Annotated in this window: 95 protein-coding genes, 4 pseudogenes and 2 riboswitches (1 of these 101 running past the window's edge); of the genes and pseudogenes, 39 read left to right on the top strand and 60 right to left on the bottom strand. The window is 68.6% G+C overall.

The genetic code is table 11. The features are described from left to right. Positions 1 to 162: 162 nt before the first annotated feature. Together ABIB25_RS03975 and ABIB25_RS03970 are read left to right on the top strand one after the other, a co-directional pair. Positions 163 to 912, top strand: a complete 750-nt coding sequence (locus ABIB25_RS03975; RefSeq protein ID WP_354527124.1) for a hypothetical protein — start codon at positions 163 to 165, stop codon at positions 910 to 912. Between the two features lie 162 nt (positions 913 to 1,074). Then, positions 1,075 to 1,497: a hypothetical protein gene (locus ABIB25_RS03970; protein ID WP_354527123.1), complete on the top strand. Its 423-nt coding sequence runs from the start codon at positions 1,075 to 1,077 to the stop codon at positions 1,495 to 1,497. Positions 1,498 to 1,602: 105 nt separating this feature from the next. Here ABIB25_RS03970 and ilvC read toward each other — a convergent pair whose 3' ends face one another. The 4 genes from ilvC to ABIB25_RS03950 form a co-directional block, all read right to left on the bottom strand. Then, entirely contained in the window at positions 1,603 to 2,628 is a 1,026-nt protein-coding gene (ilvC, locus tag ABIB25_RS03965; RefSeq protein WP_354527122.1) for a ketol-acid reductoisomerase, read from the bottom strand. A gap of 220 nt (positions 2,629 to 2,848) precedes the next feature. Beyond that, on the bottom strand, positions 2,849 to 3,361 hold the full coding sequence (gene ilvN, locus ABIB25_RS03960; protein ID WP_354527121.1) for an acetolactate synthase small subunit: 513 nt from the start codon (positions 3,359 to 3,361) through the stop codon (positions 2,849 to 2,851). 5 nt (positions 3,362 to 3,366) lie between these two features. After that, positions 3,367 to 5,244, bottom strand: coding sequence for an acetolactate synthase large subunit (locus ABIB25_RS03955; RefSeq protein WP_354527120.1), 1,878 nt, complete (start codon positions 5,242 to 5,244; stop codon positions 3,367 to 3,369). 403 nt (positions 5,245 to 5,647) lie between these two features. Then, positions 5,648 to 7,939 carry an IPT/TIG domain-containing protein gene (locus ABIB25_RS03950; protein WP_354527119.1) on the bottom strand — a complete coding sequence of 764 codons (2,292 nt, stop codon included), beginning with the start codon at positions 7,937 to 7,939 and terminating at the stop codon, positions 5,648 to 5,650. A gap of 168 nt (positions 7,940 to 8,107) precedes the next feature. Here ABIB25_RS03950 and ABIB25_RS03945 point away from each other — a divergent pair, with 168 nt between their 5' ends. From ABIB25_RS03945 to ABIB25_RS03925, 5 genes are all read left to right on the top strand, one after another. Continuing rightward, a complete protein-coding gene (locus tag ABIB25_RS03945) occupies positions 8,108 to 8,578 on the top strand; it encodes a PH domain-containing protein (protein ID WP_354527118.1) in 471 nt (156 codons plus the stop codon). A gap of 80 nt (positions 8,579 to 8,658) precedes the next feature. Continuing rightward, positions 8,659 to 10,521: a dihydroxy-acid dehydratase gene (gene ilvD, locus ABIB25_RS03940; protein ID WP_354527117.1), complete on the top strand. Its 1,863-nt coding sequence runs from the start codon at positions 8,659 to 8,661 to the stop codon at positions 10,519 to 10,521. Positions 10,522 to 10,675: 154 nt separating this feature from the next. Then, positions 10,676 to 11,110: a PH domain-containing protein gene (locus tag ABIB25_RS03935; RefSeq protein ID WP_354527116.1), complete on the top strand. Its 435-nt coding sequence runs from the start codon at positions 10,676 to 10,678 to the stop codon at positions 11,108 to 11,110. Further along, positions 11,100 to 12,713: a PH domain-containing protein gene (locus tag ABIB25_RS03930; protein ID WP_354527115.1), complete on the top strand. Its 1,614-nt coding sequence runs from the start codon at positions 11,100 to 11,102 to the stop codon at positions 12,711 to 12,713. The genes ABIB25_RS03935 and ABIB25_RS03930 overlap by 11 nt, the downstream gene beginning before the upstream one ends. After that, complete coding sequence (locus ABIB25_RS03925) at positions 12,713 to 14,086, top strand: PQQ-dependent sugar dehydrogenase (RefSeq protein WP_354527114.1); 1,374 nt, start codon at positions 12,713 to 12,715, stop codon at positions 14,084 to 14,086. The genes ABIB25_RS03930 and ABIB25_RS03925 overlap by 1 nt, the downstream gene beginning before the upstream one ends. A 105-nt stretch (positions 14,087 to 14,191) precedes the next feature. On the opposite strand, the gene gatB is transcribed toward ABIB25_RS03925, so the two are convergent. The 3 genes from gatB to gatC are packed head-to-tail and all read right to left on the bottom strand — an operon-like array spanning position 14,192 to position 17,573. Further along, the gene (gatB, locus tag ABIB25_RS03920; protein ID WP_354527543.1) at positions 14,192 to 15,679 is read right to left on the bottom strand and encodes an Asp-tRNA(Asn)/Glu-tRNA(Gln) amidotransferase subunit GatB; all 1,488 of its coding nucleotides are present in this window, start codon (positions 15,677 to 15,679) and stop codon (positions 14,192 to 14,194) included. 14 nt (positions 15,680 to 15,693) lie between these two features. Then, positions 15,694 to 17,205: an Asp-tRNA(Asn)/Glu-tRNA(Gln) amidotransferase subunit GatA gene (gene gatA / locus ABIB25_RS03915; RefSeq protein ID WP_354527113.1), complete on the bottom strand. Its 1,512-nt coding sequence runs from the start codon at positions 17,203 to 17,205 to the stop codon at positions 15,694 to 15,696. A gap of 20 nt (positions 17,206 to 17,225) precedes the next feature. Further along, the gene (gene gatC, locus ABIB25_RS03910) at positions 17,226 to 17,573 is read right to left on the bottom strand and encodes an Asp-tRNA(Asn)/Glu-tRNA(Gln) amidotransferase subunit GatC (RefSeq protein WP_354527112.1); all 348 of its coding nucleotides are present in this window, start codon (positions 17,571 to 17,573) and stop codon (positions 17,226 to 17,228) included. 416 nt (positions 17,574 to 17,989) lie between these two features. Between gatC and ABIB25_RS03905 the strand changes: the two genes are divergently transcribed. Both ABIB25_RS03905 and ABIB25_RS03900 read left to right on the top strand, forming a co-directional pair. Continuing rightward, positions 17,990 to 18,682, top strand: coding sequence for an ACT domain-containing protein (locus tag ABIB25_RS03905; RefSeq protein ID WP_354527542.1), 693 nt, complete (start codon positions 17,990 to 17,992; stop codon positions 18,680 to 18,682). A gap of 107 nt (positions 18,683 to 18,789) precedes the next feature. After that, a pseudogene (locus ABIB25_RS03900) lies at positions 18,790 to 19,342 on the top strand (precorrin-6A/cobalt-precorrin-6A reductase). 34 nt (positions 19,343 to 19,376) lie between these two features. On the opposite strand, the gene ABIB25_RS03895 reads toward ABIB25_RS03900, so the two are convergent. Beyond that, positions 19,377 to 20,330: a cobalamin biosynthesis protein gene (locus ABIB25_RS03895; RefSeq protein WP_354527111.1), complete on the bottom strand. Its 954-nt coding sequence runs from the start codon at positions 20,328 to 20,330 to the stop codon at positions 19,377 to 19,379. Positions 20,331 to 20,402: 72 nt separating this feature from the next. Here ABIB25_RS03895 and cobU point away from each other — a divergent pair, with 72 nt between their 5' ends. Further along, on the top strand, positions 20,403 to 20,942 hold the full coding sequence (gene cobU / locus ABIB25_RS03890; RefSeq protein ID WP_354527110.1) for a bifunctional adenosylcobinamide kinase/adenosylcobinamide-phosphate guanylyltransferase: 540 nt from the start codon (positions 20,403 to 20,405) through the stop codon (positions 20,940 to 20,942). Here cobU and ABIB25_RS03885 read toward each other — a convergent pair. The 8 genes and pseudogenes from ABIB25_RS03885 to ABIB25_RS03850 form a co-directional block, all read right to left on the bottom strand. After that, a complete protein-coding gene (locus ABIB25_RS03885; protein ID WP_354527109.1) occupies positions 20,907 to 22,208 on the bottom strand; it encodes an RNA polymerase sigma factor in 1,302 nt (433 codons plus the stop codon). The two genes, cobU and ABIB25_RS03885, sit on opposite strands and share 36 nt — an antisense overlap. Then, positions 22,205 to 22,561, bottom strand: coding sequence for a YciI family protein (locus ABIB25_RS03880; RefSeq protein ID WP_354527108.1), 357 nt, complete (start codon positions 22,559 to 22,561; stop codon positions 22,205 to 22,207). The genes ABIB25_RS03885 and ABIB25_RS03880 overlap by 4 nt, the downstream gene beginning before the upstream one ends. A 142-nt stretch (positions 22,562 to 22,703) precedes the next feature. After that, positions 22,704 to 23,444 carry an adenosylcobinamide-GDP ribazoletransferase gene (locus ABIB25_RS03875; protein WP_354527107.1) on the bottom strand — a complete coding sequence of 247 codons (741 nt, stop codon included), beginning with the start codon at positions 23,442 to 23,444 and terminating at the stop codon, positions 22,704 to 22,706. A 23-nt stretch (positions 23,445 to 23,467) separates the two neighbouring features. Next, positions 23,468 to 24,196, bottom strand: a complete 729-nt coding sequence (locus ABIB25_RS03870) for a histidine phosphatase family protein (RefSeq protein WP_354527106.1) — start codon at positions 24,194 to 24,196, stop codon at positions 23,468 to 23,470. Next, positions 24,193 to 25,293, bottom strand: a complete 1,101-nt coding sequence (cobA, locus tag ABIB25_RS03865; protein ID WP_354527105.1) for a uroporphyrinogen-III C-methyltransferase — start codon at positions 25,291 to 25,293, stop codon at positions 24,193 to 24,195. Before cobA ends, ABIB25_RS03870 begins: the two co-directional genes overlap by 4 nt. Next, complete coding sequence (gene cobBC, locus ABIB25_RS03860; RefSeq protein ID WP_354527541.1) at positions 25,290 to 27,893, bottom strand: bifunctional hydrogenobyrinic acid a,c-diamide synthase/histidinol phosphate aminotransferase CobBC; 2,604 nt, start codon at positions 27,891 to 27,893, stop codon at positions 25,290 to 25,292. The genes cobA and cobBC overlap by 4 nt, the downstream gene beginning before the upstream one ends. Before the next feature lie 53 nt (positions 27,894 to 27,946). Continuing rightward, positions 27,947 to 28,561: a cob(I)yrinic acid a,c-diamide adenosyltransferase gene (gene cobO, locus ABIB25_RS03855; RefSeq protein WP_354527104.1), complete on the bottom strand. Its 615-nt coding sequence runs from the start codon at positions 28,559 to 28,561 to the stop codon at positions 27,947 to 27,949. Beyond that, a pseudogene (locus ABIB25_RS03850) lies at positions 28,561 to 30,731 on the bottom strand (magnesium chelatase subunit D family protein). The gene cobO and the pseudogene ABIB25_RS03850 overlap by 1 nt, the downstream one beginning before the upstream one ends. Before the next feature lie 94 nt (positions 30,732 to 30,825). Continuing rightward, a riboswitch (cobalamin riboswitch) is annotated at positions 30,826 to 30,922 on the bottom strand. A 188-nt stretch (positions 30,923 to 31,110) separates the two neighbouring features. Here ABIB25_RS03850 and cbiE point away from each other — a divergent pair. Both cbiE and cobM read left to right on the top strand, forming a co-directional pair. Next, the gene (gene cbiE / locus ABIB25_RS03845; RefSeq protein ID WP_354527103.1) at positions 31,111 to 32,394 is read left to right on the top strand and encodes a precorrin-6y C5,15-methyltransferase (decarboxylating) subunit CbiE; all 1,284 of its coding nucleotides are present in this window, start codon (positions 31,111 to 31,113) and stop codon (positions 32,392 to 32,394) included. Then, on the top strand, positions 32,391 to 33,128 hold the full coding sequence (gene cobM, locus ABIB25_RS03840) for a precorrin-4 C(11)-methyltransferase (RefSeq protein WP_354527102.1): 738 nt from the start codon (positions 32,391 to 32,393) through the stop codon (positions 33,126 to 33,128). The genes cbiE and cobM overlap by 4 nt, the downstream gene beginning before the upstream one ends. A gap of 430 nt (positions 33,129 to 33,558) precedes the next feature. Here the strand turns inward: cobM and ABIB25_RS03835 are convergent, their stop codons facing one another. Continuing rightward, positions 33,559 to 34,485: an alpha/beta hydrolase family protein gene (locus ABIB25_RS03835; protein ID WP_354527101.1), complete on the bottom strand. Its 927-nt coding sequence runs from the start codon at positions 34,483 to 34,485 to the stop codon at positions 33,559 to 33,561. Positions 34,486 to 34,662: 177 nt separating this feature from the next. Between ABIB25_RS03835 and ABIB25_RS03830 the strand changes: the two genes are divergently transcribed. After that, entirely contained in the window at positions 34,663 to 36,036 is a 1,374-nt protein-coding gene (locus ABIB25_RS03830; RefSeq protein ID WP_354527100.1) for an amidohydrolase, read from the top strand. Positions 36,037 to 36,118: 82 nt separating this feature from the next. Here the strand turns inward: ABIB25_RS03830 and ABIB25_RS03825 are convergent, their stop codons facing one another. Both ABIB25_RS03825 and ABIB25_RS03820 read right to left on the bottom strand, forming a co-directional pair. Then, positions 36,119 to 37,831: an MDR family MFS transporter gene (locus ABIB25_RS03825; protein WP_502919742.1), complete on the bottom strand. Its 1,713-nt coding sequence runs from the start codon at positions 37,829 to 37,831 to the stop codon at positions 36,119 to 36,121. Beyond that, complete coding sequence (locus tag ABIB25_RS03820) at positions 37,828 to 38,361, bottom strand: MarR family winged helix-turn-helix transcriptional regulator (RefSeq protein ID WP_354527099.1); 534 nt, start codon at positions 38,359 to 38,361, stop codon at positions 37,828 to 37,830. The genes ABIB25_RS03825 and ABIB25_RS03820 overlap by 4 nt, the downstream gene beginning before the upstream one ends. A 132-nt stretch (positions 38,362 to 38,493) precedes the next feature. Between ABIB25_RS03820 and ABIB25_RS03815 the strand changes: the two genes are divergently transcribed. Then, the gene (locus tag ABIB25_RS03815) at positions 38,494 to 39,345 is read left to right on the top strand and encodes an SHOCT domain-containing protein (RefSeq protein ID WP_354527098.1); all 852 of its coding nucleotides are present in this window, start codon (positions 38,494 to 38,496) and stop codon (positions 39,343 to 39,345) included. 17 nt (positions 39,346 to 39,362) lie between these two features. On the opposite strand, the gene ABIB25_RS03810 is transcribed toward ABIB25_RS03815, so the two are convergent. The 6 genes from ABIB25_RS03810 to ABIB25_RS03785 all read right to left on the bottom strand — a co-directional run bounded on the left by ABIB25_RS03810 (position 39,363) and on the right by ABIB25_RS03785 (position 45,829). Further along, positions 39,363 to 40,586, bottom strand: a complete 1,224-nt coding sequence (locus ABIB25_RS03810) for a sensor domain-containing phosphodiesterase (protein WP_354527097.1) — start codon at positions 40,584 to 40,586, stop codon at positions 39,363 to 39,365. Positions 40,587 to 40,784: 198 nt separating this feature from the next. Further along, the gene (locus tag ABIB25_RS03805; RefSeq protein ID WP_354527096.1) at positions 40,785 to 41,270 is read right to left on the bottom strand and encodes a GNAT family N-acetyltransferase; all 486 of its coding nucleotides are present in this window, start codon (positions 41,268 to 41,270) and stop codon (positions 40,785 to 40,787) included. Continuing rightward, a complete protein-coding gene (locus tag ABIB25_RS03800; RefSeq protein WP_354527095.1) occupies positions 41,267 to 42,832 on the bottom strand; it encodes a precorrin-2 C(20)-methyltransferase in 1,566 nt (521 codons plus the stop codon). Before ABIB25_RS03800 ends, ABIB25_RS03805 begins: the two co-directional genes overlap by 4 nt. Then, positions 42,832 to 43,482 carry a precorrin-8X methylmutase gene (locus tag ABIB25_RS03795; RefSeq protein ID WP_354527539.1) on the bottom strand — a complete coding sequence of 217 codons (651 nt, stop codon included), beginning with the start codon at positions 43,480 to 43,482 and terminating at the stop codon, positions 42,832 to 42,834. The genes ABIB25_RS03800 and ABIB25_RS03795 overlap by 1 nt, the downstream gene beginning before the upstream one ends. Positions 43,483 to 43,532: 50 nt before the next feature. Then, positions 43,533 to 44,867, bottom strand: a complete 1,335-nt coding sequence (locus tag ABIB25_RS03790; RefSeq protein ID WP_354527094.1) for a ferredoxin-like domain-containing protein — start codon at positions 44,865 to 44,867, stop codon at positions 43,533 to 43,535. 140 nt (positions 44,868 to 45,007) lie between these two features. After that, positions 45,008 to 45,829, bottom strand: a complete 822-nt coding sequence (locus tag ABIB25_RS03785; RefSeq protein ID WP_354527093.1) for a transglycosylase family protein — start codon at positions 45,827 to 45,829, stop codon at positions 45,008 to 45,010. Between the two features lie 7 nt (positions 45,830 to 45,836). Further along, a riboswitch (cyclic di-AMP (ydaO/yuaA leader) is annotated at positions 45,837 to 46,034 on the bottom strand. Positions 46,035 to 46,367: 333 nt separating this feature from the next. On the opposite strand from ABIB25_RS03785, the gene ABIB25_RS03780 reads away from it, so the two are divergent. Further along, on the top strand, positions 46,368 to 46,979 hold the full coding sequence (locus ABIB25_RS03780; protein WP_354527092.1) for a KwaA family protein: 612 nt from the start codon (positions 46,368 to 46,370) through the stop codon (positions 46,977 to 46,979). A gap of 20 nt (positions 46,980 to 46,999) precedes the next feature. Continuing rightward, positions 47,000 to 47,983, top strand: a complete 984-nt coding sequence (locus ABIB25_RS03775) for a Kiwa anti-phage protein KwaB-like domain-containing protein (RefSeq protein ID WP_354527091.1) — start codon at positions 47,000 to 47,002, stop codon at positions 47,981 to 47,983. Between the two features lie 27 nt (positions 47,984 to 48,010). On the opposite strand, the gene ABIB25_RS29170 is transcribed toward ABIB25_RS03775, so the two are convergent. The 6 genes and pseudogenes from ABIB25_RS29170 to ABIB25_RS03745 form a co-directional block, all read right to left on the bottom strand. Further along, on the bottom strand, positions 48,011 to 48,229 hold the full coding sequence (locus ABIB25_RS29170) for a substrate-binding domain-containing protein (protein WP_502919741.1): 219 nt from the start codon (positions 48,227 to 48,229) through the stop codon (positions 48,011 to 48,013). Positions 48,230 to 48,359: 130 nt separating this feature from the next. Continuing rightward, a pseudogene (locus ABIB25_RS29165) lies at positions 48,360 to 48,530 on the bottom strand (LacI family DNA-binding transcriptional regulator); the annotation flags it as partial. Positions 48,531 to 48,587: 57 nt separating this feature from the next. After that, complete coding sequence (locus ABIB25_RS03760) at positions 48,588 to 49,403, bottom strand: glycosyltransferase family 2 protein (protein ID WP_354527088.1); 816 nt, start codon at positions 49,401 to 49,403, stop codon at positions 48,588 to 48,590. Next, complete coding sequence (locus tag ABIB25_RS03755; RefSeq protein WP_354527087.1) at positions 49,400 to 50,815, bottom strand: PIG-L family deacetylase; 1,416 nt, start codon at positions 50,813 to 50,815, stop codon at positions 49,400 to 49,402. Before ABIB25_RS03755 ends, ABIB25_RS03760 begins: the two co-directional genes overlap by 4 nt. Continuing rightward, a complete protein-coding gene (locus ABIB25_RS03750; RefSeq protein WP_354527086.1) occupies positions 50,809 to 51,900 on the bottom strand; it encodes an acyl-CoA dehydrogenase family protein in 1,092 nt (363 codons plus the stop codon). Before ABIB25_RS03750 ends, ABIB25_RS03755 begins: the two co-directional genes overlap by 7 nt. A gap of 28 nt (positions 51,901 to 51,928) precedes the next feature. Next, positions 51,929 to 52,057, bottom strand: a complete 129-nt coding sequence (locus ABIB25_RS03745; protein WP_354527085.1) for a hypothetical protein — start codon at positions 52,055 to 52,057, stop codon at positions 51,929 to 51,931. 64 nt (positions 52,058 to 52,121) lie between these two features. On the opposite strand from ABIB25_RS03745, the gene ABIB25_RS03740 reads away from it, so the two are divergent. Beyond that, positions 52,122 to 52,334, top strand: coding sequence for a hypothetical protein (locus tag ABIB25_RS03740; RefSeq protein WP_354527084.1), 213 nt, complete (start codon positions 52,122 to 52,124; stop codon positions 52,332 to 52,334). Between the two features lie 78 nt (positions 52,335 to 52,412). Here the strand turns inward: ABIB25_RS03740 and ABIB25_RS03735 are convergent, their stop codons facing one another. The 4 genes from ABIB25_RS03735 to ABIB25_RS03720 form a co-directional block, all read right to left on the bottom strand. Further along, on the bottom strand, positions 52,413 to 52,829 hold the full coding sequence (locus tag ABIB25_RS03735; RefSeq protein ID WP_354527083.1) for a GNAT family N-acetyltransferase: 417 nt from the start codon (positions 52,827 to 52,829) through the stop codon (positions 52,413 to 52,415). A 94-nt stretch (positions 52,830 to 52,923) separates the two neighbouring features. Then, positions 52,924 to 55,062: an NEW3 domain-containing protein gene (locus ABIB25_RS03730; RefSeq protein ID WP_354527082.1), complete on the bottom strand. Its 2,139-nt coding sequence runs from the start codon at positions 55,060 to 55,062 to the stop codon at positions 52,924 to 52,926. 439 nt (positions 55,063 to 55,501) lie between these two features. Further along, complete coding sequence (locus tag ABIB25_RS03725) at positions 55,502 to 56,146, bottom strand: class II aldolase/adducin family protein (RefSeq protein ID WP_354527538.1); 645 nt, start codon at positions 56,144 to 56,146, stop codon at positions 55,502 to 55,504. Between the two features lie 120 nt (positions 56,147 to 56,266). Continuing rightward, positions 56,267 to 56,746, bottom strand: a complete 480-nt coding sequence (locus ABIB25_RS03720) for an Lrp/AsnC family transcriptional regulator (protein ID WP_354527081.1) — start codon at positions 56,744 to 56,746, stop codon at positions 56,267 to 56,269. A gap of 105 nt (positions 56,747 to 56,851) precedes the next feature. On the opposite strand from ABIB25_RS03720, the gene ABIB25_RS03715 reads away from it, so the two are divergent. After that, positions 56,852 to 58,189 carry an APC family permease gene (locus ABIB25_RS03715; protein WP_354527080.1) on the top strand — a complete coding sequence of 446 codons (1,338 nt, stop codon included), beginning with the start codon at positions 56,852 to 56,854 and terminating at the stop codon, positions 58,187 to 58,189. Between the two features lie 129 nt (positions 58,190 to 58,318). On the opposite strand, the gene ABIB25_RS03710 is transcribed toward ABIB25_RS03715, so the two are convergent. From ABIB25_RS03710 to ABIB25_RS03695, 4 genes are all read right to left on the bottom strand, one after another. After that, a complete protein-coding gene (locus tag ABIB25_RS03710) occupies positions 58,319 to 59,194 on the bottom strand; it encodes a hypothetical protein (protein WP_354527079.1) in 876 nt (291 codons plus the stop codon). 175 nt (positions 59,195 to 59,369) lie between these two features. Beyond that, positions 59,370 to 60,011: a winged helix-turn-helix transcriptional regulator gene (locus ABIB25_RS03705; RefSeq protein WP_354527078.1), complete on the bottom strand. Its 642-nt coding sequence runs from the start codon at positions 60,009 to 60,011 to the stop codon at positions 59,370 to 59,372. A 5-nt stretch (positions 60,012 to 60,016) separates the two neighbouring features. Beyond that, complete coding sequence (locus tag ABIB25_RS03700) at positions 60,017 to 60,451, bottom strand: VOC family protein (RefSeq protein WP_354527077.1); 435 nt, start codon at positions 60,449 to 60,451, stop codon at positions 60,017 to 60,019. Positions 60,452 to 60,514: 63 nt separating this feature from the next. After that, on the bottom strand, positions 60,515 to 61,201 hold the full coding sequence (locus ABIB25_RS03695; RefSeq protein WP_354527076.1) for a class I SAM-dependent methyltransferase: 687 nt from the start codon (positions 61,199 to 61,201) through the stop codon (positions 60,515 to 60,517). 153 nt (positions 61,202 to 61,354) lie between these two features. On the opposite strand from ABIB25_RS03695, the gene ABIB25_RS03690 reads away from it, so the two are divergent. Further along, positions 61,355 to 62,056 carry a tyrosine-protein phosphatase gene (locus ABIB25_RS03690; RefSeq protein WP_354527075.1) on the top strand — a complete coding sequence of 234 codons (702 nt, stop codon included), beginning with the start codon at positions 61,355 to 61,357 and terminating at the stop codon, positions 62,054 to 62,056. A gap of 122 nt (positions 62,057 to 62,178) precedes the next feature. On the opposite strand, the gene ABIB25_RS03685 is transcribed toward ABIB25_RS03690, so the two are convergent. Beyond that, a complete protein-coding gene (locus ABIB25_RS03685; RefSeq protein WP_354527074.1) occupies positions 62,179 to 63,252 on the bottom strand; it encodes an alkene reductase in 1,074 nt (357 codons plus the stop codon). A gap of 259 nt (positions 63,253 to 63,511) precedes the next feature. On the opposite strand from ABIB25_RS03685, the gene lon reads away from it, so the two are divergent. Further along, positions 63,512 to 65,896, top strand: coding sequence for an endopeptidase La (gene lon / locus ABIB25_RS03680; protein ID WP_354527073.1), 2,385 nt, complete (start codon positions 63,512 to 63,514; stop codon positions 65,894 to 65,896). Between the two features lie 81 nt (positions 65,897 to 65,977). Here the strand turns inward: lon and ABIB25_RS03675 are convergent, their stop codons facing one another. Further along, entirely contained in the window at positions 65,978 to 66,313 is a 336-nt protein-coding gene (locus tag ABIB25_RS03675; protein ID WP_354527072.1) for a TfoX/Sxy family protein, read from the bottom strand. 18 nt (positions 66,314 to 66,331) lie between these two features. Beyond that, positions 66,332 to 66,502: a hypothetical protein gene (locus ABIB25_RS03670; protein ID WP_354527071.1), complete on the bottom strand. Its 171-nt coding sequence runs from the start codon at positions 66,500 to 66,502 to the stop codon at positions 66,332 to 66,334. 107 nt (positions 66,503 to 66,609) lie between these two features. On the opposite strand from ABIB25_RS03670, the gene ABIB25_RS03665 reads away from it, so the two are divergent. From ABIB25_RS03665 to ABIB25_RS03650, 4 genes and pseudogenes are all read left to right on the top strand, one after another. Then, on the top strand, positions 66,610 to 67,479 hold the full coding sequence (locus ABIB25_RS03665; protein WP_354527070.1) for a DNA-3-methyladenine glycosylase family protein: 870 nt from the start codon (positions 66,610 to 66,612) through the stop codon (positions 67,477 to 67,479). Between the two features lie 110 nt (positions 67,480 to 67,589). Further along, positions 67,590 to 69,659, top strand: a pseudogene (locus ABIB25_RS03660) (cobaltochelatase subunit CobN); the annotation flags it as partial. 100 nt (positions 69,660 to 69,759) lie between these two features. Beyond that, positions 69,760 to 70,461, top strand: a complete 702-nt coding sequence (locus ABIB25_RS03655) for a HEAT repeat domain-containing protein (protein WP_354527069.1) — start codon at positions 69,760 to 69,762, stop codon at positions 70,459 to 70,461. 106 nt (positions 70,462 to 70,567) lie between these two features. Further along, positions 70,568 to 70,804, top strand: coding sequence for a hypothetical protein (locus ABIB25_RS03650; RefSeq protein ID WP_354527068.1), 237 nt, complete (start codon positions 70,568 to 70,570; stop codon positions 70,802 to 70,804). Between the two features lie 60 nt (positions 70,805 to 70,864). On the opposite strand, the gene ABIB25_RS03645 is transcribed toward ABIB25_RS03650, so the two are convergent. The 4 genes from ABIB25_RS03645 to ABIB25_RS03630 all read right to left on the bottom strand — a co-directional run bounded on the left by ABIB25_RS03645 (position 70,865) and on the right by ABIB25_RS03630 (position 74,407). After that, positions 70,865 to 71,422: a hypothetical protein gene (locus ABIB25_RS03645; RefSeq protein ID WP_354527067.1), complete on the bottom strand. Its 558-nt coding sequence runs from the start codon at positions 71,420 to 71,422 to the stop codon at positions 70,865 to 70,867. Positions 71,423 to 71,577: 155 nt separating this feature from the next. After that, positions 71,578 to 71,760 carry a hypothetical protein gene (locus ABIB25_RS03640; RefSeq protein ID WP_354527066.1) on the bottom strand — a complete coding sequence of 61 codons (183 nt, stop codon included), beginning with the start codon at positions 71,758 to 71,760 and terminating at the stop codon, positions 71,578 to 71,580. After that, the gene (locus ABIB25_RS03635) at positions 71,757 to 73,235 is read right to left on the bottom strand and encodes a DUF222 domain-containing protein (protein ID WP_354527065.1); all 1,479 of its coding nucleotides are present in this window, start codon (positions 73,233 to 73,235) and stop codon (positions 71,757 to 71,759) included. The genes ABIB25_RS03640 and ABIB25_RS03635 overlap by 4 nt, the downstream gene beginning before the upstream one ends. 269 nt (positions 73,236 to 73,504) lie before the next feature. Then, entirely contained in the window at positions 73,505 to 74,407 is a 903-nt protein-coding gene (locus ABIB25_RS03630; protein WP_354527064.1) for a LysR family transcriptional regulator, read from the bottom strand. A gap of 63 nt (positions 74,408 to 74,470) precedes the next feature. Here ABIB25_RS03630 and ABIB25_RS03625 point away from each other — a divergent pair, with 63 nt between their 5' ends. After that, the gene (locus ABIB25_RS03625) at positions 74,471 to 75,712 is read left to right on the top strand and encodes an MFS transporter (protein WP_354527063.1); all 1,242 of its coding nucleotides are present in this window, start codon (positions 74,471 to 74,473) and stop codon (positions 75,710 to 75,712) included. 86 nt (positions 75,713 to 75,798) lie between these two features. Further along, positions 75,799 to 81,441, top strand: a complete 5,643-nt coding sequence (locus ABIB25_RS03620; protein ID WP_354527062.1) for an RHS repeat domain-containing protein — start codon at positions 75,799 to 75,801, stop codon at positions 81,439 to 81,441. Between the two features lie 64 nt (positions 81,442 to 81,505). Here ABIB25_RS03620 and ABIB25_RS03615 read toward each other — a convergent pair whose 3' ends face one another. Together ABIB25_RS03615 and ligA are read right to left on the bottom strand one after the other, a co-directional pair. Next, a complete protein-coding gene (locus tag ABIB25_RS03615; RefSeq protein WP_354527537.1) occupies positions 81,506 to 83,011 on the bottom strand; it encodes a cobyric acid synthase in 1,506 nt (501 codons plus the stop codon). Then, positions 83,008 to 85,266, bottom strand: coding sequence for an NAD-dependent DNA ligase LigA (gene ligA / locus ABIB25_RS03610; protein WP_502919740.1), 2,259 nt, complete (start codon positions 85,264 to 85,266; stop codon positions 83,008 to 83,010). The genes ABIB25_RS03615 and ligA overlap by 4 nt, the downstream gene beginning before the upstream one ends. Positions 85,267 to 85,445: 179 nt before the next feature. Between ligA and ABIB25_RS03605 the strand changes: the two genes are divergently transcribed. Both ABIB25_RS03605 and ABIB25_RS03600 read left to right on the top strand, forming a co-directional pair. After that, on the top strand, positions 85,446 to 86,015 hold the full coding sequence (locus ABIB25_RS03605; protein ID WP_354527061.1) for an NADPH-dependent FMN reductase: 570 nt from the start codon (positions 85,446 to 85,448) through the stop codon (positions 86,013 to 86,015). 69 nt (positions 86,016 to 86,084) lie between these two features. Further along, the gene (locus ABIB25_RS03600) at positions 86,085 to 86,474 is read left to right on the top strand and encodes a pyridoxamine 5'-phosphate oxidase family protein (RefSeq protein WP_354527060.1); all 390 of its coding nucleotides are present in this window, start codon (positions 86,085 to 86,087) and stop codon (positions 86,472 to 86,474) included. A gap of 118 nt (positions 86,475 to 86,592) precedes the next feature. Here the strand turns inward: ABIB25_RS03600 and ABIB25_RS03595 are convergent, their stop codons facing one another. From ABIB25_RS03595 to ABIB25_RS03580, 4 genes are read right to left on the bottom strand one after another with little or no spacing between them, the layout of a single operon-like run. Next, a complete protein-coding gene (locus ABIB25_RS03595) occupies positions 86,593 to 87,720 on the bottom strand; it encodes a phosphotransferase family protein (RefSeq protein ID WP_354527059.1) in 1,128 nt (375 codons plus the stop codon). Between the two features lie 21 nt (positions 87,721 to 87,741). Beyond that, the gene (locus ABIB25_RS03590; RefSeq protein ID WP_354527058.1) at positions 87,742 to 88,854 is read right to left on the bottom strand and encodes a uroporphyrinogen decarboxylase/cobalamine-independent methonine synthase family protein; all 1,113 of its coding nucleotides are present in this window, start codon (positions 88,852 to 88,854) and stop codon (positions 87,742 to 87,744) included. A gap of 3 nt (positions 88,855 to 88,857) precedes the next feature. After that, complete coding sequence (gene mnmA, locus ABIB25_RS03585) at positions 88,858 to 89,928, bottom strand: tRNA 2-thiouridine(34) synthase MnmA (protein WP_354527057.1); 1,071 nt, start codon at positions 89,926 to 89,928, stop codon at positions 88,858 to 88,860. Then, on the bottom strand, positions 89,925 to 91,130 hold the full coding sequence (locus ABIB25_RS03580; RefSeq protein WP_354527056.1) for a cysteine desulfurase family protein: 1,206 nt from the start codon (positions 91,128 to 91,130) through the stop codon (positions 89,925 to 89,927). The genes mnmA and ABIB25_RS03580 overlap by 4 nt, the downstream gene beginning before the upstream one ends. Before the next feature lie 175 nt (positions 91,131 to 91,305). On the opposite strand from ABIB25_RS03580, the gene ABIB25_RS03575 reads away from it, so the two are divergent. Continuing rightward, entirely contained in the window at positions 91,306 to 91,527 is a 222-nt protein-coding gene (locus ABIB25_RS03575) for a hypothetical protein (RefSeq protein ID WP_354527055.1), read from the top strand. Between the two features lie 31 nt (positions 91,528 to 91,558). Here ABIB25_RS03575 and ABIB25_RS03570 read toward each other — a convergent pair whose 3' ends face one another. The 5 genes from ABIB25_RS03570 to ABIB25_RS03550 form a co-directional block, all read right to left on the bottom strand. Next, positions 91,559 to 92,791 (bottom strand): GNAT family N-acetyltransferase, encoded by a 1,233-nt coding sequence (locus tag ABIB25_RS03570; RefSeq protein ID WP_354527054.1) that lies wholly within the window; start codon positions 92,789 to 92,791, stop codon positions 91,559 to 91,561. Between the two features lie 274 nt (positions 92,792 to 93,065). Further along, positions 93,066 to 93,998: a lysophospholipid acyltransferase family protein gene (locus ABIB25_RS03565; RefSeq protein WP_354527053.1), complete on the bottom strand. Its 933-nt coding sequence runs from the start codon at positions 93,996 to 93,998 to the stop codon at positions 93,066 to 93,068. Next, positions 93,995 to 94,816 carry a GNAT family N-acetyltransferase gene (locus ABIB25_RS03560; RefSeq protein WP_354527052.1) on the bottom strand — a complete coding sequence of 274 codons (822 nt, stop codon included), beginning with the start codon at positions 94,814 to 94,816 and terminating at the stop codon, positions 93,995 to 93,997. Before ABIB25_RS03560 ends, ABIB25_RS03565 begins: the two co-directional genes overlap by 4 nt. Before the next feature lie 372 nt (positions 94,817 to 95,188). Next, entirely contained in the window at positions 95,189 to 96,160 is a 972-nt protein-coding gene (locus ABIB25_RS03555; RefSeq protein WP_354527051.1) for an electron transfer flavoprotein subunit alpha/FixB family protein, read from the bottom strand. 38 nt (positions 96,161 to 96,198) lie between these two features. Next, positions 96,199 to 96,978: an electron transfer flavoprotein subunit beta/FixA family protein gene (locus ABIB25_RS03550; RefSeq protein WP_354527050.1), complete on the bottom strand. Its 780-nt coding sequence runs from the start codon at positions 96,976 to 96,978 to the stop codon at positions 96,199 to 96,201. A 130-nt stretch (positions 96,979 to 97,108) separates the two neighbouring features. Here ABIB25_RS03550 and ABIB25_RS03545 point away from each other — a divergent pair, with 130 nt between their 5' ends. Together ABIB25_RS03545 and ABIB25_RS03540 are read left to right on the top strand one after the other, a co-directional pair. Continuing rightward, complete coding sequence (locus ABIB25_RS03545; protein ID WP_354527049.1) at positions 97,109 to 97,465, top strand: hypothetical protein; 357 nt, start codon at positions 97,109 to 97,111, stop codon at positions 97,463 to 97,465. Next, on the top strand, positions 97,462 to 98,424 hold the full coding sequence (locus ABIB25_RS03540; RefSeq protein ID WP_354527048.1) for a nucleoside hydrolase: 963 nt from the start codon (positions 97,462 to 97,464) through the stop codon (positions 98,422 to 98,424). The genes ABIB25_RS03545 and ABIB25_RS03540 overlap by 4 nt, the downstream gene beginning before the upstream one ends. 36 nt (positions 98,425 to 98,460) lie before the next feature. Here ABIB25_RS03540 and ABIB25_RS03535 read toward each other — a convergent pair whose 3' ends face one another. Beyond that, positions 98,461 to 98,931 (bottom strand): nucleoside deaminase, encoded by a 471-nt coding sequence (locus ABIB25_RS03535; RefSeq protein ID WP_354527047.1) that lies wholly within the window; start codon positions 98,929 to 98,931, stop codon positions 98,461 to 98,463. Positions 98,932 to 99,049: 118 nt separating this feature from the next. On the opposite strand from ABIB25_RS03535, the gene ABIB25_RS03530 reads away from it, so the two are divergent. From ABIB25_RS03530 to ABIB25_RS03495, 8 genes are all read left to right on the top strand, one after another. Further along, on the top strand, positions 99,050 to 100,090 hold the full coding sequence (locus ABIB25_RS03530) for an endonuclease/exonuclease/phosphatase family protein (protein ID WP_354527046.1): 1,041 nt from the start codon (positions 99,050 to 99,052) through the stop codon (positions 100,088 to 100,090). Between the two features lie 140 nt (positions 100,091 to 100,230). Next, positions 100,231 to 100,767, top strand: a complete 537-nt coding sequence (locus ABIB25_RS03525) for a DUF4190 domain-containing protein (protein ID WP_354527045.1) — start codon at positions 100,231 to 100,233, stop codon at positions 100,765 to 100,767. 110 nt (positions 100,768 to 100,877) lie between these two features. After that, complete coding sequence (locus tag ABIB25_RS03520) at positions 100,878 to 104,795, top strand: ABC transporter ATP-binding protein (RefSeq protein WP_354527044.1); 3,918 nt, start codon at positions 100,878 to 100,880, stop codon at positions 104,793 to 104,795. Positions 104,796 to 104,909: 114 nt separating this feature from the next. After that, positions 104,910 to 105,476, top strand: a complete 567-nt coding sequence (locus ABIB25_RS03515) for a Uma2 family endonuclease (protein ID WP_354527043.1) — start codon at positions 104,910 to 104,912, stop codon at positions 105,474 to 105,476. Between the two features lie 45 nt (positions 105,477 to 105,521). Beyond that, positions 105,522 to 106,733, top strand: coding sequence for an acyl-CoA dehydrogenase family protein (locus ABIB25_RS03510; protein ID WP_354527042.1), 1,212 nt, complete (start codon positions 105,522 to 105,524; stop codon positions 106,731 to 106,733). Between the two features lie 176 nt (positions 106,734 to 106,909). Next, the gene (locus ABIB25_RS03505; protein WP_354527041.1) at positions 106,910 to 110,848 is read left to right on the top strand and encodes a multifunctional oxoglutarate decarboxylase/oxoglutarate dehydrogenase thiamine pyrophosphate-binding subunit/dihydrolipoyllysine-residue succinyltransferase subunit; all 3,939 of its coding nucleotides are present in this window, start codon (positions 106,910 to 106,912) and stop codon (positions 110,846 to 110,848) included. Positions 110,849 to 111,172: 324 nt separating this feature from the next. Then, positions 111,173 to 112,336 carry a M23 family metallopeptidase gene (locus ABIB25_RS03500; RefSeq protein ID WP_354527040.1) on the top strand — a complete coding sequence of 388 codons (1,164 nt, stop codon included), beginning with the start codon at positions 111,173 to 111,175 and terminating at the stop codon, positions 112,334 to 112,336. A 124-nt stretch (positions 112,337 to 112,460) separates the two neighbouring features. Continuing rightward, positions 112,461 to 113,510, top strand: coding sequence for a putative endonuclease domain-containing protein (locus tag ABIB25_RS03495; protein ID WP_354527039.1), 1,050 nt, complete (start codon positions 112,461 to 112,463; stop codon positions 113,508 to 113,510). A gap of 108 nt (positions 113,511 to 113,618) precedes the next feature. Here the strand turns inward: ABIB25_RS03495 and hutI are convergent, their stop codons facing one another. Beyond that, positions 113,619 to 114,827, bottom strand: a complete 1,209-nt coding sequence (hutI, locus tag ABIB25_RS03490; RefSeq protein ID WP_354527038.1) for an imidazolonepropionase — start codon at positions 114,825 to 114,827, stop codon at positions 113,619 to 113,621. Continuing rightward, on the bottom strand, positions 114,824 to 115,343 hold the 3' portion of the coding sequence (locus ABIB25_RS03485; protein ID WP_354527037.1) for a formimidoylglutamate deiminase. Its footprint extends 869 nt past the window's final position; only the last 520 of its 1,389 coding nucleotides appear in the window; its start codon lies beyond the right edge, outside the window — the gene reads right to left on this strand; its stop codon occupies positions 114,824 to 114,826. The genes hutI and ABIB25_RS03485 overlap by 4 nt, the downstream gene beginning before the upstream one ends.

The raw sequence follows: 115,343 nt of genomic DNA, 5'->3' as shown, positions 1-115,343 counted from the left end.
GGCCGTTGGCGTTCCGCAGCCGGGGCGTGTCGCTGGGCCAGAGGGATGGCGCCAGGACCTCGCACGCGTGGAATCTGTGGGCGAATTCACCGTTTGTCGGGTCTTTGTGTGGTGGCCGCCCTAGAGTGATCTCGACCCGACCACCACTCGAAGGGACCTGTTGTGACCACACCCCCGCCCTACGGCTCTGCGCCGGGCCAGCCCCAGGGCTACCCCGGACAGCCCGCCCCTGGCACCCCGCAGGGCTACCCGACCGGTCCGACCCCGCAGCCTGCGTACGGGCAGCAGCCGGACTACGGCCAGCAGCCGGCTTACGGGCAACAGCCGGGTTACGGGCAGCAGCCGGGTTACGGGCAGCAGCCGGGTTACGGGCAGCCGGGTCCGTCCTACCCGGCGGCCCCGGGTTACCCGCCCGCCGCCTACGGCGCTCCCGGTTTCGGCGGGCCGGTTCCAGTCGGGCGCCCCGGCATGGTCACGGCCGCCGCCGTCCTGGCCTTCGTTTTCGGCGGATTCGCAATCATCTTTTCTTTCGGCTCATTGGCTGTCAGCAGTGTCGCCAGCTCAACCAGCGACATCTGCACCACCAACCAATTGAACGACCCTAGCTATGCCGCAGCGTGTCAGACAGTCTCCGGGTACAGCGGCTTTTTCAAGGTCGTCGCAGTGGTGCTGGCGATCGTCGCTGCCCTGATGATCTGGGGTGGCGTTGTTGCCCTCACTGGCAAGAATGGGCAGATTCTCGTCATCGGATGCGCCGTCTTCGTCGTCGGGGCGATCATTGGGATCATTGCTGGGGGCGGCTTCGGCGGGGGCTTTATCGTTGAGCTGGTTGCTCCTGTTCTGATCGCTGTCTTCATGCTCAACAGCGCCTCCAAGGCCTGGTTCAAGTCCAAGGGCGCCAAGACCTTCTAGCCAACCTGACCGAACCGGCCCCGGATCCACCCTCACGGATCCGGGGCCTTCAGCCCGTTCCGGCGACTACCTGTCCGGTGTCGGAACCATGGCAAGTTCTCTGCCGTCGAACCCGGTCGAATCGGCCTCGGCGGGCCCAGACCGGCAAAGGAGAACCCTCGGATGACGTACCGGACGAACAGCGCCACCAGACCTCGTAGCGCGACTGCGGCGGGCATCGTGCTGATGATGTGCGGGAGCCTGCTGGTGCTCAACCTGCTGGTCACGCTGGCCCAGACGGCCGGCAGCCAGGTCTCCATCAACCCGATCTCGATCCTCGTCGTCGTCGGCGTGATGATCGTCCAGTTCCGCGGCGGCCTGTTGTTGATGCGCGGTCGCTCCCGCGTCTGGGCGCAGGTGGCGGCCTGGCTGGACTGCGCACTGGCCGTGTTCGTCGCCATCACCCTGGTCAGCGCGAACTCCGAGACCTACTCGCGGTGGACCCTGACGGACAGCATCCTGCTGATCAACGTCCTGGTCTACGCCGGCGTCGGCGTCGGCGTGCTCGTCCTTCTCTCGCGACCGTCCACGCGGGTCTTCGTCTGAGACCTTTCCGAACGTGGGCGATCCCCCCGCCCATCCAGCGACAGCAGGCCCCCACCGCGAAGGTGAGGGCCTGTCGTCTTTCCGTCCGTGGCGCAGAGCCTGCCGTCAGCGCGCAGCGGTGCCGGTGTAGTCGTCGTCCGACTTCACCCAGCTCATCAGGCCGCGGAGCTTGCGCCCGGTCTCCTCGATCGGGTGCGCCTCCTGCTCGGCCCGGAACTTCTTGAACTCCGGGGCACCGGCGTCCTGGTCGGCGATGAAGCGGGCAGCGAAGGTGCCGTCCTGGATGTCGGCGAGGACACCCTGCATGTTCTTCGCGACGTGGTCGTCGATGACCCGGGGCCCTGAGACGTAGTCGCCGTACTCGGCGGTGTCCGAGACCGACCAGCGCTGCTTGGCGATCCCGCCCTCGTACATCAGGTCGACGATCAGCTTGAGCTCGTGGAGCACCTCGAAGTAGGCGATCTCCGGCTGGTAGCCGGCGGCCGTCAGGGTCTCGAAGCCGGTCTGGATCAGCCGGGAGGCACCACCGCAGAGCACAGCCTGCTCCCCGAAGAGGTCGGTCTCGGTCTCCTCGGTGAAGGTGGTCTTGATGACACCGGCGCGAGCGCCGCCGATGGCTGCCGCATAGGACAGCGCGAGGGCCTGGGCGCCGCCGGTGTAGTCCTGCTCGACGGCGATCAGGTCCGGCACGCCCTTCCCGTTCACGAACTCACGGCGGACGAGATGTCCGGGGCCCTTCGGGGCGATCAGGATGACGTCGACGTCCGCCGGCGGCTTGATGTATCCGAAGCGGATGTTGAAGCCATGACCGAAGGCGAGCGCCTTGCCGGCGGACAGGTTCGGCTCGATGTCGGAGGCGTAGACGTGACGTTGGATGTGGTCCGGCGTCAGGATCATGATGACGTCCGCTTCGGCCGCGGCCTGCGCCGGCGTGACGACCCGGAGGCCCTCGTCGGTGGCCTTCGCGCGGGATTTGGAGTTCTCCAGCAGGCCGACGCGGACGTCCACGCCGGAGTCACGCAGGCTCAGCGCGTGGGCGTGCCCCTGCGAGCCGTAACCGATGACCGCGACCTTGCGGCCCTGGATGATCGAGAGATCGGCGTCGTCGTCGTAGAAAATTTCGGCTGCCATGGGTGATCGACGTTCCTTTCGCGGGCGACTCGCGCCCGGCTGCAATGGGTGGTGCTCGTGTGGATGATGCTCGCTCGCATGGGTACTGCGGAAAGTGCTGTGTCTGCGCGGCCTGCCTACTCGGGTGTTTCAGCAGGCCGCGCAGTTTGACCAGCCGCTGCGAGGGGTGATCGCGGCGGTTGGCAGTCTCGCGGGATCGATTGGCGGTGGACGACTGGTGTCAGTCGCCGCGCGAACGCTCGGTGGTGATCGACTTCGCGCCCCGGCCCAGGGCGACCATGCCGGATTGGACGAGCTCGCGGACGCCGAAAGGTTCCAGCATCCTGACCAACGCCTCGAGCTTGTCGCTGGTTCCGGCGGCCTCGATCGTCATCGAATCCGGCGTCACGTCGACGACGTGGGCGCGGAACATGTCGACGATGGTGACGACCTGTGCGCGCACCGACGAATCGGCGCGGAGCTTGATGAGCAGCAGCTCGCGGTGCACGGAGGCCGTCGACACGAGTTCGACGATCTTGAGCACGTTGACCAGCTTGTTGAGCTGCTTGGTGACCTGTTCCAGCGGGAGCTCGTCGACGGCGACGACGATCGTCATCCGGGATACTTCCGGATTCTCCGTCGGCCCGACGGCCAGCGAGTGGATGTTGAACTGGCGGCGCGAGAAGAGCGACGAAACCCGTGCCAGCACACCGGGTTTGTTCTCGACCAGGACCGAAAGCGTATGACGGGTCATATTTCTCAGCCCTCATCGAAGAGGGGTCGGATACCGCGCGCGGCCATGATGTGGTCGTTGCCGGTTCCGGCGGCGACCATCGGCCACACCTGGGCATCGGGGCCGACGGTGAAGTCGACGACCACCGGGCGGTCGTTGATGGCCATCGCCGCCTCGATCGTGGCGTCGACGTCCTCCTTGGACTCGCAGCGCAGCCCGACGCAGCCATAGGCCTCGGCCAGCATCTTGAAGTCCGGGATGCGGAGCTTGTGGGTGCCGAGGTTCGTCTGGCTGTACCGCTCGCCGTAGAACAGCGTCTGCCACTGCCGGACCATCCCGAGGTTGCCGTTGTTGATGATGGCGACCTTGATCGGGATGCCCTCGATCGCGCAGGTGGCCAGCTCCTGGTTCGTCATCTGGAAGCAGCCGTCGCCGTCGATGGCCCAGACCACCGCGTCGGGCATGCCCATCTTGGCGCCCATGGCTGCCGGAACGGCGTAGCCCATCGTGCCGAGGCCACCGGAATTCAGCCAGGTGTAGGGCTTCTCGTACGAGATGAACTGCGCGGCCCACATCTGGTGCTGGCCGACGCCGGCCGCGAAGATGGTGTCGGGACCGCTGATCTTGCCCAGCCGTTCGATGACGTACTGCGGTGACAGGCTGCCGTCGGCCGGCCAGTCGTACCCGAGCGGGAAGGTCTCCCGGATCTGGTCGAGCTCGGCCCACCACGCCGTCATGTCGGCAACGACGCCGGCGCTCTGCTCCAGGGCAATCGCGGCGATCAGTTCGGAGATCACCTCCTTGGCGTCACCGACGATCGGGACGTCGGCGTGGCGGTTCTTGCCGATCTCCGCCGGATCGATGTCGGCGTGGATGATCTTGGCGCCCTGGGCGAACGTGGACAGCTGCCCGGTGACCCGGTCGTCGAACCTGGCCCCCAGCGCGATGATCAGGTCGGCGCGCTGCATGGCGCCGACCGCCGCGACGGTGCCGTGCATACCGGGCATGCCCAGGTGCTGGATGTGCGAGTCGGGGAACGCCCCGCGGGCCATCAGCGTGGTCACGACGGGGATGCCGGTCATCTCGGCGAGCACCTTGAGCTGCTCGGTGGCGTACGACTTGAGCACACCGCCGCCGACGTAGTAGACGGGACGGCGGGCGGCGGCGATCAGCTTGGCTGCAGCGTTGATCTGACCGGAGTGCGGCTTGGACGCCGGGCGGTACCCGGGCAGGTGCACATCGGTCGGCCACCTGAAGATGGTCTCCGCCTGCAGGATGTCCTTCGGGATGTCGACGAGCACCGGGCCCGGGCGACCGCTGGAGGCGAGGTAGAAGGCCTGGGCGATCACCATCGGGATCTCAGCGGCGTCGGTGACCATGAAGTTGTGCTTCGTGATCGGCATGGTGATACCGCAGATGTCGGCTTCCTGGAAGCCGTCGGTGCCGATCAGCGAACGGGCGACCTGACCGGTGATGGCGACCAGCGGCACCGAGTCCATGTGGGCGTCGGCGATCGGGGTGACGAGGTTCGTCGCTCCGGGGCCCGAGGTGGCGATGCACACGCCGACCCTGCCGGACGCCTGGGCGTAACCGGTCGCGGCATGACCGGCCCCCTGCTCGTGTCGCACCAGGATGTGGCGGACCTTCTCCGAGTCGAAGAGGGGGTCGTACACGGGAAGAACCGCGCCACCGGGGATGCCGAACACGATGTCGACACCCGCCTCCTCGAGGGACCGGACCACCGCCTTCGCGCCGGTCACGTACTCGACGGCCGGAGCCGCCGATCGGGCCGGGGCCGCGGGGCCGGGGTGCTGGCCGGGCTGGCCGGGCTGCGACGCTGCCGTCGGATGGGGCGTCGGGGCGACCGACGACGGGCGACTCGGTGCCATTGGTGTCTGACTCATGACAGGGGACCTTCTGACGTTCATCGGGCCTGGTGGAGCGGGCCGCTTGCGGATGATCGGGTCTGGCGCGTCCGGAGACCCCCGTTGGGTCTCGAACTGCGATCTTCAAAAGTGCGGGAGATGTCGTGTTCGCCGTGGTGGTCCGGTGTGGTGGCCGGGCCCATCGCCCTGGTCTGGGCAACAAAAAACCCCTTGTCACCGGTGAGGGGCGACGAAGGGGTTGCGCGTCGTATTCGGAGATCGACGGGGTGTTGTCTACCGTCCGAACCGCGACGCGCTAGCGGAGTACGAGAATCAGGGACACACTTTGGACCATACGGCGCACACCTGGGCCTGTCAAACCAGGCCCCCGGCGGCGTTCGTCGTGCCGCCGGGGCGTTGCTGGGTGCTCGAGTGCGATGCCTCAGCCGAGCACGTAACCCGCAACGTCGACGATCAGGCTGCCGTAGGAAGTCGACCCGTTGTAGAGGTTGACCAGGCCGTTCCTGGCCACCGGCACTATCACCAGGTTCGGCACCGTCCGCCCGGCCGTGAAGTTGAGGTTGGAGACGCCGGGTATCCCGAGGCCGTCCGGATAGACGGTGTAGTAGCCGGGTGCAGCCGGCGCGACGACGGTCACGTTGAGCACCACGGCAGAGACGCCGGTGGCCGGCACGCCCTGCCTGCCCGTCACCGCCAACGGAACCCGGTACTGGTTGGAGACGATGTAGGTCTGCCCCATGGGTGGCGTGAAGTCGTACGGCGGTGAGGTCCCGATGCCGACCCCCGTTCGCGAGTCGAACAGGCGCGCCGGGGTCACCGGGATGATCGCGCCCCTGGTGTTGGCGGCACCGGCCCGCACGTACCCGATGACGTCGATCAAGAGGTCGACCGAGCCGCGCGAGCCGTTGAACAGAGCGATCCGCCCGTCGGACCCGACGGGGCTGACCACCAGGTTCGGCACCGTCTGGCGGGCGACGAAATTGAGGTTCGACGAGGTCGGCCGTGCCCCGCCCGAGGCGTACACGGTGAAGTACCCCGGGGCGGCCGGGTTGACCGCGGTCACGTTGACCACCACCGCGGACACCCCCGACGTCGGGATCCCGGCCCGGCCCGTCATGGTGATCCGAGCGGTGCCCGAGGCCGCCAGTTCGGTCGCCGGTGCCACCCGCGTGTCCACCAGACGGGTCGGCACGACGGAGGTGAAGGAGCCGGCCGCGGTCGGCAGGGACTTCGGTGGCGCCGCCAGGTAGTAGCCGGAGACATCGGCGATCAGGTCGACGGTGCCGCCGGACCCGTTGTACATGGCCACCTTGCCGTCATGACCCACCTGGGCCACCACCAGGTTCGCGACCGTCTGGCCGCGGTTGAAGGCGAGGTTGGAGATCCGCGGCGCCGGTGAAGTCGTGCTGGCGGACACGGTCAGGAAGCCGGCGACCGTCGGAGCGACAGCCGACACGTTGAGCACCACCGCATCCACCCCCGACGACGGAACGCCGCCGTGGCCGAGCACCGGCAACCGCAGCGTCTTCTTCGACGGCACCGGGGTCTTCAGGGCGCCCAACCCGGATCTGGTGTCCAGCAGTCTGTTCGGGGACAGCGGCACGAACGATCCGGGTCCGGCCCCGGCCAGGTAGGAGAAGGTGGCCACCGGCGTCGCCGGTCCGAGGCCCCCGTCACCCATCACCCTGACCGGCACCACCCCCGTGCCCGGCGGCGTGGCCACGATGATGCTGGTGGCCGACCGATAGAGCGGGGGCGCAGTTCGGCTGCCGAAGTAGACGGCGGTGGCGGTCTCCAATCCGTTGCCGCGAAGGGTGACCCGGGTACCGCCGGCCGCCGGCCCGCCGGTGGCCGCGACCGACACCACGGTCGGCAACCGCGGGATCCGGGTCCCGGTCGGACTGTAGGACCAGTAGAGCTCGGAGAACGACGTCCCGTAGCTTGCGCCGCTCAACTTGACGCCGACGCCCATCGCGACCTCGTCGGATCCGAAGTTCCACAGGGTGTTCTCGCGGTGGCCCCAGCAGTCCTGATCGGTCGCCGAGGTGCAGTCGATGTTGTTGCTGCCGTACCCGTCGTAGTACATCCAGTCGTAGTAGGCCTCGAGCGGGCTCATCCCGCCGGCCCAGTTGGCGGTCCAGAACTTCGTGTTGACACCGTCCACCGTGTCCGGCCCGGTGGGATCGGTGCTGCCGTTGGCCGCCTGCTGCGCGACGGCGTTCAGGGTCGGGTTGAAGGCGGTGATCGGGGTGCGCCCGGCCAGCACGCGATCCGCGTTGGAGAGCACCAGGAACTGGTAGGCGGGCGTCATCTGGGCGAAGCTGGCCGGCAGCAGGTAGGAGGGCTGGCCGATCACCCTGCGCGCATTGTTCAATGCCGCGACTACGGCAGTCGTGCAGTCGACGCTCTGGTACGCCTGGTAGCAGCGGGCCGGAAAGGCCGGGTTCGGCGCGATGTTGGCCACCGGGTTACCGGCCGGGTTGATGGCTGCTGCGCCGACGTGCTGGCTCTGCGGCTGGTTTCCTGGCGAGCTCTCGTGTTGGGGCTGGGCGGGTAGGGTCGATCGTCGTCCGGAGAGTCCCTGCGCCGTGCTGGGTGTGGTGGGGCCGTCTCCAACCGACGGAGCAGCCACGACTGCACCCGCTGTTGCCGCATCGACAGTTCCAGCGCCGGCCGGGCCCGCCGTCACGGTGAGCACCACCGCTGCGGACATGAACCCAATGAACATCTGTCTCAAAGTCATCAGAATCCCCGCCGCATCGATCGCAAAATGGTTACGCTTCGTAGAGCTTGCGTGACAGAAACGATAGCAGTCACCTGACCGATACCTGCTGGATGTGAGCCGGCACGGCCCGGCGTCGCGAGGTGCAACCATGGAACGGTGATCCGCTCCGACCGCGCCGTGTTCCGGCTGCCCGGCTTTTCGTTCCTGATTCCCTTTCTGTTGTTCATCGCCGTGACACCCCTGGCCAACGCCGGATCCGACCTCTTCCTGGCGTTCTACCTGCTACCCCTCGGCGGGCTCGTCTACATCCTGACCACCCGGACCGTCGCGGACACCACCAGGATCACCACCACCGGGCTGTTCGGCATCCGGCGCATCAACTGGTCGGACCTGGACGGCTTCGAGTTCCGCGGACCACGATGGGCAACAGCCGTCGCGCTCGACGGACGTCGGATGCGCCTGCCGATGGTCCGCCCGCGGGACATGCCGCGGCTGGCGCGCGTGTCGGGCGGACGGTTGCTGCTCGGCAAGGACGCGCCCCCGGCCGCGGAAGCTGCCGAACCGAGGGTGTCCACCGGACCCACAGCACCGACAGAGCCCGAGGAGTCGGTCCCGAGCGGCGAGTAACGTCGGTACACGCCCGCTGGGCCGACCCTCGATCGTCAAGACCAGGTCGACATCCAGTCGTCACCACCGCAGGAGTCCGTATGCCCCCGCTCCGTTCCAGAACGTCCACCCACGGCCGCAACATGGCCGGTGCCCGAGCGTTGTGGCGCGCCACCGGGATGACCGAGTCGGACTTCGGCAAGCCGATCATCGCGATCGCCAACTCCTACACGCAGTTCGTCCCCGGCCACGTCCATCTCAAGGACATGGGCGACCTGGTGGCTTCAGCGGTGGCGGCGTCCGGTGGTGTTTCGAAAGAGTTCAACACCATCGCGGTCGACGACGGCATCGCGATGGGCCACGCCGGGATGCTCTACTCGTTGCCCAGCCGCGAACTCATCGCCGACTCGGTCGAGTACATGGTCAACGCCCACTGCGCCGACGCCCTGGTGTGCATCTCCAACTGCGACAAGATCACCCCGGGCATGTTGATGGCCGCGCTCCGGCTCAACATCCCGGTGGTGTTCGTCTCCGGCGGCCCGATGGAGGCCGGCAAGGCCGTCATCGTCGACGGTGTCGCACACAGCTCCTCCGACCTGATCACCGCCATCTCGGCCTCCGCCACCCCGGGCGTGGACGCCGCCTCCCTGGAGGAGGTGGAGCGGTCCGCCTGCCCGACCTGCGGCTCCTGCTCGGGCATGTTCACCGCCAACTCGATGAACTGCCTGGCCGAGGCGCTCGGACTTGCGTTGCCCGGCAACGGATCCACCCTCGCGACCCACATCGCCCGCAAGGACCTGTTCCTACGGGCCGGTTCCCTGATCGTCGAACTGGCCAGGAAGTACTACGACGGCGACGACGATTCGGTGCTCCCCCGCAACATCGCGACCAAGGCAGCGTTCGGCAATGCCATGGCTCTGGACGTGGCGATGGGTGGCTCCACCAACACGGTGCTGCACATCCTGGCCGCGGCGATCGAGGGCGAGATCGACTTCACGCTGGCTGATATCGACGCGATCAGCAAGCGGGTGCCGTGCCTGTCCAAGGTCGCTCCCAACTCCGACTTCCACATGGAGGACGTGCACCGGGCCGGCGGCATCCCGGCCATCCTCGGTGAGCTCTACCGGGCCGACCTGCTCGACACGTCGGTGCACACGGTTCATTCAGGTGACATCGATTCCTGGCTGACGGAGTGGGACGTCCGGTCGGAGTCGCCGTCGGCCGCTGCGGTGGAGCTCTTCCACGCCGCACCGGGCGGAGTCCGGACGGTGCAGGCGTTCTCGACCGCGAACCGCTGGGATTCGTTGGATCTCGACGCTGCGAACGGGTGCATCCACGACAAGGCGCACGCCTACACGGTCGAGGGCGGTCTGCAGGTGCTCTACGGCAACATCGCGCTGGACGGCGCCGTCATCAAGACGGCCGGCATCGACCCGTCGCTGTTCCACTTCACCGGTAGCGCCATCGTTCTCGAGTCCCAGGAGGACGCGGTGGAGGCGATCCTGGGCAAGAAGGTGCAACCAGGTCACGTCGTGGTCATCCGCTACGAGGGACCGGCCGGAGGGCCAGGTATGCAGGAGATGCTGCACCCGACGTCCTTCCTGAAAGGCCTTGGCCTCGGCAAGGTCTGCGCCCTGATCACCGACGGGCGGTTCTCCGGTGGCTCGTCCGGCATCTCCGTCGGGCACATCTCACCGGAGGCCTGGGCGGGCGGGGCCATCGGCCTGATCGAGGACGGCGACCAGATCGAGATCGACGTCGACAGCCGGGTCCTCCGGGTCGACGTCGGCGACGACGTGCTGGCCGAGCGGCGGGCCAAGATGGAGGCCTCCGAGCGTCCGTGGGAGCCCCGCAGCCGCGAGCGAGTGGTGTCGAAGGCGTTGCAGGCGTATGCCTCGATGGCCTCGTCTGCCTCGACCGGCGCCGTCCGGCACGTCCCGCCCAGGCAGCACAAGAATTCCTGACGAGCGGCAGGTGAGTAGTTCCTCGAGATCGGAGGCCGGGGTTCCAGGTGCTGCAGGCGGCCCCGGGGCGCCGGGACCTTCGGGGCCCGATCCGCGGTTCGCGGCGCTACCCGGCGACGATCCCGTTGCCCGGCAGCGTCTTCCGGCTCGAGCAGTGACCTACTGGCGGGTCCGGGCGTTGCTGGCGGGTGCGTTCACCGTCGGCCTGCTCACCTGGGGCGCCATCGGACTGCGCTGGCCGGATCCGACGATCCGATGGATCCTGGTCGGTCTCGCCGCGTTCTGGTACCTGGTGGTCGGGGCCGTCATCCGCCCGCCGATCCGGTACCGGCTGTTCTGGTACTCGTTGTCGGACCGGGAGATCGATCTCCAGCACGGCTGGCTGGTGCAGACCAGGACCCTCGTCCCGATGAACCGGGTGCAGCATCTCAAGTCCGAACAGGGCCTGCTCGCCCGCCGCTTCCGACTGTCCGACCTGCACATCCACACCGCAGCCGGTTCGGTCCTCGTCCAGGCCCTCGACGAGGACGAGGCAGCGGACGTCCGCGCCCGCATCGGGCTGCTGGCCCACTTGGCCGATGACACCTGACCCGGCCATGGTGGCCACCCCGGCGGCTGCACCGGCCGAGTCACGCACGATCTCCGAACGCCGCCTGCACCCCGCCTACCTGCTGATCAGTTTCGGCCGGAACCTCCGCTCCCTGATCCCGCTCATCGCGGTCGGGATCTGGCAGGCGCCCGGGTGGTCCATCGGGGCGCTCGCCGGAGTCGTCGTGCTCCTGTCGGTGGCCAACTGGTGGGTGAAGAAGTACTCGGTGCGTGACGGCAGCCTTCGGGTTCGCTCCGGTCTGTTCAGGCGGACCCAGGACATCATCGGCATCAACCGGATCACCGCTCTGGACGCCGAACGTGGTGTGGTACAGCGGATCTGCGGGGTCTGGGGGCTGAAGATCCAGACGCCGGGGAACAACCACCGCGCCTCGGTGCACCTTGCGTGTCTCTCGGCATCGGCACTGGAGGAACTGCGGGTCGCACTGGCCCAGCCGGGACCGATGTCCTCCGCGGACGGTCCGATCCCGTCCGGTCTGCCACTCCCGTCCGCGGAAGCGGACGCGGGGACCGAGTCCCTTCCGGCTGGCACGACCCTGCGGAAGAGCGCCAATGCACCGGTACCGGAGACCCTCGCTGTCCTCGGCACCCGCACCCTGCTGATCGCGGCGTTCACCGGGACCTCGATCCCGCTGATGCTGGCCGGCGCCGCCGCGACCATCGGGCGTGCTCGGGACCTGTTGCCGGAGCAACTCTTCCGGCGGATCACCCGGGAGGTGTTCACCGGCGGCCCCACCACTGCCCTGCTGTTGCTCGCCGCGGTCGCCGTGGCCGTCTTCGCCGGGATCGGGCTGACCTCGTTGCGGTTGGCCAGGTTCACCCTCGTCCGCGAAGGTGAACGCCTCCGCATCAGCCGCGGCCTGATCGCCCAGCGGTCCGGCACGATCCCGGTCGACCGGGTGCAAGCTGTCCGGGTTGTCGAGGGCTGGTGGCGGCGCCTGCTCGGGTACTGCGCGCTGGAGGTCGAGGTGGCCGGGCTGAGCAGCTCCAACGACACGGAGCGGATGCTGTTTCCGCTGATCAGGGTAGATCAGGCGGCCGAACTGGTCGGCAGGGCCCTCCCCGAGCTCGGCTGGCGCCCCGCCCCGATCCATCGCGTCCCGGTCCGGGCGCGGCGCCGCTATTTCACGCTGCCGGTGCTGCTGGCCCTGCCTCCGACGCTCGGGCTCGCCTTCCTTCCCGGCTGGGGCGCCTACCTCGCGTATCTGCCGATCCCACTGGCACTGCTCGTCGGCTGGGGACAGGCGGCCGACGCCGGGTGGCTGCTGGAACCCGACACCGTCACGCTGCGCTGGCGTCGGGTGCTGGCCCGTCACACCGTCATCGCCCGACGTGAACGGGTGCAACTGACCGAGATCACCAGGACCCCACTGCAGCGCCGGGCCGGGCTGGGCGGCGTCCGGCTGCTGCTGTCCTCCAGGCGCAAGGCCCGGGTCCGTCATCTGGAGTTCGACGACGCTGTACTAGTGCAGCACCGCGTCGGTCGGCGCTCCACCGGATTCATCCCATCCTCGACGATGCGGGATCTCGACCTGGCGGACCGGGCACGCGACGTCGCCTCCGGCACGTACCGTGAAGCGTGATGGACGCCCCCATACCCGCCGCGCTTGTCGACAACGGTTTGCTCGAGCAACGGCCGTCACCCAGGAGCCACTTGCGTGACCGCTCGATCGACCCTTCGGCCCGCGTCGCGCTCACTCGACGACGCCAAGGCCTGCTCCCGAGTGGTCGCTCGCCCCGGCTCCGCCGGCGAGCTCTGCTGCGCGGGAGCCGCACCGTCGCCCTGGTGTTGACGTTCGGTCTGGCCATCGCCGCCTGCGGTGATTTCACCGCCACCAGCCAGCCCTACACCGTCCAGCCCAGCCTGACGGCAGCCGAGGTCACCCCGGTGGTCCCGCAGCAGTTGCCGGCGAGCACCACCCCCGGGTCGTCTCCGCCGAGCAGCGCCACCCCGAATTCGACGAGCCCACCTGCCACCACCCCTCCCGCCGACCCGTGTGCGCCGACCGACCCGATCGTCGTCGCCGCCTGCCTGGCCGCGCCCTGGGGGCTGGCACCGCTGCCGGACGGGATCTCGGCACTGGTCGGAGAACGCACCACCGGCCGCATCCTGAAGGTGGTATCCGGAAGCAAGCCGGTGCTGGTCACCACAGTCGGCGGAATCAACGCGAAGGGCGACGGCGGCCTGCTGGGCATCGCGATCTCGCCGTCCTACAGCGAGGACGGGCTGATCTACGCCTACGTCACGACGGCGACCGACAACCGGGTGATCCGGATAGCGCCCGGCGAGAAGCCGAAGGCGATCCTCACCGGTATTCCCCGGGCCACCACCGGCAACGGTGGCGCGATCGCGTTCACCGCCGACAGCGTCCTGTACGTGGGGACCGGGAACCTCGGGTCGGCGAAACCCGCGGCCGCCACCTCGCTGGCCGGCAAGCTGCTGCGCATCGACGAGTTCGGGAAGCCGGCCGTTGGCAACCCGAAGCCCACGTCACCGATCTTCTCCGCCGGCTTCAACCAGGTCACTGGCCTCTGCCGGTTGCCGACCGGGGCCATGGCCGCCCTGGACCACCGGACCGCCGCGGATGTGCTGCTGCCGGCCAAGTCGGGAAAAGACTTCACCACGCTGCGGTCCGGCGACGCGGTGTGGACCTGGAAGACCGGCGACGGCGGCGCCGCCGACTGCGCTACCTCGTCCGGCCTGCTGATCAACTCCTCCCTGGGCAAGCAGCAGCTCACCGGGATCGCGATGTCGGCCACCGGCAGCTTCTCCGGCAGCACCAGGGTCCTGCTGGCCAAGACCTACGGCCGACTGCTGACCGTCCAGTCGGGGGCGAAGAACGCCGTCTGGCTGACCACCTCGAACAAGGACGGCAAAGGCAAGCCGGTCGCCGCCGACGACCGGGTGCTGCTGATCCCGGATGTCTCGTCCTCCGGCGGCGACGGTCCGGACTGATCCCGCACCTGTCACCGGTCCACCTGTCACCTGGTCCACCTGTCACCGGGTCTGCCGGTGCGCCCACCACTGCGGCGGGCGCACCGGGGAGGCCGAGGCTCGGCGTCAGGCCTCGATGCCGAGCGTCTTCAGCACCAGCGCGTTGACCCTGCCCGCGTCGGCCTGACCCTTGGTCGCCTTCATCACGGCGCCGACGATCGCGCCGACTGCCTTGAGGTTGCCGCCGCGGATCCGGTCGGCCACGGCGGGCTGGGCTGCGAGGGCCTCGTCGACCGCGGCCTGCAGCGCGGACTCGTCAGAGACGACCGCCAGCCCACGGGCGGCGACCACCGCGTCCGGATCCCCTTCGCCGGCCAGCACGCCGTCGATCACCTGGCGGGCGATCTTGGCGTTCAGCGAACCGTCGTCGACCAGGGCGACGACCCTGGCCAGCTGGGCCGGGCTGATCGCCAGTTCGGGCAGGGAGACACCCAGGACGTTCGCCTGTTGACCGAGGTAACCCGACCACCAGGCGCGCGCCTCGGCCGGGGAGGCACCCGCGGCAACGGTGTTCTCGACCAGATCGACCGCGTCCGCAGCCAGTAGGTCGCGCATGTCGAAGTCCGTGAAACCCCACGACTCCTGCAGGCGGGCGCGGCGGACCCACGGAAGCTCCGGCAGCGTCGCCCGGATCTCCTCGACCCACACCCGGTCCGGCGCGATGGGCACCAGGTCGGGTTCCGGGAAGTAGCGGTAGTCCTCAGCGGTCTCCTTGGAGCGACCCGGGTTGGTGGTCCCGGTCGACTCGTCGAAGTGACGGGTCTCCTGCCGGATGGTCTCCCCAGCCGCGAGACGTGCGCCCTGGCGGGTGATCTCGTACCGTACGGCCCGCTCGACCGACCGCAGCGAGTTGACGTTCTTCGTCTCGGTCCTGGTCCCCATCACCGGGTTACCGGCCGGGGTCAGCGACAGGTTCGCATCGCAGCGCAACGACCCCTGGTCCATCCGCACGTCCGAGACCTGCAGCGAGAGCAGCAGATCCCGGAGCGCCGCGACATAAGCGCGGGCCACGGCCGGCGCCTTCTCCTTGGTCCCGAAGATCGGCTTGGTGACGATCTCGACCAGCGGCACGCCGGCCCGGTTGTAGTCCAGGAGCGAGTACTCGGCGCCCTGGATCCGACCGGTGGAACCACCGACATGCAGGGACTTCCCGGTGTCCTCCTCCATGTGGGCGCGCTCGATCTCGATCCTGACGGTTTCACCGTCGACATCGACATCCAGATGGCCGCCGAAGGCGATCGGCTCGTCGTACTGCGAGATCTGGTAGTTCTTCGGCATGTCCGGGTAGAAGTAGTTCTTCCGCGACATCCGGCACCAGGTGGCAATCTCGCAGTTCAGGGCCAGGCCGATCTTGATGGCGTATTCGACGGCGGTGCCGTTGATCGTCGGCATCGCCCCCGGCAGGGCCAGGCAGACCGGGCAGACCTGGGTGTTCGGCTCGGCGCCGAACTCGGTCGAGCATCCGCAGAACATCTTGGTGACGGTGCCGAGCTCGACGTGCACCTCCAGCCCCATGACGGGGTCGAAGCGCTCGATCGCCTCGTCGTAGTCCATCAATCCGGTGACCGTCACGCCGATACCTCCAGTTCGGGAGCGGAATCGGCGACGGTGCGGCCGTGCCGCGCCACGTAGCCGGCCTCGAAAGCCGCAGCCACGCGGTACATCTGCTCCTCGCCGAGGGCCGGACCCATGATCTGCAGGCCGACCGGCAATCCGGTGTCCGACGCGATGCCGCTTGGCACGCTCATCGCCGGGATGCCGGCGAGCGAGCCTGGGATGGTGGCCAGGTCGTTGAGGTACATGGCCATCGGGTCGTCCACCTTCTCCCCCAGCGGGAACGCCGTCACCGGCGAGGCCGGCGAGATGAGCACATCGGCTGCGCCGTAGGCCTTCTCGAAGTCCTGACGGATCAGTGTGCGGACCTTCAGCGCCGACCCGTAGTAGGCGTCGAAGTAGCCGGCGGACAGGGCGTAGGTGCCCAGGATGATGCGCCGCTTCACCTCGGCGCCGAAACCGGCGTCCCGGGTGGCACCCATGACGTCCTCGGCCGAGACCAGTGACCCGCCGTGGGCGACGTCGCCGACCCGCAGGCCGTAGCGCATCGCGTCGAACCGGGCCAGGTTGGACGAGCACTCGCTGGGCAGGATCAGGTAGTACGCCGCCAGCGCGTACTGGAAGTGCGGGCACGAGACCTCGACGATCTCGGCGCCTGCCTCGGTCAGCGCGTCGACGGCGGCGGTGAAGGACTCCATGACGCCGGGTTGGTAGCCCTTGCCCTGCAGTTCCTTGACGACCCCGATCTTCATGCCCTCGACGCCTTCGGTCCGCCCACGCTGCACGGCTTCCACGACCTTGGGGACGGGACGGTTGATCGAGGTGGAGTCGCGCGGGTCGTGGCCGGCGATGACCTCGTGCAGCAGCGCCGTGTCCATCACGTTCCGGGCGCACGGCCCGACCTGGTCGAGGGACGAGGCCAGCGCGATGACGCCGTACCGGGACACCCCGCCGTACGTGGGCTTGGCGCCGACCGTTCCGGTGACGGACGCCGGCTGACGGATGGATCCGCCGGTGTCGGTACCGATCGCCAGGGGTGCCTCGAAGGCGGCCAGGGCCGCGGCGCTTCCGCCGCCGGAGCCGCCGGGGATCTTCGTCAGGTCCCAGGGGTTGTGCGTCGGCCCGTAGGCGGAGTTCTCCGTCGAACTCCCCATCGCGAATTCGTCCAGGTTGGTCTTGCCCAGGATGACGACGCCGGCGTCCAGCAGACGCTGGGTGACCGTGGCGTTGTAGGGCGGGATCCAGCCTTGCAGGATCTTCGATCCAGCGGTGGCCGGCGACCCCTTCTGCACGAGGATGTCCTTGAGTGCCAGCGGCACTCCGGCCAGGGTGGAGGCGCCGGCTTCCCCCCGGACGTGGGCGGCATCGACCGCCCGGGCCTGCTCGAGGGCGGATTCACCCGAGACGTGCAGGAAGGCGTGGACGGCGCCGTCGACGGAGGCGATGCGGTCCAGGTGGGCCTGTGCGACCTCGACCGCGCTCACCTGCCCGGCGGCGATCTCGCCGGCCAGCCCTTCGGCCGTCATGCGTGTCAGATCGTGCGACGTCACTGCTCCTCCCCGAGGATCTGCGGGACGCGGAAGCGGCCGTCCTGGGCGGAGGGTGCGCCGGCGAGTGCTTGCTCCTGCGTCAAACCGGGTACAGGGACGTCCGGCCGATAGACGTTGGTCAGCGGAACGGCGTGGGTGGTCGGCTCGATGTCCAGGCCGGCGGTGACCGCGGTGACCGCCGACACGGAGTCCAGGATCACCGACAACTGGCCGACGTAGGTGTCCAACTCGGACTCCGTGAGCTCGAGGCGGGTGAGGTGGGCAAGATGGGCGACGTCGTCGCGGGTGAGCGCAGGTGCGACCGCACCGGCATCACCGGCAGCGGAATCGGTAGGGCTGGACACGATCCTCCAAAAACCAGGTAGGTCACGCACCAACGGGTCCGATCGAGTGGGGTTCGACCGGGTGTTGGGGGCGGACAGCGGAACCCCCCGATCCTAGTTGCAGACCACGACACGGCCTGCATCAGCGAATGGCGCCAGCAGGGCGATCGGACCGGCCGGCAGGAACGGCCCGGTGATCCAACTGGCCTATGTCGACTGAAAAGTGGCAGGGTGTGACCGCTCGGTGACGGATAGGCCATCACCGGCCAGACTTGCGACCGTCACCTGCTGGAAACCACCGGGTTTGATAATGAAGATCGAAAATGGGGATTGCCGTGAAACGAGAACCGTGGGTGAAGCTGCCGGCGGAACTGATGCCATTCTCCAGCGGCATCAGGAATCGGCCAGCGGCGTACCACGAGCGTGAAGGCGGTTACATGTCCTACGTGCTGCGCGTCGTGCTACCCGATCGGCCGGGAAGCCTGGGGGCCGTGGCGAGCGCGCTCGGCCGGGTCGGGGCCGACATCCTCGCCATGGACATCGTCGAACGCTCCTACGAGCATGCGGTGGACGACATCGTGGTCGACCTGCCCAGCGGCAAGCAGCCGGACGTCCTGATCACCGCGGCCGAGACGGTGCCCGGGGTCCGCGTCGAATCGGTCCGTCCGGATCCGGGTGTCGCCGACCGGCATCGCGAGTGGGAACTGGTCGAAGCGATTGCCGCCGAGCCCGCACAGGCCATCAAGACACTGGCCCGGATGTTGCCCAAGGTCCTCCGGGCCGGCTGGGCCATCGTGGTGCGGGTGGGTGACGACAAGGAGATCCACCTGCTGGCCGGCGGTGGCGGCGTCCCGAATCTGACCGGTGTGACCCCGGGGTGGGCGCCGGTCGACGAGGCCGGCGTGCTCGATCCCGAGGCCTACTGGGTCCCGGAGGACTGGAAGACGATCGGCACCGAGATGGCGGTGGCGCCGCTCGGGTCGCCGGAGCTGGCGGTGATCGTCGGCCGGCCGGGTGGTCCGGCGCTCCGCGATTCGGAGATCGCCCGGCTCGCTCACCTCGCCGGTCTGACCGCCGTGGTCGCCGCTCGCGCCGTCCCGCCGCAGCGCCATGTCGGGCCGACCGGCTGACGGGCTGACCCGCAGCCCCGCCCGAACCCCGGCTTGCGTCCTGCGAAGTGCTCGCAATAGCGAGCACTTTGCAGGACGTTGCGGGGTCTGCCGTGCGAGACTCGCTCGTGCCCGAACCAAGGTCCGTGCTCATCCTCGGTGGCACGGCCGAGGGGCGCGCGCTCGCCGTCGCGTGTACCGCCGTAGGCATCCAAGTGCTGTCGTCACTGGCCGGGCGGATGAGCAACCCGGCCCTGCCGGTCGGCGCAGTGCGGATCGGTGGCTTCGGCGGCGTCGTCGGACTGACCGCCTATCTCCGGGAGCAGCCGATCACAGCGGTCGTGGACGCCACCCACCCATTCGCGGCGACCATCTCCGCCTCGGCCGCGTCGGCCTGCTCGGCGACTTCCCTCCCCCTGCTGCGCCTGGCCCGACCCGGTTGGTCCGACCGACCGGGGGCCCTACCAACTGTCCGATGAGCTGGAACTGATGCGCTCACGCCGGGTCGACGTTCTGGTGACCAAGGATTCGGGTGGCGCCTACACGCAGGCGAAGCTGGACGCGGCAGCCGAACTCGACGTCCCGGTGGTGGTGATGCGGCGACCACCGCCGACGCCCGAGGTGATGTGGGTGGGATCGGTGGCGTCGGCGACCGACTGGTTGCTGTCGCTCAACTCCTGAGCCGCCTGGTCTGACGGGACGAACCGGTAGGACTTCAGCGCCTGCGGCCGAGGACCAGGGCGACGACGGCGGCAACAACGGCTGACATGCCCGATACCGCAGCGGAAAGTCTTGCCACCCTGGCGATGTCGGCCACATCAGGAGGCGGGCCGTCGCCGAGGGTGCCACGATCCTCGACCTGCCCGCGGTAGACGTTCACGCCGCCGAGGGTCCGCCCGAGGGCGCCGGCGAAAGCAGCCTCGACGGGCCCGGCGTTCGGGCTGGGATGGCCGGGACCGTCCCGTCGGGCGGCGGCCACCGCCGCTCGCGGAGGGCCGGCGACCACCGGCGCGCAGACGGCGATCAGGACGACGGACACCCGGGCCGGCACGAAGTTCGCCAGATCGTCCAGACGCGCTGCGGCCCAACCGAATCGGAGATAGCGGGGGCTGCGGTGCCCGATCATCGCATCCAGCGTGTTGGCCGCCCGGTAGGCCAGCAGACCCGGTACTCCCGCCACCGCACCCCACAGGAGCGGGGATACCACCGCGTCGGCCGTGTTCTCGGCCACCGACTCGATGGTGGCCCTGGTGATCTCGGCCGCGTCCAGCTCGCTGGTGTCCCGCCCGACCAGGTGCGTCACCTGCTCCCGCGCGGCCGCGAGATCGCCGGCCAACAGCTGGGCCGAGATGGTGCGGGCCTCGCGTTCCAGCGACCGGCCGCCGAGAACCACGAAGGTCGCAGCCGCCGTGGCGAGAATCCTGATCGGTGTGGTGGCGGAACACTTCTCGACCACCATGCCCAGCAGAGTGGTCCCGCCGACCAGCAAGCCGACATGACCGACACCGGCCCAGCGCCGATCCCGGTACACCAGGCGCTGCACGGCAGCGGCGGACGAACCGAACCCGGCCACCGGATGCCACCGCGCCGGGTCGCCCAGGAGGCGGTCGGCGGCCACCCCGACGAGCAGGCCGATCGCTCGTCCGGCGCCGCGGGCAGTGCTCGTCACACGGGTGAGGATACGGTGGCCCCGGCGGCCGACCGGCCTCGTCACCCCCCGCACCGAGAGGATCCACCGCCGATGCCGGCTCGTACCACGCTGATCACCGGGGGCGTCAGGTCCGGGAAGTCGTTCAAGGCTGAATCTCTACTGCAGAAGCAGCTTTCGGTCACCTACCTCGCGCCGGGTCCGATCCCCGACCCCGTCGCCGACCCGGAGTGGGCCGAGCGGATCGCCGCTCATCGGGCTCGTCGGCCCGCGCACTGGATCACGGTGGAGACGGCCGAGGTTGCGCAGGGCGTGCTCGCCGCCGACGGCGCCGTCCTGCTGGACTGCCTCGGAACCTGGGTCACCGCGCTGATGGACGAGTGCGACGCGTGGTCCCGGCCCGGCGACCAGTGGCGTCCGGACTTCGATCGACGGGTGGAGGACCTGGCTGCGGCGTGGCAGCAGGCGCCCGGCCCGTTGATCGCGGTGACCAACGAGGTGGGCATGGGGGTGGTGCCCGACCATCGCTCCGGACGGCTCTTCCGAGACCTGCTCGGCCTGGTGAACCAGCGCATCGCCGCCGTCAGCGACGACGTCCTACTCGTCGTCGCCGGCCGGGTGCTGAGGCTCTGACCAGCTGTCGAGAACGACCGCGCCGGCCGCCCGCAGCATCAGGTAGTGGCGTTCGGCGACATTGGCGGTCCGGCCGGCCGCCCGGCTGTAGGCCTCCCGCGCGCCGGCGGCGTCGCCGGCCATCTCCAGCAGATGGGCCCGCACGGCATCGACCCGATGGCTGCCGTGCATCTGGGTGTCCTGCTCGACCGTGCCGAGGACGGCCAGCCCGGCCAGTGGGCCGTCCACCATGGCCAGCGCCACCGCCAGGTTGAGCGTCACCACCGGACCGGGGATCAGCCGTTCCAGCACCCGGTACAGCGCGAGGATCTGCGGCCAGTCGGTCGCAGCCGCGGTCGGCGCCTCGTCGTGCAACGCGGCGATCGCCGCCTGGACCTGGTACGGGCCGACCGGACCGGTCCCCAGCGTGCGCCCGATGATCCGCACCCCCTCCGCGATCGCGCCGGCGTCCCAGAGGTCCCGGCGCTGGTCGGCCAGTGGCACCAGGATGCCGTCGTCGCCGACCCGCGCCGCCCGGCGGGCGTCGGTCAGCAGCATCAGGGCAAGCAGGCCCCTGACCTCGGTCTGGTCGGGCAGCAGCCGTGCCAGCAGCCGGGTCAGCCTGATCGCCTCGTCGACCAGGTCGGCCCGTTGCGCCACCGGGCCCGACGTCGCCGAGTAGCCCTCGTTGAAGACCAGGTACAGCACGTGCAGCACAACCCGGAGACGCTCCGAACGCTCCGGGCTGTCCGGCAGCTCGAACCGGAAACGGCCCTTGGAGATGGTGGCCTTGGCACGGCTGATCCGTTGCGCCATGGTCGTTTCCGGGACCAGGAAGGCCCGGCCGATCTCGGCGGTGGTCAGGCCCCCGACGGCCCGCAGGGTGAGAGCGAGCTGGGCGGGAACGGAGAGCGCCGGGTGACAGCACAGGAACAGCAGCGTGAGGGTGTCGTCGACGTCCACCGGCTCGGCCCCGGTGAGTTCCCGGGTTGCCACCTGGTCCTCCCGCCGGCGTCGGGCGGAACCACTGCGCCACTCGTCGACGAGACGGCGGTGCGCCACCGCCACCAGCCAGGCCCTTGGACTCTCCGGGATCCCGTCAGCGGGCCACGACGTCGCTGCCGCCAGCAGCGCCTCCTGCACCGCGTCCTCGCACGCGTCGAACTGTCCGTGCCGACGAACCAGAATGGCCAGGACCTGCGGGGTCAGGTCGCGGAGGATCCTCTCGACCCCGGCACCCTGGCGGACGGAGTTCTCCTGTTCGGGGTCGTTCCTCGCGTCGCTCACACCTCCGGCGGCCCCCCGATCGGGCGGATCTCGACCTGGCGCGAGTAGACGACGATGCGCGCGGCGATCTCGATGATCCTGGCCTCGTTCTCGACGTCCAGGATCCAGAATCCGATCAACGATTCCTTGGCCTCGGCGAACGGGCCGTCCGTCACCACCGGGAGGCCGTCCTCGAGTCGGACCACCTTGGCCGTGCTACCGTCGGACAATCCTTCGGCGCTGACGAGTTCACCGGATTCGATCAGCTCGGCGTTCAGACCCATCATGAATTCGATCATCTCGTGGATCCAGTCCGGGGACTGGACCTCGACCATCTCGGCGGCGCTCCCGAACATCATGACCATGTACTTCATCGGTTTCTCCTTCTCGACGGGGCACCGGTGCGGTGCCTGTGCCAGCGGGTCGGAGCTGGGCCCGGGTTCTCGACATCACCGCAGGCGGGAAATTTTAGAGCCCTCCTGACGGCGCTGCTCGGTTCGGTGGCCCGGGATTTGGTCAGCGACCTGCGGCCAGCGCGACGAGCAGCGCGGCGGCCGCCACCTCGATGACGGCGCCGAGCACATCGCCGGTGATACCGCCGAACCTCTTGCGGCACCGCAGGACCAGTCCGGCGACCACCACTGCGGCGAGGGCAACGGCCACGATCCCCTGCCACCACGGCCGGCCGGACAATACGGTCACGGCGGCCCCGATCGCCGCTGCCACCAGAGCGCCGACCCCGCCGAGTACTCTCGGCACCACGCCGGCCACCATGGCACCGAGGCCACCGTCCCGAGCAGCGGGAATCCCTGCGGCGCAGGCGATCAGCAGTGAGGACCTGGCCAGGCACAACAGTACGATCCCGGTCAGCAGTCCCCAGGGGAGGGCCAGCACCGCGGCCAGGGCGGCGGACTGCACCAGCAACGCCAGGACCACCGCTGCCACGCCCGCCGGCCCGGTATTGCCCCGCCGCATGATCTCCAGCGCCCGTTCCCGGTCGTAGGACGAGGTCAGTCCGTCGGCGGTGTCGGCCAGGCCATCCAGGTGCAGACCTCGGCTACCGAGGGCGAAGATTGTGATGATCACGGCAGCGAGCACCAGGGGTGGGCATTCCACGAGCCTGCCGACCTCACCGACGGCGCCGGCCGCGAGTGCGATCGGCAGGACGGCGAAGGGGGCTGCCACCATGGCCACCCGGGCCGTCGAGGCGCCGACGCGGCTCGGCGGCCGGATCGGAAAGGCGGTGAGAGTGCCCACCGCCAAGCGGATTCCGTCGAAGATCAAGGGGTGCGCCCAGGGGTGTCGGTACGTCCGGGGGCTGGCGCAGATCCGGGGGCTGGCGCAGATCCGGGGGCTGGCGCAGATCCGGGGAAGGGCGTGACGACGTGTCGGATGGAGCCGTCGGTCGCGCGGTAGACGGAGTGGATCTCCCCGTTGGCGACCGGTCGCCACTCGAGTTCGTCGAAGTCGTCGCCCAGCAAATGCGCGAGCATCACGCGGATCGTGTCGCCGTGCGACACCAGGATCACGTCTCCGGTGGAGTCGGTGACCCAGGGCGAAGCCAGGATGCCGCCGACCCGGCCGAGGACATCGCGGAGCGACTCGCCGCCCTCCACCCGGACGGCGGTGGCCGGGATCGGTTCGCCGTAGTGCTCGAACGCCCGTTGGGCGGCCCGGTCCCATTCCACGGCGGCCAGATCACTGGTCAGACCCTCCAGCACCCCGAGCCCCTGTTCCCGCAGGAGGCTCGTCGGTACCGGAGTGAGATCAGTTGCCGTTCCGATGATCTCGGCGGTCTGCACGGCGCGACGGAGATCAGAGGTGAGCAGCCGGCTCGAAGCGGACCCGGCCAGCAGATCCGCCGCGGCCGTCGCCTGCGAGAGTCCGAGGTCCGTCAGCGTTGCCTCGTCGTTCTGCCCCTGCACCACACCGTCCACGTTCCAGCTCGACTGCCCGTGACGCACCAGATGAAGGGCGGGCGCGGCCTGGTCGGGCAGTTCCGGCATCATTCGGGCGCCAACGGATCGAACCCGGCCACCGACCCGATGATCGTGACGGCCGGAGCGCTGATCCCGGCCTCGCTGGTGACCCTCGCGATGTCGGCCACACTCGCCCGGACGGATCGCTGACCCGGATGGCCGGCATCGGCCACCGTCGCGGCCGGTGTGGCCGGATCCATCCCGGCCTCGATCAGGGTGGCCGAGATCGTCGGCAGGTTCGCCACCCCCATCATGACGATCAGAGCGGTTCCGGTCCTGGCCAGCGCCGCCCAGTCCAGCGTCGAGCGGGGATCACCCGGTGGGACGTGACCGGTGACGACGGTGAAACCCTGGTTGAGACTCCGGTGTGTGACGGGGATCCCGGCCAGTGCCGGAGCGGCCAGCGCCGACGACACCCCAGGCACCAGCTGCACCTCGATACCAGCGGCCGCGCAGGCCTGCCATTCCTCGCCGCCTCGCCCGAAGACGAAGTTGTCGCCGCCCTTGAGCCGGACCACCGACTTCCCGGCCTTCGCATGGGCGACCAGCAGCCGGTTGATCTCCTCCTGCGAGGTGAACTCGCCGCGTGGAATCTTTGCCACATCGATGATCTCGGCCCCGGGGCGCACGTACTGCAGCGCCGCCAGCGGCGCCAGCCGGTCGGCGATCACCACATCGGCTTCCTGGATGGCCCGCATCCCGGTCAGCGTCAGGAGTCCAGGGTCACCCGGCCCACCACCGACGAGAACGACCCGACCGCCCAGCTTGAGTCGGCCGCCGGCCGGCTCCCGGGACGGCAGGCCGGTCCCGATCAGACAGAATCTGCGCAGAGCCGCTGCCCTGCTGACGATGTCCGCGTCCGCCTCGACGTCCCCGGTGGCCGCGTAGATCAGCCAGGCGTCGGCGAGATCGCCCTCGGTGACGTCCCGTTGGTGCAGGACGATCAGGTCCCGTTCGGCGAAGTCGGTCACCGAGGCGACCGGGTCCGCCGAGAACACCACCACCTCCGCCTGGGCCGCCCGCAGCGCGGCGATCCGGCCAAGCGCAGCGACCCCACCGCCGACGACGAGGACCACCCGGCCATGGACGGGCAGATCCACGCGGAGATCTCCGGACGCGCTGGTCATGCCACAACCTCCGCTGCGGTTGGCGCTGCGGTTGGCGCTGCGATTTCCGCTGCGGTTTCCGCTGCGACCGGGGCAGGCGTCCTGGCAAGGAGCACGGCGAGGGCCTCGAGCAGACGGCGGGTGACGGCCGGCTCTCGCACGGCGATCCGGATCCAGTCGGGGCCGAGCCCGGGGAAGGTGTCACCGCGACGGACCGCGAACCCGCGGTCCCGCAGGTCGTTCCGTACCGATCCGTCCGTGCCGACCCGGCCGGTATCCAGCAGGACGAAGGGCGTTCCGGGCCGCCCGGCGACGGGTAATCCGAGTTCGGCCAGGCCGTCGAGGAGTACCTGGCGGTGGTCGGCGATCAAACTCGTGGCGGCGGCGGCCTCGGCGATGGCTGCCGGTTCCAGGCACGCCACGATGGCGGCGAGCGCGGGCGTGGAGACCGACCACGGCGGCTGTTGGCTGCGCATCGCGGCGATGACCGTCTCGTCACCGACGGCGTACCCGGCGCGGAGACCGGCGATCCCCCACGTCTTGGTGAGCGACCGCAACACCACCAGGCCGGGCACCACGACGTCGGCCAACGACTCCGACTCCCGGGGGACGGCGTCCATGAAGGCTTCGTCGACGACGACGGTGCGGCCCGGCCGGACCAGTGCACGCACCACCCCTGACGCATGCAGAGTGCCGGTCGGATTGGTCGGATTGCCGATCATCACCAGGTCGGCGTCCTCCGGGATGGCCGCGGCGTGGAGGGTGAAACCGTCTGCGGCGGACAGGATCACTCGATGGACGGGGTGTCCGGCCGCCACCAGCGCAGCCTCCGGCCCGGTGAACTGGGGATGGACGACCACGGCCTTCTTCGGATGCATTGCTCTGGCCAGCAAGGTGAACGCCTCGGCTCCCCCGGAGGTCGGCAGCACCTGGGCGATCGGCCGCTGATGCCTCGCCGAGATCGCCTCCAGCGCCGCTGCCGGGCGCGGGTACCTCGCGAGATCACCCACGGTGTCAGCGATCCGGGTCGCCAGCCAGCCGGGGGGTTCGGTCAGCCGCACGTTGACCGCGAGATCGACGAGGTGCTCGCCGATCTCGGCGTCGCCGTGGTGGTGCAGGTCGATGTCCGGGGGCTGGGCGAGGGGCTCCCCACCGGCCCCGGTGCAGGCGCCCGGGTGGGGACCCGGCGTGGGCATCTCACCGGCGAAGGCGTTGACGGCCCTGGCGAAACGGGCCGCCAGTTCGGGGTACCCGGCCCAGTGGCTGTGCAGGTACGACGCATGCAGGGTCGGACTTCCGGTCCCGGCCGGATCCTCGCTGAAACCGGCGGGCACACCGTCCAGCAACCACGCCGGCGCCGTGCCGGCGACGGGTTCGACGGTGCTGCGGTGGAACTCGTGACCGGTGGATCGAAATCCGGCCGGTGCCAGCAGGGAATCCGCCGGGCTGATCGCGCTGCGGTAGGAGAGCGTCAGTCTCGGCGTCATCCTGGCGTGCGCCGGCAGCGCGCCGACCATCGCGGATCCGTCCACGCTCTCGCAGAGGTAGAGCAGGCCGGCGCACTCTGCCACGGTGGGGACACCGGCGTTGATGGCCGCGCGCAACGCTTCTCGCATCGCCGCATTGGCGGACAGGCCGGCCGCATGGACCTCGGGGAAGCCACCGCCGAGATAGAGGCCCTGCGTGCCGGGCGGCAACGCCTCGTCGGCGATCGGGTCGAAGACCACCGGATCCAGACCCGCGGCGCGGAGCAGCTCGTCGATCTCGGCGTACCGGAACGTGAAGGCCCGACCGCCGGCCACCGCCACCACCGGTCGGTTTGCCGCGGCAGTCGACGACGCCTCGGAGGTGGCGGCAACGGCGGGCAGCCCGAGAGCTGCCATCTCGGCGGTTGGATCCCACGGCGTCGACGGCAGATCGACTGCGCCCCTGGCGATCCGGACCACCTCGTCGAGATCGATGGCGCCGGCGACCTGCTCGGCGAGGCGGCCGAGCGCGGCCCGCGCATCGTCCCGTTCCGGCGCCGGCACCAGTCCGAGGTGACGAGAGGGGGCGGTGACGCCGACATCGCGATCGAGCACCCCGAGCACGGGGATCCCGGTCGCCTCGAGCGCGGACGTCACCTCGCGCGAATGGCGCGCCGATCCGCCCTTGTTCAGGATCACTCCGGCGATGCGGACGCCAGGTTCGAAGGTGGCCAGTCCGTGGACCACCGCGGCGTTCGTCCTTGACGCGGACGAGATGTCGACGACCAGCACCACCGGGGCCTTGACGAGGCCGGCCACGTGGGCGGTGGAGGCGAAGCCCTCACGGCCGATGGCTCCGTCGAAGAGTCCCATCACCCCTTCGATCACCGCGATGTCGGCCTGGTCCGGGGCTGCCGCGCCGTGCAGCAGCAGCGGGACGAGACGGTGCTCGCCGACGAGGTGCGGGTCGAGGTTGCGGCCGGGTCGGCCGGTGGCCAGGCTGTGGTAGCCGGGATCGATGTAGTCCGGGCCGACCTTGTGACCGGAGACCACAAGTCCGGCGTTGCGCAGCGCAGCCATGAGGCCGATGGCGATGGTGGTCTTCCCGTGGCCCGAGGCCGGGGCGCCGATGACGATCCGCGGGAGTCGGGTCAGGCCTCGTCCCAGAACTGCTGCAGCACTCGGGGTGGCCGCGTTGCCCGTCGTGCTCACCACTCGATTCCTCGCTGACCCTTCTGCCCGGCGTCCATCGGGTGCTTGACGGCTCTCATCTCGGTGACGAGATCCGCCGCCTCCAGCAGTTTGGGATCGGCTCGGCGGCCGGTGACGACGACGTGCTGGTGTCCGGTCCGCGTGGCGAGAGTACTGACGACATCATCGATGTCGATCCAGCCCCAGTTGATCGGGTAGGTGAATTCGTCCAGCACGTAGAGGCCGTGGGTCTCCGCTGCGAGCCGTCGCTTGATCTCCAGCCAGCCGTCGGCCGCCTGCGTCGCGTGGTCCTCCTCGCTGCCGGCCTGTCGACTCCACGACCAACCCGACCCCATCTTGTGCCACTCGATCGGGCCGCCGGTGCCGTGCTCGGTGTATAGCGCACCCAGCGTCTCGAACGCGGTCTGCTCGCCGATCCGCCATTTGGCGTTCTTGACGAACTGAAACACCCCGACGGACCATCCCTGGTTCCAGCCGCGCAGGGCGAGACCGAAAGCGGCGGTGGACTTTCCCTTCCCGTCACCGGTGTGCACCATGAGCAGCGGGCGGTTCCGGCGTTGCCTGGTCGTCAGACCGTCCTGCGGAATCGTTTCCGGTTGTCCCTGCGGCATCAGGCGGCTCGGCCGTTCTGGTTGCGGCCGTTCTGGTTGCGGCCGTTCTGGCTGCGGGCATCCCGGACGACACCGGCCAGCGCCTGGGCGCCGACCTCGCCGAGCGGGACGTACTGCGCGGCAAGGGTCTGCGCCAGCACACCGGCGAGACCCATGCGGAAACGACCGGTCTCGCAGTCGATGACGAGACTGGAGACCTGTTCGGCCGCGAGCAGGGCCGCGACCTGACGGGAACGCGCCAGCGCATCGGGGCCGGCCGTGGCCCGCCCGTCCGTGACGACCACCAGCAGGGGGCGGCGCCGTGGATCGCGGATCCGTTCCAGCCGTAGGGTTTCCCGTGCGGTCAGCAGACCCTCGGCGAGTGGGGTCCGACCACCTGCCGGCAGGTCCTCCAGCCGCCGGGCGGCGATCTCGATCGACGACGTCGGTGGAAGCGCCAGCACCGCCGCAGCTCCCCGGAACGTGACGAGACCGACCTTGTCGCGCCGCTGGTAGGCGTCCATCAGCAGGGAGAGCACCGCGGCTTTGACCTGTTCCATCCGCTTCCGCGCCGCCATCGAGCCCGAGGCGTCCACGCAGAACAGCACCAGGTTGGACTCCCGGCCCTCCTTGATCGCCATTCGGACGTCCTCGTTCCGCAGGACCAGCCGGCCACCGGACCGGACACATTCCCCGTCGCTTCGCTCGCCCCGTCCACGGCTGAGCTGATGCGGCGCAGCGGCTCTCATGGTGGCGGTGAGATGCACAGCACCGGAAGCCCGGCCGACCGGCGTGCTCGCACCCACGGTGCGGCCGAGCGAGGTGATGGCCCTCGACCTCTTCCCCGCCTCGCCCTCGCCGCTCCCTGTCACGGTGAACAGCTTCGTCCGGTACGCCGCGCCGGCGGCCGCCGTCGTCGGAGTCGTTGTGCCGACGGGTGACTCGGGTGTGGCCGGACGCCCTGGCGTCTGTGCTGTCTGCGGCCGCTCGGCCTGCTCCGACTGCTCGCACTGCGAAGCGGGGGTGGCATCAGCGTTTCCGGAGCCGTCACGTGCCGATTCGTCCGTCGCAGGGTCGGCCTCGGGAGTGGTTTCCGGGGTTCCACCGGAGGGGTCAGCGCCGGACTCGGACTGCTCCTCCGGCGGCCCGGAATGTTCATCCGGGCCCGGTTCGTGATCGCCCAGGATCGCGTCCAGCAATTCCTCGTCGAGGCCGGGAGCGTCGAACGGGTTGCGACGACGGCGGTGCGGCAGGGCCAGCCGGGCAGCCGCGCGGATGTCCGCTCTGGTCACGGTGGTGCGTTCGTGCCACGCCGCGTGGGCGACAGCGGCTCGGGCCGTGACGATGTCGGCTCGCATGCCGTCCACCTCGAAGGCGGCGCAGACCTCGGCGATCTTCACCATTGCCGCGTCGGAGAGGGCCACGGAGGCCAACACCCTTCGGGCCTGCAGGATTCTGGAGGCGATCGCGGTCTCGAGGGCCTCGTAGCGCCGGGCGAACCCGTCCGGGTCGGCGTCGAAGGCAAGTCTGCGACGGATCACCTCGGCGCGAAGAGCCGGGTCGCGGGGGGCGGTGATCTCGACCGTCAGGCCGAATCGGTCGAGCAGTTGCGGGCGGAGCTCGCCCTCTTCCGGATTCATCGTGCCGACCATCACGAAGCGGGCGGCGTGCGCGACCGAGACGCCATCGCGTTCGACGGCGAGCGCCCCATGGCCGCGGCGTCCAGGAGCAGATCGCCCAGGTGATCGTGCAGCAGGTTGACCTCGTCGACGTACAGCAACCCACGATGGGCCGCCGCCAGCAGACCGGGCTCGTTCTCGGTCACACCCGCCGACAGCGCCTTCTCCAGGTGCAGGGATCCGATCACCCGATCCTCGGTGGCTCCGACCGGCAGCTCGACCAGTCTCGCGGGCCGATGAGTGCCGGTGCCGGCGTGAGTGCCGGTGCCGGCATGGCGGGCCAGGTCGGGGCACGACGGGTCAGGATCGGCCGGATCGCACGAGAAGCGGCAGCCGTCGACCACGTCGACGGCCGGGAGCAGCGCGGCCAGGGCCCTGACCATCGTCGATTTGGCGGTGCCCTTCTCACCGCGGACCAGTACTCCGCCGACTGCCGGCGACACAGCGCAGAGGGCCAGCGCCAGGGCCATGTCTTCGGAGCCGACCACCGCCGTGAAGGGGTACGTGCGCATGCTCGATTGCTCACCGCTCTCGCCTCATGCGGGTGTCCACGCCCGCTGTGATGGACCGCAGCCCGCATGGCGGGCGACGGGACCAACCGAGACGTCCTGGCTTCCGGCTCGTCCGATGTGCTCGGATCTGCAGGTCACAGTGGCGGGACCGCTCCGGATTCGTCAGGCCATTCCTGGCCGGACCCACCGGAATTCCTCTCGAGAGGTCGCCCTCGATGATCCCACAGTGTCACCCGTCGACCGCACCGGGCCGCCGGTCGACCACCCGCGCGGACGGGCGACGGCGGCCGCACTGCGGTCGACATCGGCCGGTCGGCCGCAGCGGGCCGTCCGATGCAGAACCGGGCTCGCCGGCCGCGCTGCACTACTGTCGCGAACCGTGACCACCGAGCCTCTCCACCCGAACCCACACCGGGTCACCGTCGTCGGGGTCGGCGCAGATGGCTGGGCCGGGCTCGGCGACCGCGCGCGTTCGGTGGTCCTGGCCGCTCCCCTCGTCATCGGGGGGCATCGACACCAGACCCTGCTGCCCGACGTCCCCGGCCAGGATCGACGCCGCTGGCCCACCCCGATGCTCCCCCACCTCGACGCGTTGCTCGCCGAGTACGAGGGCCGGCACATCGTCGTGCTCGCCTCCGGTGACCCGCTGGTGTCCGGGATCGGGGCGACGCTGATAGACCGGCTCGGTCCGGAACACGTCCGGATCCTTCCGGCGGTGTCGTCCGTGGCGCTTGCCCGAGCGGCGATGGGCTGGTCGGCCGAGTCCTGCGACGTGGTGACGGTGGTCGGTCGTGCTCCGCACGCCGTGCTCTCGCACCTCGGACCGGGTCGGCGATTGATCGTGCTGTCCTCCGACGAGCACTCTCCCGCACTGGTGGCGACCCTGCTGGTCGGTGCCGGGTACGGCCGGACCCTGATGACCGTGCTGGGCGACCTCGGCAGCGAGCGCGAGTCGCGGTCCTCCGGCACCGCTCGAGCCTGGACTGCCGACAGCCCGCGGCTCAACCTGATGTGCCTGGAACTGGTGCTCGACCACGGGGCCCCGCTCCTGGCAGGTGTGCCCGGATTGCCCGACGCCGCGTTCGAACACGACGGCCAGCTGACCAAGCGAGATCTGCGTGCAGCGGCTCTGTCCCGGCTCGGTCCGGTCCCCGGGCAGCTGCTGTGGGACATCGGCGCCGGGGCCGGATCGGTGGCGATCGAGTGGGCCAGAACCGACTCCCGTTGCAGGGCCGTTGCTCTCGAGAAGAGTCTGGAGCGGGCAGAGCGGATCGGGCGCAACGCCCGGAATCTCGGGGTGCCCGGGGTGCACGTGGTCACCGGAGCCGCGCCGGAGGCCCTGGCCGACCTTCCCGCGCCCGATGCGGTCTTCATCGGCGGCGGCGCGACGGTTCCCAGCGTGGTGGAAACATGCTGGGCCGCATTGCGTCTGGGCGGACGGATGGTGGTGCACGGGGTGACGCTCGAGACGGACACGCTGCTGGCCGGGCAGTATCGCCGGCTGGGCGGTGAACTGATCCGGGTGTCGGTGGAGCATGCGGGCCCCATCGGTTCGTTCACCGGATGGACGCCCTCACGCGCGGTGACCCAGTGGTCGATCGGCAAGGGCGTCACCGACGGAGTGGCGGCATCAGGACTTTCGGCAGGGAGCAGTCTGGGATGACGGTTCACTTCATCGGTGCGGGGCCGGGTGCGGCGGATCTGCTCACTCTGCGGGCGGCATCGCTGATGAGCGCAGCCGAGGTCTGCCTTTTCGCCGGAACCTACGTCACACCAGAAGTTCTCGCACACTGCCGGGATGGTGCTGAGCTGATCGACACTCAGCATCTGGATCTGGATCAGATCATTGGTCACCTGACCGACGCCCATGCGCGCGGCCTCGACGTCGCCCGGCTCTGTTCCGGCGACCCCTCCCTCTACTCGGCGTTGGCGGAACAGACCCGCCGACTCGACGAAGCCGCAGTCCCATGGGATGTCACCCCCGGCGTACCGTCCTACGCCGCCGCCGCGGCGATCCTGGGCCGCGAACTCACTGCGCCGGAACTGTCCCAGACGGTGATCCTGACCAGGGGCCAGGCTCGATCGACCGCGATGCCAGACACGGAAGCACTGCCATTGCTCGCCCGTTCCCACGCGACGCTGGTGCTGCATCTGGCCATCACCCGGATACGTCAGGTGGTGGCGGAACTGTTGCCCGAATACGGTCCGGACGCGCCGGTAGCCGTGGTGGCCAACGCTTCTGCAGCGACCGAGTTGGTGATCCGGGGAACGCTGATCGACATCGCCGCCCAGGTCGAGGCCGCCGGCCTCCGTCAGGCCGCGGTGATCATCGTTGGGAATACGCTGGGCCCGAGGCACTTCGCCGACTCCCACCTCTACGCTCCCCGCCCGCGCTGACCTCCGCGCCGCTGCCCCCACTCACCCCCGCCCGGCCCCTTCCGCGCATACAGGAATGCCCGGCGCGTTCGGAAATGCCCATTTTGCATCCGAAATCGGCCAAAGTGGGTCATTCGGTATGCGCGGACACCAGAGCCCGAGAACTTACTCCCGGACGAAGCCGCAAGCGACCGGCCGTCGCGAGCACCGGCAACAACCCTGCCCCATCCCCGGCCCGCATCTCCGCCCGGGACCTGCGCGCACGCATCCCTCCCAAGACCTGCGCATACAGAATGAGCGGAAAGTGCGTCTTTGGACCACAAATCGGAAACTTCCGTATGCGCCGGTCATTCCTGTATGCGCACAACGGCCGGGCATGCGCACAACGGCCGGGCATGCGCACAACGGCCGGGCATGCGCACAACGGCCGGGCATGCGCACAGGGGCCGGGTCAGGGGGCCAGGAGTTCGGCGGTGCGGGCGACGCAGGCCTCCCAGGCCGCCGTGCCGGTGGTGATCAACGAGAAGTGGTCACCGAAAACGGTGGTCAGGGTCGCATCCCCCCCGGCTTTCTTCGCCGCTGCCACGTAGTTCTCGCTCTGGCTGGGCGGGACGTTCTGGTCGTCGGTGCCGTGAACGCACCGGATCGGCACCCGGGTGGGCAGGTTCTCCTGCGGCGAGGCCAGCCGGTATCGGTCCGGGACGGCATCCGGCTCGCCTCCGAGGAACTCCTGGGTGGCGTCGCCACCCAGCCCGTCGTTGGCGGCCGCGACCAGGTCCAGCACGCCGGCCTGCGACACCACGCCCGTCAGCGGAACACGTTTCGCTGCAACGGGATCCGTCTGGCCGGCCGCACCCCGCCCGGCGGCCCAGGCGGCAAGCTGTCCGCCGGCGGAATGGCCGATCGCCACCACCTTGTCGAGGTCGATGCCGTGCTGCGTGGAAATGACCCGGAGGTGATCGATCCCGGAGGCGATGTCCTGGAACGTGTTGGGCCAGCCGCCCCCGGAACCGACACGTCTGTACTCGAGATTCCAGACTGCGTACCCGCGCGCAGCAAGGTCGGCGGCGAGCGGCGTCCCCAGGTCGGCGCCGTAGGAGTCGAGCCAGAAGCCGCCGTGGATGACCACCACCACGCCGTCCTTGCGCGGCCCGGCCGGCAGGTGCAACTCACCCCACTGCGAGGAATCCGTCCCGTAGGGCAGTTGCTGGACAGCGCGCGGCGAAGCCGCTGCGACAATCGGATCCGTCCCGGTAGCCGCGCGGAGCTCCAGACCGGCCGCGTCGATACGGGATGCGCAGCCCGCCAACGCCAGCGGCAGGACTGCGGCCGCCCCGAGCAGTAGCGCCCGGCGCGAAACATCCGGCGCTGCCGTCATCACCGCTCCCAGCGAATCCTGACTGCACCGGTGATCGGGCCGCACGTGAGGTGATTCGGCACCGCGCGAGCGCCGGATGGTCGCCGCGCCCGGGGGGACCATCCCTCGGCGCTCCGTGACGAGGCCCGCCTTTCATCACCGTTGTGCAAAGTCCCGGCGGGCCCTAGCGTGCGAGTGATGAATACGGCCAACCACCGGCGTCTACTGATCCGGGGCTGCGATGTCCTCACCGTGCCGACCCACGGCGACTGCACGGTGCTCAGCCGGCAGGACATCCACGTCACCGACGGCGTCATCACCGCAATCGAACCGACCGTCCATGACGACAAGACCACGCAGACAGGCCGGACTGATGACGTCGAGATCCTCGATGGTGCAGGCCTGATCGCCACCCCGGGGCTGGTGAACGGGCACACCCACAGTCCGATGGTGCTGTTCCGCGGCGCCGCCGAGGACGTACCGGTGCACGACTGGTTCAACAAACGAGTCTGGCCGATGGAGAGCAACCTGACCGCGCAGGACGTCGGTTTCGGCGCGCTGCTGGCCTGCGCAGAGATGATCTCCGGTGGCGTCACCACCTTCGTCGACCACTACTTCTTCCCCGAGCAGATCGCCGAAGCCGTTGCCACCAGCGGGATCCGGGCGAACATCGCGCCGACCTACTTCAGCAGCCAGGGGCCGGCGGCCCTCGAGGCCACCGTCGCATTCGCCGAGAACTGGCACGGCGGGGCCGACGGCAGAGTGACGGTGTCGATGGGACCGCACGCTCCCTACACGGTCGGCGACAAGGACCTCACGACACTGGCCGATCATGCCCGTCGCCTCGGGATCGGCGTCCATCTGCACGCCAGCGAGAACCTGGCGCAGTCCGAGTCGAGTGTCACCCGGCGCGGAATCACCCCCATCGAGGTGCTCGAGCGGACCGGGATCCTGGACGCCGGCGTGATGATCGCGCACGGCTGCGGAATCGTGCCCGGTGACTACGACCTGCTGGCCGCCCATGCCGATCGGGTCGCGGTGGCGAGCTGTCCGAAGGTCTACCTCAAGCACGCCTTGTGGCCGCTGACCCCGATCCGGCACCTTCTCGATCTCGGCGTCACGGTCGCGGCCGGTACGGACGGCGCCGCCGGCCACAACACGCTGGACATGTGGGAGGCGCTCCGCCTGGTCGCGATGACGCAGAAGCTGGAGACCAGGGACGCGATGTTCCTGTCCGTCTCGGACACCCTGCGGCTGGCCATGCGCGGTGGCGCGCAGGCCGCCCGGCTCGGCGACGGAGCGGGTGCGCTCGAGGTGGGCCAGCGGGCGGACATCGTGCTCGTCGATCTGTCCGGCATCCATCACCGGCCGTTGCACGATCCGCGCGCGGCTCTGGTCTACGGGGTCCAGACGCTCGACGTGAAATCGGTCGTCGTCGACGGCAAGGTGCTGATGCGGGATCGGCAGCTGCTCACGGTCGACGTGCCCGGGCTGCTGACCGAGATCGACTCCCGCGTCGCCCGTCTCGTCGATGTCTCGTCGGGAGCGTCGGTCCAGTTCTACGACCCGTGAACCGTACGACCAGAGCAGCGGGCGCGCTTCCCATTCCGGAGAATGGAAACCGCACCCGCTGCAGTAGAGGACAAGCGGCAGATCAGCCTCGCGAACTGGCAGCCAGGGTCCGCGCGGAACGCGCCTGATCGGCGTCCTGGGCCACCTCGAGGTCGACGACCTCGGCATCGAGCACCACGTTCAACGCTTCGGGATCGGTGTTACTGGCCCGCAGCGGGGTCTCCCGGATCATGAAGATCACGATCGCGCCGATGGCGGCCGCGGCAGCACTGATCCCGAACGCCCACGCCGTCCCGAGGCCGTAGGACTCGCGGACGAGCGAGGCGATCGGGGCCGGCAGCGTGGCGGCGTCCGGCGTAGCGCCCGCAGAGGAGCCGAGGGCCGAGGCCGGCAGGCCGAGCTGCGCCAATCCGGACGACAGGTGGCTCGTCACCTTCGAGGCGAGAACCGCGCCCAACGCGCTGACGCCGATGGCGCCACCGAGGGACCGGATGAACGAGACGGTGGCCGACGCGCTACCGATGTCCCGGATGGAAACGCTGTTCTGAACGGCGAGCACCAGGTTCTGCATGGTGGCGCCCATCCCGCTCCCGGCCAGCACCATGCCGATCGCCAGCACCCAGTACGGCGAGGTGGCGGACATCGTGGACAGCACGGCGAGACCAACGGTCAGCAGCACACCACCGGCGGCCAGGTAACGCTTCCAGTGACCGGTCCTGGTGATGATCCGACCGATGATGAGCGAGGACAGGAACATGCCGAGCACCATCGGGATGGTGGCCACACCGGACATGGTCGGGGTGTCGCCGCGGGCGACCTGGAAGTACTGGCTCAGGAAGACGGTGATGCCGTAGAGCGAGGAACCGACCAGGAGGCTGGCACCGGAGGCCAGGGCCACGGTGCGGTTCTTGAAGATCTTGAGCGGGATGATCGGCTCTGAGACACGACTCTCGACCAGCAGGGCCAGGCCGAGGAGCAGGACACCGCCGATCAGCATGATCGCGGAGGGCACGGAGACCCAGGCGAAGTTGTTGCCTGACAGCGAGACCCAGATCAGCAGCAGGCTGACCCCGCCGATGATCAGGAGCGCGCCGAGGTAGTCGATCTTGACGTCGCGCTTGATCGTCGGGAGCTTGAGGGTCTTCTGCAGCACGACGATCGCGAGAGCGGCGAACGGCACACCCACGTAGAAGCACCAGCGCCAGCCGAGCCACGAGGTGTCGACGATGACGCCGCCGACCAGCGGGCCGAGCACGGTGGCCAGCGCGAAGACGGCACCCAGGTAGCCACTGTAGCGACCGCGCTCGCGCGGCGAGATCATCCTGGCCATGATCACCTGCACCAGCGCAAGCAGACCGCCGGCACCGATGCCCTGGATGGCCCTGGCGAAGATCAGCATGCCGACGCTCTGCGATAGGCCGGCAACGGCCGAGCCGGCCACGTAGATCACCAGCGACAGCTGGACCAGCAGCTTCGGGCTCATCAGGTCCGAGAGCTTGCCCCAGATGGGGGTGGTCGCCGTCAGCGCCAGGAGGGTGGCAACGACGACCCAGGTGTAACCGGATTCGGTGCCGTGCAACTGGTCGATGATGGTCGGCAGCGCGTTGGTCACGACCGTCGAGGACAGCATCGCGACGAACATGCCGATCAGCAGGCCGGAGAGGGACTGCAGGATCTGCTGGTGGGTCATGGTGCCGATTTCGCCGGCGTGTTCCAGCGAGGCAACGGCCGGCTGATCGTCACGCGAGGTCTTTGTCACGGAGTGCCGGCCGGTGGAGGGGGTGGTGCTGGTCATGAATGGCTCACGCTTTCGGTGCGGTTGTACTGGGTGGAATGTGCCAGAGGTGTTTTGCTGCAACCCGGTTCGCCGGCGACCAGATCGTCGGCGAGGCGGCGCAGCAGACCGTTCAGAGTGCGAAGATCGTCACCGCTCCAGGAGGAGATGCGACGCGCGATGTCCGAGCCGTAGGTCTGGCGGGCCGATGCCAGGGTGGACTCCCCCGACCCGGTGAGCCGGACCAGCTGTGCCCGGTGATCGCATTCGTCCTTGACCCGGACGACAAGGCCGGCAGCCTCCAGCGCGGAGATCTGACGGCTGGCCGCGGAGATGTCGATCAGCAGCAGGTCCGCGATCGCCGAGATCCTCGCGCCGGGCGTGCCTTCGAGATTGCTCAGCATCATCAGGGTGCCGGCGTCCTGGCGGTGGTTGTCCGACCGCCGCCTGGCCCGGTTGAGCTGCTGCAGGGATCGCATCAACTCGACGCAGTCCGCGACATCCGGTTCGGCAGACCCCAGGGTGACGGGGTCGAAGGTCTCGGTCTTCACAATTACCAATGCTAACGATATTGCTTGCTTGACTCAAGCAACTGTGACGGGAGCGACTCATCGCGGGATCCGACGGCGAACCCCGACCGGTAGCGTGATGCATCCACCGAGCCGGGGCGCGAGGTGGACCCGATGAACCGGAGGCCGGCGATGTCGATGCAGCTCACCCCGACCGGCGATGCAGCCATCAGCGAGATCGTCCAGCGCTACCGACTCAGCGAGGGCGCCGTGCGTTCGATGCTCGACGCGATCGTCCGCGGCGGCGGATCGATGGCGCAGTTCTCCATCGCCGAACTCGGCGGCAACGGACAGTGGATGCGCGGCGGCATGACGATGGTCGGCGACATGTTCAATACCGGACTCCAGTCGACCGTGAGCAACCTCTGCCTCGAGTTGTCGACTGTGCTCGCCGCGCCCGACGCCATGGTCCGTCCCGAGGTAGCCTCGTCGACCGGCACCATGATGCCGTTGGGCGGTCTCTGGTGGCCGGCGGAACTCGGCGCCCCGAGTTCGTCCGGCGGCCAGAACGATGCGGCCTATGCCTACTTCCCGAAGGACCGCCGACTCGCCGTCCGTGCGGCCGGCCGCGTGGTGCTCTACGACACCGGCGACCATCTGATCTCCGGAGTGCAGCAACAGCAGGGCGGCGTCGGCACGCAGCAGTTCACCAGCCAGTACGGCACCTTCGCGGTCGACATCCTGCGGCCCGTCGACCCGGCCGCACCGGTCGTCACGCCCGGGATGGACGGACCTCGGCCTACCCCGGTCGCCCCGACGGCAGTCCAGACACCACAGCCCGTACCGACGCAGGCCCCGACCGGGGCTACGCACCCCGCACCGACACCGACTGCACCCCAGGGGCCGACCATGTCGGCCGGCGAGCTGGTCGGCGCCATCGAGACCCTGGCCGGCCTACGAGACAAGGGCATCCTGACCGAGGATGAATTCACCACCAAGAAGACGGAACTGCTGGCCCGGCTGTAGGTCTGCGCCAGCCAGGATCAACCGGCCGAGCGGAGATGGTCCAGCACGTCGTTGGCGGGCAGCGGCGCAGCGAAGAGGAACCCCTGGCCATGGGTGCAGCCGGATCGGCGGGCCCGGGCGGCTTGCTCGGCGGTTTCGACGCCCTCGATGACGGTGTCGAACCCCAGATCACCGGCCAGGCCGAGCAGCGCCCGCACGACGGCGTCACCGACCCGGGAACCGAGCGCGGCGGTCACGCTCCGATCGAGCTTGATGCCATCGATGGGAAGCCGCATGACCTGCTCCATCGAGGAGAACCCGGTACCGAAGTCGTCCAACACGATCCGGAACCCGCGGCCCCGCAACTCGCCCAGAAAACTACGATCGCCGGGATGTGCGGCGAGCGCAGCGGTCTCGGTGACCTCGAAGTTCACGCTCTCCGGCGACACGCCGGCCGATGTCACGACTCCGGTCAGCCGCGAGACGCAGTCGAGGTGGTCGAAATGGCGGGCCGACAGGTTGACGTTCAATCGGAGGTCGGGCGTTCGCCGCTGCCAGCGGGCCAGGTCGATCGTGGCCTGACGGATGACCGCGAGGTCGAGATCGATGATGATGTCGGAGTCCTCCGCCAGCGGGATGAAGGCAGCCGGCATCAGGATGCCGCGATCGGGATGGTGCCACCGTGCCAGCGCCTCGATGGACCGGACCTCGCCGCTCCGCAGATCCACCACCGGCTGGTAGAACGGCACGATCTGGCCGAGCTCGACTGCGCCGGCCAACGCCGCAGAATCCGCCGCGGTGCCGGTGGGCACGGGGCCCAGCCGGCGCATCAGCTCCAACTGGTCACGGACGACGGCGGCGACGGCCTCGAGATCGAGAATCTGCTGGGGGCTGAAAGGCCGCGGTACGGTGTCCAGCAGGCACAGCGTCCCGACCACCAGACCTTCGCGTCCGACGATCGGCACACCGATGTATGCCTGGATGTCCAGTTCCCGCGCGCTCGCAGGAATGTGCTCGATGTCCGCGAGCACCAGTGTCTTCCCATCACGGACCACTTGGTGGCAGAGACTATCGGCCCGTGGCATGGGGCCGACGCCCGTACCCACCGCCGCGATCGTGTACTCGAGGTCGGCGTCCATCAGGTTGATCTGCGCCATCGGGAAGTGGAACAGCTTCGCGGTCAGCTGGACGGATTCCTGCAACGCGGTCCCACCGAAGGGCCGGTCGATGTAGTGGTGGGCAGAATCGTGCTGCCGACGCACACGCCAGGCTCGCTCCACCGCATACCTCCGAAAATGTACGGCCGCGCCAACATTGGACAAGCAAGCCGACCGGTACACAGGAAAACACCCATTGCCTACGATCAAACGCGGTTCGGTGCGGACGCGCGAAAGGATGGGATCCTGGCCAGAAATTTTCAGACATCGTCGGGAATGCGCTGCACCGGCGTTTTCGACCGATCACGGGCCGGGTTGGTCCGCCGGTTCCGGGGGCCGCACCATCACCAGATCGGGCTCCCGCTCCTCGTTGGCCGAGCCGTCGGTGAACGACGCGACTCGGAACCCCCTGGACCGGTAGAACGCCCGTGCCGCGGCGTTCCGTTGAAAGACGAACAAGGTGATTCCGGACGGGCACCGCACCACCGCCTCCGCCAGCAGCGCCGAGCCGACTCCGCTCCGCAGCAGGTCAGGACGCACGTAGAGATGATCGAGACTATCGCCGGCGACCGCCGCGAAACCCAGGATCGAGCGACCGGGAACACCCTGCGGCGCAACGGCGACGATCACCCCGCCCGACGGCACCAGGGTCTGCGCGACCCAGGTCCGCACCTCGTCGTCCGTGTGCGGGCGCGCCAGGTACGGCAGGGCCGCCTTCACCGACGCAAGGTAGACCTCGGCCACCTCCGCCGCATCGTCGGCGACGGCTGTGCGGATCACTGGTGTCACCGGGCAAACTCCGCGGCGAACTCGACGTCGGCGGCCCGGGCAGCAGCGACGTCCGCGGCCGGCACGAATCGATGCGTCCAGACGCGATCCCCCGTGACGACGGTCCCGGTCGCACCGATGATCAACAGGCACCGCATGTCGATCGAGGCGGGGTCCAGCTCGCCGAGCGTGGTGATCTCCACCGACTCGCCGATTCGCCCCACCGACCGGCCGATCACCACCGGGGTGTGCGGAGACCGGTACTCCAGCAACACCTCCTTGGCCAACGCGACCTGTCCCACCCTGGATCGGGACGCCGGGTTGTAGATGGCCAGGACCAGATCCGACTCGGACACCTTCCGCAGGCGATCGGCGATCACCGCCCAGGGCTTCAGCCGGTCGGAGAGCGACATCACCGCATGGTCGCCTCCCAGCGGTGCACCCGCGGCCGCGGCCACCGCCTGCGCCGCCGGGAGCACGGTGACCGTGACTTCCTCGTAGATCTCGTCCTGGGCTGCCTCGAAGACCGCGGAGGCCATCCCGAACACGCCGGCGTCACCACCGGAAACGACGGCCACCCGCTCGCCGGTCAGCGCCAGATCGAGGGCGAATCGCGCCCGGTCGACCTCGACGGTGTTGCCGGAGGCGTGACGCTGCAGGCCTTCCCGTTGCGGGATGCGGTCGAGGTAAGGTCCATAGCCGACGATGTGGTCGACCGAGGCAAGGGCCGCGGACACTTCCGGCGTCGACCACCGGTCCGGTCCAGGTCCGAGGCCGACCACCAGTAGCTCGGCGGATCGGGACCCGTCCTCCCGGGTGCGGGTCGGGACCGGAATCGGGACAACCGCTGCGTGTGCTGACATCTCACCGATCCGGCGATCGCCGCCAGGGACCAGGATGATCGAGAAGTACGGCACGGCCGACGGGTCGACGTCAGTGACGGGGACCATGGTCTGCGCACTGGTGGACGCCCGCTCGACGTACCAGGCGTCCTCGAGCCTGCCGGCCTGGGCCAGCGCAGCACGGACAGCCGGAAAGGTGCGGCCGAGCTTCATGATCGCCGCACCCTGGGTGTCGGCGAGGCGTCGGGCGAGCTCGGGCGCCGGCAGGGTGCCTGGCAGGATCGTCAGGACGTCGTCGTGCCGGACCAACGGCCGTCCGACTGCCGCCGAGACCGAGGTGACCCCCGGGACGACCTCGGTCACGAACGAGCCGGACAACCGGTCGTGCAGGTACATGTAGGACCCGTAGAAGAATGGATCGCCCTCGCAGAGCACCACGACCGTCCGGCCGGCCCGCAGGTGCACGGCCAGTCGTTCGGCCGACTCGTCGTAGAAGTCGGTCATCGCGCCCTGGTAGCCACCGGGATGCTCGGACCTGACGGTGGTCACCGGATAGACCAACGGCTCCTCGAGCACGCCGGCCGGAAGGAGCTCCTGCGCAATCGATCTGGCGATCGACCGGCCGTGGGTACCCGAGTGGTAGGCCACCACGTCGGCCGCTCCGATCAGCCGGGAAGCCTTGAGCGTCATCAGCTCCGGGTCACCGGGACCGAGCCCGACCCCGTACAGCAGGCCGGTCATCACTCATGCTCCTGGGCGACGGCGTTGACGGCGGCGACCGCCAGGGCCGAACCACCGCGCCGACCCCGGACGACGACATACGGGATCTTCGACTCGTGCTGCAACAAGGCCTCTTTCGATTCCACGGCCCCGATGAAACCCACCGGGATCCCCACGATCGCCGCGGGGCGCGGAGCGCCGTCGGAGATCATCTCGAGCAGATGGAACAACGCCGTCGGTGCGTTTCCGATGGCGACAACGGCGCCCGCCAGTCGGTCCTGCCACAGCGATACCGCTGCCGCCGAACGCGTGGTGTTCCAACGCCGCGCCAGTTCCGGTACCCGCGGATCACGGAGCCGGCAGATGACTTCGTTGTCCGCGGGCAACCGCGCCCTGGTCACCCCTGACGCAACCATGTGCGCGTCCGTGAGGATCGGTGCGCCCGCATCCAGGGCGGCGCGGGCCACCGTGACCAGGTCGGGGTGGATTTCGAGATCCGCGATCAGGTCGATCTGGCCGGTGGCGTGAACCATTCGGACGGCGAGCTTCTCGGCGGATGCGGGGATGGCGGCGAGGTCGGCCTCCTCCCGGATGGTGGCGAACGACCGGCGGTAGATCTCGGCGCCGTCGGTGACGTAGTCGTACCGACGTGCCGGCGGGAAGACCTGCAACCCGACCTCCGGCGGAACGGTGCCGACCGAGGCGGTCAGGGATGTCTCGATCACGAACCGGTCCTCGCGAGTGCGGTGATGGCGGTCAGGATGCTGGTCGGGTCTGCGACATCGACGGTGCACGGATCACCGCGGTCGGAGCAGTCGATGGCACGCCGGAGGAGCCTCGCGGTTCCTGGGAGCACGAGCACCTCGACGTGGTCGGAGGACAGTGCGCCGCAGCGTCTCTCGCAGGCGACCACGTGGATCGGGAGGTCCCCGGGTGTTCGGGGGTGCCGAGCGATGGACGCGGCCGTCGGGCCGGTCGGTGCCGCGGCGCGACCGCAGCCGGGTGCTCCTGCGCAGGCCGACAGCCCCAGCCATCCGGAACGCGGGTCAAGATCGAGACCGGCGGTGACCAAGGATGTCTCGATCGACGCCATGGCCCGGACGTCGGCCTGGACGTCCGGCACGAGCAGCGACCGCCAAGGAGTCACGACGATCTCGCCGGTCCCGGCGGCGGCTGCCTCCGTGACCGCTTCGACCTGCCGGGCATCGAGCAGGCCGAGCGGAACCGCCATCGAGAGCATCGAACGGCCGTCTCGCTGAACCATGGTGCCGGGCCTGACCGGCGAAAAGCCCGACGAATGAACGTCATCCGGTGGGAACCCCGATGGATTCACCGGATGGTCCGGAATGTCGACCCGGTTCTCGAGCAGGATGTCGACGGTTTCGAGCAGCTCGGCGCCGCCGCACGGTAATTCCCGGACGTGCCAGACCGGGAGCCCGGCTGCCTCGCGGTGGCGAAGGAAGGCCAGGGTGAGTTCGATCAGCCATCTGGCCGCGGACGCGAGGACGACGATGGGTCCCGGCAGGCCACCCACGACCAGCCGCACCCGGTCGGTGGAGACGGTGCGCACGCCGAGGTCGTGGCTGATGCGCGTGACGTCCGTCCGGCCGTCGTCGAGCGCGAAGAGGAAACGCCCGGAGAGGCCTGCAAGAGCAGGGGTACCGCACAGCAACCGGTCCAGTTCGTCGGTCAGCGTCCGGAGGTCCGCTGACCCACCGATCCGGCCGGTCAGCGGCGAGCAGATGATGTTGCGGACGAGCTCGTGCGTGGTGGACGGGATCAGGCCGGCCGCCCGGACGGCGTCCACCAGAGCGCCGGGCACCTCGCCCTCGCCGTCCGGGGACACACCCCGCAACTGCAGGTTGCCACGGGAGGTCATCTGGACCAGTCCATCGCCGAACGACGCGGCCGCGTGCTGGAGCCCGGCGAGGGCCGGCGCCCGGATACGACCACCCGGAAGTCGGAGCCGGACTACCGCGCCATCAGCCGCCTGGTGCGGCCGGAGCAGGCCGGGGCAGCGGTCCGCGAGGTCGCGGGCGGCCGGGGACGTCGTCACGACCCCATGGTGGCATGCCTCGGGCGGGACCAAGATCATGATGATCGAACCGAGCCGGGTCGGCTCTTGCTGGAAACGGGTGTCCCGGCCACCTGACGGGTGGCCGGGACATCGCGGGTCCTGCAGTCGCGCGGAACCTGTCAGCCGAGGCGGATGACCTGACCCGGGAAGATCATGTCAGGGTCGGGGATGACGTCGGCGTTGGCCTCGGCCAGCGATTTCCAGCCACCCGTTATCCCTTCGTCCTTCGCGATCCTCGAAAGCGTGTCGCCGGACTTGACCGTGTACGAACCGTCGGCGGCACTGGTCGGCTGCGTAGGAGCAGACGCCCTCTTCGGGGTGGTCGCAGCCGCCTCGGTGCTCGACGAGGAGGTGGTCGACGAGGAGGTGGACTGCTGCCGGGCCGAGCTGCTCGACTGCTGGTCGGAGCTGGACGAACCCGACGTGGTGGAGTCCGACGTGACCGAGTCGGAGCTGGACGAGCCGGAGCCGGAGGAGCCGGAGCCGGAGTTGCTGGAACTGGTCGAGCCGGAGTTGCTGGAACTGGTCGAGCCAGCGGCGTCACCGCGAAGGGTGACGCCCTGGCCGGTGGCGCCGGCCTTCTCCGAACAGACCGGCCATGCTCCCCAGCCCTGACCGGCCAGGGTCTTCTCGGCGACAGCGATCTGCTGCGCGCGAGAGGCCTGATCCGCCCTCGGCGCGTAGGCGTTGCCACCGAACGCGGCCCAGGTCGATTCGGTGAACTGGAGGCCGCCGTAGTAACCGTTCCCGGTGTTGATGGCCCAGTTGCCGCCGCTCTCGCACTGGGCAACCGCATCCCAGGTCGAGTCTGGCGCGGCCGAGGCCGGAGTGACCATGCCGAGCAGAGGCGCTCCGATCACCACTCCTGCCGTCATGGTCCGGAGGGCGATGGTGCGCGTGTTCGACGGTCGGCGATGCCGACCCGTGTAGCGAGTGCTCATCTGTGTTGGTTTCCCCTTGCTGCGCCTGCGAGGTGAGCTGTCGGGTGCGGGCGTCGCCGTTCGTAGTTCGCGAACGGACGAGGGGGGCCGCCCGGCCGGCGTGAGCCGACTTGACCCCAAGAAGGTAAGAGACCTCCGTCGAAACGTGGGTCCCCCGCCGCTGTCCAAGCCTTTCCAGGTGTGAGGGCTTCGGCGAACGAAGTGGACAGCGCTCGGCGCGTTGTTCGACGAAGATGCTTGCTGGGCAATTGCTTTCAATTGCCTGGGACGAACATACGATGTGTTCCTGAAGAAGCCATCAGTTCGAGGCAGATCACAGGTCGATAACGGGCCGGTCACGGATGGGTCCTGGCGGCAAAGTCCCAGCTGGGAAGGAGTATTGATCTTGGACGCAACCCAGTGACCTATCTCACACTATTGACGATCGGCTCGACGACCGACCCTTGGCGAAACCCCGGTGTGGGGCGGACTCAGCTTCCCGGGCTACGCGCCCATCGCCACCGCTCGTTGTCGGTACCGGGAGCTAACGTCCACGGGTATGAGGAATTCGGCGTTCCGGCCGTCGCTGCCCGTGCGCAGCACGATGCTGATCGCTGCCTACGCGCCGCTGCTCGCGCTGATGGCCGTGCTTGATTCCTTCGGTCGGCCATGGGCCAGGTGGGTGCTCGGCGCCGCGGCGGTCGCCGGCGTCGTCGGGACCGTTGTCTTCCTGGCGGTCGCGATCCCACGCCGTAACGCGACCGTCGAGAAGGTGTACACCGCCAAACCGCGGGAGGGTGAGGCCCTCAAGTTCTTCGCCTCGTACGTGGTGCCCTTCTTCGTGACGTCCACCGCCGCGGAGACCGCACGGTGGGGCCTCCTGCTCTACCTGGTGTTGATCGCTCTGCTCTACGTGCAGGGCGACATGTACTTCGCCAATCCCCTGCTGGCGGCGCTCGGCTACCGGATCTTCGAGCTGTCGCGGGCCGATCGCGGATTCCTCCTGGTGATCAGCCGCTCCTGGCACCTGGGTCCGGCAGACAGCATCGCCCTCGTCCCACTCGGCGGCTATCTGTATGTCCACCAGAGCAAGGTCCACCACAGCAAGGTCCACCAGAGCAAGATCCACCACAGCAAGGTCCACCCGTCCGAACCGTCCGACGACAACTGATCACGGCAGGAGCAGTCACGATGTCCACCAGCAGTACCCAAGGTCCCTCCGAGGCCGTCGTCCGGGCAAGGCTGCAGGCGATGGTCGATCCGGCAGCCATGGCCGTATCCCTGCTGCTCGTCGGCGATCACCACGATGACTCCCCCGCCGTCTACGACGTGCCGATGAGCACAGAACTGGCCGATGAGCTCCTCGCCCAGGTCGCCGAGACGGCCACCGCAGCGGTCGATGCCGAGCTGCTGCCGGCGCATCCCGGACATACCCCGAGCGGGCAGCAGTGGGTCCACACCGCGATCAGCGACGGACCCCTCTCGGTGGTGGAACCGGCGGTCCTCACCCCGAGCCACCGTCAGTACGAACGCGACACCGAATTCGGCCGCCGCAACCTCCTGGTGCTCCGACTGACCGACCTGGCGGGTCACGCCCTCGGGCGGATGTATCAGGGATTCTCACCGGAGAAGACGCTCTCGCCCAGCAAGCGGATCCTCGCGTTCTGGAACGGGGAACGGTTCACCTCGCTCGACTCCCGGCCGCTGATCATCGACCGGAACCTGCGGCTGTTCGTCTTCGACGGCCTGGTGGTGATGAAGAGCAACGGCGCCTTCGAGTCCCTCTTCGGACCGTTGCCCGATCTTCGCGAGCAGGCCACGTCGACGTTCACCGCGACCCTCGGCAAGCTCGAGATCGTCGGGGGTGACGAGTTGCGCGCGGCCTGCGAGTCGGACATCAACATGATGCGCAAGCTGCTGAGCATCCAACGGAAGATGGATCAGCCCGGGTACCCGGAAGCACTGGACATGCCGAGCGTGCTTGCGTTCCTGGCCAGGAATCCGCACATCGACGTCCCGGTGGACACGTCCGGTGACGCCCCCGCGCTGGTTTTCCAGCCGCAGGCCCAACGGCGGTGGGCGCTCCTCAAACTCCTCGATGACGACTTCCTGCGCTCGGACCTGACCAACATCAACTACGAGGCCAACTCCAAGAGCGAGGTGCCATCGATCTGACGAACCCGAGGCTCGCGGCCTACGGCTTCAACCTCGGCCGATCGGCGCCGAGCAGCCACAACTCTCGCGCACGAGGACCTCAACCGGCAGGGTCCTGGCGATGACGGCCGTGTCTGCCCCGACGACCCGCTGCAGCAACATGTCCACCGCGGTGCGACCCATCAACGTCATGGGTTGGGCGACGGTGGTGATCCGCGGCCGGACGAGCCGGCCGGCCTCGATACCGTCGAAGCCGGTGACGGCCACGATGCCCGGTACCGCCAGCCCGGCGGCCTGGGGGTCCTCAGCAGACCGACCGCACTCTGGTCGTTGGCACAGACCACCGCCCGCGGCAGTTGACCGGACGTGACGACATCGGCCCCGACCCTCCGGCCGGAGCGCTGGCACCAGGGACGTACCCCAGCTGCCGCACTGCGGACCGGACGAGATCGCGGGTCGCCGGCGTGACGGTGTCAGGATCCCGGAAGAAGCGGGATACGGTCGCGATGGAGACACCGGCCAATGCCGCCACGTCGTAGACCGTGGCATGTCGGGAGGCCTCTGGCATGACTCTCCCTCCACCGCTGGAGCCTGAGTGGATGCGCTGTCATCAGCGCGCCACAGATCAGCGGCCGGGCACATCGGCCGCGAAGAGCGCCCGGAGCCAGGCTCGGGTGGCCGACCCTCGGACACCCGGATGCCGAGCACGAGCGGCCCGGCTGAGATCGTCGAGGTAGCCTGCCATTCCGGCCGGAGTGCGGCCCAGCATCCTGGCGCTGGTCAGCACCGGACTGCTGGCCGTGCTCACGACCCGGCCACCGATCGATCGGACCGCCGTGACCAGCAGCACGTCCTCGTGCAGCGCGACGTCACGGAATCCGCCGACTCGGCGATACATGTCCGCGCTGATTCCCAGGTTCGCACCATGGATGTGGGGGTGGCCGTCCTCCAGCAGATGGACCGACCGCCAGGTCCGGAGCAATCGCCGGTCGAGCTCGGCGGGATCCGGGGCCACGAGCCCGAGGAGAAGATCGACGCCGGCCGCGGCATGGGTCAGCTGGGTGATCAGCCAGTCGGCCGGGACCGCCGAATCCGCGTCCGTGCAAGCGATCCACCGCGGAGCGTTCTGGTTCCCACGCAGAACGTGTCGGACGCCCGCCGCCCTCGCCGCCCCGACCCGGCCGTGATCGGACTCCACGACCTCGACCGCCGGCCAGTCGGCCAGCAACTCGCGGCTACCATCGGTGCTCCGGTCCAGGACCACGACGACCCTGGTCGCAATCCCGGCGGCGCCGCTGCGTTGCAGCGCGCCATCCGCGGCGGCCAGCGCAGCAAGACATCTCGGCAACCGATCGACCTCGTTCCGGGCCGGGATCACGACGGCAATCTGACGGCCAGGCGTAACGGGACGCCCCGACACCATCCCCTTGGACATCGTCATCCGAGCAGGCCGGTCGCGCCGGCCACCGATGCGCCCGGGGTTCGACCGAGGACGTGCAGGACGAAGTCCGCCTCCACGTGTTCGACCAGCACGAAGAGTCCGGTGTCGGCCAACAGCACACGATGGACCTCGTCTCCGCTCACCGGATACTCGGCCACCGGATGCCGCCAGTGGCAGGCAACCAGCACCCCGTCAGGGGTGAGCGCCTGCGCCGCACGGATCGCCAGCGACCGCAGGTCCTCGGGGCCGCAGTAGTAGCCCACCTCCGACAGCACCACGAGATCGAACTGCTCCGACGGCCATTCCTGCGGGATTCTGCGTTGCTCGAACCGGACACCCGGCGTGCCGGCCAGCCGGTCGGCCGCGATCCGGAGAGGCGCCGCCGCGATGTCGGTGGCGAGGAGGTTGTCACATCGACCCGCGAGCTCCTCGGTCAGGACGCCGATGGAACATCCTGGCTCGAAGCCGGAACGGAACGCCGGCCGGGGTAGCGCGCCCATCGTGATGGCTCGCTTCCGTGTTTCGTACCAACGACTCTCGAACCCCCAGGGATCGCGGTGCTCGCCGTAGAACTCGTCGAAGAATTCGCGGTTCAGGCTGCCGGCCGGTGCCGGTGCACCATCCAGACCCCCTGCTGGGACGGCAGCCCCGGGCACATGCTCTTGGACGAAGATCTCGAACAGCCTCTCGAAGTGGGTGGTGAACGCAGGGGTGACGATCGCCTCGTCGCCGATCTGTTCCGACAACGGCTGGGTCTGACTCCGATGGCATTGCAGTGCAGTCTTCTTCGCCTCGAGGTCTTGGGCGGTCAAGGGCAGTCTGATCAGCGGAACGGCGAGGTCCTCCGGCCGCGACCAGTGCCACGCCCAGATCGGATACTGCAGAACCACCGCCCCGGTGCCGGTCGAGGCGTCCGATGCAGCCTGGCCGGCCGCGACGTGGTCCGGGTGCCCGTCGCCGATCCAGGGCGCCACCACGACCGTCTCCGGGTCGGTGATCATCTCGCCGATGGCTGCCGCCAGTTCGCTGCGATGCTCGGCCAGATCGCCGTCCGGCAGTCCGAGCAGGCGGACGGTGGCGTCGGCGGCGAGATAGCCCATCGCTGTGAACACCTCGGCCCGACGCAGGGTTGCCAGCGTTTCCCGGGTATGGGTTGGCGAATCCGGATGCGACCGTTCTCCGAGCGTTGCGATCAGCACGCTGACCGGGATCCCCGACCGCGCGGCGGTGGCGATCAGGCCACCCGCACCCAGGCTCTCGTCGTCAGGGTGGGCGGCCACCACCACCAGACGGCGCACCCCGGTCAGATCCAGCTCCGCCGCGTTCGTGAGCACATCGCTGGCGGCCCAGACACTCTCGGCCGTGCCACTGTCCCGATGGTCGAACGGTGGTGCCTGCGCGGGCGCTACCACGGGAGGTCGCCGGCGAGGATCTGACGGCCGAGAGCAGCTTCGTCCCGTTCTGCATGGTGTTGCCGTACGTAGATCTGAAGATCCGCGACCCGTCGGGCATGGACCTCGTCCTGGGCAAGTGGTAGCGGTCCGAGGGCATGACCGACCCGGCGCATCACGTCCTCGGCCGCTGCGACGACAACACCCCTGACCCGGGACGCCATCACCACGCCCGCGGCGCGGTCGGCCAACCTTGCATCCATCTCATGGGCTGCCGCGCTCAGCAGGTTGCGGGCAGCCGCCAACTGGAGGTCGACCGCGCCCAGGTGCATCAGACCGAGGTCACCCGGTTCCCGCTCGATCATCGACGCGAACATCGTCCGTGCCAGCCCGACGATCCCGCCGTACCAGCACGCCGCCACTCCTGCCCCACCCCAGGCAAAACCGTTGCGGCGCAGATACCATTCGTCATCACCCACCGGGATCGCAGGAACCGCCGAGAGTTCGGTCGATCCCGACACCACTTCGCGGAGCCCGTGGGAGATCCAGGCTGCTGCTGCGGTGTTGACACCGGGTTGACGCAGCGCCACTGCGAAGAGTCGTCGATGTCCGTCATCGGTGTACGCGGTGATGAGTGCGTGGCTGAGTTCGGCGGCTGCCGAACACCAGGGCTTCACGCCGTTCAGTGTCCAACGAGCCGCTCCCGCCTCGGGTCTCACCCGCGCGGCCTGCACCCGCAACCCGGCACCTTCCGCCGCGAAGACACCCCAGGTCGAATCCGTTCCGGCCCCGATCTCCTCGAGATCGGAGGCCGGGTCGATACCGGCCTCGGCCAGGATGGCCAATGCGTCCAGATGGGCCTCGGTGACCCGGGCCGCCGTCAGGTCGGCCGCGGCGATCGTCGCCAGCATCTCCCACCTCCGCTCCGTCGACCCGTCGCCGGGGAACGGCACCCGCGGCCCGACCAGCCGAGCGAGAGCGATAGCCGCGCCCAGGTCGCCATTGACCTGCGCTGCGAGGGCCGTCAGGTCGCTGCCGACCGGGCCGTCGGCGCCCGACGGGTCGGACGAGAAGACCACGCCGGGAACCCTCATCGCCGCGGGCATCTCCAGGAGCCTGTCGGAAGTACTGGTGTCAGAAATCTGCGTTCCTCTCGAAGATGCCCGTCCGTTGGCCCGGCGCCGCGGCGACCAGGACCGTCAGGGCGTGGGTACCCGCTATTTCCTCCGGCCAACCGCCGGTGATACCGACGTTGCGTGTCATCACGCGGCGCTTGGGGAACCGTGCCGACAACGACGAAATTCGAACCGACCACGGAGGCCACCACATGCCGGACGACAGCAAGCACGACGAACACCAGGAAATTCTCGCTGACGCTGCCGAGGCAGACATCGCCGACGCAGACGGCGCCCAGCCACACACCGCTGAAGAACGGGACTCGAAGGAGCAGCCCGCCAGCCCGGTTCTCGAGCATCTGGACGAGACCATGAAGCGTGCTCGGCAGGCTGCCGACGAAGCCCTTGCGCCGCAACGCGAATAGCTGGAAGCTGCCGTGCACAGCGCAGGCCGTTCGTGGAACAGGGCCGAGCCGCGGCGATCGATCACTCGCGGCCTGCGCTCATCGCCGGCTGGGACGCTCCATCGACGTCGAGTCCGGCGCGACGAAGCCGAACTTGCCATAGAGGCTGTGCGCGTCCGCAGTGTTCAACACCCATCGGAACATCGAACCGGGGCCGGCCTCGATCATCTCCTCGACCACGGCCTGGCCGAGTCCGTGCCCGCGGTGTTCACGCAGCACGTAGACATCGGCCAGGTAGGCGAAGCTGATCCCGTCGGAAACCGCACGGGCAAACCCCACCAATGACCCGTCGTGGTAGCAACCCACCACGCGCCAGGCTGCATCGAGCTGATGTTCGACATCCGCCCTGGTGCGCCAAACACCCCAGTAGGCCTCGGAATTCAGGAACTGCCAGAGCGCATCGCGGTCGACGCGTACAGGATCATCGTCGAGTTCGTAGCCGGCGAAAGTCTTCACGAGGCAGATGATCTCAGATCGGCAGTACATCGACGCACCGGATTTCATCCGGCCGACGTCCAGCAGCCAGGCCGGCCGGGGCTGGGACGGGCGATCAGCCGGTGACCGTCAGGCCGGTGAAGTCCGCCTCGCTCGGCGTGGTCGCCGAGCCCGAGGTGTGGAACACGCCGACGTCCTGGGTGGCAGCAGCGGTGGCAAGCGTGGCAACGGCGACCTGTGTCCACGTCGTCCCGTCCGGCGAGAAGTAACCGGTGTAGACGGCACCGTTCCGGACGAGTCGCAACTGCACCGGGTACACCTGGGCGGCGGACAGCGCGGACGAGGTGTCGACCGTCGCGCCACCACCGGCATCCCACGACATCCCGACGGTGCCCGAGCCGGTCACGTAGAGGACAACACCTTCGGGTGATCCCGCAGGACCGGTGATGTCGTTGCGCATCATGAGACCGGCCTTCGCCGCGCGGCCGACGGGCTGCCCGGTCACGGTGGTCTGCGCGGTGGCCGACGCGTGGGCGGCGCCGTGCAGATAGATCGATCCGTACTGGTCGGCCGCCGGGGTGGTCCCTCGTGTGGTGGTCGTCGTCGGGCTGACGCCCGTCCCGGCGGCCTGGATTGCGAACTGCGTGCCGGACTGGCCCACGACCGCGCCGGTGCCGGTGGTATCTGCGACCAGATAGGGCTTGGCCACCGGCGAGACCAACGGCAGGGTCAGCACCGAGTCCGCTCGTCGAGCCCCGACGATCGACTTGAACGGCGCATCAGCGGTCAACCCGATGCTCGAGATCGGCGGCGCTGCCGCGGGTGCCGTGACCTCGAAGATCGAAGACGTCCGCTGCCCGGTCCGCAGGACGGCCGGTCGTGCGCGCACGATCGGCCTGACCTTCCACCCGGCCGGCGCCGACAGGGTGACCCGGTCGGTGACGATCGGCGTGAGTCCGTCGTCGGTGAGCGACACGGTGACCCGGGCGACTGAACCGGTGGTCATCGGATCGGCGCTGATTCCCACCGCCAAGGTCGTGTGGGGCGCGGCCAGGAGGCCGGAGCCAAGGCTCTTCGGTACCGACACCCGGTACATCACCGTCGCGTGGGCCGGGACGAAGGCGCTGATCGCGCCGGCCGACTCGCTGACCTGCTTGCTCCAGAGATCCTTCAGCGAGTAGATCGGGCTGCGCCGGAGTCCGGCGGCTGCTGCGGTCGTGGACATGGTGGTCCCGGTGGCGGAGGAATTGAACAGCGCAACCGAGACATCGCCGTTTAACAGGGGTTTCGCGAAGACCTCCCGGCCACCCACCGAGGACAGCAGCTGCCCCTGTCGACCGAGCGAGTCCTGGTCGACCGCAATGACGTCCTTGTTCGTGTAGATCGAGATCGTTTGGGCCGAAGCAGTTGTCAGACTCGTACCGGCAATGAGTGGCGCCGCCATCTCCGACCACAGCGAGAACTCCGACTGGTATTCGGCGTTCGTCATGCCGCCGTTGCCGATCTCGAGCATGTCCGGGTCGTTCCAGGCACCCGGCGCCGCGTACTGCGCGAGCTGCGCGTTCTGGTCGACGATGCCGACCATGCTGGCGAAGGTGTCCTGGATGTCCGTCGTGGTGCGCCAGAGGTTGGATACCGGCGCACCCCACAGCCAGGGCAAGGCGGCTGAATCCGTGCCGTTGCACATGCTGAAGACCATGTTGCGGCCGGTGGCCAGCAACGCCTTCGACATGGTGGTGTACAGCATGGTGTCGATCTGCTGGTGCGTCATGTTCGGGTAGTTCGCGAACGGGATGTTGCACTGGTCGTACTTCAGGTAGTCGACGTCCCAGCTGGCAAACGTTGCGGCATCCTGGCTTTCATGACCCAGACTGCCCGGATAGCCGGCGCAGGTCGTCGTGCCGGCATCCTCGTAGATGCCGAGCTTCAGACCTTTCGCGTGGACGTAGTCGGCGACCGCCTTGATGCCGTCCGGAAATTTGACCGGGTCGGCGACGAGCGATCCGTCGGCGGCCCTGGCGCCGGCGAGCCAGCAGTCGTCGATGTTCACGTACTGGTAGCCGGCGGTCTTCATCCCGGAGCTGACCATGAAATCGGCTGTCTGCTCGATCAAGGCAGCGCTCACCGAGCACTTGAAGGCGTTCCAGTCGTCGAAACCCATCGGCGGCGTGATCGCGACGCCGTTCGTCTCGGCCGAAGCCGCCGGTGCAGTAGCAACGCCCACGGCGCTGATGACGGTGGTCAGCAGCAGCACAGCCAATCCAAAGATTCCGGCCTTTCGAAGCTGACTGCGCCATTTGTTTGATGGTTCATGCGACTTGCCTGTCCGGCGACGGCCGAACTCGTGGATCAGATGCGACATCTTGGACTGGGCAACAGTAGTGCGCACGAGAAACTCCACTTCGATGTGGTCCGACCGTGACGGGAGACGTGACAGGTTCGCACGCGTCCCAACAGATTCGTTCGGATTCAATCACTGGCCGGCGAAGGCGTCAAGAAGTTCATACATTTGCCACGCTAATTACTTCACAGGGATTGCACAGCGGAGGCCGCAGCGATGATTCCACGCAGAGAGGGTGTCGCCTCGGCGATATGGGTGGAAGCCACGCGCGGGCCAGGTTCCTGTCGAAGATCGCCGTCGTCGCGGCCGCCGGTGTCGGAGCCCGAACCCGTTGGCGCAACATGAGTGCCGACTACCGCGCCGACTCCTGGCCGTAACCGATGAGACCCGCCAACACGCGCTGGATCTCCTCGTCGCCCAGGACCTTGACGGTGCTTCCGTAGCTCCCGGCACGCAGCTGGACATCGCAGATGTACTCGAGGTACGGAACCTGCTCCAGAACCTTCGACAGCTGCGAGCCCGCGAGCACGGCTCCGTGATTGCTCATCAGGGCGGCGGTCCTGTCGACCAGAGCATCCACCACGTTCTGGGCCAGTTCGTCGGTACCGAACCTCGCGTACGGAGCGACGCGAACACTCCCACCGAAGAGCGCCGTGTAGTAGTGCGATGCCGGAACGACCTCGACGACGGTCGAGAGTGCCGTCGAGGCGGGGCTGTGGGTGTGCACCACGGTGGAATGCGTGGTGCCGCGGTAGATCGCGAGATGCAGGGGTAACTCGCTCGACGGTTTCAGACCACCGTCGAGCGAAGTCCCGTCCATGCTGACGACGACCACGTCGGCGGCGGTCATGCCCTGATAGTTCACGCCGCTGGGAGAGATGACGACCCGATCGTCGACACGAATCGAGACATTGCCGGCGGTCCCGACGACAAGTCCGTTGTCGCTGAGGTATTGGCAGGCTTCGACGACTTCCTGACGCTCGTCGTGCAGAACGATGCTCACGCGCTCTCCTGTGTGGTTCGGCGGACAAGCGGGCGATCCGCACATCTCCTGGCAGGTGCACCCTAACCGCACCCTCCGGTGCCCGATCAGCACGCGGTGTCGGATCGAATCGGATCAGCGCACGGTGTCGACGGGCAGCGACCCACGGCTCAGGACGGTCCGGATCGCAAAGTTGGACCGGGCGTCGGTGATCGCGTCGATGGCCAGGACGTGATCGAGCAGCAGCGATTCGTACGCGCCGAGATCCGGAACGACGGCCTCGACGAGGAAGTCGGCCTCGCCGCTGACCACGTGACAGGCCACCACCGCGGGGATCGAGGTGAGCTCCTGCTCGATGAGTCGAGACGTCGCACGGGAGTGCTGGTTGACCCGCAAAGACAGGAAAACGGTCAGACCGAGCCCGATTCGCTTCCGGTCGAGTTCGGCGCGGTAGCCCGCGATGAGGCCGGCCGCCTCGAGGGCCTTGGTCCGCCGCAGGCAGGACGAAGGTGACAGGGACACCCGCTCGGCGAGGTCGACGTTTGCCAGCCGGCCCTCGTTCTGCAGGATGGTCAGGATGGTTCGATCGGTCTTGTCGAAGACGCTTTCCGGCATGTTCTGCATCCTAACCAGCATCTGCCGGTGGATCGTTGCACCGAACCCTGCTTTCTACGGCACATTCGGCAGCGCGTTCGGTGCCGTTCTCGCAAGACTGATCCTATGAACGAATTGAGCACAGGTCGCGCGGTCACCCTCTACGTCGGCGCACTTCTCGGACCGAGTGTGCTGCTTCTTCCCGGCCTCGCCGCCGGTCTGGCCGGACCGGCTTCGATCCTCGCCTGGGTCGGTCTGCTGATCGTGTCCGGCCTGTTGGCCGCGGTCTTCAGCGCGCTGGGTCGGCGCCAGCCGGGCCGGGCGGGAGCTGCGGCCTTTGCCGGGGCCGCGTTCGGACCCCGGGCAGAACGCGTGGTCGGTGGGTGTTTTCTCGCGGGTGTGGTGCTCGGCGCGCCGGTCGTCTGCCTGATCGGTGCGGCCTACCTGGCACAACTGGTCGGCGGTGGTCACGCCGCGACCGTCGGCATCGCCGCGATTCTGCTGCTGTCGGTGATCGGCCTGACTCACGGCGGTGCAAGGGTTTCCGCGGGCGTCCAACTCGTTCTGGTCGGCGTTCTCGTGAGCCTTGTGGTCGTCGCCGTTGGCGGGGCTCTCCCCCACGCCCGTTCCGCGAACTGGACGCCCTTCGCGCCACACGGCTGGTCCGCGGTGGGGACAGCCAGCACCGCACTGATGCTGTCCTTCGTCGGTTGGGAGGCGATCGCACCGATGACGTCTCGACTGCGCTCACCTCGTCGGCAACTTCCGCGGGTGATCACCCTGGCGTTCTTGATCACCTCGACGCTGTACCTCGGGCTGGCCGTAGCGACGGTGTCGGTGCTCGGGCCGCGCGCCGGCAGCGCAACACCGGTGGCGGATCTGCTGCGGGTTGCCGTCGGTCCGGTCGGGGCGGTGGCAGCAGCGATCGCCGCTCTCGCACTGACGCTGGCCGCAACCAACGCGTACCTGTCCGGTGCTACGGAAATGCTTGACGCACTGCGGCAATCGACCAGGACTGATGCTGCTGCGGTACCCCGGCGCGGTCCAACCCGACCACATCTGATCGGCATCCGCAACCGGTTCGCAGGGGCACAGGGTCTGCAGTTCGCCGTCGCTGTGGTCGGCACGGTGCTGCTCGGACTGGCCGGCGTCGGATGGGTCGACACCCGACAACTCGTCGTGCTTCCCACCACCATGTTCCTCCTCGTCTACCTCGCCTCCACCGCCGCCGGCGTACGCCTGCTGACCGGACCGGTGCGCCTGGCCGCAGCGGTGTCCTGCGCGGCTGTCTGCGGCGTCCTCGCCTTCAGCGGTGTCTCCGCCCTGGTTGCGGTTCTGGTCGCGGGGGTCGCCTTCGTCCCGTGGCGGCAGCTGATACCGCTCGGTCGGGGCTGGAGGTCGCGGGCCTCGCGCGTCTGGACTCCAGGAACGCCGGGTGCCAGCAACGCCCCGTGTCAGGACTGAGGATCGTTGTCCCTCGCGGATCGGTATGAGCATCGAGCCTGCCCGGGCGATCGCCGGATGGGTGGGCGCAGGTGCAGCCGCGTCGGTCAGTTCCGGGTTCTCGCTGGACGCCGACATGCGCGGCGTCCGTCAGCCCAACGGCAAGGGCCCGTCGCCGATGCCGAGCAGGCTGGCGGTCAGCAGGCGCGACCCGGTCGCCGAGACGATGCAGGTCGACTGGGAGTTGTTCGAGCTCGGATAGTCCGGATCCAGGCCTGCGAGCGAGTCCGTCGGCGAGGGCCCGAAGTGTTCGGACAGGGATCTGGCGCGGAGTTGGCCATCGGCCTCGAAGTCGGCCCGACGGGTCAGCGTCTTCGCGTACGTCATGCACATGGCGTCGAGATGGGCCTGACCGCCGGCAATCAGCCGCGGACTGGCCTGGCCCAGCACTTCCGATCGATGCGGCGACGAGCACGGAACCAACGGCGTGTGTGGATCCGTACCGGCCAGACAACTCGAGTACACCGCCGGCAATCGCCCGGTGTTCAACGCTTGGCCGACTGTGCCTCGGTACGGCGTACTACTGCCCGGCGTGACGATGCAGGCCACCCATTGCTGTCCCGCCGCTTGCTGCAGTGCGGTCGGATTGGCCCAGACGATCGAAGTGTTGATCGGGGATACCCAATTCGACTCTTCGATCGACGTCGGCAGACCGATGTAGGTACGTTCGTCCCCGCCGACGATCTCGTTGGCCACCGCCGGTCGGTGGCTCAGAACCTGCGCCACTTCCCCGTAGTGCAATTCGGCGCACGGGCCGAACGTGGCAGCGGGCAGCAACTGACTCGGAGGGTACTGATCGGGCTCACCCGGCGGAGCACTGGGAAGACACGCACCGACAGTCGGCGGCGCCGGAACATCCTGAGGCACAGCTGTTCCCGTCGCGTTCGGACGCTGAAGGCCGGCCACGACGACGAGCGCGATCAGTGCCGTCACCAGCAGCAGCATCCCACCCATCCTGCGCCCCATCCGCCCAGCGTCATCATGGCGCCGGTCGACTGACGCCCGCCGACCCTCTTCGCCCGGCGGCCGAGCATCTGCTGTCGCCGCCGAGCACCTGGTCGTTTGTGATCGGGGAGATGCTGCGCGGCGACGACAGATGTGGAGTGCCGGCATATTCGGACCTACACGTCCCGCGGCCGATTCACGCAGCCAGGTGGAACGTGTTCGCAAATCGGTCGAGGAGTTCGCTCCGCCCACGCAGCACTTCGACCACGCCGGTCGCGATCGCGAGATCCGGGGCGAGTTCGCCGGAGATGAGCCGGCGGATGTCCGGACCCGCGGCAAAGGCCAGGTCCACCGGTCCGTCCCCACGCGCCACATCCAGGCGGGAGCCATCCACCCGGATCAGCAGCTCGGCCGGGCCGAAGCGCGCCGCGTACGCGGTCGCCGGCAAGAGTGCCGCGATCTGCGGTCGGAAGGCGGTGCGCAGCGCCATGGTCATCGAGTCGGGGGTGATGATCTGCTCCTCCCGCGGCTCCCCCATCGCCTTGAACCCCCACGCCCCGAGTGCGAGCACGACGGGCTCGAGCTCGCGGCCGTAGGGCGTCAGCTCGTAGATGATGATCCGAGAGCGCGGCGCCCTGCGGATGAGGCCGGCCGCCTGCAGTTCTTTGAGCCGCGCCGCCAGGATGTTGCTCGGGATTCGGGGGAGCCCGGCGGCGAGTTCCCCGTACCGCCGCGGCCCGACGAGTAGGTCACGGACGATGAGCAGCGCCCAGCGTTCGCCGACGAGCTCGAGAGCCCTGGTGACGCCGCAGTACTGCCCGTATTCGCGCGCGGCCATCGACCTCAGGCCTGCTGATCGGCGTAAGCCTGAGGCCCCTGCGCTGCGGCGACCGGGTCCATCCAGCCGAATTCGATGATGTTCCCGTCCGGGTCGGTGACCGTGCGCTGGTACATGAAGCCGTAGTCCGACGCCGGTTGCGGCTCCAACCCGCCCGCGACTATGCCGTCACCGATTGACTTGTCGACCTCCTCCCGGGTATCGAGGAAGATAGCGGTCGCGACCGACGGGCTGATGGCCGGGTCACCGATCGGAAGCTTCGTGAAGGTCTGGAAGAAGTCGCGGACCAGGAGCATGAAGTAGCTGTGGTCCGGTTCGACGACAACGCAGGCCGCGTTGTGATCCGTGAAAGCCGGGTTGATGCTGAATCCGATGGCCGTGTAGAACGCCTTCGCACGCTCCAGGTCGGTCACCGGCAAGTTGACGAACATCGCAGTCATTGTGGTCTCCCTCTCGTGGTCCCGGTTGGACCGCGTTCACACTTGCAAAAAGCAAGTGCAGTGTCAAGACCCTGTTCGAATCTCTCCCACCCTTGGACGCGGTCCCGCCGGCTTCGTATGGAGCAACGAGTACCTCCAGAACAGACGCCTGGTGATTCGTGAGCCGGGGAGATGCACCTGTGCCGCTGTCCGGATGTCGGCCAGGGATTCGACCGGGTCGGCAGTGGGCGCCATCATTCCGTCCGGCAGCCGTCCGGGCCTCCTACCCCGGTTCTTCACGAAGCCCACCATCGGGTTCGCCACCAGCGCGAGAATTCCCACCACGCGGTCGGCTCGCGACTCAGCTCGATAGCATCCGACGACGACGAGTCGACCGCCCGGCTTCAGCAACTTCTCGGCGCGGTCCAGGGATGGCTCGAGAGGCATGTGGTGCAGAACGGCCACCATCGTGATCAGGTCGTAGCGGCCGATTCCGCCGACGTCGACGAACCCGGCGCAGCTCACCGAAACTGTCGACAGCGCAGCGACTCTGGCGGCCGTCGCGGCAGCAAGGTCCCTCTCCGGCTCGACACCGTCGACCCGACCGAATCGAGGGCTCAGTTCGACGAGGAGACTCCCCCCACCGCAGCCGACGTCCAACGCCGCGTCGCGTCGAACAGGAAGTTCGGAACAGATCCAACGATGATAGAAGTCATTGTGGCTCCACGGGTAGGAGCTGTTCACCTTCTGCAGTACCGATATGACCCCCATCGGGAAATCCTACTGTCGCAGCCCACAACCCATGTGGTGGACGTCAGGTCGCGGCACGGAACGGTCGGACCGGACAAACGCAGCGGTGGTGAGCTCGGTGGCTGGTCGATGATGCGGCAAGCAACCAACGGTGGCCCTACGCGTCCGACCCACATGAACCCTGAATCGGAACTTGATTGGGAAGGGTGCCTGAATGTCCGTGATCTGGGCGGACTGGGCGGCATCCGGTTGGGTGCTCTCGTCCGGATGGAGGCACCGACCCGGCTGACCGCGGCGGGATGGGCGGCAGCATGGGAGTACGGGGTTCGAACCGTCATCGACCTCCGCAATTCCGATGAGATATCGCCCGACGACTCGCCGAGGCCGGCTGGAATCAACACCGTCGAAGTGCCACAGGATCCGATCGGGACCCCATTTCACGAATACTGGACAAAGATCGACAATCTCTCCTCGCCGCTCTATTTTCCGGCCATGCTGACCACACACCCGGAGCCATTGATTGCCGCGGTACGAACGATCGCCCGCGCCGAGCCTGGTTGCATCGTCTTCCATTGCGCCGGCGGCAAGGACCGAACCGGGCTGCTGGCCCTGGTGTTACTCGCACTGGCCGGAGCGACACCGGAGGAGATCATCGCCGACTACCTCCTGACCTACGAACGGATGGAGGTCCGGTACGCCGCGATGGGTGCCGGTGATCAACTCGGGAAGGTCGAACGCCTGCTGGAGCAGCACGACACGAACGTCCAAGAATCGCTCACTGCGACAATCGCGTCGCTGACGATGCCCGCGTTCCTGCTGGAGAACGGTTTGGCCGCAGCCGACCTCGCCCTTCTTCTTGATCGGCTGACAAAATGAGGACGGTGTGAGCACCGAACCCCGGGGAGCCTGGGCCGTGAGCGTCCAGCAATGTCGTCCTGCGGTACCTCGGCTAGGGCAGGTCTCCCGGGCCGCGGCGGGAAAGCCGCGGCCCGGTTCACTCAGCCGGCCAAGCGCGGGTAGTCGGTGTAACCCTCGGCGCCGCCGCCGTAGAAGGTGCTGGCGTTGGGCTCGTTCTCCGGAAGGTCATCGGCCCAGCGCTCGACCAGGTCGGGGTTGGCAATCACCGGACGACCAACGGCCACCACATCGGCGAGCCCCTGGTCGACGAGGTGGTGCGCCTCCTGGCGGGTGGTCATCGCGCTGAATCCGGTGTTCGCCATGACCGACCCTCCGAAGCCGGTCGCGATGTTTCGGACCAGATCGGACTCCGGCTCACGGTGCAGAACGCTCAGGTAGGCAAGACCCAGCGGGGCCAGCCCTTCCACGAGCGCCCCATAGGTCGCCGACACATCTGCTGCGTCGGTTTCGGCCACGTCCTGGATGTTGTGCGAAGGGGAGATGCGGATGCCGACACGGCCGGCGCCGACCTCGGCAGCCACCGCTGACGTCACCTCCACCACGAACCGGGCCCGCTCGGCCGGACTGCCGCCATAGCCGTCCGTGCGCTGGTTGGACGCCGGAGACAGGAACTCGTGCAGCAGATAGCCGTTCGCCGCATGCACTTCCACCCCGTCAAGGCCGGCATCGACGGCCCGGCGGGCAGCGTCGACGAACTCCTGCTTGACGGTGGCCAGCTCGGCCGTGGTCAGAGCGTGTGGCACCGGATACCGGGCACTGCCGGTCGGGGTGTGGACTTCGCCGTCGATGGCAATGGCACTGGGGGCCACGATCCGGTCGGTTCCGGTGACCTCGGGATGGGAGACGCGACCGGCGTTCATCACCTGCATCACCAGGACGCCGCCGCGATCGTGAACCGCATCGGCAACCTTGGCCCAGCCTGCGGCCTGTTCGGCGGTGACGATGCCCGGCTGTCCCGGATAGCCGCGTGATTCGGTGCTGGGGTAGGTGCCCTCGGTGACGAGCAGTCCCAGACCGGCGCGCTGGGCGTAGTGCTCGGCGACCAGCTCGCCGGGGACGCCGTCCGCGCCGGACCGCATTCGGGTCAGAGGGGCCATCGCGATCCGGTTGCGCAGATTGAGCGAGCCAAGGGTGACGGGGCTGAACAGATCCATGGGTAGGTCCAAACGAAGCAGAAGGGTACGAAATCCGGCGCGGCGCGCCGACCCCAAGCACAGCCGTCCTGCCCGGCAAGCTATTCCGGCATAGATGGTGGCGCCGACCACACCAGATGCCAGCACGCCTGACGGATTGCCACCGCCGGCGGTTTGCATAGATTCGCTTTCGCCCACGGCGAAGCGGGAATCACCCTGGGAACAAACCGGAGTCGTCCAGCCTTGAGTCAGACACGCTCAAGTTTGAAGGGTGACTGACATGACTGATATCCAACACCTCCCGGTGCTGTCGTTGACCGAGACCGTTGTCCTCCCTGGGATGACAGTCCCGATCGAGCTGGACGAATCCGCCCAGGCGGCCGTCGATGCTGCCCGTTCGACCCGCGAGGGCGACAAGGACGGCAATCTCGGCGAGCTCCTGATCGCTCCACGTCTGAAGGACCGCTACGCCACCTATGGCGTCATCGCGACCATCGAGCAAGTCGGCCAGCTGGCCGGCGGAGCTCCGGCTGCCGTTCTGCGGGCCGTACGGCGCGCCAAGATCGGCACCGGCGTGACCGGTCCCGGTGCTGCGCTCTGGGTCGCTGCCGAACTCGTCGAGGACGAGCCGGATACCGACGAGAGTCGGGCCCTGGCCAAGGAATACAAGTCTCTGGTGATCGCCACCCTGCAGCAGCGGGACGCGTGGCAGGTCATCAACACGGTCGAGAAGATGACCGATCCGGCGACGATCGCCGACTCCGCAGGCTGGGCGCCGTATCTGACGTCCGAGCAGAAGCGGCAGCTGCTCGAAACCCCCGAGGTGCACAAGCGTCTCGAACTCGTCATCGGGTGGACGAAGGCACACCTGGCCGAGATGGACGTCGCGGACAAGATCCGCGGTGACGTCCGCGAGGGCATGGAGAAGAGCCAGCGGGAGTTCCTGCTGCGCCAGCAACTTGCTGCCATCCGCAAGGAGCTCGGCGAGGGCGAGCCCGATGGGGCAGACGATTTCCGCACCCGCGTGGAGACTGCGGATCTGCCGGACAAGGTCCGGGAAGCCGCGATGCGCGAGGTCGGCCGGCTCGAGCGGGCCAGCGACCAGAGCCCGGAGTCCGGCTGGATCCGGACCTGGCTCGAGACGGTGCTGGAGATCCCGTGGGCCGTCAAGACCGAAGATGACACCGACATCGCCAATGCCCGAACAGTTCTCGATGCCGACCACCACGGTCTGAACGACGTCAAGGATCGCATCGTCGAGTACCTGGCCGTCCGTGGCCGGCGCGCCTCCCGTGGCCTGCAGGTCGTCGGCGGTCGTGGCTCGGGCGCCGTCATGGTGCTGGTCGGACCTCCCGGCGTCGGCAAGACCTCGCTCGGCGAGAGCGTGGCCAGGGCGCTGGACCGGAAGTTCATCAGGGTTGCGCTCGGCGGCGTCCGCGACGAGGCCGAGATCCGCGGCCACCGCAGGACTTACGTCGGCGCGCTGCCCGGCCGCATCGTCCGGGCCATCACCGAGGCCGGCTCGATGAACCCGGTCGTGCTCCTCGACGAGATCGACAAGGTCGGCGCGGACTACCGGGGCGACCCGGCGGCGGCATTGCTGGAGGTACTGGACCCGGCGCAGAACCACACGTTCCGCGACCACTACCTCGACATCGATCTCGACCTGTCCGACGTGCTGTTCCTGGCCACCGCCAACGTGATCGACTCGATCCCGTCCGCGCTGCTGGACCGGATGGAACTGATCACCATGGACGGATACACCGAGGACGACAAGGTTGCGATCGCCCGCACCCACCTCCTGCCCCGGCAGCTGGAACGTGCTGCATTGGAGACCAGCGACGTCACCATCACCGACGCTGCCCTTCACAAGATCGCAGCCGACTACACCCGGGAAGCGGGCGTGCGTCAGCTGGAACGATTGCTGGCCAAGGCACTTCGCAAGGTGGCGGCGCGGCTGGCCAGTCCGGATCCAGCAGCTGCGACCAGCCCGATCGAGGTGGACGAGCCGCAGCTGAAGGACCTGCTGGGTCGTCCGCGCTTCACGCCGGAAACGGCCGAGCGGACCGCGGTGCCCGGTGTGGCAACAGGTCTGGCCGTCACCGGCCTGGGTGGGGATGTTCTCTTCATCGAGGCGAACGCAGTGGAGTCGGAGTCGGGACACGGCGGGCAGTTGAAGCTGACCGGCCAACTCGGCGACGTGATGAAGGAGTCGGCGCAGATCGCCCTCTCCTACATCAAGGCTCACGCCGGAGAGATCGGTATCTCGCCGGAAGCGTTGCAGCGCAACATTCATCTGCACGTTCCCGCCGGAGCCGTGCCCAAGGACGGTCCGTCCGCCGGCGTCACCATGGTGACCGCGCTGACGTCACTTGCGCTGGGACGCAACGTCCGTGCCGATGTGGCGATGACCGGTGAGGTCACGCTGAACGGCCGGGTGCTGCCGATCGGTGGGGTCAAGCAGAAGTTGCTGGCCGCGCAGCGGGCCGGTGTCACGACCGTCTTCATCCCGAAGCGGAACGAGCCGGATCTGGACGACGTGCCTGCCGAGGTTCTCGAGGCCCTCACCGTGATCCCGGTGAGCGACGTCGCCGAGATCCTGGCGGTTGCGCTGGAGCCGGCCGTCGCTGTCGACACCAGGGTTGGCGCCGAGATCGCCGCCTGAACAACAGCTCTGAAGCAGTCCCGTACCCAAGTAATCATCGCCTCCGGTACGGGACTGCTTGCTGTCTCGGCCGGGCCGCATCTACCTCCTGGGCGGAAGCGAACGGGCGTAGGTGATCCCGTGTGCCATCCAGCGCTCCAGGTCCTCGTCCGTCTGCAGGCCGAGCAAGTCGATCGCCAGCCAGCCGTCCATCTCTCGGCCCTGCATCCGGGAGCGCGTGGCATGCTCATCGGCGACGAGCCTCTCGGTGTCGTCCGGGTGCACCCGGAGCAGCATGCTGCCTTGGCTGCCGGCGGCGGCGGCCATGCGACCGTCGATCAGAAAGGCCAGCCCGCCGAACATCCGCTTCTCGGTGAGGCCGGCCTGACCGCTCATCTGCTCACGCATGCGCTCTGCCAGTTCCTCGTCGTAGGCCATCGGATCAGTGTCCGCCGGTCAGACCCCGACGGCCAGCGCAGCCACGTACCCGTCAGTGACGTTGCCCGTCGTGGTGGCCAGTTGATGGACTCCCCCGTCGTCGGAGAACACGTCGTCGGAGGTGAGGCTGGTCCTCTCGGCGTCCGGGCCTGGCGGCTCGTTGAGTTCCTCCGACCATGACGGAGCCATCCGCGGATTCAAGTGTTCGTAGACTTCGAGTTCCCTGTGACCATCCTGTTCCGCCGCAGAACGTTGGTCGGAGGGCACTGTCGGTGCCCGCCGTCACACTGGTCGGCATGGACACCTTCACCATCGTCCCGACCGGCACGTACTCGCTGCGGGAGTCGGTCGAGTTCGGTTTCGGCCAGCGACACTCGGACATCTTCGACGGCGTGATGAGGCTGGGGTTCTGCCAGGACGATCTGCAACATCAGGTCGGGGTCGTGGTGACCCAGGACGAAGCCGGGGTGCACGGCGAGGTCCACGGCGGCAGCGGGGACATCGATGCGATCTCCGTCCAGGTCGCCAGGGTGCTCTCGCTCGACCAGGACGCGTCGGGCTTCGCCGACGTCGGCGCCCGCGATCCGGTGATCGGCGCTCTGCAGAAGGCGGCGCCCGGGTTGTTACCGCCGCTGTTCCACTCGCCCTACGAGGCGGCGGTGTGGTCTGTGCTGAGCGCGCGGCGACCGGCGAAGCAGATGGCCGAGGTTCGTCGCCGACTGTCCGAAGCCCACGGACAGGTCTTCGAACTGGCGGGCAAACCGCTGGCCGCCCTACCCACCCCGGAACGACTGCTGAGGATCGTGGAGTTCCCCGGCCTGCCGCCGGACAAGCTCGACCGCATGCACGGGGTCGCCCGTGCCGCCCTCGACGGGCTGTTGGACGTCGGCCGACTCCAGGCCCTCGGACCGGAGGTGGCGGCCCGCGAGTTGCAGGCCATCAACGGGATCGGGCCCTTCTACGCTTCGTTGATCACCATCAGGGCCACGGGCTTCACCGACGTCCTCCCGGCTGACGAGCCGATGGCCCTCGACTTGATCACCCAGCTGTACGGGCTGGCGAAGCCATGCACACCCGAGACTTTCCGTGAGATCGCCGAGCCCTGGAAACCCTATCGGACGTGGGCGACGGTCCTCGTCCGCGCCGCGGGGCACCGCATCCTGTGACCGATCAAGGCCAACCCAGCAGCGGCCTCAGAGCTTGGCCACGACGGTGTTGGCCAGCGTCACGACGTCCGCGACCTCCTTGGTGTCGTCGGGGTCGGAGGTGCACTCGAGACGCCGTCGTGCACCTCGGCAAGCACGGCAACATGGAATGGTTGCCGGGCAAGAACGTGGGCATGTCCGCGAGTTGCGGCACCGACGCGGCGATCGGCAACATGCCGCTGATCTACCCGTTCCTGATCAACGACCCCGGGGAGGGCACGCAGGCCAAGCGCCGGGCCCACGCCACCATCGTCGACCACCTGGTGCCGCCGATGGCACGCGCCGAGTCCTACGGCGACATCGCCCGCCTGGAGCAGCTTCTCGACGAGCACGCCAACATCGCGGCGATGGACCCGGGCAAGCTGCCCGCGGTGCGCGCGCAGATCTGGACGCTGATCCAGGCGGCCAAGATGGATCACGATCTGGGGCTGGCCGGCCGCCCGCAGGATACCGAGCTCGACGATTTCATCCTGCACGTCGACGGCTGGCTCTGCGAGGTGAAGGACATGCAGATCCGTGACGGTCTGCACGTTCTCGGTCAGGCGCCGGTGGGCGAGGCGCGGGTCAACCTGGTGCTGGCCATGCTGCGGGCCACCCAGGTGTGGGGCGGGGTGACCAACGCGCTCCCCGGCCTGCGGGCCGCGCTCGGGTTGAAGGACGGCGCCGAACTGACCGCCGTCGACGCCGTCGAGGCCCAGGCTCGATCGCTGGTGCTGGCGGCCGAGGCCGTGGACTGGGATCCCTCCGCGATGCCGTCGGTCGTCGCCTCGCTGATGCCCGACTCCGATCCGTCTGTCCTCGCCGTGATGCAGTTCGCCGCGGACGAGGTGGTCCCCCGGCTGGCCGGCACCACCGCCGAACTGACCTCGATCCTGCACGCGCTCGACGGCGGCTTCGTCGCGGCCGGTCCGTCCGGTTCGCCGCTGCGCGGGCTGATCAACGTGCTGCCCACCGGCCGCAATTTCTACTCCGTCGACCCGAAGGCCATCCCCTCGCGATTGGCCTACGACACCGGATCCGCCATGGCCGCCTCGCTCGTCGAGCGCTATGTCAAGGACAACGGCGAGTACCCGAAATCCGTCGGACTGTCGGTCTGGGGCACCTCGGCGATGCGCACTTCCGGTGATGATATCGCCGAAGTGCTTGCCCTGATGGGTGTTTCGCCTGTCTGGGACGAGGCTTCCCGTCGCGTCTCCGACCTGCGGGTGCTGTCGCTGGAGGAGCTCGGGCGTCCACGCGTCGACGTCACGGTGCGGATCTCCGGCTTCTTCCGCGACGCCTTCCCGCATGTGGTCGCCATGATGGACGACGCGGTGCGGCTGGTCGCGGCGCTGGACGAACCGCTCGAATCAAACTACGTCCGGGCCCACGCGCAGGCCGACCTCGCCGAGCACGGTGACGAAAGGCGCGCGACCACCAGGATTTTCGGCTCCATGCCCGGTTCCTACGGGGCCGGACTACTCCCGCTGATCGAGTCGGGCAACTGGCGTGACGACGCCGACCTCGCCGAGGTCTATACGGCCTGGGGCGGTTTCGCCTACGGTCGGGAACTCGACGGACGGCCGGCCCGCGAGGACATGGAGGCGAACTACCGCCGCATCGTGGTGGCCGCCAAGAACACCGACACCCGCGAACACGACATCGCCGACTCCGACGACTATTTCCAGTACCACGGCGGAATGGTCGCCACCGTCCGGGCGCTGACCGGCAATGCCCCCGAGGCCTACATCGGCGACTCCACCTCCCCCGACGCGGTCAAGACCAGGTCGCTGACCGAGGAGGCCGCACGCGTCTTCCGGGCCAGAGTGGTCAATCCGCGGTGGATCTCGGCGATGCGCCGCCATGGCTACAAGGGTGCCTTCGAACTCGCCGCGACGGTCGACTGCCTCTTCGGCTACGACGCGACAGCCGGGGTCGTGACCGACTGGATGTACGAGACGCTGGCCAAGACGTACACGCTGGACGAGGAGAACCAGGCGTTCCTGCGTCATGCGAATCCCTGGGCGCTGCGCGGCATCATCGAACGACTCAACGAAGCTGCCGACCGCGGCCTCTGGGCCGAACCCGACCCCGACCTTCTCGACCAGATGGCCCTGGTCTACCTGGACGTCGAGGGTGATCTCGAGGATGCTGGCGCGTAGTTGGGGCGGAGGCCGTGGCCGAACGGGTGCGACTTGCCATTGAGAACGAGTGCGCCATCTTGTCGAGAGGGGTGGATGTGTGCCTGCACAACCTCCTGCCTTGGCAGCCGACGGCCTGCAGTACGGGCTGAACGACCCCGACCCATCTGTGCGGCTGCAGGCCACCTTGGCTGTCGGGACGAGGCCGGACGCACGCTATGTCGAGGTTCTCGTGTCTCAGTGCGCCGACGAGCCCGACTTCTACGTACGCGAGATGCTCACCTGGGCGTTGGTCCGCCACAGCCCCGAGGTGACCGTTCCTCTTCTGCTGGGCGAAGTCCAGGTGGGTGGTGCCCAGGCCCGAAGTCAAGCGCTGCATACCTTGTCAAAAATCGGCGACCCGCGCGGATGGTCCGCCATCACGTCTGAGTTGCTGCAGGATCCAGATGACGACGTGGCCCGCAGCGCGTGGCGTGCCGCCGTCGCTCTCGTTCCCATGGAACGGAAAGCCGGGTTGGCGACGACATTGACGACCCAATTGGGACGTGGCGACCGGGACGTCCAACTGAGCCTCGGCCGCGCCTTCGCCGGTCTGGGTGAGGCCGCAGTCGGCGCGGCTCTGGCGGCGGCAGCCACCCAGAGCAACGAGAACGTCCGCGTCCACGCGATCGCAACTCAGCGGGTTGTCAGCGATCCGGACGAGGGCTTCGATGCCTCCGTTTTCGAGGCCAAGCGCATGTTGGCGCTCATGGAGGCGCCTGTCGACGTCGGGGGGGAGCCCACGACCGATCCGTTTCCCGAGTTCAACACTGATCAGGATTAGAGAAGCAGCGGGGTACCGACGTGCCTAGTGTCATGTCGGGCGCAAAGCGCGTCGCCTCACGCTCGGTCCGCTCTCAGGCGGACCGCCGATCAGAAGGACGAAACTCATGAAAACCATGACCTGCAAGCAACTCGGCGGTCCCTGCGATCTGTCGCTCAGTGCGAGCAGCGGCGACGAGATCATCAAGGCGCAGGATGCGCATCTCAAGGAGATCGTTGCTTCCGGGGACACCGAACACCAGAGCGCCCTGAACGACATGAAAGGCCGATGGAAGAAGCCGATCGCGGGAATGGGTTGGTACCGACAGGTCAAGCGGGACTTCAAGATGCTCCCGGAGAACTGACCGTCTGCCTGTGGTCACCGGCCGACCCTGGCCCCGCCGCCTGGCCGCGGGAGCGGAGATTCAGAACGGTGGTTCGTCGGGGTCGGGGTATTGGCGGGCTTTGTCGGCTGCCAGTTGTAGGCCGTAGGCGATGGGGTCGAAGCGTCTGAGGGTGTTGTTGTTCTGGGTGCGGAACCGTTCGTAGGAGCCGGCGGCGGCGATGTCTTCTTCGATGCGGGCGTTGAACTGTTCCTGCGTCTCCTGGTCGTCTTCGTCGTCTTCGTCGGCGGGCCGGGGGTCTGTGTCCGTGCCGAGGCGGTGGATGAAGGTGGTGCGGTGGTCGAGTTTGATCCGTTGCGCCTTCAGCAGGCGGGTGTTCTCGGTTTCGGTGGCGTCGCGGCGTGCGATGAGGATTTTGGTTTGTTCGGCGTGACTCTGTGCGGTGCTGCCGCCGTCGAGGATGACCGGGGACGTGCGCGCGCAGGGGCAGCAGTCGTGGTGGTCGGTGTCGGGGTCGCTGCCGACAGTCGTTTCCTGCGGGCTGTTTTCGTCGGGGGGATCTGGTCGTTCGTGGTCGGGGATGGCGAATTCTTTGGGGTGGTCGACGTAGTGGTGGCCGGTGGGGCTGGTCCACAGCATGGTCAGGCCGTCGTCGGCGCTGCGGGTGGCGGTCCAGTCGGTGAACGTTTTCAGGAAGTGGTGGTGTCTGGACAGCGGGTCGAGACTTTTCGCGTCGGTCTGCCCACCCCGTTCTGGGTGTTGGTGGTCGAAGGGTTCTCGGTGGTCCAGGTCGCTCAGTGGTCCAGGTCGCTCAGTGGTCCGGGGATCCGGCAGGACGGGAAGCGGCAGGTCCCGGCGGCGGTGAGTACCTGATCGGTGACTGTCTGGGTGGGGATGTAGGCGGTGGATCTGACGGCCATCGCGTGGCCGTGTTCGTTGACGACGATGACCGCGAGGGTTCGGATGGACGTTTTCATCGCGAGGGCGAGGTGGGCGGGCAGGAATCCGTGTCCGGTGAGTTCGGCGGGGTCCTGGTTGACTCGGTGAAGGCGGCCAGGCTCATGGTCAGGTTGAAGTGGGCGCCGCGGCCGTGGTGCTTGGTGATCTTCGACAGTTTCCGGCCCGGCCGCGCGGTGATCGGCTGCGCGGTGATCGGCTGCGGCGCGACAGGAACAGGAACGGGAACGGCTGGCTCGGCGGCCGGGGACGGTGCTGGCTGAGCCGCGGCGGGCACCGCAACCTCGACGGACGCCGCGGCCGCATCGTTCTCCTGAGCCGGGTTCGCCGCTCCGGGATGAGCTGTCGGGTCCTGGTTCTGCTCGGTGCCGGCGCGGGGTTCTCGTCGAGGTCTGTGGTCGGAGTGTCGGTTTCGGCTGAGGTGCCCTGCTCTGCAGGGTCGGCCGGCTCGGTGCCGGCGGGGTTCTCGTCGGGGTCGGTGGTGGGGGTTTGCGTTTCCGGGGGAGGTGGCCTGGTCGTCCGATTCGGTGGAATCCTCCGGGGTGCAGGTGTCGCGGAGGTCGACGAACCCGTTGGCCAGGATCTGCAGGCACATGTCGACCAGGGCGTCGGCGCGGCAGGCGGCGATGCCCCGTTCGTCCATCCCGACGGTGGCCTTGGCGATCCGGTCGAGCAGGTCGAACACGGCGACGGCGCCTTCGGCGGTCAGGTGCGCCCGGATCATCCCCATGCCGTCGACGCTGGGGGTGTGGTCGACGAACCGGTCTTTGCGGGCTTGGTCGGCCCGTTTCTTCGACGCGGTGGGGTCGGCCTGGATGACGCGGAGGTCGATCATCGGGCGCAGCAGTCCCGGGGTGCGGGTTTCGGCCAGCGGCAGTATCTTCGCTTCCACCGCGGTGCGCAGGGTGGGGTCGAGGTTGGCGGTGCGTTCGGCGATCATCCGGGCCCGGGGTAGGTCGATCCGCCCGGCTTTCAACGCCGCGAGGGTGGCGGGGAGTTCTTCGACCAGTTCGACGGCGGCGGATACCCGGTGGGCGGCGCCCAGCGGCGATTGGTGCAGGGCGGCGCTGATCTCCGCGGCGGCCATGTCTTTGGCCCGTTCGGCGATCAGCACATTCATCGCTTCCGGGTCGACCAGCCCACCGGGGCGGTTCGCCAACCCGGTGTGGTCGATCAACCCGGCGATCAGCTTCGTCATGGATCCGCACCGTCCGGGTGTGGCGAACTCCGCGACCGCGGCGATCTGCACGGCCTGCAGGTGGGAGATCAGCCGGTTCGCCGCGACGATCAGATCCGGTAGTTCCGACGGCGACAGCGCTGCCGGGACAGCGGAGGTGACCCATTCGAAGGTGTCCGCAACCGGTACGGCGGCGGGGGTCGGAGCGGGTTCGGGTGCCGTTGTTGGAACCTGCTCCAAGGGTGCAGCGGCACTGTCGTTGCTGGCAGACTCGAAGGGCGTGGCGGGACTGTCGTGGTCATCCGGTACCGTCGCCATCTCAACGCCCCTTCCATCGGATCACCGTTGAATTCCTTCGTACAATAGTTCGAGTCTAGTCGTTTGAAGTCGATAAAGGAAGGGTTCTGCTGCAAGCTGATTGTCCTACCACGTAGCTCGGGTCGATGGTCTGAGGGCTCGGACAGCTGGCTACTGACAACAAGCCGGGGAGCAAGCCGAAGGCGTTACCTGCTGTCATGGTGCGAAGAGAGCAACTCCGGCCCCTTGTCGTCCCGGCCCCAGGCACCGACGAAGGACCAACGACAAAGTCAGGGCCGGAGCATCTCCGGTGCGTGCGCGAAGAGATGGTCGCGGAGTTCCGCGACGGGCGGCGACAGCAGCCGGTCGGCCGACCAGACCAGGGACAGAACACGGGAGGCGCCGGCATCGGACAGGTTCAGCTGGCGGGTCCCCGGTACCTCGTTACCGGGCGGCAGGATGGCGATGCCGAGCCCGGCGGCGACGAGGCCGGCGGCCGTGGTCATCTCCTGGCTCTCGAAGGCATACCGGAGCGGCACTCCGGACTCGCGCAGCAACCGATCGGTGATGGTGCGGACGCCGTACCCGGAGGCCAGGGTGATCAGGTCCTGGCCGGCGAGCTGGCTCAGCCGCACCGGCCCCCGCCCGACCAAGACGTGACCCATTGGCACCAGAAGGACCAACGGTTGCTCGGCCAGCGGCCGGGATTCCCAGCGCTGGTCAACCGGTACCGGCGCCGCCAGTACGAGATCGACTGCACCGCTGGGGATCCGATCGAGGAGACTGCCGGCGGAGTCCTGCACCAGTCGCACGGCCACGTCAGGATGGTCGCTCCTGAAACCTCGCAGCAGCGCCGGGATCACCAGGGGGCCGAGGCTGTGCAAGAACCCGAGGATGACGGTGCCGGTGTCCGGGTCGGCCTCCGCCCGGACAGCTCGAACACCGGCCAGCAATTCGTCCAGCGCGCGGCGTCCACTGGCGGCGAGCAACTCGCCGTGCCTGGTCAGCCGGATCCCTCGTCCGTCCCGCTGCAGCAGCGGCGTTCCGAGATCTCTCGACAGCCGTGCGAGCGAGCGGGACAGTGTCGGCTGCGGGACACCGAGAAACTGCGCAGCCAGAGTGATCTGACCGAACTCGGCAACGGCGGCCAGCTGCTCGAGACCTTCTGCCAGGCCACACGTCTCATACGGCATTGCATGAGTCTAGCCCCGAACATGTATTGGACGTATGAATGAGGCGTACCTATCGTCGTCATGGTGAGTATCGAACAGGCCGCACCGGGATACGCGACCAGAGGCGAGGTCCGGCGCCTCGAGGCGGCCATGCTTGCCGCTGGACTAGCGGCCTTCGGACTGCTCTACGTCACCCAGGCGGTACTGCCCTCGATCGGTACAGCCTTCGGCGTCGGACCGACGATCGCCAGCCTGACGGTGTCGTTCGCGACGGGCGGTCTGGCGCTGGCGATCCTGCCGATGTCCAGCCTTGCCGAATCGTTCGGCCGAGCCCGCATGATGCGATCGGGCCTGATCGCCGCACTCCTGTTGGCCGTCGGATGTGCCTTGAGCAACCAACTCTGGGAACTGCTCACCTGCCGGGCGCTGATGGGCATCGCTCTTGGCGCCGTGGTGGCGGTGGCGATGGGACATCTCGGCGACGAGATCCACCCGTCCAAGGTCAGCGCGGCGATGGGCATCTACGTCGCCGGCAACAGCATCGGCGGGGTGGTCGGTCGACTGGTACCCGGTGTCGCGCTGGACTTCGGGTCCTGGCGGTTCGCACTGCTCGTCTTCATCGCCTTCGCTGCGATGGCGACGCTCGCCTTCGTCGCATTGCTCCCCCAGCCCCGACGCTTCACCCCCATGCCGGCCCGCATCGGCGATCACCTCTCTGCAGCGAGGAACCTGTTGCGCGACAGCGGGATCCGTCGCCTCTGCGGAATAGCATTCCTGCTGATGGGAGGCTTCGTCGCCTGCTACAACTTCCTCACCTTCCGGCTCACCTCGGCGCCGATCGACCTCAGCGGCAGTGCCGCCTCCCACCTCTTCCTCGCCTATCTGGCCGGCACGGTGAGCTCCACCGCAGCCGGCTACTGCGCCGGGCGGTTCGGGAGACGCCGAGTGCTCTGCGCAGGCATCACCCTGTCGCTGGCCGGGCTCGCCCTCACCATCCCGGACAACCTGTGGTCGATCACCGGCGGTCTGGTCATCTTCACCGCCGGCTTCTTCGCCGCGCATTCAACTGCCAGCGGCTGGATCTCGGCCCGCGCCACCGCGAACCGGGCCCAGGCGTCGGCGCTGTACCTGATGGCCTACTACCTCGGATCGAGTGTGCTCGGTGCCGTGGTCGGACTCGCCTTCCTGGCCGGCGGCTGGACTGCCACCGTGGTCGCGATTGCGGCCCTCGCCCTCGCTGCCCTCGTACTCGCCCTTGGCATGGACAGCGGGGCGGCCCCTGACCCGAGCACGGATCACGCCGTCGCTACCGCGTCCCGCGCCTGAGGCAAGGAGCATTCGAACAACACGGAGGTATCACTGCACGGCGCGCTGTCTCCTGGCCGGTACGGCCGAGATGGAGGTTCTTCGTGATGGTGCGCATCAGATTGCTGTGGCTGGGAGTCGCGGCGTCGTTGGTCCTTGCCGGTTGCACGACCGGCGGTCGGGCGGTTCCGTTCCCGAGCGGGACAGCCGGTACCTCCGGCGCAACGACCGGCGCAACCGCACCCACCCCACCCACAACCACCACCGGCACGGCGGCACCGGACGACCCGGCCCTGGACGCGTGCGACATCCTCCGACTGCTCCCGTGCGCCCGTCAGGTGGCGCAGTTCTCCCTGCCGATCGCCGGAAGCAACATCACGCTGACCTACTCCAGCGACCGTGCGGCCGGCCGCACGCAGGACAGTTCGCCGACCGCCGACAAGATCGGTCTCGGTGGCTGGACCCTGTCCGTCCTCGACTCGCTCGACCCGGCCACCATGACGATGATCAGTGGCAGCGGTGTCCGCCGAAAGGTGATGGGGGTCAGCGATTCCGGCCAGACGATGGTGGCCGACCCCGGCGGCGCCGTGGTCGACGTGTTCGACGCGCAAGGCCGAGCGATCGCCGTGACGGACGCGACGACAGGCGCTGCGCTGCAAAAGTTCTCGTGGGGAGCTCACGGCCTGACCGGCGTCTCCGACTCCTCCGGTGTCGCGCTGACCGTCGTCCGGGCGACCGACGGCACTCCGACGCGTCTGGACGTCACCGGCGGTGCCAGCACGTTCCTCACCGCCGGCGCCCCCGACCAGGTCAACAGCACAGTCCTGACCGCCGTCCGCTATCCCGACGGCTCGCAGGCGACGATCAGCACCAACTCCAACGGACTGGTCACCGATCTCGTCGACCGCACGGGCACGGAGTTCAGGGCCGAGTACGACGAGCAGGGGCGGATGGCCGCATCCCGCGACGGCACCGGCGCACGCACCGGCTACCAGCGCGAGCTCGCCGGGAACACCCTGACCGTCACCACCACCCCACCCACCGGTGGCAGCATCGTCGACACCGTGTCCCGGGCCGGGGCCGTCACGACCTGGTTGCACAAGGATGCGGCGGGCACGGCGCAGTCGGTGGCGGCCAACGGATCCGACGCGATCCTGACCGACGCCGACGGCTCGACCTCGACGGTCACCCTCGCCCCGGACCCCCGCTGGGGTGACGACGCGCTGCTGGTGTCGAAGATGGTGAGCGGCACCACCACCGTGACCGGATCCCGGGCAAACTCGGGAACAGACGTCGAGAAGACCTGGTCGGTCGACGGGAACACCTGGAAGTTCGCCTACGACGAGGCCAGCCGGACGACGACCCAGACCGATCCGGCGGGTCTCCGCACGACCGCGGTCCACGACACCACCGGCCGGATCACCGGGACCACCGCCCCGGGCGCCGCACCGATCAGCTACACCTACGGAACAGCGGGCCGGGTCGCCTCGATCACCGTCGGCACCGGGGTCGACGCCAGGGTCTGGACGTACGCCTATTCGGGCGACACCGTCACCGTGACGGACCCGACCGGAGCCGTCCGGACCCTGTCGCTCACCCCGACCGGCGGGCTCAGGAAGCTGCTCGGCCCCGCCGGTTCCGGGTTCGATCTCTCCCTGGACGCGTCCGACCGGGTTATCGGTTTCGGCACTCACTCCGGGTCGAGCTACCGGGTGACCTGGGGGGCCAACGGGCAGATCGCGGCTTTGAACGCGCCGGCCGGACAGGGCGGCCCCCAGTTCACCGGCTTCGACTACGACACCGCCGGCAACCTGGTCAAGCAGTTCACCTCGGACACCACGCTGTCGATCACCCGTGACGCAGCCGGCCGCATCCAGGCCTACAACGCCGGTGCCGGTGGCGTGGCCACCGCCTACGACACCGCCGGCCGACTCACCACGCTGACCTCGACCACCGGCAACCTCAGTCGCAAGTACACGGGCGGATTCCTGACGTCCGAGTCGCTCTCCGGGCCTGTCCGCACCGGGGTCTCGCGGACCACCGACAGCCTCGGCCGCACCACCGGTCTCGCCGTCGCCGGCGGCTCGACCCTTCCCGTCTCGTACGACAAGGCCGGCCAGGTCGACCGTGCCGGCAACCTGCGCATCGTCCGCGACCCGGCCTCTGGATTGGTCACCAGCCGGACCCTCGGCACCCTGACGGCAGCTTTCGAGTACAACCAGTTCGGCGAGCAGGCCCGCGAGACCGTGACCGGACCCGGTGGCCGGACAGTAGCGATGATCGCGTCGTCGCGGGACCGGCTCGGCCGCCTCGCAGCAGTCGCCACCACGCTCGGTACGACGACCGATCACACCTCGTACTCCTACGATCCCGCCGGTCGCCTGGCCTCCGAGAGCACCGGCGGCGCGAGGATCACCTACACGCACGACCAGGCCGGCAACCTGACGTCCGTCACGGACGCCGACGGCAAGATCACCAGCTACACCTACGACGGACGGAACGCACTGATCCGACGCGGGAACACCAGCTACACCTACGACGGCGCCGGCCAACTGGCGACGGCGACGTCACCGGCGGGCACCTCCACCTACCGGTACGACGCCGCGGGGCGACTGCTCTCGGTGGCGCAACCGGGCAAGGCCGCGGTGACCTACTCGCTCGACGGGTTCGGTCGTCGGACGTCGACCAGTGTGGGCGGCAAGGTCACCGGAGCGCTGGTCTACCTGGACGCACTCCGCCCTGCCGCGCAGCTCGACGCCGCCGGAAAGGTGTTGCAGCAGTTCGTCTACACCGGCAGCTCGACGACACCGGACTACCTGACCGCGTCCGGTATCGACTACCTGCAGGTCCCGGACGCCACCGGCGGACCCGGTCTCGTCATCAACGCCACCACCGGCGCACTGACCGACCGGGTCGTCAGGACAGCGCTCGGCATGACCGTCTCCGAGACCTCACCGGATTTCGAGATCATCGGCTACGCAGGCGGAATCGTCGACCCAGCAACCGATCTCGTCCGGTTCGGTGCCCGGGACTACAGCACCACCACCGGCACGTGGACTGCACCGGACCCGCTGACCATCGGCGGTGGCTCGGCGAATCTCTACGAGCACGTCGGCGGCGACCCGGTCAATCGTCGTGACCCGGAAGGCCTGTGCGACTACACCTCTCTCGGCATCAACTTCGGGGCGGGGTTCGGCCCGTATGCGTCGGGATCCTTCGGCGTGGCCACCGCGGGTGGCCAGCTCGGCCTCTACAGCACCTCGGGTCTCGGCATCGGCGCGGGCGCCGGCGTCGGGATCGGGCTCACCTGCCTCGATCGGGACAAACCGTCCGACTCGCCGCCGACACTCGACCCGTTCAGCGGCACCGGACGGACGGCCGACGGCGGCATCGGCCCGTTCAGCGGCGGCGCCGACAAGGGCTACGACAACAACGGCAACCAGACCAGCCACGGCGGGCACATCGGGTTCGGGGAGGGCACACCGGTCGGCGGCTCGGTCACCAAGACCAGTACCAGCTTCCTGTGCCTTTTCGGCTGCTCGCCTCAGACGGTGACGGTCTGCGGTGACCTCGGCTGCTCCGAGGGGCCGAGCAACTCGAACGCCGAGCCGCCACCGACGTCTCCGTCGCCATCGGGAAAGGGACCGCGGAGCACCGGCGACCCGCACCTGTCCACGGCCGACCTCGGCCGGTACGACCTGATGGCCGTCGGCGAATTCACCTGGCTCACCACAGATTCCGGGTCACTGACGGTGCAGGTGCGGCAGCAACCGGCCGCGGGCAGCCGGAGTGTGTCGGTCAACACCGCAGTGGCCGTCGACGTCGGAGGCGATCGCCTGATGATCGCCTCCCCGGACCAGACGGCCCTGAAGGTGACCTCACCGGGTGTGGCCGTCCCGGGAGCGGGCACCTTCACGCTGCCGCACGGGGCCGTCGTGGTGCTCTCGGACGCCATGCTGACCATCACCCTGACCGACGGCACGAAGCTGTGGGTCTACCCGAACCCCCGTGGTCTCGACGTCAACGCCTCCCTGCCGGACTCGTTGCACGGCAGGGTCCACGGATTGGCCGGACCGTTCACCGGGGCCTACACCGGCTCGGTCGAGACCAAGGGCGGTGTCAGCATTCCAATTGATCAGCTGAAGGACTACAAGACGCTCTACCGGACGTTCGGCGACTCGTGGCGGATCACCCAGGCCGCTTCGCTGTTCACCGATCACCCCGGCACCGACTCGACCGCGTTCGACGATCCGACCTTCCCGGACCCCGCTGCTGCGGCGCCGAGTGCAGCAGCGCTGGCGTCGGCGACGGCGATCTGCACCCAGCTCGACCTCACCCGTGCTGATCTGGCGGACTGCATCAAGGACGTCTCGGTGACCGGCGACGCCGGGTTCGCCTCGACCGGCGCGGTGGCCGCTGACGTCGTGCCCGGCGCCGTGTCCTCCGACGCCGTGTCCTCCGGCACCGCGGCCGGGGCTGCAGGCGGAATCGCGCCCGGCCGGACCATCCGGGGGACCGTCACCGCGGGCGGCCGGAACGACTATGCGTTCACCGTGGCCGCGGGGACGGTGGCCTACTTCGCCGCGGATCCGGGGTGTACCCCGCCGCCGGCCGGCAAGGGCTCCATCCTGTGGAACATCACCGACGACCAGCACAGCACGTACACCGGGGCGACCGAGATCTGCGGCGACCAGGGCCGCGTGCTCTTCGCGAAGGCGGGCACCTATCACCTCGTCGTGGTCAGCGCCGACGGCGCCAGCGGCGCCTTCTCGGTGACCTGGAGAACCTCCAGACCAGATCTGAGCAAGACCCTCACCTCCGGGTCGACCGCGACCGGCGACATCGACCTCCCGGGCGCCAAGGACGTCTACGCAGTGGCGGTCACGGCCGGCACCGTCGGGTACTTCGCGGCCGCCGCGGATTGCGTGAACCCGCCCCCCGGCCAGGGCAACATCTACTGGTCGTTGCAGGACCCGGGCGGCAGCACTTTCACCGGGGCCACCGAGATCTGCGGCGACCAAGGCCGCGTGGTGTTCCCGACCACCGGCACCTATCTGCTGGTGGTGATCAGCGCAGGGGGTGGCACCGGGGCATATACGGTGAGCTGGAAAACCTCTCGACCCGACGTGGTCGAACCCCTGGTCTCCGGGGCAACCGTCAGCGGCGACATCGACCTGCCCGGCGCCGACGACGTCTACACGCTGGCGGTCACCGCGGGGACGGTCGCCTACTTCGCAGCCGCCGCCGGATGTGCGGATCCTGCTTCCGGACCGCTGTACTGGTACCTGCAGAACCCGGATTCCGGCACGTTGACGGGGGCTTCGGACGTCTGTACCGACCAGGGACGGGTGGTGTTCCCGACGGCCGGCACGTACCGGCTGCTGGTCACCAGCAACCAGGGCAGCATCGGCAAGTACACCATCAGCTGGAAACCGTCCCGGCCGGACCTGTTGCGGCCGTTGGTCATCAGTTCGACCCAGAACGGCCGGATCGACGTTCCGGGAGCGCACGACAACTGGACCTTCACTCTGCCAACGTCGACGAAACTGACGTTCACCGCGACCACCGGGTGCGTGAGCAGGAACATGAGCTGGCAGGTACAGAAGGCAGACGGCGGGACGGTCTCGGGATCCGCCGACATCTGCTCGGACCTCGGCGATCTCACCCCGCCCGCGGGCAGCTACCAGCTGTCCGTCTCGGGCTACCAGCAAGCGACGGCTGACTACTCGTTCAGCACGTCGGCGGGGTGATGCGCGCGCCCCTGATCAGATCAGAACCGGACCTCAGCCGCGGGGTGGCCGGTGCAGCCGGTCGTCAGTCGGCGACCAGGCTCAGCAGCATGTCGGTGTCGAGGTGCTGCGCCACCGCGTCGGCGAGCCGGTCGATCATCGCCTCCCTCCGGTCCGCAAAGCCTTGCGCAGCAGAAAGTTCCGCCGGTTCGAGGGAGACGCCGGCGGTGCCGGCCGCACGGAGTAGGAAGGCCCGACGAGAGTCGTCGTTCTCGAACGTGCCGTGCCACATGGTGCCCCAGACACTCCCCTGCCGCCATCCGTCCAGGAACGGGCCACCCGCCGCAGCCGCTTCGCCGGGTTCGGCAGCCGGCCCGTCGGGCTCGGCGGGGTCGAAAGAGGCCACCCCATGGTGGATCTCGTAGCCGCGAACGGGGTGACCCTCCCACGATCCGTCGACCAGCGCCAACTGCTTCTGCGCCGCGAAGGTCACCGTCGTCGGCAGCAGGCCCAATCCTTCCACCCGACCTGACGTGGATTCGACGTCGTCCTCGATGGTCCGGGCGAGCATCTGGTAGCCACCGCAGATGCCGACGACGGTACGCCCGGCCGCGGCCGCCGAGCGGACCTCGGCAGCAAGCCCGATGCGGCGCAACCATTCCAGGTCGGAGACGGTCGATCTCGAACCGGGCAGGATGATGACGTCGGCGGATCGCAGGACCGCGGGATCGGTGGTCATGGTGACGCTGACCCCGGGCTCGCAGGCGAGCGCGTCCAGGTCGGTGGCGTTGGACAGCCGCGGGAAGCGGACGGCCGCGATCTCGAGCGCCCGGGTCGGCAACTCGCCGGACCGGGCGCCCCAGCGGCCGACGAACAGGGTGTCCTCGCCGTCCAGCCAGACCTCGGGCAACCACGGCAGCACCCCGAGGAACGGCACACCGGTCAGTTCGGTGAGCTGGTCCAGTCCCGGCCTCAGCAACCGCTCGTCACCCCGGAACTTGTTGATGACAAAGGCTTTGATCAAGGCGCGGTCGTCGGCATCGAGCAGTCCGACGGTCCCGAACAACGACGCGAAGACGCCGCCGCGGTCGATGTCGCCGACCACGAGCGTCGGTAGCCCGAAGCGTCGAGCCAGCCCCATGTTGACGTAGTCCCCGGCCCGCAGGTTGATCTCCGCCGGCGATCCGGCGCCCTCGCAGACGATGACGTCATACTTGTCGCGCAGTTCCTCGTAGGCGGCAAAGGCCGCCAGGGCCAGGTGCTTCCGCCCGGTGGCGAACTCGCCGGACTCGAGCACACCGTCCGGTTTGCCCCGCACGACGACGTGGGAGCGACGGTCCGACCCGGGTTTGAGCAGCACCGGGTTCATCGCCGACTCCGGCTCCGCGCGGGCGGCCTGGGCCTGCAGGTACTGCGCGCGGCCGATCTCCGATCCGTCGCGGCAGACCATCGAGTTGTTCGACATGTTCTGCGCCTTGTACGGAGCGACTTTCAGCCCCTGCCGCGCCAGGAACCGGCAGATCCCCGTCGTCACCAGAGATTTGCCGGCATCGGAGGACGTGCCGGCGATCAGGATCCCGTTCGCCGTCAGGACGACGACTCCGTCGGCTGGGTCCCGGCGGGCTCAGATACCCCGCTGTCAGGAGCGGTGCCGTCGGCCTCGCCGGCCGGAGCAACCACGCCGTCCGGAGCGGGCTCGCCGGCCGGCTCGACCTCGCCGATCTGTGCGATCGCCCTGGCCGCGTCGGGGCCTTGCGTCAGCAGCACCTTGAACCCGGCTTCGTCCAGAATCGGTACCTTCAGCGAGACGGCCTTGTCGTACTTGGAACCCGGGCTCTCCCCGACCACCACGAACGCCGACTTCCCCGACACCGAACCCGCAGCCTTCGCCCCGCGCTCGAGCAGGGCGGCCTTCGCCTCGTCACGATTGAAATCCACCAGCGACCCAGTGACCACGATCGACAGGCCGGCCAGTGTCTGCTCCGGCCGATCCGTGACCTCGTCCGCCATCCGAACCCCGGCCCTGTCCCATTTCTCGACGATCGCCCGGTGCCAGTCGACCTTGAACCATTCGGTCACGGCCGCGGCGATCGTCGGGCCGACACCGTCCACCGCGGCCAGTTCGTCCTGCCGTTCGTCGGTGGCCACTTCACGAATCCGGTCCATCGAGGTGAAGTGGCCGGCCAGCGCACGGGCCGCCGTCGGGCCGACGTGCCGGATCGACAGGGCCACCAGCACCCGCCAGAGTGGTTGATCCTTGCGGCGTTCGAGATTGACCAGCAGCTTGCGGCCCATCTCCGTCAGATCGCTGTCCTTGGCGCGGAAGAAGATCGGCACCTTCTTGAGCGCCTCGTCGGTCAGGTCGAAGATGTCGCCCTCGTCGATGATCGCCCCGGCGGCGAGCAGACCGGTCGCCGCCTCGTACCCCATGCCCTCGATGTCGAAGGCCCCGCGACCGGCCAGGTGGAACACCCGCTCGCGCAGTTGCGCAGGGCACGATCTGGAGTTGGGACAACGGATGTCGATGTCCGCCTCCTTCATGGGGCGGAGCTCCGTCCCGCACTCCGGGCAGTGCGTCGGCATGACGAACGCGCGCAGCTCACGTCCTTCGCGCAGCTCCACCACGGGCCCGAGGATCTCCGGGATGACGTCACCGGCCTTGCGGAGCACGACGGTGTCCCCGATCAGCACACCCTTGCGGACGACCTCCTGGGCATTGTGCAAGGTGGCCTGGCTGACCGTCGACCCAGCGACCAGCACGGGTTCCATCTGCGCGAACGGGGTGACCCGGCCGGTTCGGCCGACGTTGACCACGATGTCCAGCAGCAGCGTGGTGGCCTCCTCGGGCGGGTACTTGTAGGCGATCGCCCAGCGCGGCGCCCGCGACGTCACGCCGAGGCGGCGCTGCATGTTGATCTCGTCGACCTTGACCACCAGTCCGTCGATGTCGTGGCTGACGTCGTGGCGGTGCTCGTTCCAGTAGGCGACCCTGGCGGCCACCTCCGCCGGCGAATGCAGCACCAGATTGTGGTCGGATACCGGCAGTCCCCACGCGCGCAGCCGCTCGTAGGCCTCGCTCTGGCGGGTGATGTCGAAGCCCTTCCTGGCCCCGATCCCGTGGCACAGCATGGTCAGCGGGCGGGAGGCGGTGACCCGCGGATCCTTCTGGCGCAGTGACCCGGCAGCGGAGTTGCGCGGGTTGGCGAACGGCGCCTTCCCGGCTGCGACCAGACTCGCATTGAGGTCGGCGAATCCCGCGAGCGGGAAGAACACCTCACCGCGGACCTCGACCAGTTCGGGGATGTCGTGACCGCCGTCGTCGGCGAGGCGATGCGGGATGTCTTTGATGGTCCTGACGTTCAGGGTGACATCCTCGCCGACACGGCCGTCACCGCGGGTGGCCGCGCGCGTCAGGCGGCCATTCTCGTAGGTGAGGTTGATGGCGAGTCCGTCGATCTTCAGCTCGGTCAGCCAGCTGACCTCGGCGCCCGCGTCCCGCGCGGTCTTCTCGAGCCAACCCGCGAGTTCGTCGGCGGAGAACACGTTGTCAAGACTCAGCAGCCGCTCGGCGTGCTCGACGGAGGAGAACCCGGTGGAGAAGCCCGCGCCGCCAACCCGCTGGGTCGGGGAATCCGGCGTGCGGAGCGAGGGGTATTCGTCCTCCAGGCCCTGCAGTTCGCCGAGCAGGACGTCGAACTCGCCGTCCGACATCGTCGGCGCGTCCAGTACGTAGTAGCGGAACTGGAGATCGGTGATCTGCTCGGACAGGCCGGCATGGCGCCGCGCGCTGTCGGCCGGGACACCGATGTCAACGACGTCGGGCGGGGTTGGACTGGTTTCACTCACCACCGCAGGGTAGCCAGCAGTACCGACAGGCCGCGCAGGTCGTGCAGATCACAACGGCTTCTACTGATCCAGGACTTGTATGCGAGACTCGCAGAGGCATAGTTGACGTGTCATTGCAATTTAAGATCGCAGGGCCGAGCGCGGGGGCTGCGCTGGCCGAACATCACCAGGAGATCACCATGGCAACGCTCAAGGTCCTCATCGCCTCCACCCGTCCCGGCCGGATCGGTCTGCCGATCGGCACGTGGGTCACCCGGGCTGCGATCGAGCACGGCGGCTTCGACACCGTCGAGATCCTCGACCTCGCCGAGATCAACCTGCCGTTCCTGGACGAGCCGAACCACCCGCGGGCGCGCAAGTACATCCACGCCCACACCATCGCCTGGTCCGAGGCCGTCGACTCGGCCGACGCCTTCGTCTTCGTCACGCCCGAGTACAACTTCTCCATGACGGCGCCGCTGAAGAATGCCCTTGACTGCCTCGCGGCGGAGTGGTCCTACAAGCCGCTCGGCATCGTCAGCTACGGCGGACTCACCGGTGGAGCGCGAGCCGCCCACGACATCCGCCAGGTCGCGCCGGTGCTGAAGATGTTCCCCATCCCCGAGGGCGTCGCCCTGCCGATGGTGTTCCCGCAGATCGTCGACGGCGAGTTCGTCCCGACCGACGGCAACATCCAGGCCGCGAACCTGATGTTCGGCGAACTGGCCAAGGTCGAGGCCGCTCTGGCGCCGTTGCGCGTCACGGTCTAACGTCCTGTGTTCGGCCGCCTGCCTGCCCGGTCCGGCGCGGGCAAAGGGGATCGGTGACAAGCTGGGCGAGTGCGATTCGATCCCCGTGCCCTGCCCGAGACCGCCGTGGAGTTCCTGACCCAGCGGCACCTGGCGTCCCTCACCACTTCTCGCCGTGACGGCAGTGCCCACGTGGTGCCCGTCGGATTCACCTTCGACGGGCACGGCCTGGCTCGGGTGATCACCAACGACGGGTCGGTGAAGGTCCGCAACGCCGACCGGAACGGCGCACGCGGGGCGATCTGCCAGATCGACGGCCGCTTCTGGCTGACCCTGGAAGGGCCGGTGCGGGTCTCCCGCGATCCCGAGGACGTCGCCGAGGCCGTGCGCCGCTACGCCGAGCGCTACCGCGAGCCCCGCGTCAACCCGACCCGCGTGGTCCTGCTGATGACCGTCGACCGCATCATGGGCCACCTGTGATCAGTCGGCGCCGCCCCGCGCGGATCAACCAACCCCGCGCGGATCAACTCGACCGGATTGGGACTGGTGGGGCACGGGTCGATGAGTTCATCCGCGCAGTGCCGAACCCGCGGCCAGTTCATCCGCGCGGCACCGATCGGAACGCCGGCGCGAGGGCCAGCGGCGTCGGTCCCCATAGTTCGTGCAATGCGGCGAGCAAGCGGCCGGCGAGGTCGGTCAGTGCAGGGTGGTCCGGCGAGTTCAGCCTGACGACCTCGGACAGACGATGCTGGATCATCGAGCGCCGCGGCGGAATCTTGCCGCGCATCAGGGGATTCTCCGGGGGCGGGTCGCCGTCGAGGGCTCTGGTCAGGAACCAGATCGTCGACACCATCGACCAGCCGATCTGCGCGGTGACCAGGTCGGACTCGAACCAGGGGGTCCGCACGACGGGGAAGCTCGGCTCGACGGCGTCCCGCCAGATATCCAGTGCAGCGTCGGCGGCCCCGGGCTCGATCCGCCAGCAGCACCAGCACGACGGCCACGGAACTCGCAGATAGGCTGCATCCCAGGTGATATGACGGAAGGTGGCCCCTTCGAAATCGATCAGCACGAGTCGGCCGTCGACCTCGATGTTGTTGTCGGGGCAGGCGTCCGACGGACTCAGGGCGAAGGCATCGGTGGTCGGCCGCAGTCTCCGGAGTTCGTCCTGCTCCGGCGTCCCGAACGCCACCCCGAGATCGGCGAGCAGGTCGACCAGCCCGTCCGCCGTCGACTCCAACGCAGCTTCCGGGCTCTCCGGGTCGACAAGGACCTCCCCACCGACGGATTGCAGCTCCTGATGGAAAGCAGCCCCCACGTCACGGGTGTCGCGGTGCAGCGCGCCGATCGCCGACGCCCATTTCAGCAACTGCGCCGCCGCCCTCGACGGCCCGGTACCGAGAAGGGCATCGGCCAGCGATCCGCCCGGTCCGAGGTCACTGATCACCAGGAGGTGGTGCTCGGGTAGGCACGCCAGCAGTCGAGGCGCTTCCGCCCGACCCTCCAGCACCGTCAACGCGGCGAACTCACGGGCGAAACCGTCGGCACCGCTGAGCGGATCAAAGGCCTTGATCAACATCGTCCCGGGTCCGGCAGAACCTGCCGGCCCGACTCGCAGCACCAGCGACCGATGGCTACCGCCCAGCGATTCACCGACGGCGATCAGTTCCCGCCCGAGGCGGGCGCCTGCGGCCGCGAGCAGAGCCGGAACATCCCAGTCGGTCATCCGGCCGATGCTACGACAGGCTCACCAGCCTTCGGGGAGGTCCTCGAAGGCGCGGGACAGTTCGCGGGACAACTTCATGGCCTCGAGGGCCCAGTCGTCGCCGGCGCCGGCGAGGCCACAGGTCGGCGTGGGCACCACCCGACCCGACAACGTCTCCCGCGGGAACCCGAGACGGTCGAACGTCCCGAGAACCGGTGTCGCCCAGTCCTTCAGCTCCTTCTTGCGACCCTTGGGCTCGACGCCGGGAAGCAGTCCGACCAGCAGCGTGGTGTCGGCCTCGACGAGCTCGCCGATCGGGTCGAGTCTGGCCGCTGCGGTCCCGATCTCGGTGAAATCGATGGACAGCGCACCGAAGCCGGAGGCCTTGAGCAGACGTAGTGGCGCGTTGGGGTGGCAGCAGTGTGCGATCAACGGGAACGCAGCCAGGGCGTCGGTGACGGACTCCAGCACGTGTCCGACCCGCGACCGATCCACTGCGCGGACGGTGCCGAACCCGCTGGGCGTCGACAGTGCGCCGGCGATCACCAGAGGCACGGCGGGCTCGTCGAGCTGGACCACGAACGACGTGCCCGGCAGGCGGCGTCCGAGCTCGGCCAGGTGGTCGAGCACGCCCTGGACGAGGGAAGCGGCCAGGTCGTCGACGGCACCCTCGTCGACCAGGGCTCGGTTGCCCGAGGCGACCTCGACCTGCGCCGCGAGGGTCCACGGCCCGCACACCTGGATCTTGACCCAGTCGGCGCCGGCATACTGCTCGGTGGCCGCGTCGAGGTCCCACTCCATGAAGTCCTTGGCCCGGCGGGTATCCCGGCCCGGACGGCGGGTGACGCGCCAGCCGGACGGCACCACCTCGCCGAAGATGTCCACCAGCAGACCGACGGTCCGGCCCACCATGTCGGCTCCGACGCCGCGATCGGGCAGCTCCGCGAGATACGGCAGATCGGGCAGCTCGCCGGCCACCATCCGGGCGGCCTCGTCGGGCGAATCGCCGGGCAGTGAACCGATCCCGGTGGCGATCCCCACGTGCCAGCTGCGCTTCTCCGGCGGAGGTCCCGCCTCGAACGTCCCCACCACGAGCTCGACCGGGCGGTCCGTCACCCACGCACTGCTGTTCGACACCAACGGGTTCTGCGTCATCGGTCAGCCGGCCCTGATGATGGTGCCGGCACCGATGACGAAGGTGTCGCTCTCGTCGTAGAGGACAACCGTCTGGCCGGGGGCGATCCCGCGGATCGTCTCGTCGAGCGTCAGCCGGAGGTGCCCGTCGACCAGGTCGACCGAGGCCTCGACATTGCCGCCGTGCGCCCGCACCTGGGCGACGGTGCGCAACGGGAACTGCGGCGCGACCCCGGTGGAGAAGACGACGCGGTTGGCGGTGATCACCGAGACATCCAGGCCCGTCACCGGTCCCACCTTGACGGTCCCGCTGACCGGTTCGATACCCAGGACGTAGCGGGGCTTTCCGTCCGCCGCCGGCCGCCCGAGGCCGAGACCCTTGCGCTGGCCGACGGTGTACGCGAAGAACCCGTCGTGCTCGCCCAGCACCTCACCGGTCTCCGAGTCGACGACCGAACCCGGCTGGGCGCCCAGCTTCTCGACCAGGTAGCCGTGGGTATCGCCGTCCGGGATGAAGCAGATGTCGTACGAGTCGGGCTTGGCGGCGACTGCGAACCCCCGACGTCCGGCCTCCGCCCTGACCAGGTCCTTGGTCCACTCGCCGAGCGGGAACATGGTGTGGGACAACTGATCCGCAGTCAGCACCGCCAGGACGTACGACTGGTCCTTGGCCGCATCGGCACTCCGGTGCAGCACGCCGTCGACCAGCTTCACGTGATGTCCGGTCGCGACTGCGTCGAAACCGAGCGCGATGGCCCGGTCCAGCAGGGCGGCGAACTTGATCTTCTCGTTGCACCGCAGGCAGGGGTTCGGGGTCCGGCCGGCGGCGTACTCGGCGAGGAAGTCGTCGACCACGCTCTCGGCGAATTCTGCACTGAAATCCCAGACGTAGTAGGGAATTCCGAGCAGGTCGCAGACCCGACGGGCATCGAAGGCATCCTCGACGGTGCAGCATCCCCGGGAGCCGGTGCGCAGCGTCCCCGGCTGACGGGACAGCGCCATGTGCACCCCGGTGACCTCGTGGCCGGCATCGACGGCCAGTGCCGCCGCCACCGCCGAGTCGACACCGCCGCTCATCGCCGCGAGAACCTTCACGTCCGACGCCTCGCTCCGGCCATCGCGGCCTTCCGGGCCCGCTCGACCACCGGTCCGATCGCTGCCAGCACCGCCTGGACGTCGGCAGCTGTCGACGTGTGTCCGAGCGAGAAGCGCAGCGCACCACGTGCTTCGTCCTCCGGCACCCCCATCGCCAGCAATACGTGCGAGGGCCGGGCGACTCCGGCGGTGCAGGCGGAACCGGTCGAGCACTCGATCCCACGGGCGTCGAGCAGCATCAGCAGCGAGTCGCCCTCGCAGCCGGGGAACCGCACGTGGGCGTTGCCGGGCAGACGGGACGGTCCGCCGTCGACCAGGCTCTGACCCGGATCACCGGCCAGCACAGCATCTTCCACGATCGAGGTGATGCCGTCGACCAGCTCGTCCCGCAGACCCGTCAGGAACTCGGACCGCTCGAGGCGGTGCGCCTGGGCATCGGCAACCGCCACCGCAAGACCGACGATGCCCGCGACGTCGAGAGTGCCGGACCGGACCCCACGCTCCTGTCCGCCACCGTGCACGATCGGCACCACTGCGACCTCACGCGACAGCAGCAGCACACCGACACCTGTTGGCCCGCCAACCTTGTGGCCCGTCACCGTGACGGCGTCCGCGCCGCTCGCCTGGAAATCCAGTGGTACCTGGCCGAGGGCCTGTACCGCGTCGGAATGCATCGGGATGCCGTGGGTGTGGGCGACCACTGCGAGCTCGCGGATGGGATTGACCGTGCCCACCTCGTTGTTGGCCCACATCACGGTGACGAGAGCGACGTCGGCAGGGTTCTCGTTGATGGCCGCGGCCAACGTGTCGGCGTGCACCCGGCCGTAGTCGTCGACTTCCAACCACCCGATGACGGCGCCCTCGTCGGCCTCGAGATGCTCGAGCACGTCCAGGACGGCGTGGTGCTCGACCGGCGACGCCAGGATACGGCGGCGGGCCGGGTCGGCCTTGGCCCTGGCCCGGTAGATGCCGGCCACCGCAAGGTTGTCCGACTCCGTGCCCCCGGAGGTGAAGATGACCTCGCTGGGCCGCGCCCCGAGTTCGGTGGCGATGGACTCCCGGCACTCCTCGACGCTTCTGCGGGCGGCTCGCCCGGAGGTGTGCAGGGAGGACGCGTTGCCGCAATGACCCATCGCAGCCGTCATCGCGGCGACCACTGCCGGTAGGACCGGGGTGGTGGCGGCGTGATCGAGGTAGGTCATCACCGACCAGCGTAGGCCGCTCCCCGGCGTTCCCACACTCACGAGGTGAACAGCAGAGGAAATGCCCCCGTATCGGGACCGTGATGTTGCCGGGATCACCGCGTCAGCGCAGACTTCGTGATCCGGCCGTCGGACGGCGGACGGGGCAGCTGGACCTCACGAAAGGACGTACACCGTGGCAGTCTCCGTGAACCTCTCAAAGGGCCTCGACAAGGCATTCGAGGACAAGACCCTCGACGAGATCCTCGCCGCGCCACCATCGGCCCTGGCCGGCCTGACGGAGCGGCACGACACGATCCTGGCCGAGCTCGGCATCAAGACGATCAAGGACCTGGGCTCCAACAAGTACTTTGCCTTCGCCGGTGTCCTGGTGGCGCTGGCCGGCAAGACCGGCTGATCTCCGACGGCGCACACCGTGGTGCAACACCTCAGAAGTGGGTGGTGCACCACGGTGTGACCTCGGCCCGGAACATCGCGTCCGCTGTGAGCAACGCCTTCCGATCGGTGACCTCCACCAGACCGGCGCCGTGCAGGGTCACCAGGCTCCGTCCGCCGAGGCATGATGCTGACAGGGTGCTGATGTCCAGCGTCAGATCCGGCGTCTCCCCCGTCTCCACGCAGGACCCGGCTCCGTGCTCGTCCGCCTCGACGACGAACCGTCCGCCGGCCAGGCCAAGGTTGTCGACCACCTCGAGCACGACGCGGCCGGTGCGCAGGTAGCGCCGCGCACCCAGCGCTGCGGGCACATCCAGCAACCGGATCCAGAGCAGGTCCGTCGCATCCTCCTGACGGACGTGCCGGCCGTCGACCAGCAGTAACTCGAGCCCGTCATCGAGAGGCCTGGTCTCCACCCTGATCTCGGTCACCAGGTCGATGTCCGTCAGGTACTGCCACAGCAGCGCGGTTCCGCGCGGTTCGGACGCGACGAACAGCGAGGTCTTGACCGTCATCCGGGGCCGGTTGTGTTCCCAGCGATCCTCCAGCTCGTAGCGGGTCATTCCCACCACGGTGCCCTGCGGATCGCGCACCACCACGTGGTACCCGGGCTTCGGCGGCCCCCAGCTGGGATAACGGAGAAGTCCGAGGTCGATGTCGAAAAACCTGGCGTCCCTTGACAGCTCGCCCGGGCTGCGGAGACGGTGCGCGTCGTACAGGGGTGGGAGCAGCAACCTGGCGGTGTCGACGTCGACGATCTCGGCGGTGCCCGCCACCGGCACCCGCAGGCGGGCGACGGAGCTGTCCACGAGCAGCGTGCAGGCCCGGGTCGCCGAGCCGAACCCGTAGCGCCCGTAGATCGGCCACTCCGACGCGTGCAGGACGGCGGCCCCCTCACCGCGCGCCTTTGCCGCCTCGAGTTCCGCCGTCACCATCCGGGAGGCCAGCCCTCGCCGTCGGTGGGTGGCCGAGGTGCTCACGGCAGTGATCGCCGAACTGGGCAGCTCGGCACCGCCCGGCAACGTCATGGCGACCGGGAAGGATCGGAGGGTCGAGACGATGGTCTCGCCGTCGAACCCTGCCACCGTGCGGTCCCAGTACATCGACGCCCGGCGCGCATCGGCCTCCGCCTGGTCATCGCCCGGCGGACGGAGGAATCCAACGCCCATGGCGCGGCAGAACTCCGTCATCTCGGACTCGACGATGGTGCGGACCACAAGTTCCATGCGCGGAGGTTAGCCCGCCCCGTCGATCGGATGCGCCTGGATTCCTACCACGGCGGCCCGCCTGATCGGATCAGTGCGCGTCCACCAATGATGACGGGATGGCGATCGCGGCCGGGTCGTCGTCGGGTTCCTGGGGTGGAAGTGCACGCAGTTCGGCGACCTCCGCCTTCCACGCGCGAGCCGCATTCCGGATCGGCCCTGGGGACCTCGCACCCTCCGGATCGACTGGGTCGGTGCAGGGTCACCGTGCTGTCGGCGCAGCAGTCTCCCGTGTTCAGGCCGCGGTGCTCGCCGGATTGGCCACGATCTCGCGGGGTGACGCTGTCGTCTCCTTTCGCACCGCCGAGATCCCGGTGACGACGGGCACGCCGAGCTTGCGGGCCACCGCGTTCTGGGCCAGGCGCGCCACTGCCGCCCGGTCGACGTGGTCCCGGCCGGTACCGGCAATGGCCGGAATCGCCGGCAGCCAGGTGAGCTCGACGGTGACGTCCACCGCGGACAACACCCGGCGCATGCTGTCCGCGAGGGTCTGGTCGCCGACGAAGGCCACCGTCGTGGCTGCGCAGCCCCGCGGTCCCCGATAGGAGACGGTGACCGGGGAGACCACCACGCCGGCATCGATCGCCGCCTGGAAGGCGGCCCGCCGGAACGGGTTCACCGCTCCTCCGCACCGGGTGGTGCCTTCGGGGAACACCTGGACCCGCGCGCCCGACCGCAGCGCCGCCGTCATGGCCGCCACTGCATCCGGTAGCTCACGGAGCCGATCCCGCTGCAGGAACAGGGTTCCGGTCCGTCTCGCAGCGCCGCCCACGATCGGCCAGGTGCCCACCTCGGACTTGGCGACCATCCGCATCGGTGCCGACGCGGACAGCGCGAGGATGTCCAGCCACGAGATATGGTTCCCCACCACCAGACTCGGTCCGGACCGCGGGGCTCCGGTCACCACCAGTCGAACCCCGACGGCGCGCAGAACCCACCGCGACACCCGCTGCAGGGCCCAGGCTCCGCGCCGATCGCGCCCGCTACCAGGGATGACAGCCACGGCGCCGAGGAAAATGACGCCGACGCCGGTCGCGACGACAAGGGCGCTGACCCGACGGGCCTGTCGCATCGACGGGACGGAGGACGTCGGTCGGATGGCGCAGTCCGAGGTGCACTCCGGGGAGAGGCATCTCGGCTGCACAGCCTGCCCGAGGGTGCCCGTCATGCGGTCGTTCCCCGCTGGGCATTCGCCCAGCTGTCGCCGAGGAAGAAGCGGGCATACCGCGGATCGAGCCGCTGCATGTCGAGCAGCACCAGGAAATCGGCTGTGCCGAAGGCGTTGTCGAACGCCGGGGGTCCACAGACCACGGCGCCGAGTCGTAGGTAGCCACGCAGGAGAGGTGGGACGACCGCGCGCCGCGGCCTCGGGATGCCGTCGGTGACGAATTCGAGGTGCGGTCTGCAACGCAGGTCGGCCGGCGCGAGATGCTTGTCAAGGACGAGATCGGCGAAGGCTGCGGCATTCCCACCCCCGTCGGCGAGACCCACGGAGGCGCACCCCATCAGGTACCGGTAGCCGGTCAGTTGCATGTACCTGGCGATGCCACCCCAGAGCAACGAGATCGGTGCTGCCCCACGGTGCTCCGCGGCCACGCAGGACCGGCCGGCCTCCACCGTGCTGTCCAGCAGTCGTTCCAGTGCCGACAGGTCGAATTCGGTGTGGGAGTAGAGGGCGTTGGACCGGGGGTCGGTGTCGTGGGCGTGGGGTGGGAGCAGCCGATAGGTGGCGACAACCTCTCCACGGGGATAGATCTCGGCGTTGCGACGGCGAACGATGAGGTGGTCGCACAGATCGTCGAACCGGTCGACATCGAGCCCGTCCGGTCCGGGCGTGACGGCGCCGCACTCCCTGGTGAACACGTCGTATCGGAGTTGTTGGGCGGCAATCACATCGATGGCGTCCGCGGCGAGCGTGACGCGGTACCCCGTGGCGTTCGGTTGACCTGGATCGGCGGTTTCGAGCAGCAACTCTGAAGTGGTCACGGTCTACAGAGTGTGCAAGGCGTCCAGGTGATCTCGCCGAATCCTGCGCGTCCGTCCGATGACCAGTGCGTGAACCTCTCCCGCTGCGGTCAGGGCTGGGCCTCGCCCCGGTCGCACTGGCCCGGCTCGCGCGCCGCCCGGCGGACCCGCCCGGCCGACCCGCGCCCGGCCGACCCGCGCCCGGCGGACCCGCCCGGCCGACCGCGCCCGGCCGACCCGCGCCCGGCGGACCCGCCCGGCCGACCGCGCCCGGCCGACCCGCGCATATAGAAGTGCCCGGAAAGGGCGGATTTTCGCCATTTCCGGGCATTTCTATATGCGCCGGGGACTTCTGTATGCGCGGGCCAGATCAGCCTGTATGCGCGGGTCAGGTCAGCCCTTGCGGGTCTTGACGGCGGAGGCGAGTTGCGGGGCGACGGTGAACAGGTCGCCGACGACGCCGTAGTCGGCGATCTCGAAGATTGGGGCGTCGGTGTCCTTGTTGACCGCGACGATCGTCTTGGACGTCTGCATCCCGGCGCGGTGCTGGATGGCGCCGGAGATCCCCAGGGCCACATACAGTTGCGGGGACACGGTGGTGCCGGTCTGGCCGACCTGGAACTGGTGCGGGTAGTACCCGGAGTCCACCGCCGCGCGGGAGGCGCCGACGGCGCCGCCGAGCACATCGGCGAGTTCTTCGACGACGTGGAAGTTGTCGGCCGAGCCGACACCGCGGCCGCCGGAGACGACGATCTTGGCGCCGCCCAGCTCCGGGCGATCACCCTTCTCCTCCGGCAACCACTGCGACACCGTCGTGGCCGCGGCAGCATCGACCGAGGTCTCCAACGCCACCAGGTCCGGAGCTGCCACCGGCACCGGCTCACCCTCGATCGCGTTGCCGCGCACCGAGATCACCGGCACACCGCGGGTCACCCGATAGCGGGTGGTGTAGGCGCCACCGAACACCGACTGCGTCGCGACCACCACACCGCCCTCCAGCGCCACGTCCACCACGTCGGCGAGCAGACCGGAATCCAGGCGCACCGCCAACCGACCGGCGATCTCCCGACCGTCGAACGTCGCCGCCACCAACACGGCCGCGGGCCCTTCGCAGGCGCCAACCGCCGCCTGCAGCGCGGCCACCTGCGGAGTCAACAACAATTCACCCGGATCGACCGACTCGGCCGCGAAGATCCTGCTCGCACCGGCGTCGCCGAGCTGCGCGGCCAACGCGGCCGAAGTCCCCGCGGAGCCGACCACCACGGCCACCGGCGTGCCCAACTTGGCCGCCGCCACCAACAGCTCGACGGTCAGCTTCTTCACGCCGCCATCGGCATGCTCCACCAATACCAACACATCACTCATGACCAACGACCTTTCCCAACGATCTCAGACAAGCAATCTCAGACAAGTCGCTGTGCGACGAGGAACTCGGCGATCCCGTTGCCGGCCTCACCATCATCGGTGACCTTCTCCCCAGCAGACTTCAGCGGCCGAGGAGCACCGGACACCACCTGCGTCGACGCGTTCGCCAACCCCAACGAACCCGCATCCAACCCCAGATCCGCCGCCGACAAGATGGACACCGGCTTCGACTTCGCCGCCATGATCCCCTTGAAATTCGGATACCGCGGCTCACCGACCTTCTCGTTCACCGACAACACCACCGGCAACGACGCCGACACCCGCGCCGCACCACCCTCCACCACCCGCTGCGCCGACACCACCGACCCCTCCACCGACACGTGAGTCACCGACGTCACCGCCGCCCACCCCAACCGCTCCGCCAACATCGCCGGCATCGACGCCGTCCGACCATCGGTCGCCTCATTGCCCGTGATGATCACGTCCACCTCCAACGTCCTCAACGCCGCCGCAAGAGCCGCCGACGTCTGCAACGCATCCGAACCGGCCAACGCCTCATCCAGCACATGCACCGCCTTGTGCGCCCCCATCGCCAACGCCTTGCGCAACGTCTCCTTCGCCCGATCCGGACCCATCGTCACCACCGTCACCGACCCCCCATGAGCCTCGGTCAACTGCAAACCGATCTCCACACCCTTGGAATCGATCTCATCGATCACCGCATCAGAAGAATCACGATCCAAAACCCAATCCGACTCCCGCAGCTTCCGCTCGGAATACGTATCAGGAACCTGCTTGACCAGAACTGCAATGTCCATGATCCTGCCCCGCCTTTCGGTGTGTCGGTCGGTAAGTTACTGACCAGTAGCTTAGCCGGTGAAGGGCTCCAGCGTCAGGACCAAGCCATGCAATACGCGGGCCGACGAGCAGCCGTGGCACGCTGTCCTGGTGCCTTCTTCCGAACCCCGTTCGACCAATCCGCAACCGTCCTTCAGCCACTCCGCGGGTGCTCTGAGCGCCGACAACGAGAATTTGCTGAAGTCCAACGTGCCGTTCACGACGCACATCCTGCTGGTCGGGTCGATGATCCTGTTCTTCATCGCTGCGACGCTCATCACGTTGCAGACCTCCTGGCAGTGGTGGTTGATCCCGGCGGCTATCGCCATCCCGGTGGTGGCGGTCCTCATCGAGCGCGGCAAACGGGTGTCCAAGGCTCGAGCTGCCACCCGGCTGATGGAGGCCGAACTGCGGGCCGCCCGTCAGCAGCGGACCGACGGAACCGGGTCGTCGGGCGGGTCCCGATGAATCCGATCCCGGTGATCATGGACGTGGACACCGGTATCGACGACGCCATGTCCCTGCTCTTCGCCGTGCGCCATCCGGGCATCGAACTGCGCGCGGTCACCTGCGTGGCAGGCAACACCGGTGTCGACCAGGTCGCCGCGAACACCCGCTACGTGCTGGATGCGGCGGGCGCGCCGGACATCCCGGTGGCCCGCGGTTCAGCTCGCCCGATGCTGGTACCGCCGGCGGATGCGAGCCACGTGCACGGCGCCGACGGGCTCGGCGGCTTCTCCCGCCCGTCCGACCGGCGGATGAGCCCGTTGCCCGCGGTCGAACTGCTCCGCCGGGAGTTGATGGGCGCGGTCGGGACCGGTGAGAGGATCACCCTCGTCCCGAGCGCACCGCTGACGAACATCGCGCTGCTGCTTCGCACCCACCCGGAGGTGGCCGCCGGAATCGAGCGGATCATCTTCATGGGCGGATCGGCGTCGGGCGGGAATGCCACTGCCGCAGCGGAATTCAACATCTGGCATGACCCGGAAGCCGCGGCCATCGCGTTGACCGCGGCCGGTGACCTGGACATCCCGGTGACCATGTACGGGCTCGACGTCTTCAACGACGTGGTGGTCACCCGGGACGAGGCAGCCGCCCTGCGAAGCGGTCTCGACCCGGCGGCCCAGCTGGCCGGTTCGCTGATCAGGTTCGCCTGCGACATCTTCGGTCAGGACGAGGCCACCATCGGTGATGCCGGAACCGTCTGTGCCGTCGTGGATCCCGACGGGCTCACCACCCAGCGCTTCGGCGTCCGGGTGGAGCTGGGCAATGGATTCGCCCGCGGCCAGACCCTGGTGGATCGGCGCACCTGGACGGGCGACCACAAGGCCGATCCGCACTCCACCAAGCCTACGATGATCGACGTGGCGCTCGCCGTCGACGGTCGTCGTTACGCCGATCTGTGGCTGACGACGATCGGCGGCTGACGCACCATTGCCGATCCCGACGAGGAATCGTCCGGGTCAGTCCCGCTCGCCGATGTCCTCGTTCCACAGGGACGGCTCGGCGGCGATGAAGTCGGTCATCATCTGCGCGCACTCGTCGTCATCGATGACCACCACCGCGACTCCGCGACTGCGGAGCAGATCTTCTCCCCCGTAGAAGGTGCGGTTCTCCCCGATGACGACGCGCGGGATCTTGTAGAGCAGCATCGCACCCGTGCACATGTCGCAAGGCGACAGGGTTGTCACCATGGTCGCCCTGGCGTAGACGCTCGCGGGAAGGCGTCCGGCGTTCTCCAGGCAATCGGTCTCACCGTGCCGGATGGCGCTGCCCTGCTGTACGCGCTTGTTCGACCCGGTGGCCAGCACCTTGCCGTCGACGATCAAGGCCGCACCGATGGGAATACCACCCTCGGCGCGGCCGGCCCTGGCCGCTGCGACGGCCGCGGCGAGATACTCCCTGTCCTGCTGCGTTGCAACGGTTTCGGACATGCAAAGCCTCCGGAGGATGATCTGCGGCCGTCGACCGGAAACGATCGGCAGCGGGCGACGGGCGTGGAACCAGGCAACTTCTACAGGCACATCGTTTCACCCTGGCATGCTGGCCGTCATGCGGATCATGAACTCCCGGCGCACCGGCCAGGTGGAAAGGACCGGGAATCGACGAAACCTGGGCACGGCCGGATTGCTGGGACTGGGCGCCGGCGCCGCGGTCATGCTCGACCCGGCCAAGGTCGGTCTGTCGACGACTCCGGTTCTGCTGCATGCACTTTCCTTTCGTGGGCCGATGTCGGCCGGCCTGCTGGCCTCGGGGGCGGGCACGCTGCTGCTGTCCCGGCGACGCAACAGATCTCCGTCACCCGGGTCCGTCACGGGAGTGACTCTCGTCGCCGCCGGCCTCGGCCAACTGGCGATCATGGCGCGTCGCGGCTGGGCCAAGCCGGAAGCACCTGGGCGCGCCGAGATCACCGTCGTCACCCTGAACACCCTGGGCGGAGCAGCGACCCCACTGCAGATCATCTCGCTCGTCGCGGCCGAGCTGGTGTCAGCCGATGCTGCCGTCGTGATGCTGCCGGAGACGACCGCCGGTCTTGCCAGCGAGACAGCGCGGCTGTTGCGGGCGCTCGGTCATCCGTTCCAGGTCTTCAGCACGAGCGTGGACGACACCAACCCGTTGAGCACGACCAGCCTGCTCGTCAGCGAAGCACTCGGGGTCTACGAGCAGCGGGAGGCGCCGCAGATGTGGCTCGGAGCGGTCCTGGCGGTTCCCGTCGACGGCAGCGGACCGACGCTGGCGGCCGTCCATCCGGGAGCCCCGATGCCCGAGGTCGGCCTGGGCCGGTGGCGTCATGACGTGTCGGCGGCCGTCGACCTGTTGCGGGCCCACCCGCACTCGATCGTCGCGGGCGACTTCAACGCCACCGTCGACCACGAGGACCTGCGTGACGTGTCGCCCGGTTTCGACGCGGCCGTCCGGGCTTCCCGAGGCGCCGAAGGCACCTGGCCGGCCAGGGTCCCGCCGGTGTTTGCCGCGCCCATCGATCACATCCTGCTGCACGGCAGGTTCTCGGTGCTCGGCACCAGAACGGTCCGGGTGGGCGGCAGTGATCACCGCGCGGTCATCGCTCGGCTGACCGGGACCGCACGGTAGGCCAGGCCTGACGGATCGACTGCGGCCCGGTGGTCGGTGTCGACGACCGCCGGTCGGATTCTCGGCACCCGCAGGTCGGCACCGATATGCTCGGTGCGCTGCACGCCAGGTGAACCGACAGCAGAGGGGGACGACCGACGATGACGACGCCCGACAAGCGATATCCGACCGGGGGCGATCAGACCGGAGCTCAACCAACCGGGGCCTACCCGCCCGGGGCCTTCCCGACCGGAGCCTTCCCGGCCGAGGGCTACCCCACCGAGGGCTACCCGACCGAGGCGCCCGCCTATCCCCAGGTGACCGGCTACCCACCACCCGGCTATCCGCAGCCGGCTCCGGGACAACTGGGCTACCCGCAGGGCCCCTACGGCCAGCCCGCCTACGGCCAGCCAGGCTACGGCGGATACCCGGCGCCGCGCAACGGCCTCGGCACCGCCGCACTCGTCCTCGGCATCATCGGCGTCGTCCTGTCCTGGACGGTCTATGCCGGGTTCGTCCTCGGCGTGCTCGCGATCTGCTTCGGCGGCGTCGGACTCGGGCGGGCCAAGCGGGGCGAGGCGACCAATCGCGGTTCGGCAATGGCAGGGCTGGTGCTGGGCATCATCGCCGTCGCGTTGCTGGTGGTACTGATCGTCATCGGAGTCGGCCTCTACGCCTCTGGCAGCAGCTTCAACTAGCGCGCCTTTCTGGCAGATGGACCCTCACCGGGCCCGCGTGTCGGTCTCGGTGCATGCCTTCGGCCCGCCTCACTGTCGGTACAGATGGTTACGGTGGCGAAGTGCCACCCGTGACCCAGACCGACACCCACACTCCGACCTCGCGTCCGCCGGTCGAGAGCCGTCCGGCCGACCCCAAGGCTGCGATCGGCTGGATCCGGCGTCTGTGGGGTTACTGCCGTCGGCACCCGCGCGTCACCTGGATGGCCGGTCTCTCGGCGCTTGCAGGCGTTGGACTCGGAGCCCTGACGCCGCTGCTCACCGGCTTCGCCATCGACCACGCCAAGGCCAGTCGCACCTCCGGCCTACCGCTGATCATCACCGCCCTGGTCATCCTGGCCGTGATCCGATTCGTGTCCTCGTTCATCAGGCGATGGGCGGGCGGCAAGCTGTCCCTCGACGTCCAGCACGATCTTCGGCAGGATGTCTTCGCCGCGTTGGCCCGGCTCGACGGCGCCGCCCAGGACGCCCTGCGGACCGGGCAGGTGGTGTCGCGCGCGTCATCGGATCTGCAGGTGGTGCAGGGGCTGTTGGCGATCGTGCCGTTGTCAGCGGGCCAGGTGGTCCTGTTCGTGGCGTCCCTGGCGATCATGATCGTGCTGTCACCGCTGCTCACCCTCACCGCCCTGCTGACGGTACCCGCCGTCTACCTGCTGACCAGGGCGACCAGGACCACCCTCTTCCCGGCCACCTGGGCGGCGCAGCAATCGGCCGCAGAGGTCGCCGAGATCGTCGAGGAGGACGTGACCGGGGTCCGAGTGGTGAAGGGATTCGGCCAGGAGGACCGCGAGGTCGGCCGGCTCCGTCGGGGTGCTGCGCGGCTCTACGCCGACCGCATGCGAGCGGTCCGGCTGACCGCAAGACTGAACCCGGGCCTGGTCGCGATGACCTCGCTCGGCCAGGTCGGCGTGCTGGCGCTCGGCGGATATCTGGCCCTGAACGGCTCGATCACCATTGGCACCTTCCTGGCGTTCAATCTGTACCTCTCGCAACTGGTCGCCCCGACCAGGACCCTGTCGTTCCTGCTGATCCTCGGTCAGCAGGCCAGGGCCTCCGTCGAGCGGGTGATGGAGATCATCGACTCCCGCGCCGCCATCACCGACCCGCTGGGTGTTGCCGAACAGGTTCCGGACGGCCCGCTGGACGTCGCCCTGGAAGACGTGTGGTTCGGCTACACCCACGACGAACCTGTGCTCGACGGTTTCACCCTGCACGTGGCCGCCGGCTCGACGGTCGCCCTGGTCGGTGCCTCCGGCTCCGGTAAATCCACCGTGTCGCTGCTGCTCCCGCGCTTCTACGAAGGACAGTCCGGGACGATCCGGCTGGGCGGCACAGACATCAGACGGTTCCTTCTGGCGGACCTCCGGCAGAGCGTCGGAGTCGTCTTCGAGGAAGCGTTCCTGTTCTCCGACTCGATCGGCGCGAACATCGCCTACGGCCGCCCTGATGCCACCGACGACGACATCAGGGCGGCCGCCAGAGCAGCCGAGGCGGAGGAGTTCATCCTCGCGCTGCCCGAGGGCTACGACACCGTCATCGGCGAGCGCGGCCTCACCCTGTCCGGCGGTCAGCGTCAACGGCTCGCTCTGGCCAGGGCCATGATCACCGACCCACGAGTGCTGGTCCTCGACGACGCCACGAGCGCGGTCGACCCAGCAACCGAGGCGGCCATCCACAGCACGCTCCATCGGCTGACGGCCGACCGGACCACGATTCTCATCGCCCACCGCCGCAGCACGCTGGCCCTGGCCGACACGGTCGCCATGGTGGTCGGCGGGCGGATCGTCGACACCGGCACGCACGAGGAGCTGATGCAGCGGTGCGAGCCCTACCGCGAACTGCTCGGGGGGGACGACGACCACATCGACCAGGCGGCGGCGATCGTCGCGGTCCCCGATCCGGACGAGCCGGGGGCGGATTCCACCGCGCTGAGAACCTCGAAGTCCCCGCCTCGCTCCTTCGTCACCCCGGAGTTGTGGCCGGAGGTACCTGATGGCCCCGTCGACCGGACGCTGAACGCTGCAGCCGGAGGCGCTGGCATCAGGGTCGGCGGTGGCCGCGGTGGTAGGGCCGGTGGCGGCGGCGCAACCGGAGGCGGTCTCGGCGGCATGCTGGGGTCGCTACCGGCCACCCCGGAACTGCTCGCCCGGGTCGACGCGCTGCCGCCGGCCACCGACCCGCCACCTCCCGAACTCCAGGAGGACCTCATCGTCCCGCGGTCGCCGACCAAGGATGAACCTGCGACCGTCGGCGGAGTTCCGGTGCTCGGCCGGCTCTCGCTGAGCCGGACGTTACGGCCGGTCCGGGCCCTGCTGATCGTGGCGCTGGTGCTCATCGCCGCAGATGCGTTGGCCGCGCTCGCACTTCCCTATCTGATCAAGCACGGCATCGACAGCGGTGTGTCCAAGGGGGTGATCAGCGTGGTCTGGATCGCCTCCGCGGTCTCGCTGCTGATCGTGCTGGTCGACTACTTCGTGCAGCGTTCCCAGCTGATCGTCACCGGGAAGGCCGGCGAGACGGTGCTGTACGGCCTGCGCATCCGGGAGTTCGCGCACCTGCAACGCCTCGGTCTGGACTTCTACGAGCGCGAGATGGCCGGACGGATCATGACCAGGATGACGACGGATGTGGATGCGTTGTCGTCGTTCCTGCAGACCGGGCTGGTCACGTCGGTGGTCTCGCTGGCCACCTTCGGCGGAATCGCGATCATCCTGCTGTTCATGAACGTCGGGCTGGCCCTGTTGGCCTTCACCGTCCTCCCGCCGCTCTTCGTCGCGACGATCTTCTTCCGCCGGTACTCGACCAAGGCCTACACGGAGGCGCGGGAGAAGGTCAGCATCGTCAATGCCGACCTGCAGGAGAACGTCTCCGGGATGCGCATCACCCAGGCGCTCGGGCGGCAGGACACGAACGCCGCCGGGTTCGCCGCTCGCAGCGAGGACTACCGCCGTTCGAGAATGCGCGCACAGACGGCTATCTCGCTCTACTTCCCGTTCGTCGCGCTGCTCAGCGAACTGGCAGCTGCGCTGGTACTGGGCGTCGGTGCGCACCGGGTGGTCACCGGAGCCGTCAGCGCCGGGACGTTGCTGGCGTTCGTCCTCTACCTCGACTCGTTCTTCTCCCCGATCCAGCAGCTGTCGCAGATCTTCGACGGTTACCAGCAGGCCGCCGTCGGACTGAGCCGGATCGGTGACCTGCTGTCCACCCCGACCTCGACCCCCGCGGCCGCCCGACCGGTGCAGGCGCCGCCGTTGGCCGGCCGGGTCTCGGCGGTCGACGTCGGCTTCCAGTACTCGACCGCCCAGCCGGGAGCGGCGGCCGCGCTGGACGGCGTCACGCTGGACATCGTGCCGGGCGAGACCATCGCGGTGGTCGGCCCGACCGGTGCCGGCAAATCGACGCTGGTCAAGCTGATCGCCCGCTACTACGACGTCACGTCGGGCGCGATCCTGATCGACGGCGTGGACGTTCGCGACTTCGAACTGGGCTCGTACCGCCGGCAGCTCGGCGTGGTGCCACAGGAGCCGCACCTGTTCTCCGGCACCGTCCGCGACAACATCGCCTACGGCCGGCCGGACGCCTCCGACGCCGACGTCGAGTCAGCCGCCCGCGCGGTCGGGGCGATCGGCGCCATCGCCGGTCTGCGCGGCGGATTCCACCACCAGGTCGAGGAGCGCGGACGGAATCTGTCGGCGGGACAGCGGCAGCTGATCTCGCTGGCCCGCGCCGAGCTGGTCGACCCCGAGCTCCTGCTCCTGGACGAGGCCACGGCAGCGCTCGACCCGGCGGCCGAAGCGGCCGTGCTCGCCGCGACGGACCGGCTGGCCCGGGGCCGCACCACGATCGTCGTCGCACACCGGCTCACCACCGCGTCCCGCGCCGATCGGATCGTCGTCATGGATCACGGCAGGGTGGCCGAGATCGGTACCCACGAGGACCTGCTCACCCGGGGCGGCGTCTACAGCCGCCTGTACTCGCAGGAGCCGTGAGGCCGGGTCGCTGAACAGCCGATTGTGGATAGACCCCCCGTTTTCATGCCGTGACTGGATACGCTCGTGCAAGCGAGATGGCGACCGCACCGGATGCGTTGGAGGCGATCGGTCATGACGATGATGAACCTGCCGGATCATCTGTTGACGCTCGCAGAGGGAGACGAACTGCCTGAAGAGGGCTACCGATGGGCGGAGCTGGTCGAGGGGGTACTGCAGGTGAGCCCGAGCCCGGCGTTCGGGCACCAACTGGCACTTTCCAGGTTGGTGATCACGCTGGGGCCGGTAGTCCAGGATGCTGGTTCGGTCGCCATCACCGTGATGGACGTGCTCATCGACCGCACCTTCCCTGCAACCGTGCGGCAGCCGGATCTGTCGATCATCGACCTGGCCGTCATCGGTGCCGATCCGAAGCGCCTTCATGCCAGCGACGTGAAGCTCGCCGTCGAGATCGTCTCGCCTGGATCGGGTCGCCGGGACCGGGGGACCAAGCTGTCGGAATACGCCGAGGCCGGCATCATGAGTTACTGGATCCTCGACATCGCGGGGCCCGCCGCCGTTCTCGACGTCTACGAGCTGGATGGCACGAGCTACCGGCTGGTCCGGCACGCCGAGGGTGGGACGGTGGACGTGGAGCGCCCGTTCGCTGTCACTCTCGATCTGGACGCATTGCAGGCCTGACCAGAGTCCGGCGGCAGGGTCCAACCGGCGAGTAACTTGGCCCTCATGACAGCGCACACCGCCGTGTACTACTCCCCGCCCTCCGTTCTCGATCTGCTGGGCATCGACGCCACCCTCTCCGACACCGAGCGGGACATCCGGGCGGCGACCCGGCAACTCGTCGACGATCTCGTCCGCCCGCACGTGGCCGGGTGGTACGCCGACGGTCGACTCCCTGCCCGGGAGCTGGCGCTGCGGTTCGGCGAGGCAGGACTGATGGGAATGCATCTGGAGGGCTACGGATGTGCCGGCGCCTCGGCCGTCGAATACGGCTTGGCCTGCCTGGAGCTCGAGGCGGGCGACTCGGGCGTCCGGTCCCTGGTTTCCGTCCAGGGATCCTTGGCCATGTACCCGATCTGGAAATACGGATCCGAGGAGCAGAAGGACCGCTGGCTGCCGGGGATGGCGGCCGGCGAACTGCTGGGATGTTTCGGGCTGACCGAGCCGGATTCCGGATCCGACCCCGCCTCGATGACGACCAGGGCCACCCCGACCGCCGGGGGTTACCGACTGGATGGCGTCAAGATGTGGATCACCAACGGAACCATCGCCGACGTCGCGGTGATCTGGGCGAAGGTGGCCGATCCCGAACCCGGCAAGGACGTGGTCCGGGGTTTCGTCGTCCCGACCGACCGCCCCGGTTTCCTGGCCCAGGAGGTCCCGGCCAAGCTCTCGCTCCGTGCGTCGACCACGGCGGAGATCGTGCTGCAGGGCGTCGAGTTGTCCGAACAGGACATGCTGCCGGACGTGAAGGGCTTGCGCGGGCCGCTGTCATGTCTCACCCAGGCCAGGGCCGGCATCCTCTTCGGCGCGTTGGGCGCCGCGCGCGACGCGCTGGCCACGGCGATCGACTACTCGAAGACCCGGACCCAGTTCGGCAAGCCGTTGGCCTCGTTCCAGCTGACCCAGGCCAAGCTCGCCGACATGACGACCGCCTGGACCGGCGCGTACCTGATGGCGCTGCACATCGGCCGCTGCGTCGACGCCGGTACCGCCCAGCCCGCGGCGATATCCATGGGCAAGCTCAACTCCACCCGCACCGCCCTGCAGATCGCCCGGACCGCGCGCACCATCCTCGGCGCGAACGGCATCACCGGCGACTACCCGGTGATGCGACACGCGGCGAATCTGGAAACCGTCCTGACCTACGAAGGCACGGCCGAGATCCATCAACTCGTGCTGGGCAAGGCGCTGACCGGAGTCGACGCGTTCCAATGAGCGGTGGTCACCGGTCTGCGGCCGGAAGGTTGCCCCGGCCACCGGGTCGAGGTGTGTGACCTTCCAGTCGAGACTTTGTGAGCGATGTCCCGCGGTGGGGACGCGCACCCGGCCGGACGCGGACTAGCCTTGACAGGTCTACACATCGTCCACAGTCGAAAAGGCGGATAGCGACAGTGTCGTCAGCCACCGTGCCGGAGTTCGGTCCCAACGACTGGTTCGTCGAGGAGAAGTACAACCAATTCCTCAGCGACCCGGCCAGCGTCGAGCAGATCTGGCGAGATTTTTTCACCGATCCGGTCGCCGAAGCGCGAAAAGCCAACGAGGGCAACGGAAATGGGGCCGTCAGCACGCCGACTGCCCCTTCCGCCTCCCCGGCAGCCGCAGCGTCCACCCCGGCACCCGCAGCGTCCACCCCGGCACCCGCAGCGTCCACCCCAGCAGCGCCGACGGCCGCCCCGTCGGTGAAGTCGCCCGCGAGCTCACCGCAGGGCGCCACACCGCCGCCCCCGCCACCGCCGGCTCGCAAGAACGGGGCCGCCCCGGCCTTGGCGAAGGCTGCTCCGGCAGCATCCGCCCCCACGAAAGCCGCTCCTGCGGTTGCGAAGGCTGCCACATCCACACCGGAGGCCAAGACCGCTGCGCCCAGGCCTGCTCCCGAACCAGCGCGGGGACAACAGCGGACGGCCACCACCGCCACTCCTGACGACCTGGTGGTCAACAAGGCTGCGAAGGCCGCCCGGATCGCCGAGAAGACCGCGGGGCCGGACGAGGTCTTCGCGCCCCTCCGTGGCGCCTCCGCAGCCGTCGTCCGGAACATGACGGCTTCCCTCGAGGTGCCGACCGCCACTTCGGTCCGCGCAGTCCCGGCGAAGCTCATCGGCGACAACCGCATCGTCATCAACAACTTCCTGCGCCGCAATCGTGGCGGCAAGGTGTCCTTCACCCACCTCATCGGCTACGCGATCATCCGTGCGCTGGCGGCCTACCCGGCCATGAACCGGCACTTCGCCGAGGTCGACGGCAAGCCCCAGGTCGTCACACCGGCCCACGTCAACCTCGGTCTGGCGATCGACCTGCCCGGCAAGAACGGGCAGCGATCGCTTGTCGTCATCCCGATCCGCAATTGCGAATCGATGACGTTCAGCCAGTTCTGGAGTGCGTACGAGAGTGTCGTCCGGAAGGCGCGCGCAGGCAGCCTCGCGGCCGAGGACTACGCGGGGACCACGCTGTCCCTGACCAACCCGGGCGGCATCGGGACCGTTCACTCGGTCCCCCGGCTGATGGCCGGCCAGGGCACCATCGTCGGGGTCGGCGCGATGGAGTACCCGGCCGCCTTCCAGGGCGCCAGCGAGCAGACCCTGTCCGAGCTCGGCATCTCCAAGATCATGACGCTGACCTCCACCTACGACCACCGCATCATCCAGGGCGCGGAGTCCGGTGAATTCCTGCGGCGGATCCACCAGCTCCTGCTCGGCGAGGAGGGCTTCTACGACGAGGTGTTCACCTCGCTCCGGCTGCCCTACGAGCCGGTCCGCTGGGTCCAGGATTTCGACTCCGGACGGGCCGGTTCCGTCGATCGCACCGCCAGGGTGCTCGAGCTGATCGACGCCTACCGCACCCGTGGCCACCTGATGGCCGACACCGATCCCCTGAACTACCGCCAGCGTCGTCATCCAGACCTCGACGTGCTCTCCCATGGGCTCACCCTCTGGGACCTCGACCGCGAGTTCCCGGTCGGCGGCTTCAACAACGCGCAGTTCATGAAGTTGCGCGACGTGCTCGGGGTGTTGCGCGACTCCTACTGCCGCACAGTCGGTGTCGAGTACATGCACATCATGGATCCGGTGCAGCGCAAGTGGATCCAGCAACGCGTCGAGGTCAGGCGGGACAAGCCGTCCCAGGACGAGCAGAAGTACATCCTGGGCCGGCTGAACGCCGCCGAGGCCTTCGAGACGTTCCTGCAGACGAAGTACATCGGGCAGAAGCGCTTCTCCCTGGAAGGCGGCGAGACCGTCATCGCGTTGCTGGACGCAGCGCTGAACCGGGCGGCCGAATACGGCATGCACGAGGTCGTCGTCGGCATGGCCCACCGCGGCCGTCTCAACGTGCTGGCCAACATCATCGGCAAGCCCTACCAGCAGATCTTCCGTGAGTTCGAAGGCAACCTCGACCCCCGGCAGGCCCACGGGTCCGGCGACGTCAAGTACCACCTGGGCGCCGAGGGCAAGTACATCCGCCCGTTCGGTGACGGTCAGGTCGACGTGTCGCTGGTCGCCAACCCGTCGCACCTCGAGGTCGTCGACCCGGTGCTGGAAGGCGTGGCCCGGGCCAAGCAGGACCTGTTGAACCTGGGTGAGGGCGGCTTCACCGTGCTGCCCATCGCCCTGCACGGCGACGCGGCCTTCGCCGGCCAGGGCGTCGTCGCGGAGACGATGAACCTCTCGCAGCTCCGCGGTTACCGCACCGGCGGCACCGTGCACGTGATCATCAACAACCAGGTCGGTTTCACCACCGCTCCGGAGGCGTCGCGCTCGTCCGAGTACTGCACGGACGTGGCGAAGATGATCCAGGCACCGATCTTCCACGTGAACGGCGACGACCCGGAAGCCGCCGTCTGGGTGTCGCGGTTGGCTGTGGAGTACCGGCAGGCGTTCGGTCAGGACGTCGTCATCGACATGGTCTGCTACCGGCGTCGCGGTCACAACGAGGGCGACGACCCCTCGATGACCAACCCGCTGATGTACCAGATCATCGACGGCAAGCGGTCCGTGCGCCGGATCTACACCGAAGCCCTGATCGGCCGCGGCGATCTCTCACCCGAGGACGCCGAGGAGTCGCTGAAGGACTACCACCAGCAGCTCGAGCGGGTCTTCAACGAGGTCAAGGAACTCGAGCGCGGCATCGCTACGCCGTCGCCGTCGATGGAGGCCGAGCAGCCGATCCCACCGCGGGTGGAGACCTCCATCTCGCTGGAGACCCTGCACCGGATCGCCGATGCGCAGGTCGATCTACCGACCGGATTCACCGCCCACCCGCGGGTCAAGACGGTGCTGGAACGTCGCGTCGAGATGTCCCGGACCGGTGGCATCGACTGGGCGTTCGGAGAACTGCTGGCGTTCGGCTCGATCGCCATGGACGGGCGGCTCGTCCGACTGTCCGGCCAGGACTCCCGTCGTGGCACGTTCGTGCAGCGCCACGCGGCCCTGATCGACCGGAACAACGGCTCCGAATACGTTCCCCTGCAGAACCTCTCGGAGGGTCAGGGCAAGTTCCTTGCCTACGACTCGGCCCTGACGGAGTACGCGGGACTGGGCTTCGAGTACGGCTACTCGGTCGCCAATCGCGAAGCGCTGGTGCTCTGGGAAGCGCAGTTCGGTGACTTCGTCAACGGTGCGCAGTCGATCATCGACGAGTACCTGTCCTCCGGCGAGGCCAAGTGGAGCCAGCAGACGGGTGTCGTGCTGCTGCTGCCGCACGGCCACGAGGGTCAGGGTCCCGATCACACCTCGGGCCGGATCGAGCGCTTCCTCCAGCTCTGTGCGGAGGGCTCGATGACCGTTGCGGTGCCGTCGACGCCGGCCAACTACTTCCACCTGTTGCGCCGGCACGTGTTCGACGGTGTGCACCGCCCGATGATCGTCTTCACGCCGAAGTCGATGCTGCGGAACAAGGCTGCGGTGTCGCCGGTGGAGGACTTCACGCAGGGCAAGTTCCAGTCGGTGATCCCGGACGGCTCTGTCGACTCCGCCGGTGTCAAGAAGGTGCTCTTCACCTCCGGAAAGCTGTACTGGGAGCTGGACGCCTACCGCAAGGCGAACAACATCACCGATACGGCCGTCGTGCGGATCGAGCAGATCTACCCGGTGCCGAGGCGGAAGCTGTCGCACATCCTGGAGTCCTACCCGGGGGTGACCGACTTCCGCTGGGTGCAGGAGGAGCCGGCCAACCAGGGGTCCTGGACGTTTCTGGCGCTCGCGCTGCCCGAGATGATCCCGACGCTGACCGGCCTCAAGCGGGTGTCGCGTCGTGCGATGGCCGCACCGTCCGCCGGCTCGCTCCGCGTTCACGAGGTCGAGCAGGCCGCCGTCATCCGCGCTGCCTTCGCTGACTGACCTCAGCGCGTTCGGGCTGCCGCCCCGCCGCCCCGCTGCTCCCGCCGCCCCGCTGCTGCGCATACAGGACTGCCCGGCGCATACAGAATTGCCCGAATCTGGCTGAAAATTGGATGATCCGGGCCGTCCTGTATGCGCAGCCGTCGCGGAGCCAGCCGAGCCGTCCCACGAACAACTATGCGTGTGAAATCCGTGTATGTTCGCCGGGAGGCCGGGCAGCAGTTGGCGCCCGGATCCGGTGCGATTCCGATGACCGATGTGAGGGCTGCTGTGCTTCGACGAACTTCTGTGTTCGGACCGCTACCGGTGGTTCGACGGTTCATCTTGCTGCTGACGCTCGTGCTTGCCCCAGCCGGGGCGGGGACCGTGGCGGCCGCTACGCCATCCGCGTCAGCGGACGGGACATCGTCAGCCGGCAGCACCTTGACCATCAGCGGGCCGGCGGTCGCGCCACGCAACTCCCTGGTGACGATCCGCGGCACTGCCACCCTTCCGGGCAGCGCCGTCGTCATCTGGTTCCACCACCACGGCCAACCCTCAGGCCTCTACCTGCCCTCGCGCACGGCCACCTCCGACGCTGCCGGCAACTGGTCGACCACCTTCACCCTCGCCGTCGACTTCCAGTACTTCGCGACCACCGGCGGCCTGCGCTCCGCCCTGATCCTGACCAAGGCAGCGTCCCTGACGATCAACCGTGGGCCGGCCACTGTCGTGCTGGGCGGAACGGTCACGATCAGCGGGACCGCACTGCCGGCCTACTCGACCGTCAGCGTCTACTTCCACAAGGCCGGGGACCCGTTGGGGGTCTTCGGTATTCACCGGACTACCCGGTCGTCCCTCGGCGGGACCTGGTCCACCACCTATGCGGCCGAAGCGGACGAAACCTACTACGCCGCGGCCAACGGACTGGTGTCCAGCCGGCAGACGACGCTGGCTGCGCAGCCGAACCGGCCCGTGGTCTATCGCTTCCCGGTCGATCCGCCGACGGTCACCAGCTACGCACGCGTCCATCACGACTACCCGGCCACCGACATTTTCGCTCCGTGCGGTTCGCGCATGGTTGCCGTGACGGGCGGGGTAGTCCAGGAGGTCAGTCGCGTCGACGTCTGGAATCCCGCGACCGACGATCCGGCCGTGCGCGGAGGTCTGTCGATCAGCCTCGTCGGAGATGACGGGGTGCGCTACTACGCAGCGCATCTGCTCGACATCCTGCCGGGGGTGGCGCCCGGCGCGCGGGTCGTCGCCGGACAACTGCTGGGCCACGTCGGCGAAACGGGCAACGCCCGTGGCCTCGGGTGTCACGTGCACTTCGGGATCTCACCGCCGTGCGGGCCGGGCGAGTGGAGCATTCGCCGCGGCACGTTCTACCCGTGGCCCTATCTGGATTCCTGGCGTGCCGGTGGGCAGTTGTCGCCGGTCGCCGCGATGAACAGCTGGCGAGCAGCCCACCTGGCCGAGTGCGCCGCACATCGACTGGCCGGCACCTGACAATGACTTCACCGCCGGTCCGACGGTGCGACCGTGCGCGGAGTTCTGTCCCCAAGCTCGATTCTGTCCACAATCTCGACGGACGGGATGACGTGAGCGCCGCCCGGTCCCAGGCTTCTGCGTCATGGGACCAGAAGCGCTCGACGCGAACCTTGATCTGCTCCAAGCCGTCGATCACGGTCTGATCAGTACGTCGCGTGCCGACGAGTTCGGCATCTCCGCAAGGGTGCTGCGCCGACTCGTACGTGACGGGCAGATCATGGAGTTGGCCACCGGCGTTCACGTGGATCGCGGGACCTACGTAGAGGCTTCCGACTGGAACCAGTTCGATCTTCGCAGTCGGGCGTGGACGCTCAGCGGCCGGAACGACGGTCACGCCTGCGATTTCTCGGCCGCTGCCGTCCTCGGATTCCCGATGTGGGGCGACCCACCAGATCTCCCACGGGTGCTACGCCCGGGGTCGGCGCACCGCGGACATTCGCGAACACCGCATGGGCGCGTCCGATACGGGTGGCTTCCCGGCCAGCATCAGTGGCAGCTCGGTGGCTCATCCGTCACGAGCGCCGCGTATGCATCCGTCGACGTCATCCGGATGGGATCGCGCCTGCAGGGCCTCACCGTCGCCGACTATGCCCTGGCGGTCGGAATTCATCGAGAGGTTCTCGCGAACATTGCCGAGAACCTTTGCCAGTACAAGGGAATGGACGCGGTGCGATGGATTCTCCCGCGCGCCGACGGCCGAGCGGAAAGCCCGCTGGAGAGCGCCGGGCGGCTCGTCTGTCTGGCTTTCGATCTGCCCACTACCGTGCCCAACGCGTGGATCGTCGGAGGGCGAATTGCACGCCGGGTGGACCTGCTGATCCCGGAGCACGGGATCATCCTCGAGGCCGACGGTGCCCTCAAGTACAACAATCGTCCCGATGCCGCTCGGGTGGTCGGGCAGCAGACCGACCGGGAGGGCGAACTGCGGGATCTGGGATTCGACATCGTGCGATTCGACGCCGGCCTGGCGCTCGCCAGGCCCGGCCGACTGGCGGGGCAGATTCGACGGGCGATGACCAAGCGTCGCGGCCGATCGAACCCATCCTGCTGGAGTCTTGACCCGCCGGCGGGTTGGCCACCGACAGGCCTCGGCGCCGGCTGGCCGGTGCCACGCTTCCTGATCACTACCTGAGTCCCGCTGCACATACAGAATGACCCAGAATCGGCCAATTTCCGGCCAAATCGGGTCATTCTGTATGCGCCGGGCAGAACTGTATGCGCAGCGGGGGCGGGGCGGGGGTCAGGCGACGCGGAGGCCGGAGCGCCAGACGGCGTGGGTGAGGTGGAGGCCGACGCGGTAGGCGAGGTAGTCGTGGGTGGGGGCGTCCAGGACCTGGAGGTCCGCGCGTTTGCCGACGGCGATCACACCGACGTCGTCGCGCAGCAGCGCCCGGGCCCCGCCCACAGTCGCCGCAGACACCGCCTCGTCCGGGGTCAGCCCGCATTGCAGCACGGCCAGCGCCACGGCCAATCCCATGGACGGCGAGTAGCACGAACCCGGGTTGCAGTTCGAGGCGATGGCGATGGTGGCGCCGGCGTCGGCCAGGGCGCGACCCGGGGCCGGCCCCTGCCTGGTCGACAGGTCGCAGATCGGCAGGAGAGTCGCGACGGTCGACGATCCGGCGAGCAGATCGATGTCGCGCGTCGACAGGTAGGTGCAGTGATCGACCGACACGGCCCCGTTGTCCACCGCGATCCGGACGCCCGCGCCCTCGCCGAGCTGGTTGCCGTGGACCTTGAGTCCCAAGCCATGACGGGTGCCGGCGGCCAGCACGCGGCGGGTCCTGGCCTCGTCGAACGCACCTTCCTCGCAGAACACGTCGATGAACTGCACGTGCGGCGCGATCGCGTCCAGCATCGCCCCACAGACGAGGTCGAGGTAGGCGTCCGGATCCGATGCGAACTCCGGCGCGTTGACGTGCGCCCCCAGAAAAGTCACCGCGTCGACACCACCGGCGGCAGCGACCGATGCCGCCCTGACCTCGTCGACCGTGGTCAGGCCGTAGCCGGTCTTGGTCTCGATGCACGTGGTACCGCCGGCGGTCATCTCCTTGACCCGGACGTCCAGCATCGCGGCGAGCTCGGCGTTCGACGCCGCCCGGGTGGCTTCCACCGTCGTCAGGATGCCACCGGCCTCGTAGGGCCGACCGGCCATCCTGGCCGAGAACTCGGCAGAACGATCGCCGGCGAAGAGCAGGTGACTGTGCGAATCGACCCAGCCGGGCAGCACCGCGCGTCCACCGACGTCGAACGACGAGTCGGCCGCCGGCGCGGACGCGGACGGTCCGACCCAGACGATCCGGTCACCCTCGATGACGACGGCGGCATCCGGCACCACGCCCAGAGGCGTATCACCCAGTGCCGGATCGTTGGTCACCAGCGAGCCGATCCCGGTGAGCACCGTCGAGGTGCCCACTGCGCTCACATCCACCGGGGCCGTTGACGTCATCTGCTCCATGCCTCCTCGATCGCCTTCACCAGCAGCGCGCCCGGATCACCCAGCCGCACGTGCACACCACCACGAGCCTGCACCACACCGCCGACCACCACGACGGCGACGTCGGCGGCCGAAGCCGTCAGCATCATGCCCAACCCGTCGGACCCGGCGGTCCTGGCACTGCCGGTATCGACGGCGATGAAATCAGCGGGAGCGCCGACCTCGATACGACCCGCCGCCGACCCGATCGCCCGGTGACTCGCGGCGGTCGCCACCTCCAGCAGCACCGCGGGAGAAAAGGTTCCCCGTACCCCGGTGGCCAATCGTTCGCCGTACTCCAGGCCTCTGGCCTGCGCGAACGGGTCGGTGATCACATGCTGGTCGCCCCCGAGGGTCAACGGCGCCCCGGCCGCGTGCAGTGCGCCGGCCTCGGGGAGCCCGTCGGCCAGATCCGCCTCGGTCGTCGGGCAGATGACGATCGAGCTGCGCGCCGCCCCCAACAAATTGATGTCACCCGGCGTCAGATGC

This window comes from Nakamurella sp. UYEF19, assembly GCF_040546275.1.
GTDB lineage: Bacteria > Actinomycetota > Actinomycetes > Mycobacteriales > Nakamurellaceae > Nakamurella.
This window is presented reverse-complemented; position numbering and strand designations above follow the sequence as displayed.

Excerpts from the sequence above, each read along its gene's own strand:
- ABIB25_RS03970 (WP_354527123.1), top strand. The coding sequence starts at position 1,075 with ATGACGTACCGGACGAACAGCGCCACCAGACCTCGTAGCGCGACTGCG.
- ilvC (WP_354527122.1), bottom strand. The coding sequence starts at position 2,628 with ATGGCAGCCGAAATTTTCTACGACGACGACGCCGATCTCTCGATCATC.
- ilvN (WP_354527121.1), bottom strand. The coding sequence starts at position 3,361 with ATGACCCGTCATACGCTTTCGGTCCTGGTCGAGAACAAACCCGGTGTG.
- ABIB25_RS03955 (WP_354527120.1), bottom strand. The coding sequence starts at position 5,244 with ATGAGTCAGACACCAATGGCACCGAGTCGCCCGTCGTCGGTCGCCCCG.
- ABIB25_RS03950 (WP_354527119.1), bottom strand. The coding sequence starts at position 7,939 with ATGTCCGCAGCGGTGGTGCTCACCGTGACGGCGGGCCCGGCCGGCGCT.
- ilvD (WP_354527117.1), top strand. The coding sequence starts at position 8,659 with ATGCCCCCGCTCCGTTCCAGAACGTCCACCCACGGCCGCAACATGGCC.
- ABIB25_RS03930 (WP_354527115.1), top strand. The coding sequence starts at position 11,100 with ATGACACCTGACCCGGCCATGGTGGCCACCCCGGCGGCTGCACCGGCC.
- ABIB25_RS03925 (WP_354527114.1), top strand. The coding sequence starts at position 12,713 with ATGGACGCCCCCATACCCGCCGCGCTTGTCGACAACGGTTTGCTCGAG.
- gatB (WP_354527543.1), bottom strand. The coding sequence starts at position 15,679 with ATGGACTACGACGAGGCGATCGAGCGCTTCGACCCCGTCATGGGGCTG.
- gatA (WP_354527113.1), bottom strand. The coding sequence starts at position 17,205 with ATGACGGCCGAAGGGCTGGCCGGCGAGATCGCCGCCGGGCAGGTGAGC.
- ABIB25_RS03905 (WP_354527542.1), top strand. The coding sequence starts at position 17,990 with ATGTCCTACGTGCTGCGCGTCGTGCTACCCGATCGGCCGGGAAGCCTG.
- cobU (WP_354527110.1), top strand. The coding sequence starts at position 20,403 with ATGCCGGCTCGTACCACGCTGATCACCGGGGGCGTCAGGTCCGGGAAG.
- ABIB25_RS03880 (WP_354527108.1), bottom strand. The coding sequence starts at position 22,561 with ATGAAGTACATGGTCATGATGTTCGGGAGCGCCGCCGAGATGGTCGAG.
- ABIB25_RS03870 (WP_354527106.1), bottom strand. The coding sequence starts at position 24,196 with ATGATGCCGGAACTGCCCGACCAGGCCGCGCCCGCCCTTCATCTGGTG.
- cobA (WP_354527105.1), bottom strand. The coding sequence starts at position 25,293 with ATGACCAGCGCGTCCGGAGATCTCCGCGTGGATCTGCCCGTCCATGGC.
- cobO (WP_354527104.1), bottom strand. The coding sequence starts at position 28,561 with ATGCCGCAGGGACAACCGGAAACGATTCCGCAGGACGGTCTGACGACC.
- cobM (WP_354527102.1), top strand. The coding sequence starts at position 32,391 with ATGACGGTTCACTTCATCGGTGCGGGGCCGGGTGCGGCGGATCTGCTC.
- ABIB25_RS03835 (WP_354527101.1), bottom strand. The coding sequence starts at position 34,485 with ATGACGGCAGCGCCGGATGTTTCGCGCCGGGCGCTACTGCTCGGGGCG.
- ABIB25_RS03830 (WP_354527100.1), top strand. The coding sequence starts at position 34,663 with ATGAATACGGCCAACCACCGGCGTCTACTGATCCGGGGCTGCGATGTC.
- ABIB25_RS03825 (WP_502919742.1), bottom strand. The coding sequence starts at position 37,831 with ATGACCAGCACCACCCCCTCCACCGGCCGGCACTCCGTGACAAAGACC.
- ABIB25_RS03815 (WP_354527098.1), top strand. The coding sequence starts at position 38,494 with ATGAACCGGAGGCCGGCGATGTCGATGCAGCTCACCCCGACCGGCGAT.
- ABIB25_RS03800 (WP_354527095.1), bottom strand. The coding sequence starts at position 42,832 with ATGACCGGCCTGCTGTACGGGGTCGGGCTCGGTCCCGGTGACCCGGAG.
- ABIB25_RS03785 (WP_354527093.1), bottom strand. The coding sequence starts at position 45,829 with ATGAGCACTCGCTACACGGGTCGGCATCGCCGACCGTCGAACACGCGC.
- ABIB25_RS03780 (WP_354527092.1), top strand. The coding sequence starts at position 46,368 with ATGAGGAATTCGGCGTTCCGGCCGTCGCTGCCCGTGCGCAGCACGATG.
- ABIB25_RS03775 (WP_354527091.1), top strand. The coding sequence starts at position 47,000 with ATGTCCACCAGCAGTACCCAAGGTCCCTCCGAGGCCGTCGTCCGGGCA.
- ABIB25_RS03760 (WP_354527088.1), bottom strand. The coding sequence starts at position 49,403 with ATGACGATGTCCAAGGGGATGGTGTCGGGGCGTCCCGTTACGCCTGGC.
- ABIB25_RS03750 (WP_354527086.1), bottom strand. The coding sequence starts at position 51,900 with ATGCCCGCGGCGATGAGGGTTCCCGGCGTGGTCTTCTCGTCCGACCCG.
- ABIB25_RS03745 (WP_354527085.1), bottom strand. The coding sequence starts at position 52,057 with ATGACACGCAACGTCGGTATCACCGGCGGTTGGCCGGAGGAAATAGCG.
- ABIB25_RS03740 (WP_354527084.1), top strand. The coding sequence starts at position 52,122 with ATGCCGGACGACAGCAAGCACGACGAACACCAGGAAATTCTCGCTGAC.
- ABIB25_RS03720 (WP_354527081.1), bottom strand. The coding sequence starts at position 56,746 with ATGCCGGAAAGCGTCTTCGACAAGACCGATCGAACCATCCTGACCATC.
- ABIB25_RS03715 (WP_354527080.1), top strand. The coding sequence starts at position 56,852 with ATGAACGAATTGAGCACAGGTCGCGCGGTCACCCTCTACGTCGGCGCA.
- ABIB25_RS03710 (WP_354527079.1), bottom strand. The coding sequence starts at position 59,194 with ATGGGGCGCAGGATGGGTGGGATGCTGCTGCTGGTGACGGCACTGATC.
- ABIB25_RS03705 (WP_354527078.1), bottom strand. The coding sequence starts at position 60,011 with ATGGCCGCGCGCGAATACGGGCAGTACTGCGGCGTCACCAGGGCTCTC.
- ABIB25_RS03700 (WP_354527077.1), bottom strand. The coding sequence starts at position 60,451 with ATGACTGCGATGTTCGTCAACTTGCCGGTGACCGACCTGGAGCGTGCG.
- ABIB25_RS03695 (WP_354527076.1), bottom strand. The coding sequence starts at position 61,201 with ATGGGGGTCATATCGGTACTGCAGAAGGTGAACAGCTCCTACCCGTGG.
- ABIB25_RS03690 (WP_354527075.1), top strand. The coding sequence starts at position 61,355 with ATGAACCCTGAATCGGAACTTGATTGGGAAGGGTGCCTGAATGTCCGT.
- ABIB25_RS03685 (WP_354527074.1), bottom strand. The coding sequence starts at position 63,252 with ATGGATCTGTTCAGCCCCGTCACCCTTGGCTCGCTCAATCTGCGCAAC.
- lon (WP_354527073.1), top strand. The coding sequence starts at position 63,512 with ATGACTGATATCCAACACCTCCCGGTGCTGTCGTTGACCGAGACCGTT.
- ABIB25_RS03675 (WP_354527072.1), bottom strand. The coding sequence starts at position 66,313 with ATGGCCTACGACGAGGAACTGGCAGAGCGCATGCGTGAGCAGATGAGC.
- ABIB25_RS03670 (WP_354527071.1), bottom strand. The coding sequence starts at position 66,502 with ATGGCTCCGTCATGGTCGGAGGAACTCAACGAGCCGCCAGGCCCGGAC.
- ABIB25_RS03665 (WP_354527070.1), top strand. The coding sequence starts at position 66,610 with ATGGACACCTTCACCATCGTCCCGACCGGCACGTACTCGCTGCGGGAG.
- ABIB25_RS03650 (WP_354527068.1), top strand. The coding sequence starts at position 70,568 with ATGAAAACCATGACCTGCAAGCAACTCGGCGGTCCCTGCGATCTGTCG.
- ABIB25_RS03645 (WP_354527067.1), bottom strand. The coding sequence starts at position 71,422 with ATGCTGTGGACCAGCCCCACCGGCCACCACTACGTCGACCACCCCAAA.
- ABIB25_RS03640 (WP_354527066.1), bottom strand. The coding sequence starts at position 71,760 with ATGAAAACGTCCATCCGAACCCTCGCGGTCATCGTCGTCAACGAACAC.
- ABIB25_RS03635 (WP_354527065.1), bottom strand. The coding sequence starts at position 73,235 with ATGGCGACGGTACCGGATGACCACGACAGTCCCGCCACGCCCTTCGAG.
- ABIB25_RS03630 (WP_354527064.1), bottom strand. The coding sequence starts at position 74,407 with ATGCCGTATGAGACGTGTGGCCTGGCAGAAGGTCTCGAGCAGCTGGCC.
- ABIB25_RS03620 (WP_354527062.1), top strand. The coding sequence starts at position 75,799 with ATGGTGCGCATCAGATTGCTGTGGCTGGGAGTCGCGGCGTCGTTGGTC.
- ABIB25_RS03605 (WP_354527061.1), top strand. The coding sequence starts at position 85,446 with ATGGCAACGCTCAAGGTCCTCATCGCCTCCACCCGTCCCGGCCGGATC.
- ABIB25_RS03595 (WP_354527059.1), bottom strand. The coding sequence starts at position 87,720 with ATGACCGACTGGGATGTTCCGGCTCTGCTCGCGGCCGCAGGCGCCCGC.
- ABIB25_RS03590 (WP_354527058.1), bottom strand. The coding sequence starts at position 88,854 with ATGACGCAGAACCCGTTGGTGTCGAACAGCAGTGCGTGGGTGACGGAC.
- ABIB25_RS03580 (WP_354527056.1), bottom strand. The coding sequence starts at position 91,130 with ATGACCTACCTCGATCACGCCGCCACCACCCCGGTCCTACCGGCAGTG.
- ABIB25_RS03570 (WP_354527054.1), bottom strand. The coding sequence starts at position 92,791 with ATGGAACTTGTGGTCCGCACCATCGTCGAGTCCGAGATGACGGAGTTC.
- ABIB25_RS03565 (WP_354527053.1), bottom strand. The coding sequence starts at position 93,998 with ATGACGGGCACCCTCGGGCAGGCTGTGCAGCCGAGATGCCTCTCCCCG.
- ABIB25_RS03555 (WP_354527051.1), bottom strand. The coding sequence starts at position 96,160 with ATGAGTGATGTGTTGGTATTGGTGGAGCATGCCGATGGCGGCGTGAAG.
- ABIB25_RS03550 (WP_354527050.1), bottom strand. The coding sequence starts at position 96,978 with ATGGACATTGCAGTTCTGGTCAAGCAGGTTCCTGATACGTATTCCGAG.
- ABIB25_RS03540 (WP_354527048.1), top strand. The coding sequence starts at position 97,462 with ATGAATCCGATCCCGGTGATCATGGACGTGGACACCGGTATCGACGAC.
- ABIB25_RS03535 (WP_354527047.1), bottom strand. The coding sequence starts at position 98,931 with ATGTCCGAAACCGTTGCAACGCAGCAGGACAGGGAGTATCTCGCCGCG.
- ABIB25_RS03530 (WP_354527046.1), top strand. The coding sequence starts at position 99,050 with ATGCGGATCATGAACTCCCGGCGCACCGGCCAGGTGGAAAGGACCGGG.
- ABIB25_RS03525 (WP_354527045.1), top strand. The coding sequence starts at position 100,231 with ATGACGACGCCCGACAAGCGATATCCGACCGGGGGCGATCAGACCGGA.
- ABIB25_RS03515 (WP_354527043.1), top strand. The coding sequence starts at position 104,910 with ATGACGATGATGAACCTGCCGGATCATCTGTTGACGCTCGCAGAGGGA.
- ABIB25_RS03510 (WP_354527042.1), top strand. The coding sequence starts at position 105,522 with ATGACAGCGCACACCGCCGTGTACTACTCCCCGCCCTCCGTTCTCGAT.
- ABIB25_RS03495 (WP_354527039.1), top strand. The coding sequence starts at position 112,461 with ATGGGACCAGAAGCGCTCGACGCGAACCTTGATCTGCTCCAAGCCGTC.
- hutI (WP_354527038.1), bottom strand. The coding sequence starts at position 114,827 with ATGACGTCAACGGCCCCGGTGGATGTGAGCGCAGTGGGCACCTCGACG.